Below are 110,976 nucleotides of genomic sequence, written 5' to 3'. Positions count from 1 at the left end.
CTCTTGCGCGACTGCCTCAAGCACCCCGCTGGCTGCCGTCCAGCCTGCCGCTCCGGCGACCGAAGAGCCTTATCTGCTGGAGGTGATCAACGTCAGCAAGGGCTTTCCCGGTGTGGTGGCCCTGTCCGATGTCCAGCTGCGGGTACGCCCGGGAACGGTGCTGGCGCTGATGGGCGAGAACGGCGCCGGCAAGTCGACCCTGATGAAGATCATCGCCGGCATCTATCAGCCGGATGCCGGTGAACTGCGCCTCAAGGGCCGGCCGGTGGTCTTCGACACACCCCTGGCGGCCCTGCAATCGGGCATCGCCATGATCCACCAGGAACTCAACCTGATGCCGCACATGAGCATCGCCGAGAACATCTGGATCGGCCGCGAACAGCTCAACGGCCTGCGCCTGATCGATCACCGCGCCATGCACCGCTGCACCGCGCAGTTGCTGGAGCGCCTGCGCATCGACCTCGATCCCGAGGAGCGGGTGGGCAACCTGAGCATCGCCGAGCGGCAGATGGTGGAGATCGCCAAGGCGGTGTCCTACGACTCCGACGTGCTGATCATGGATGAGCCGACTTCGGCCATCACCGACAAGGAGGTGGCGCACCTGTTCTCGATCATTGCCGACCTCAAGGCCCAGGGTAAGGGCATCATCTACATCACCCACAAGATGAACGAAGTGTTCGCCATCGCCGATGAAGTGGCGGTGTTCCGCGATGGCGCCTACATCGGCCTGCAACGGGCCGACAGCCTGGACGGCGACAGCCTGATCTCGATGATGGTGGGGCGCGAGCTGAGCCAGCTGTTTCCCCAGCGCGAGAAACCCGTCGGCGAGCTGCTGCTAAAGGTTCGCGACCTGCGCCTGGATGGGGTGTTCGACGGCGTGTCCTTCGACCTGCATGCCGGGGAGATCCTCGGCATCGCCGGGCTGATAGGCTCGGGCCGGACCAATGTCGCCGAAACCCTGTTCGGCATCACCCCCTGCGACGCCGGGGAGATCATCCTCGACGGCCAGCCCCTGCGCATCGGCGACCCGCACCGGGCGATCGAGAAGGGCTTTGCGCTGCTGACCGAGGATCGCAAGCTCAGCGGCCTGTTCCCCTGCCTGTCGGTCCTGGAAAACATGGAAGTGGCGGTGCTGCCGCACTACGCCGGCGGCGGTTTTGTCCAGCAGAAGGCCCTGCGCGCCCTGTGCGAGGACATGTGCAAGAAGCTGCGGGTCAAGACCCCGTCCCTGGAGCAATGCATCGACACGCTGTCCGGGGGCAATCAGCAGAAGGCCCTGCTGGCGCGCTGGTTGATGACCAACCCGCGGATCCTGATTCTCGACGAGCCGACCCGGGGCATCGACGTCGGAGCCAAGGCCGAGATCTATCGGCTGATCGCCTTCCTCGCCAGCGAGGGCATGGCGGTGATCATGATTTCTTCGGAACTGCCGGAGGTCCTGGGCATGAGCGACCGGGTCATGGTCATGCACGAGGGGGAGCTGATGGGCATTCTCGACCGCAGTGAAGCGACCCAGGAACGGGTGATGCAACTGGCGTCCGGAATGTCGCTGGCGCACTGAATTCTTCAATCGATGGCGACCGGCGGCGCGTTCAGGCGCCCCGGTCAGGCGATAACAAAGGTGAGTGGTTATGAACGTGATGTCTGAAAACAAACCGGCCGTGGCGCCCGCCAGAACCCGCCGGCGCTTTCCCACCGAACTGAGTATTTTTTTGGTGCTGATCGGCATCGGCCTGGTGTTCGAGCTGTTCGGCTGGATCGTTCGTGACCAGAGCTTCCTGCTGAACTCCCAGCGCCTGGTGCTGATGATTTTGCAGGTGTCGATCATCGGTCTGCTGGCCATCGGCGTGACCCAGGTGATCATCACCACCGGTATCGATCTGTCCTCGGGCTCGGTGCTGGCCCTGTCGGCGATGATCGCCGCCAGCCTGGCCCAGACCTCGGACTTTGCCCGGGCAGTGTTTCCGTCCCTGACCGACCTGCCGGTGTGGATACCGGTGGTGGCCGGGCTGGGGGTGGGCCTGCTGGCGGGGGCGATCAACGGCAGCATCATCGCCATCACCGGCATTCCGCCCTTTATCGCCACCCTGGGCATGATGGTGTCGGCCCGTGGCCTGGCCCGCTACTACACCGAAGGCCAGCCGGTGAGCATGCTCTCGGATTCCTACACCGCCATCGGCCACGGCGCCATGCCGGTGATCATCTTCCTGGTGGTGGCGGTGATCTTCCACATCGCCCTGCGCTACACCAAGTACGGCAAGTACACCTACGCCATCGGCGGCAACATGCAGGCGGCGCGCACCTCGGGGATCAACGTCAAGCGGCATCTGGTGATCGTCTACAGCATCGCCGGGCTGCTGGCGGGGCTGGCCGGGGTGGTGGCCTCGGCGCGGGCCGCCACCGGCCAGGCGGGGATGGGCATGTCCTACGAGCTGGACGCGATCGCCGCCGCGGTGATCGGTGGCACCAGCCTGGCCGGTGGGGTGGGGCGCATTACCGGCACGGTGATCGGCGCGCTGATCCTCGGGGTCATGGCCAGCGGCTTCACCTTTGTCGGCGTCGATGCCTACATCCAGGACATCATCAAGGGCCTGATCATCGTGGTGGCGGTGGTCATCGACCAGTACCGCAACAAGCGCAAGCTCAAGCGCTGAGGCAGTGGCCTGGCGGCGGCGCTGGCTTGGCCGCAAAGGAGCCCATAAGGGAATGCAACGCTGGCTGGCCGGTTCGCCGGCAAGCCGGCTCCTACAAGAGGTGAAACAGGGGGTAAAAGGCTCGAATTGGCTGTCCGGTACTGCCGTTTGTCTTCTAACAGGCACGCCTCTATGGAATTTTTTGTTATAAACGTACTCCGATAAGCGCCAGCAAAGCCCGTGATTACGGGCTTTGTGCGCTTTGTCGGACAGATTCGCTGTCATTTCAGTTGCTGCGCCCTCAAACCGGCCTTAGACTGCCGCCCCTCGTAAATTGAGTGCCGGGTGGCGCTTGGAAGGTATGGCGCCTTTCTGATGACCTGACGGGTCAACCGGAAACAGTTTGAATTCGCCTTAATGCACGTATTTTTTATAGAGAAATCAATGACCAAGGAAAAGTTGCTGGCCATGCCGGCGGATGACTACATGAATGCCGAGCAGCACGCTTTTTTCAGCGACCTGTTGCAAGCCATGAAGGTGGAAACCCACGAGCGCATCGAACAGAACCGGATCGCCATTGAAAGCCTGGACACCCCGGCTGACCCGGCCGACGCCGCTTCCGTCGAAGAAGAGCGCACCTGGCTGGTCAACGCCATTGATCGCGATCAGCGCATGCTGCCGCAACTGGAGCAGGCCCTGGGCCGGATCAGTGACGACACCTTCGGCTGGTGCGACGACAGCGGCGAGCCGATCGGCCTCAAGCGCCTGCTGATCAGCCCGACCACCAAGTACTGCATCGAAGCCCAAGAACGCCACGAGCAGATCGACAAGCATCAGCGTCAGGCTTGAAAGCAGCTGCAAGCTTGTAGCTTCAAGCTGCAAGTGCATCCTTGCCTCCGAGTGCGTAGCCGTGCCAGCGCTGCGCACTGGGGCGAGAGCCAGTCCCCGGCGCTCCTACGCCAGTCTTCACTTCCCTTGATCTACTGCAACATCCCCCTCTTCAGACCCTGAATAATGCCTCGCACATGCCGCTTGCTGCTTGTAGCTTGCCGCTACTCTTCTTCCTACTAAGGGACCATGGTTAATGGCCTTTTAGAGGCGTCTAATGCCGCAAACAATGAGAACGATGTGGGGTGACAAAGATGTCAAGGGATGGATCTCTAGCGGCGTCGGCCGCGCAGCCGCTGGCAACACCCGAAACCGCCGCCCGCTGGTGGTCGCCGTCGTTGCAGAGCGCGGCGCTGATGGGGCTGTTCGCCGGTCAGGCCCTGGGCGGCTGGCCGCTGTACCTGTGCCTGCCGCTGGCGGTGCTGGTGATCTGGATACCCCGGCTGCGCTCGCGCAAGGCCTGCGAGGTGCCGGTGGCGACCGACAATGAGCTGTCGGCGCTGACCCGCGACCTATCCTACAGCACCACCCACAATGCGCTGTCCGCTGCCGGCGTGGCCTATTCGGTGACCCAGTTGGCAGACCGCCTGCAGTCCCAGCTCGACGCGGCGGCGCGCATCGTCGGCAATGCCGAGGTGATGATCAGGACTGAACAGGTCACCTCGCAACTCAGCCGGCAAGCCCTGGACGCCGCCAGCGAGGCCCATGCCAGCAGCGCCGAGGGGCGCACGGTGCTGGGCGAGTCCATCAGCCGCATGCACTCCCTGAGCCAGCGCGCCAATGGCAGTCGCGAGCTGATCGAAGCTTTGAGCCAGCGCAGCGAAGAGATCCAGCGGGTAACCCTGGTGATCCAGTCCATCGCCAGCCAGACCAATCTGCTGGCGCTGAATGCGGCCATCGAGGCGGCCCGGGCCGGGGAGCACGGGCGTGGTTTCGCCGTGGTCGCCGACGAAGTGCGTGGGCTGGCCGGGCGCACCGCCGCGGCCACCGACGAGGTGGGGGTGATGGTGGCCGATATCCAGCAGCGCACCAGCGACGTGGTGGAACAGATCCGCCAGCTGTCCGATGACCTCAACCTGGGGGTCGAGCAGGTCGAGCTCACCGGCCGTCACCTGGAGAACATTGCGAGCCTGGCGGCCGGGGTGGAGGGGCAGGTCAGCGAGATCGCCCGGGGCGCCGATACCAACCGCGAACAGCTCGACAGCCTGTTCCACGCCGTGGAGCAGATGCGCAGCGACCTGGCCGTCAGCGACCAGCAGACCCGCAGCCTGGCCGAGGCCGCGGTGCAGATGGAAGGGCAGGCGGAAACCATCAGCGAGCGTCTGGCGGCGGTGGGCCTGGACGACTATCACCAGCGCATCTATGACCTGGCCCGCGAGGGCGCGCGGCGCATCGCCGAGCAGTTCGAGAACGACCTGGCGCAGAACCGCATCAGCCTCGATGACTTGTTCGACCGCCACTATCAGTTGATCGCCAATACCCAGCCGCCCAAGTACCAGACCCGTTTCGACCGCTACACCGACCAGGTGCTGCCAGCGATCCAGGAGTCCCTGCTGCCGCGCCACGACGGCCTGGTGTTCGCCATCGCCTGCACCCAGGAAGGCTACGTACCGACCCACAACAAGATCTTCTCCCAGCCGCTTACTGGTGATCCCCAGGTGGACAACCTGCACAACCGCAGCAAGCGCAAGTTCGCCGATCGCACCGGTATCCGTTGCGGCAGTCACCAGCAGCCGTTGTTGCTGCAGACCTACACCCGCGATACCGGCGAGCTGATGCATGACCTGTCGGTGCCGATCATGGTTCAGGGGCGGCATTGGGGCGGCCTGCGCCTGGGCTACAAGCCCGAGCAGAGCGCTCCCCGGCACAAGTCTTGAGGGGCCGATTGTTACTCGCGGGGTAATGCTGCTGTGCAGATTCGGGCTGTTACAGAGGCCGGGAAGCGATTAGTATCTCGACATCGTTAGGGAGCTAACTAATTCCGCGAGGTACACCATGCACAGCAAAGTCGATGTGGCAGTGATGATTGGCAGTGGCGTTCCCGCTTCGCTGCGGGCCCTGGGGCGCAAGGCGTGCTGGGTGGTGCTGGTCAATGGCGAGCAGCGTGGCACCGCGTTTGCCAGTCGGGTCGAGGCCGAGGAGTGTCGGCAGGTGTGGCTGGCACAACTGGCGACGGTCCAGGGCGTGCGCCAGGGGCTCAGGTACTCGGCTTGAAGCCTGGCCGGGCGCCTGGATTCGAGGCTGGTCGTTGGGCTCCCGTCGCCGCCCTCAGCCGGTGGGGCGAGGGCGGCGGGTGGGTTCGAGCGAAGAAGGGGTATCAGGCGTTCAGGGCGCCCTGGTCAATGGCCAGCTTGAGAGCCTTGGCCGAGGCCTTGGCTGCGGCCAGGGCTTCTTCCGAGGTCTTGAACCAGCGGTCCCGTTCCACTTGGTGGAAGGTGATCTGAGTCAGTGGAGGTTTGGCGCGCATGGCAATCACGGCCTGGAATTCGCCTTCGACTTCTCTGCACTCGCCACGAATGAAAAACTCGCCAATATCTAGTTCGGTCACGTCTAGCCTTCCCTTGGAGATGAGTGAGTGCTTGAACGCCCGTACCGCGGCTGTTCAACCAGCGGCGGAGTATGGCAGCTGTTGGCTGGCGACGGGCTGAGTTATGTCATTGCGGTTTTAGGTAGCGAATGTTCCGAGGCACTAAAGTGAACTTTCTGACGCTTGAATCCGCCGATCCAGATCACTGCTCCAGAGTATTACTGGTTAGAATGCCGGGCCTGCGTGGACGGCTCAGGGCAAGATTACCGACTGGTGTGCAACATTAGTCTTTGTACTAATGAAAGTCCGGGCAACCATGGATTGCTCGCTTTAAATGGTCGAAATGCACAAAGTTGCTCTAGAATTGCCTGTGCAACCCGAAGTGGCTGCCGATCCGGGGATTCAATCTTGGGGTATATCCGGCTTTCCGGCCTGTTTTTAGTACCCGTCCCAGATAATTCGCCGCCACACTTTTCGGGGTGTCAGAGCCTACTCCTACAGACTTCGACCTGTGCCTGATGCTTCGGCGAAATGCCCGTTGCTCAGCGCCGGCGTCAATGCCGTGGCCTGGAGTGTTCGCTGCATTTGAGTGTTTTTTAGGGTAACTGATTGGGGTGATCACGCCGTCATGGCGGTTTTTTGTGCTGTCCTTTTTTTACGGGCGGCACCCTTTTGAGTATCGGGGAGTGTTCCTTGGCAGTAAGTAATCTTGAAATGCATGCGTTGTTCGTGTTGGGTGATTTGCGCGCAAAGTTGGTCAAGCAGTTCCAATCTCGTTTTGTCTACATCACCGAACAATCCGCTGAAGGCTTCTACGTCGCCGAGATCGATACCGAGACGGCGCTGGTGGTGGACGACAAGCCACGCCTGGAACTCAAGGTCGGCGATCATTTTCGCGCCGCCGTGCTGCCCAGCCGGGAAGGCGGCAAGCTGGAGATCCGCTTTCGCGAGATCAAGCTCACCGTCTACGGCCTGGGCGACTATGCCTTTGTCAGCAGCCCCCTGGGGCAGGGGATCGTCTTCAAGGAAGGGCATTCGGTGGTGACGCTCTTCGCCGCCAACGAGCAATTGCAGGAAGGCCTGACCAAGACCCTCAAGGCCGTCACCGCCAAGGCCGCCAAATTCCGCAAGGGCGAGCTGGTGAGTTTCAAGGCCAGCGAGTGATGAGCCAGGGCCGCGCCGAATTTCATCGCCAGCATCAGCAGGCCGCCGCCGAAGAGGCCCGGCGCCTGTTCGCCGAAAAGCCCCGCTTGCAGGGCGCTTGGCTGAACTGGGTGGCCGGCGAGTTGTATCACCTGCGTCCGGCGGCCTATGCCAGCATGGTGCGCCGCGAGTTGCAGCGCTTGCAGGAGCCAGCAGACCCTTGATGGCCGATTCCGGCATCGTTCCCGGTGGAAAATACGCAACCTCTACTACAGTCAGTTGACTCAATGCTTCAGGGGTCGCACGCATTAGTGCAGCGTGTCCCTCTTGGCCCTGGTCCCGATTCCGCGAGGTTTACCCCATGAAAGGCTTTCGAGCGCTGCTGGTCAGTGGCCTGCTGACCCTGGCCGGCTTGAATCCGTTGCCGTCGGCCATGGCCGCCGAGCCGATCCACTTCGCCGACCTGAACTGGGAAAGCGGCAGCCTGATCACCGAGATCCTGCGCATCGTGGTGGAGAGCGGTTACGGCTTGCCCACCGATACCCTGCCGGGCACCACCATCACCCTGGAAACCGCCCTGGCCAGCAACGATATCCAGGTGATCGGCGAAGAGTGGGCCGGGCGCAGCCCGGTGTGGGTCAAGGCCGAGGCCGAGGGCAAGGTGATGGCCCTGGGGGATACGGTCAAGGGCGCCACCGAAGGCTGGTGGGTGCCGGAGTACGTGATCAAGGGCGATCCGGCCAGGGGCCTCAAGCCGCTGGCGCCGGAGTTGCGCAGCGTCGCGGACCTGGCCCGCTACAAGGAGGTGTTCAGGGACCCGGAGACTCCGGGCAAGGGGCGCTTCCTCAACAGCCCGATCGGCTGGACTTCGGAAATCGTCAACCAGCAGAAGCTCAAGGCCTATGGCCTGCAAGACAGCTATGTGAATTTTCGCAGCGGTTCCGGGGCGGCGCTGGATGCGGAGATCAGCTCGGCGATTCGTCGCGGCAAGCCGATTCTGTTCTATTACTGGTCGCCCACGCCCTTGCTCGGGCGCTTCAAGCTGGTGCAACTGCAAGAGCCGCCGTTTGACGCCGAAGCCTGGAAGACCCTGACCGACGCCGACAACCCCAACCCGCGGCCGAGCCGTTCCCTGGCCTCCAGGTTGTCGATTGGCGTGTCCGCGCCATTCCAGAAGCAGTACCCGCAACTGGTTGAATTCTTCGCCAGGGTCGACCTGCCCATCGATCCCCTCAACCAGGCCCTGGCGCAGATGAGCGAAAGCCACAGTGCTCCCCGTGACGCGGCTCGGGCCTTCCTCAAGCAACACCCCGAGCTCTGGCGCGCCTGGGTGCCCCAGGACATCGCCGCCAAAGTCACTGCCGCCCTGATGTAGGAGCCGGCTTGCCGGCGAAGAGGCCCGCAAGGCATGCGCCGTTCCTGGGATCGCCTTCGCTGGCAAGCCAGCTCCTACGCTCGCCCGGTGTCGCGGAACATTCCGGTAGGAGCCGGCTTGCCGGCGAGGAGGCCCGCAAGGCATGCGCCGTTCCTGGGATCGCCTTCGCTGGCAAGCCAGCTCCTACGTTCGCCCGGTATCGCGGAACATTCCGGTAGGTGCGGATTTCGGAGCACCGTGACCGGCCGTTTCGGTTGATCGTGACCGGTCATTTCGCTAACGCGTGACCGCTCATTTCGGTAGCAACGTGACCGATTTTCCGCCTGTTCCGAAACAGGTGGTCACGGCTTACCGAAATCGCCGGTCACGACTTAGCGAAAGCCTTCCCCTTCGTTGCGCATGACCTGATGCGCCGCCATCCTCGACCGATTTCGGGAGAGGAAGATGGCGGCGCCGCGAGTAGCCATGCGAAACATCAAAGAATGTCTGCGCCTCAAGTTTGAGGCCGGCTTGTCCCACGAGAAGATTGCCCGTGCCTTGCAGCTGTCCAAGGGCGTGGTTAGCAAGTACATCGCGGCGGCGCGGGTGGCCGGGCTGGACTGGCCGGCGCTGGTGGCCATGGACGAGGCCGCGCTGGCGGCCGCCTTGTTTGCACCGACGTCGACGAACAAGCCGCGCGGTGAGCGAGTGCTGCCCGATGTGCTGAGCATCCACCGCGAGTTGCGACGCAAGGGCGTGACCTTGCAGCTGCTGTGGGAGGAATATCTCGCCGCGCATGCGGGCCAGCCGACCTACCGCTACACCCAGTTCGTCGAGCACTACCGGCGCTACGCCCAGACGCTCAAACGTTCGATGCGTCAGCTGCACCGTGCGGGCGAGAAGCTATTCATCGACTATGCCGGGCCGACGCTGCCGGTGGTCGACCCGGCCACCGGCGAAGTGCGCCGGGCGCACATCTTCGTCGCCGCCCTGGGCGCCTCGAATTACACCTATGCCTGCGCGACGCCAGGCGAAACCCAGGTGGACTGGCTGACCTCGCTGGGCCAGGCTCTGACCTACTTTGGCGGCGTGCCGGAAATGGTTGTGCCGGACAATCCGCGCGCCCTGGTCGCCCAGCCGGATCGCTACGAGCCGGGCCTGAACCGGGCCACGCTGGAGTGCGCGCGTCATTACCAGACGGTGATCCTGCCGGCACGGCCACGCAAGCCTCAGGACAAGGCCAAGGCCGAGGTGGCGGTGCAGGTGGTCGAGCGCTGGATCATGGCGCGGCTGCGCCATCGGCAGTTCTTCAGCCTGCATGCGCTTAACCAGGCCATCGCCGAGCTGCTGGAGGATCTGAATCGGCGCCCGTTCAAGCGGCTCGATGGCTGCCGGCGCGACTGGTTCGAGCGCCTGGATCGCCCGGCCTTGCGAGCGCTGCCGGTGCATCCCTACGAGGTCGCCACCTTCAAGCGCTGCAAGGTCAGCATCGACTACCACATCGAGGTCAATGGCAGCTTCTACAGCGTGCCCTCCGCCCTGGCCCGGCAGAACGTGGACGTGCGACTGACGGCACACACCCTGGAAGTGCTGCATGGCAACCGGCGGGTGGCCAGCCACCTGCTGCTGGGGCGACGCGGCGCTTACAGTACCCAGCGCGAGCACATGCCCGCGGCGCACCAGGCGCATCGCGAATGGACGCCACAACGCCTGCTCGACTGGGGCGCGCGGATCGGCCCCTACACGCGCCAACTGATCGATCACCAACTGACCCACAAGCCGCACCCGGAGATGGGCTACCGCGCCTGCCTCGGCCTGCTCTCGCTGGCCCGGCGCTATGGCAATGCACGCCTGGAAGCCGCTGCCGAACGTGCCGTACACCTGCGCGCCTTCACCGGGCGCAGCGTGCGCAACCTGCTCCAGCAAGGCCTGGATCAACAGCCGCTGCCCCAGCGTGCCGCCGAAACGACCTTACCCGGCGACCACGAGAACGTCCGTGGCGCCGACTACTACCAACCCCCGCAACAGGAGCTGTTCGATGATGCCGCAACACACCCTGAATCAACTGCACCAGCTACGCCTGGACGGCATGGCCCGCGCCCTGGAAGAGCAATGGACGCTGCCGGCCAGCCACAGCCTGAGCTTCGATGAACGCCTCGGCCTACTGCTCGACCGCGAACTGGCCTGGCGTGACAACCAGCGCCTGGTACGGCTGCGCAAGAAGGCCAAGCTCAAGTACGCCAACGCCTGCCTGGAAGATCTCGACCGCCGCACCGGACGCGCCCTGGACGAGCGTCTGATCGCCACCCTGGCCAGTGGCGACTGGATCCGCCAGCAGCACAACCTGCTGCTGACCGGCCCGACCGGTGCCGGCAAAACCTGGCTGGCCTGCGCCCTGGGCAACCAGGCCTGCCGCCAGGGCTATAGCACCCTGTACCTGCGCACCCCGCGCCTGCTGGAACAACTGCGCATCGCTCATGGCGACGGCAGCTTCGGCCGTACCCTGCAACAGCTGGCAAAGGTCGACGTCCTGGTGCTGGACGACTGGGCGCTAGCCCCGCTGGAGGAAGGAGCCCGGCATGACCTGCTGGAGGTGATCGACGACCGCGCTGGCAGCCGCTCCACCATCCTGACGAGCCAACTGCCCATCGAGCACTGGCACGGCTGGATCAACGACCCGACCCTGGCCGATGCCATCCTCGACCGCCTGGTGCACAACGCCTACCGACTGACGATGAAAGGCGAGTCGCTGCGCCGAAAAAAAGCCGAGGAACAAGCCGCATCGTGACCGATGCGATTACAATCCAGAACCCGCGCAACCGGGGTGGAAGCACCGGTCACGTATTAGCGAAACGCTCGGTCACGTTCACCGAAATCCGCAGGTAGGAGCCGGCTTGCCGGCGAAGAGGCCCGCAAGGCATGCGCCGCCCCCTGGATCGCCTTCGCTGGCAAGCCAGCTCCTACGCTCGCCCGGTATCGCGGAACATTCCGGTAGGAGCCGGCTTGCCGGCGAAGAGGCCCGCAAGGCATGCGCCGTTCCTGGGGTCGCCTTCGCTGGCAAGCCAGCTCCTACGCTCGCCCGGTGTCGCGGAACATTCCGGTGGGAGCCGGCTTGCCGGCGAAGAGGCCCGCAAGGCATGCGCCGCTCCTGGGGTCGCCTTCGCTGGCAAGCCAGCTCCTACGCTCGCCCGGTGTCGCGGAACATTCCGGTAGGAGCCGGCTTGCCGGCGAAGAGGACCGCAAGGCATGCGCCGCTCCTGGGGTCGCCTTCGCTGGCAAGCCAGCTCCTACGCTCGCCCGGTGTCGCGGAACATTCCGGTAGGAGCCGGCTTGCCGGCGAAGAGGCCCGCAAGGCATGCGTCGCTCCTGGGGTCGCCTTCGCTGGCAAGCCAGCTGTCACGGGGTCAAGCCGGATCAGAAGCGGGTCTGCAGCGCCAGTTCGAAGGTCCGCGGTGTGCCCAGGTAATACGCTGGCGACACATGGGCAAACTGGCCATAGACCTCGTTGGTCAGGTTGCGCACTCGGCCGGTGACGCTGGTGTGGTGGTCGAGCTTGTAGCGCAGGAAGCTGCCGTAGAGGGTGTAGGCGGGCATCCGCAATGTGTTGGCGTTGTCGGCGTACACCGAGGCCACGTAGCGGGCGTCGACGCCGGCCTGCCAGCTGGGAGTCAGGTCATAGGTCAGCCACAGGTTGGCCAGCCGCTCGGGAACGTTGGTCGGGGTGTTGCCCTTGCGCGAAACCACGGCGCCGCTGGCAATCTTCTCGTTGAACTCGTCATATTCGGCGTCCACCCAGGCGAAGTTGGCCTCGGCCAACAGCTTGGGAGTGATGCGCAGGGAACTGGCCAGTTCGATGCCCCTGGAGGTCTGTTGGCCCACTGGGATGCTGTTGGCCGGGTCCAGGGGATCGGTGACGGCAAAGTCCTGGCGCTGGATGCGATAGGCGGCGACGGTCGCCGAGCCTCGTCCTTCGAGGTAGTCGAACTTGCTGCCCACTTCCCATTGCTTGCCGGTGGATACCTCGAAGTTCTGAGTGCCGCTGGGCTGTTCGGCAGCGGTGCTGTATTGCACGTAGACGTTGGCGCTGGGCAGGAACTGCCAGGTCAGCCCCAGGCGCCCGGTGACCGGTTCCCAGCGGCGTTCGAGGTGGCGCGGGTTGCTGGCGGTGATGGCCCGGTGGTTGGTCACGTCCAGGTCGATGGCGTCGTAGCGCAGGCCGCTGAGCAGGGACAGTTCATCGGTCAGGGCCAGGCGGTTCTCGATGAACAGGGCACGGGTGGTGACCTGGTTGGTCTTGTCCTTGACCCAGCGCTGGCGGGTGTCCTTGAGGTCATAGAAGTACCCCGGCTGGAAGTTGTCAGGGTCGACGCTGTTGTTGGCCGGCACGTTCCACGGCGAGTTGGTGGTGCTGTTGACCTTGTATTCGAAGCCCCCGGACCAGGTGGTGTCGAGGCCGAACAGCTGATCGTCATGGCGCAGTTCGAACTGGTTGCCGTCCTGCTGGCCCTGGTGCCGCACCAGGTAGGCGGTGGAACGGTTCACCCGGCTGTTGTCGGCGTTGTACTTGTAGGTTTCCAGGTTGCGGTAGTCGCGCTGGCTGTCCAGGTGGTAGAGGGTGTTGCGCACTGAGGTGCTGGGGTTGATCCGGTAATCGATGATCGAGCGCAGCCAAACCGTGCGCTGCTCGTACAGGCCGTCGGCGACGTTGTAGTTGTTGAAGCGGTTGTGCTTGTCGATCTTCAGCTCGCCGGCCTTGGGGTTGAGTACCGGGGTGCCCCAGTAGGGGCTGTCCTCGTGCTCGTCCTGGTATTCCACGGCCAGGGTGTGGGAGAGGTCCGGGGTCAGGTCGCTGAGCAGCGAGAAGGCCAGGCTCCAGGCGTCCCTTTCCTGGCGGTCGATATAGCCGTTGCTGGTGTTGTGGCTGACGTCGAAGCGCGCGTAGTGCTGCACCTCGGCGCCGGCCGGGCTGAGGGCGTGATTGACCCCGAAGGCGGTTTGCGTGGTGTCGTAGCTGCCGTAGCCGAGCAGGGCTTCGGCGGCCTGTTCGCGCCGGTCGGCCAGTTTGGTCACGTAGTTCAGCGAGCCGCCCACGGAGCCGGCGCCATTGATCAGCGACGAGGGCCCGCCCACCAGTTCCACCCGGTCATAGATCCAGGCATCCACCGGCCGCGCCAGGCCGGTGGCGACGTTGATGCCGTTGAACATCTGGGTGATCTGGCTGCTGGTGAAGCCGCGGTAGGAGACAAAGCCGCCGAACCCCGGCGGCGCGCTGGCGTTGACCCCGGGCAGGGCATTGGCGGCGTCCTGGAAGGTCCGGGCGCCGCGGCGCTCCAGGTCCTGACGGCTGGCCACGGCCACCGAAGCTGGGGTTTCCCGCAGGCTCAGGCCCAGGCGCGAGGCCATGCCACTGGACTGCTCCAGGTTCAGGCCCGGCTCGGCATCGGCTTCATCGGCGCCAATGGTGGTGGGTGCCAGTTCCAGGTTTGGCTGGCCCCAGGCGTGGATGGACAGGCAGCCCAGCAGGCTCGCCAGCAAAGGGAGGTGTTTCATCGGTGCATCCTGAATTCTTGACTAGGAAAAGGCCCACGAACGCGCGCCGCGCGACAGCGCAGTGGGCAGGTTGAGCACGAGCAAGAGTCAGGAGAGAGGCGGTGCCCGGGGATGGGCCGCGGGCCAGGTGGAGCGGGCAGGGAGGTCGGTCTTGGCCAGGGCGCGCGCAGGCGGTGCCTGGGGTGGCGGCAGCAGGGCCAGGGTCAGGCTGGAGTTGAGTGGCGGGCCCATGCCGCCGGTGGAGCACAGCGGGCAGCCGAAGGCCTTGGACAGGGTTGGCAGTGAGTCCGGATCGGCTGGCTGCGACAACGGCGCCCGGGTGGCCGGGTCGATGCTACAGAACTGCCCGCCGATACCGTTGAGCTGCAGGCCGAGCATCTGCCCGTGGCCGATGCTGCAGGCAAACACGTTGAACAGGACGCAGCAATAGAGCATCCAGGCAACGAGCGAGCGATCGGAACGGGCAAATTTCATGGGGTGGCACTTTACCATCGAAGGCGACGAACGTACTGACAAAAGTGCCGATTTGGGTCCATTCTCTTTACGACTTTTTTACAAGGACGTCTGAACATGAATCTTCTGCTTGCACAGGGGGTGGCGGGTAGCTTCCTGTTGATCAGTTTGATCCATCTGTACTGGGCCGCCGGTGGCAAGCGCGGTAGCGACGCGGTGATTCCCGAAGTGCCGGGGCCGGGCCCCGGAATGAGCCAGCCGGCGTTTCGCCCGCCGGCCTTGGCGACCATGCTGGTGGCGGTGGGACTGCTGCTGGTGGCGATGCTGGTGTGCCTGCGGGTCGGGCTCTATCTGCCCACCGTGGCCCATCCGTCCCTGCAATGGGTGATCAGCGCCATTGCCCTGCTGATGTTCGCCCGGGCCATTGGCGACTCCGAACTGGTGGGGTTCTTCAAGCAAGTGCGCGACTCGAAGTTCGCCCGCCTCGACACCCTGTTCTACTCCCCGCTGTGCGTGGTGCTGGGAGCCGGATTGCTGGTGCTGGCCTGGGCCTGAGGGCCGCCAACCCACTGCTGGCGCGGGCTTGTGTCGCAACTGGCTTGTGTAGGAGCCGGCTCGTGTAGCAGCTGGCTTGCCAGCGAAAGCGTTTTCGAAGTCGCCGCAAGGCTCAAGGGCCTCTTCGCCGGCAAGCCGGCTCCTACATGGGGGGTGACTCAGTTGCCGGCTTCGCTGCGTTTGCTGCTGACTTCCGCCGGTACATCGTCGCCGGCCATGCGCTTGCGGAACAGCGCCGCCCGGGCCAGCAACAGGGTGGTCACCGGCACCGTGATCGCCAGCAGGATCGGGATCAGCCAGGCGTGCAGCACCGGCCCGGACTTGAGCGCCGAAAAGTACAGGATCGAGGCCAGGGCCACGGTCCAGGAGCCCATGGTCGAGGCCAGCGCCGGCGGGTGCATGCGCTGGAAGTAGCTTTTCATGCGCAGGATGCCCAGGGCGCCGATCAAGGCAAACAGGCTGCTGATCACCAGCAGCAGGGCCACCAGCACTTCCACCCAGAGGGGCAGTTGTTCCAGGCTGTTCATTCGATCACCTCGCCACGCAGAAGGAATTTGGCCAGGGCGAAGGAGCCGACAAAGCCGAACAGGGCGATCAGCAGCGCCGCCTCGAAGTAGGTGTCGCTGGCGTAGCGGATGCCCAGCACCAGCATCATCAGCATCGCCAGGATGTACAGGTAGTCCAGGGCCAGAACCCGGTCCTGGGCCGAGGGGCCCTTGAACAGGCGCACCAGGGTCAGGACCATGGCCAGGGAAAACAGAAACAGGCTCAGCAGGATCGCGTTGCTCAACAGCGCGCTCATTCGAAAATCTCCATCAGCGGGCGCTCGTAGGTCGTCTTGAAGTGCTGGATGAATTGCCCTTCATCCTGCAGATCGAAGACGTGCAGCAAGAGAATGCTGCGGTCCAGTGACAGCTCGGACCAGACCGTGCCCGGCACCACCGTGGTGATGGTGGACAGCGCCGCCAGGCCGTTGGCGTCTCGCAGGTCCAGGGGAATCTTGACGAAGGCTGAACGCACCGGGCGGCGCCCGTCGTTGAGCACGCCCCAGGCCACGATCAGGTTCGACACCAGCACGTCGCAGCCAACCCGCAGCAGCAGGCGCAGGATGGTGCCGGGGCGGCGGATGCGGATCGGCAGCGGCCGCAACGGGCGCATCAGCAAAGGCGCAAGAAAGCCCAGGATGGCCCCCAGCAGCAGATTGCCGGGGCTGATGGACAGGTTCAGCACCAGCCACAGCAGCCACAGCGCCAGGGACAGGAAGGGCGCGGGGAACAGGCGCTTCATGGTTGCACCTCCAGCGCCGCTGCGGCCTTGGACTCAGGGCCGAGCACGGTGCGGGTGCCCAGTACCGCCATCACATAGTGCTCCGGATGATTGAGGCTGTCGGCGGTGGCCTGGGTGAAGCGCAGCAGCGGCTCGGCCTTGAAGCTGAGCAGCACGCAGAGCCCCAGCAACGCCACGATCGGCACGCATTCCAGCCGCCGCAATACCGGCGAAGGTCGCTCCTCCGGGCTCCAGAAGCGCTGGATGCCCAGGCGCGCAAAGGCGATCAGCGAGGCCAGGCCGGAGAGGATCAGCAGCGCCAGGAAACCCCAGCCCGCCAGCGCAACCGACGTGTCGCCGCTGGTGCCCAGGCCCGTCGGGTTGAGCAGCGCGGCGATCAGGTTGAGCTTGCCGATAAAGCCCGACAGCGGCGGCATGCCGATGATCAGCAGGGCGCAGGCAATGAAGCTCAGGCCGAGGAAGGCCATGGTCCAGGGAATCACCTGGCCGACCACCACTTGCTGTTCGTCGTCGAGGTTGCTGCCCCGGGGTGGGGGAAGGGTTTCCAGGGGCCGCGGAAGGATTTCGCCTTCGTCTTCCAGGGGCACTTCAACCGCCGTGCGCGAACGCTCGATCAGTTCCGCCAACAGGAACAGCGCGCACAGCGCCAGGGTCGAGCTGAACAGGTAGAACAGCGCCGCGCCGGTGAGGGCCGGCTGGGCGAAGCCGATCACCGCGATCAGGATGCCCGCCGACACCAGGATGCTCAGGCTGGCCATGCGCTCCAGGCGCTGGGCCGGAAGAATCGCCAGGGCCGCGCAGAAGATCGTCGCCAGGCCGCCATAGATCAGCCACTGGTTGCCGAAGTAGGCCGAGGCCCCGGCCTGCCCGGAAAACAGCAGGGTCCACAGGCGCAGCACGGTGTAGATCCCGACCTTGGTCATGATCGCGAACAGCGCTGCCACCGGGGCGCTGGCCGAGGAATAGGCCGGCACCAGCCAGAAGTTCAGCGGCCACATCCCGGCCTTGGCCAGGAAGGCGATGGCCAGGATCGCCGTGCCGGCATGCAGCAGGCCGCGGTCGGCTTCCGGCACCAAGGGAATCTTCATCGCCAGGTCGGCCATGTTCAGGGTCCCGGTGACCCCGTAGATCATCGCCGTGCCGATCAGGAACAGCGACGAGGCCAGCAGGTTGATGGTGATGTAGTGCAGCCCCGAGGACACCCGCGCCCGACCCGAGCCGTGCAGCATCAGGCCGTAGGAAGCCGCCAGCAGCACCTCGAAGAACACGAACAGGTTGAACAGGTCGGCGGTGAGGAAGGCGCCGTACAGGCCCATCAGCTGGATCTGGAACAAGGCGTGAAAGCTGGCCCCGGCGCCATCCCAGCGAGCCATGGCGAACAGCAGCGCGCTGACCCCGATGATCCCGGTGAGCACCATCATCAGCGCCGACAGGCGATCCACCACCAGGGCGATGCCGAATGGCACCTGCCAGTTGCTCGGCAGGTACACGCCGAAGGAGCCGGTGGCGCCCTGGGCCTGGGTCCAGTACAGCAGGTAGCAGGCCAGGCCCAGGCCCAGCAGGCTGGAGAACAGGTTGATCCGCGCCTTGAGCGGACGGTGTTTTTCCCCCAGCAGCAACATGATGGCCGCGGTCAACAGCGGCAGAAGGATAGGGGCGACGATTAGGTGCGACAACGAACTCATTCCTTGGGCTCCCGGCCATCGACGTGGTCGGTGCCGGTCAGGCCCCGGGACGCCAGGAGCACCACCAGGAACAGCGCAGTCATGGCGAAGCTGATGACGATGGCGGTCAGCACCAGGGCCTGGGGCAGCGGGTCGGTGTAGTGCAGCAGGTCCTGGGGTACGCCGTCCTTGACGATCGGCTCCTTGCCGATGAACAGGCTGCCCATGCTGAAGATGAACAGGTTGACCGCGTAGGACAGCAGGCACAGGCCCATCACCACCTGGAAGGTCCGTGGGCGCAACACCAGCCAGACGCCGGATGCGGCGAGGACGCCAATGGCGATTGCGATGACTTCTTCCATCAGGCGGCTCCGCTCTTGATCAGGGATTTGGACTGGCTGGCCGGCTTGTGGGCCCGCACCGATTGGTGCGCCAGGGCGGTGAGGATCAGCAGGGTCGCGCCCAGCACCACCGCGTACACGCCGATGTCGAAGAACAAGGCGCTGGCGATGTGGATATCGCCGAACAGCGGCAGGTCCACGTGCACCGTGTGGGTGGTGAGGAACGGATAACCCCAGGCCAGGGCGCCAAGGCCGGTGGCCAGGGCGAACAGCAGCCCGGTGCCCATCCAGCGCAGCGGCCGCAGGCTCATCTGGGCCTCGACCCATTGGGTGCCAGCCACCATGTACTGGAGGATGAAGGCCACCGACATCACCAGCCCGGCGACGAAACCGCCGCCCGGCAGGTTGTGCCCGCGCATGAACAGGTAGAAGGACACCACCAGGGCGATCGGCAGCAGCAGGCGCACCAGCACCGCCGGCACCATCATGAAGCCCAGGGCGGTATCGCTGGCGTGGCGCGGGTTGACCAGGTCGGTGACCACGTCCGGGGCCAGCAGGCGCTGCTGCGCCGGCAACTGCATGCTTTCCTTGGGCGGGCGGAAGCGCCGCAGCAGGGCGAACACAGTCAGCGCCACGGCGGCCAGTACGGTGATCTCGCCCAGGGTGTCGAAGCTGCGAAAGTCCACCAGGGTCACGTTGACCACGTTGGTGCCGCCGCCTTCAGGCAGGGCACGGCTGAGGTAGAACGAGGAGATGTCGTTGGGGGTAGGGCGGGTCAGCATGGCGTAGGACAGCACCGCCATGCCCAGGCCCACGGCCACCGACAGGCAGAGGTCACGCAGGCGGCGGATGCGCGCCTTGGGCAGGCTGCTGGGCAGTGGCGAGACTTCTTCGATCCGCCGTGGCAGCCAGCGCAGGCCAAGGAGGATCAGCACCGTGGTCACCACTTCCACCACCAGTTGGGTCAGGGCCAGGTCCGGCGCGGAGAACCAGACGAAGGTCACGCAGGTCATCAGCCCGCAGACGCTGACCATGGTCAGGGCCGCCAGACGGTGATACTTGGCCTGCCAGGCAGCGCCCAGGGCACAGGCGATGGCCAGCAGCCAGAAGGTCACGAAGACGATGGAACCGGGGATCTTCGGCCGGTCGCCCCAGGTCAGCTGGCTGTAGAGCATGGGAATCAGGCCGGTGATCACCGCCGCCAGAATCAGCAAGAACAGCTGGCTCTGCAGGCGCTTGGTGCTCAGCCGGCGCTCCAGGCGCCGGGCCAGGCGGGTCATGCCCACCAGACTGCGTTCGAACAACAGCTTGCCGTTGAGACGGCCCACCACCGGCGGGTAGGCGAAACGCCCGGCCACCAGCGGTTTGTGCAGCAGCAGGTAGAGCACGATGCCGCAGGACATGGCGATCAGGCTCATGATCATCGGCGCATTGAGGCCGTGCCAGATCGCCAGGCTGTACTCGGGCAGGGTGCCGCCCACCACTGGCCGCGCGGCGGCGGCCAGCAGCGGACCGATGATCTGCGCCGGGAACATGCCCACCAGCAGGCAGGTGAACACCAGCAACTCCACCGGTGCGCGCATCCAGCGCGGTGGCTCGTGGGGCGTGTGCGGCAGGTCGGTGGCCGGCTCGCCGAAGAACACATCGACGGTAAAGCGCAGGGCGTAGGCGACGCTGAAGGTCCCGGCGATGGTGGCGATCACCGGCAGGGCGATTTCCACCCAGGCGCTGGAATTGATGAACACCGTCTCGGCGAAGAACATCTCCTTGGACAGGAAACCGTTGAGCAGCGGCACCCCGGCCATGGAGGCACTGGCCACCATGGCCAGGGTTGCGGTGTAGGGCATCAGCTTGATCAGGCCATTGAGCTTGCGGATGTCGCGGCTGCCGCTCTCGTGGTCGATGATCCCGGCGGCCATGAACAGCGAGGCCTTGAAGGTGGCGTGGTTGAGGATGTGGAACACCGCCGCCACCGCCGCCAGCGGGCTGTTCAGGCCCAGCAGCAGGGTGATCAGCCCCAGGTGGCTGATGGTGGAGTAGGCCAGCAGGCCCTTCAGGTCGTTCTGGAACATCGCGCAGTAGGCGCCCAGCACCAGGGTGCAGGCCCCGGCGCCGCTGACGATGTAGAACCATTCTTGGGTGCCGGACAACGACGGCCACAGGCGGGCCAGGAGAAACACCCCGGCCTTGACCATGGTCGCCGAGTGCAGGTAGGCCGAGACCGGCGTTGGCGCGGCCATGGCGTGGGGCAGCCAGAAGTGGAAGGGGAACTGCGCGCTCTTGCTCAGGGCGCCCAGCAGGATCAATGGCAACAAGATCGGGTAGAGCGCATGGGCGCGGATCTTGTCTCCGGCAGCTAGCACCTGATCCAGGTCGTAGCTGCCGACCACATGGCCGAGCAGCATGACTCCGGCCAGCAGGCACAAGCCCCCGGCACCGGTGACCATCAAGGCCATGTAGGCGCCGCGGCGGGCGTCGGAGCGGTGGTGCCAGTAGCCGATCAGCAGGAACGAGAACAGGCTGGTGAGCTCCCAGAAGAACACCATCTGGATCAGGTTGCCGGAGATCACCAGGCCCAGCATGGCCCCCATGAACGCCAGGAAGAAGGCGAAGAAGCGCGGCACCGGATCTTCCGGCGACATGTAGTAGCGCGCATACAGCGCCACCAGACTGCCGATGCCCAGCACCAGCAACGAGAACAGCCAGGCGAAGCCGTCCAGGCGCAGCACGAAGTTCAGGCCCAGGCTTGGCAGCCAGGTATATTCCTCGCGGATAATCCCGCCGTCGGCGATCTGCGGATACAGCAAAGCCACCTGGATGGTGCCAATGAGTGCCACCAGGCCAGCCAGCAGAGATTCGGTGTTACGCGCGTTGTGCGGCAGCAGGGCCGCCAGACAGCTGCCAATAAATGGCAGAAGCAGTAGAACTATCAGGGACATAGGTTTCTAATCTGCGGAAAAGTGTGACGCATAATACGTGCCAGGCCCCCGATCACCAACCGCCACGGACGGCTCGGCCCCCCTAAGAAATGTTACATGCGCTTTCAAAGGTAGGAGACAAATGCTGGATGCGCCCGTTCACCGGGCGCTGCAAGGCCAATGCCCTGCCCAGGTCAATCTGCTGCAAGGATGGATAACGGTGCACCTCATACAAGGATCGAGCATGGGTCGGATGATTCGACGCGGATGTTTCGCTTTACTGTTCAGCGCTTTCGGCGCGGTGCTGGGCATTGGCCTGGAGCATTATCTCGAGCGTCCCGACATGCTCCAGACCCGCCAGGCGCTGACCATCGAAGGCCCGCTGGGCGATGCGCACAGCTACCAGCTGCCGCCGGGCACGGTGCTGTACTTCGACCGCGCGCTGGCCGAGGGGCATGCGCTCTACCACGCCTATTTCTATTTCCACGGCACCCCAGAACATGACCCGGTGCGTCTTGAGCCCAAGCACCAGGGATCGCTGATCGCCCCGACCTGGCTCTATGCCCCCGGCGACCCCGCGCTCTAGGCGCTGGCTTGCCAGCGAGGGAACCCGCCGGATCGCCTTCGCCGGCAAGCCGGCTCCTACATGTCCCTGCGATCTCCCTGCCAACCGTAGGAGCTGGCTTGCCAGCGAAGGGGCCCGCCAGATCGCCTTCGCCGGCAAGCCAGCTCCTACAGGCCGTCCGTTGCCTGGTCGGCCAAGGCCGGTCGATCGGCTTTCGTGGCCCGGCCCTTGGGCTTCCATTCACTGATAATCACCGCCGCCACGATCAAGGCGCCACCCAGCAGCGCCAGCCCGGGCAGGCGTTCCCCGGCGATCCGCCCGAAAATTCCGGCCCATACCGGTTCACCGGCATAGATCAGGGTGGCACGGGTTGGCGAGACGCTTTTCTGCGCCCAGTTCATCGCCACCTGGATCGCCGCACTGGCCGCCCCCAGCCCCAGGGCGCTGGCCAGCAGCAGCCAGGAAAACTCCGGTAGCGTCTCGCCGGTCGGTAGCACCATGGTAAAGGCCAGCAGCGCGGTGATCGCCAGTTGCACCACCGTCACCCGGCGCACATCCACCCGCCCGGCGAAGCTGCTGATGAGGATGATTTCCGCGGCAATCGCCACGGTGCTGATCAGGGTGGCGATTTCGCCGGGGCTGAAGTCCAGTGAGGCGCCATTGGGGCCGGACAGCAGCATCAGGCCGGTAAAGGCCAGCATGATGCCGATGCTCGGCAGCAACCCCGGGCGCTTGCCCATGAACAGCCATTGCAGCAGGGGCACGAAGGGCACGTAGAGGGCGGTGATGAAGGCCGACTGGCTGCTGGGAATGCTTTGCAGGCCGATGGTCTGCAAACCGTAGCCGAGCATGATGGCGGTGCCGATGAAGGTCCCGGCCCGCAGTTCGAACAAGGTCAGGCCACGCAAATGGCGCAGGGAAAACAGGGCGACGATGCACGCCGCCGCGGCAAAGCGCAGGCCGACGAAAAACATCGGTCCGCTGACGCTCATGGCTTGCTGCACCAGAAGGAAGGTGCCGCCCCAGATCAGGGTGATCAGCACCAGCACCGCTTCGGCCCTGCTGAGTGGGAAGCGTATTGCGCGGGAGGGCGTTGAAGTCATGGCCTTGCGTGCTACCTGAGGGGGGACGCACAATGCGCCGGAAGCTGGGCAGTATACTGCGCAGGCCCGGAGAGCGAGCAATATAGTGCACAAAGATAACGTCCAACGGGCTTCGGTCCTGCAACATGTCAGCCTTAACGTGCGACGCCTGCGCCATGCCGCAGGCTTGAGCCAGAGCGCCCTGGCCGAAAAGTCCGACGTCAGTCGGCGGATGCTGGTGGCCATCGAGGCCGGGGAGAAGAACGTCAGTCTCGGCACCCTGGACCGGGTGGCCGAAGCCTTGAACGTGGCGTTCAGCGACCTGATCCAGGCCCCGGACGCCCGTGATCCGAGTCGCATCAACGAGCTGGCCTGGGCCGGGGTCATCCCCGGGAGCAAGGCGCTGCTCCTGGCCAAGGCCGAGGCCAATCGTGAAGTGGAACTCTGGGAGTGGCAGCTGGAGCCTGGCGAGGTCTATCACTCGGAGTGCGACACCGTCGGCTGGAGCGAGCAGATCTATGTCTTCGAGGGCTGCCTGACGCTGTTCTTCGCCGACGCCGAGCGGCGCCTGGAAAGCGGCGATTTCTTCATGTTCGCCAGTCATGTGCCCCACGGCTATCGCAATGACGGCCCCCTGGCCACGCGCTTCGTGCGCAACGTGGTGTACTGATTGCCCAGGCTTGCCAGCCACTGTTGGCCAGCCAACAGCGGTTGGACATTTTGCCTGTTTTCAATTCATGGCGTTTCTCTGGAATCACCATCAACTTATTGAAATTAAACATTTTTATTTTTAGGCACGACTCCTGCAATTGTCCTGATAACAAGCCCCCGAGCGGTGTTCATCTTGATCTTCAGGACGTGGAGTCGGCCCATGACAGCCCCAGCCCAACCCTCACCCAATGCCCACCTGATCCGCAGCGATGCCGAGGCCATCAGCGTCGCTCGCGAACTGGCCCAGCGCTTTGCCGTCGAGGCCGCAGTGCGCGACCGCGAACGGCGTCTGCCGCGCGCAGAGCTTGACGAGTTTTCGGCCAGTGGCCTGTGGGGCATCACCATCCCCAGGGAGTACGGCGGTGCTGGAGTGTCCTACGTCACCCTGACCGAGGTGATCAAGATCATCTCCGCCGCCGACCCATCCCTGGGCCAGTTGCCGCAGAACCACCTCGGCGTGGTGGACATCCTGTTGCAGACCGCCAGCGAAGAGCAGAAGCGCTATTACTTCGCCAAGGTGTTGCAGGGCTACCGCTTCGGCAATGCGTTTTCCGAAGCCGGCAGCAAGCACGTTGGAGCCTTTGAGACTCGGATCCGCTTCAGCGGCGAGCAGGCGCAGATCGATGGCGAAAAGTTCTACTGCACCGGCGCCTTGTTCGCCCATATCGTGCCGACCGTGGCGGTGGATGAGCACAACCAGGCGCACATTGCCTTTATCGAGCGTGACAGCCCCGGGCTGACGGTAATCGACAGCTGGGACGGCTTCGGCCAGCGCACCACCGCCAGCGGCGGGGTCAGTCTCAAGGCGGTGCAGGTGCCGCGCAGCGCGGTGATCCCGGCCCACCGGGCCTTCGACCAACCCACCGCCGACGGTCCGATCTCACAGATCATCCAGGCCGCGGTGGACACCGGCATCGCCGTCGCCGCCCTGGAAGACGCCAAGCACCATGCCCGGCAGTCCCGACCATGGATCGACAGTGGCCTGGATCACGGCTGGCAGGACCCGTTCACCATCGCCGCCATCGGCGACCTGGAATGGCGGGTGCACGGCACCGAGGCGATCCTTGCCAAGGCCGCCGAGGCGGTCGATCAGGCCCTGGCCAGCCCCAGCGAAGACAGCGTCGCCCAGGCCTCGTTGGTGGTGGCCCAGGCCAAGGTGCTGTCGGCGCAAAGCGCCTTGCTCGCCGCCAGCAAACTGTTCGAGCTGGCCGGCACCCGTTCGGTGTCGGCCAAGTACAACCTCGACCGCCACTGGCGCAACGCCCGCACCCACACCCTGCACGATCCGGCGCGCTGGAAATACCACCTGATCGGCAACTTCCTGCTCAACGGCGTCAAGCCGCCCCGTCACGCCTGGAACTGAAAGGACTGCGCCATGAATGCATTGACCCGCCCCGACACCCCGCAAGTGGCCCTGGAGCACAGCGCCGATACCCTGCAGCGAGCCCGCGCGCTGTTGCAGCAGACCCTGGACTTCGTCCGCCAGCAGGCGCGGCCCTGGTCCGGCAGCGGCCTGAGCAAGGCCAGTGACGATCCCTATGTGATCAGCCGTTTCGGCGACCTGCAGATCCACATCGAAGTCGCCGCCGCCCTGCAGGAACGCGCCCAGCGTCAGTTGCAGGAGCACCAGGAACCGGCGGAGATCAGCGTGGCCCTGGCCGAGGCCGCGATTGCCGCCAGCCAGGCGTTGCTGGCCGCCAGTGACGCCGAGTTCGAACTCACTGGCCAGCGCAGCCCGCAGCCGCAGAACCTGGACGACCCGCTGCGCTGGAAATATCAGCTGATCGGCAACTACCGCCTCAACGGCGTGCCACCCCAAGGTTTCAGGAGTGCTGTCTGATGTCCCGTGAAATCCGCCTCAATGCCTTCGACATGAACTGCGTCGGCCACCAGTCGCCGGGCCTCTGGGCCCACCCCCGGGACCGCTCCTGGCAATACAAGGACCTGGAGTACTGGACCGACCTGGCCAGGATCCTCGAAAAGGGCAAGTTCGACGGACTGTTCATCGCCGATGTGCTGGGCATCTACGACGTCTACAACGGCAATGGCGAGGCGGCGATCCGCCAGGCGGCCCAGGTGCCGGTCAATGATCCGCTGCAATTGATCCCGCCCATGGCCCTGGTCACCGAGCACCTGGGCTTCGGCCTCACCGCCTCGCTGTCGTTCGAGCATCCGTATCCCTTCGCCCGGCGCCTGTCCACCCTCGATCACCTGACCAAGGGCCGCGCCGGCTGGAACATCGTCACCTCCTATCTGGAGAGTGGCGCGAAGAACATCGGGCAGCAGGCGCAGACCGAACACGACGCCCGCTATGACTACGCCGAGGAGTACCTGGAGGTCTGCTACAAGCTCTGGGAGGGCAGTTGGGAGGACGGCGCGATCCTGCGCGACCGCGAGCGGCGGATCTTCAGCGACCCGAGCAAGATTCACGAGATCCGCCACGTCGGCAAACACTTCCAGGTGCCGGGTATCCACCTGTGCGAGCCGTCGCCGCAACGCACCCCGGTGCTCTACCAGGCCGGGGCGTCGAGCCGCGGCAAGCAGTTCGCCGCCGAGCATGCTGAATGCGTATTCGTCGCCGCGCCGTCCAAGGTGCTGCTGAAAAAGACCGTGGCCGACATCCGCCGCCGCGCCGCCGAAGCCGGGCGCGACCCGTCGAAGATCCTCATCTTCAACCTGCAGACGGTGATCCTCGGCGAGACCGACGCCCTGGCCAAGGCCAAGTTCGAGGAATACAAATCCTGGGTCAGCTATGAGGGCGCCATGGCGCTGATTTCCGGCTGGACCGGCATCGACTTCAGCCGCTTCAAGCCCGACGAGCCCCTCAAGCACGTGCACACCAACGCCATCCAGTCGGCGGTGGAAGCCTTCTCCACGGCGGACCCGAACAAGGTCTGGACCCCCCATGAACTGGCCGACTGGGTCGGCATCGGCGGCTTTGGCCCGTTGTTCGTCGGCAGCCCGGAAACCGTGGCCGACCTGCTCCAGGAGTGGGTCGAGGAGACCGATGTCGACGGCTTCAACCTGGCCTACGCCCTGACCCACGAAACCTTTATCGACGCCGTTGAACTGCTGGTCCCGGAGCTGCAGAAACGCGGGGTGTACAAGACCGAGTACGCCCCCGGGACCCTGCGGGAAAAACTCTTCGGCGCCGGCCCGCGCCTGCCGGCCAATCACCCTGGCAGCGCCTGGCGCGACCTCGGTGCCCGGCCTCAGCCGCAACGCGCCAGCGCCTGACGCCCACGCTTCGCGTAGGCGCTGGCTCGCCAGCGAAGAGTCCGACAAACCGGCGCCTGCGCAGAAACCGATCCGCCCGTAGGAGCTGGCTCGCCAGCGAAGAGTCCGGCAAACCGGCACCTGCACAGAAGCCGATCCACCCGTAGGAGCTGGCTTGCCAGCGAAGAGTCCGGCAGATCGGCACCTGCACAGAAGCCGATCCACCCGTAGGAGCTGGCTTGCCAGCGAAAGGGCCACTAAAAGCCCGTCAATGTCCAGCCAGCGGACCACCGCACGCATGGCCAAGCCATAGAGGTCACCCATGAGCGTGCACGAACTCAAACCCGCGCCCAGCACCGAGGCGCTGCCCACCGAGGCCCGCCTGCAAGGCTCCGCGGCCCTGGAACAGCTGCGGCACTGGGCCCAGGCCCGGCCGTTGGACAATGCCCTGCGCCACAAGCGCCACGGGCACTGGTATGCCTGGCGCTGGATCGATGCCCTGCGCGATGTCGAGCGCCTGGCCGACGGCTTGCGTCAGCAAGGCCTTGACCGGCAGTCCCGGCTGGCCCTGAGCGGGCCGTTCGAGCCGGACCTGTTGCTGCTGGCCCTGGCTGCCCGGAGCCTGGGCGCCGAGGTGTTCAGCCTCGACCCGGAGCTGGCGCCCGAGGCCCTGCGCCAGACGCTCTGGCGCCTGCAGCCGAGCCATGCCTTCGTCCACTCGCGGCGCCAGGTCCTGGCCTGGGTGGCCGCCGGGGAACAGGGCCCGGCCCCGCGTCTGCTGATCGCCGGGCAAGCCTTGCCGCGCTTGCCCGCCGGGGCGCGCCAGCCGCTGCTGGCCTTCGCCGACCTGCTGGGTCCCAGCGAAACGCCCCAGCGTCAGCTCCATTGGCGTCATCCGGCCACTACCGAGCAGCTGTGGAGCGAAGAGGGCACGCAATGGACGGCGGGCTTGCAGGTGCTGCTGGAGCACTGGCTGAACAGCGGCCACAGCCTGGCCTTCCCCGAAACCAGCGCATCCGCCAGTCGCGACCGCCGCGACGTGGCCCCCAGCGGCCTGCTGCTGTCGCCGCCGCGCCTGCAACAGCTGGCGGATGAAATCGAAAGCCGCCTGGCGCCTCCCGGCAGTTGGCGCCGGCGCCTGTGCGAGTGGGCCATTGCCCATCCTCACCGGGCCTTGCCCCGGCTGCTCAAGCAGCGGGTGCGCCGGTTGCTGGGCTTTGCCCGCCTGCAGTTCATCTGGCAGCCGGCGCCGTCCACCGCCCAACCCTCAACCCCGGCCTGGATCGCCGAATTCAAACGGAACATTGCATGAGCCCCAGCGAACCCATCCTGCAAGTGCGCGCCGTGTCCCTGTCGTTCAAGGGAGTCAAGGCCATCAACCAGCTGTCGTTCGACGTGCGCCGTGGCGAAATCTGCGGGCTGATCGGACCCAACGGCGCCGGCAAGAGCTCGTTGCTCAACCTGCTCAACGGGGTCTATCGCTTCGACAGCGGGGCGATTGTCTTCGAGCGCCAGAGCTATTCGCGCATCGACCCGCTGAGCGCCGCTCGCCGTGGCATTGGCCGGACGTTCCAGAACAATGCGCTGTTCAAGAAGATGAGCGTGATCGACAACCTGCTCACTGGCCTGTCGCGGCATGCGCGCACCTACCTGATCGAGCAGGCCCTGGGCTTGCCCCGGGCCCGGCGCGAGGCCGCGACCTTCCGCCAGCTGGCCCAGGGCATCCTGCAGTTTCTCGATTTGCAGGCGCTGCGCGATGTCCCGGTGGGCAACCTGTCCTACGGCCTGCAAAAACGCGTGGAGCTGGGCCGGGCGCTGATTGCCGGGCCCAGCCTGCTGTTGCTGGACGAACCCCTGGCGGGAATGAACGCCGAGGAAAAGCAGGAAATGGCCGGCTTCATCGCCGACATCAATCGTGACCTGGGCACCACCGTGGTGTTGATCGAGCACGACATGGGGGTGGTCATGGAGCTGTGCGACCACCTGGTGGTCCTGGACTACGGGCGCAAGGTGGGCGATGGCACACCGGCCGAGGTCCAGGCCGATCCCGAGGTGATCGCCGCTTACCTGGGAGCCGTGCACGCATGACGTTCTTCTTCGAAACCCTGCTCGGCGGCCTGCTCGCCGGCACCCTGTATTCCCTGGTGGCCATCGGCTTCGTGCTGATCTACAAGGCCAGCGGCGTGTTCAATTTCGCCCAGGGCGCGATGCTGCTGTTCGCCGCCCTGACTTTCGTCAGCCTGCACGAGCAGGGCGTGCCCTTCGCTTTGGCGCTGTTGCTGACGGTGCTGGTGATGGTCATCGCTGCCTGGCTGATCGAGCGCCTGGTGCTGCGGCCGTTGGTCAACCGTTCGCAGATCACCCTATTCATGGCCACCCTGGGCCTGTCGTTCATCATCGAGGGCCTGGCCCAGGGGCTGATGGGCTCCCAGGTGCGGGCCCTGGACCTGGGCATCGACGATGTGCCGCTGTTTCTCGGGCCGCTGATGCTCAGCCAGTTCGACCTGATCGCCGCGGCCACCGCCCTGGTGCTGGTGGTGGTCCTGGCGCTGCTGTTCAACAAGACCCGCATCGGCATCTCCCTGCGGGCGGTGGCTGACGACACCACGGCGGCGCTGTCCATCGGCATCAACCTCAACCGCATCTGGCAGATCGTCTGGGCCGTGGCTGGGGCGGTGGGGCTGGTGGCCGGGCTGCTCTGGGGCGCGCGCCAAGGGGTGCAGTTCTCCTTGTCGCTGGTGGTGCTCAAGGCGCTGCCGGTGCTGATCATCGGCGGCTTCACCTCCATCGGCGGGGCGATTGCCGGCGGCCTGATCGTCGGCGCTGCGGAGAACCTGGCGGAGGTCTACCTGGGCCCGCTGATCGGCGGCGGCATCAGCCCCTGGTTCGCCTATGTCCTGGCCCTGGCCTTCCTCTACATCCGTCCCGCCGGCCTGTTCGGCGAGCGGGCCATCGAGCGAGTGTGAATTGATGTCCATTCTTCTGACACAGCCCAGCGCGCCGTTGCTGCTGGTCCAGCGGCGCCTGCCCTGGGGGTTGATCGGCCTGTTGCTGCTGGCCTTCGGCGTGGTGCCGGTGGTCGGCAACGACTATTGGCTCAACGCGATCCTGATTCCGTTCCTGGTGCTGTCCCTGGCCGGGCTCGGGCTCAACCTGCTGACCGGTTATGCCGGCCAGACCTCGGTGGGCGCCGCCGGCTTCATGGCGGTCGGGGCCTTCGCCACCTACGGCTTCCTGCTGCGCCTGCCGGAACTTGGCCTGCCCCTGGCGCTGCTGGGCGGCGGCCTGATCAGCGCCCTGGTGGGCTGGCTGTTCGGCCTGCCCAGCTCGCGGATCAAGGGCTTCTACCTGATGGTCAGCACCCTGGCGGCGCAGTTCTTCCTGGAGTGGCTGTTCGTCAAGTTTCCCTGGTTCTACAACTACGGCTCCTCGGGCACCATTTCGGCGCCGCAGTTGAGCCTGTGGGGCCACGACCTCAATACCCCGTCCGGGCGCTACCTGCTGACCCTGGTGACCGTGCTGCTGTTGACCTGGGTGGCGCAGAACCTGGTACGCAGCCAGGTGGGTCGCAACTGGATGGCGATCCGCGACATGGATACCGCGGCCGCGGTGATCGGTATCCCGGTGGCCCGCTACAAGCGCCAGGCCTTCGCCGTCAGCTCGTTCTACCTGGGCATCGCCGGGGCGCTGTGGGCCTTTGCCTACCTGGGCACCGCCAGCGCCAGCAGCTTCGATATCAATCGTTCGTTCCAGATCCTCTTCATCATCATTATCGGTGGCATGGGCAGCGTGGCCGGCAACTTCGTCGGCGCGGCCTTCATCAGCCTGCTGCCGATCTTCCTCAGCCACGCCGGCCAGTGGCTGCTGGGCGGCGCGGTGGATGCCGGGCAACTGCAGAACCTGCAGAAAATCATTTTCGGTGTGCTGATCATCCTGTTCCTGATCAAGGAGCCCGAGGGCCTGATCCGCCTGCTGAGCAACCTGCGCGAGCGCCTGGGGCATTGGCCGCTGCGCTTCTGAATTCAACTCAAGAACGAGAGAGACAACATGCGTGCATCCCTGAAAGCTTCCATGGCCGGCGCGGCGTTGCTGCTGGCGGCGGCCATTACCCCGGTGACCCAGGCCGCGCCGGACCAGCAGTTCTTCCCCCTGGCCACCTACCGGGTCGGTGCCTATGCCTCCAGCGGCGTGCAGGTGTGGGCCGGGATGATCGACTACCTGAACTACATCAATCAGGTGGAAGGCGGGATCAACGGGGTCAAGCTGGTGTGGCAGGAATGCGAGACTGAATGGACCGCGGAGAAGGGCATCGAATGCTACGAGCGCTTCAAGAAAGGCCTGGATGGCGCGCCGGTGGCGGTCTACCAGCCCAACGGGGCGCCGGCGGCCTATGCCTTGAGCGAGCGCGCGGAGGTCGACAAGATCCCGCTGATCACCCTCGGCTACGGCCGTACCGAAGCCACCGATGGCACGGTGTTCCCCTACAACTTCCCGGTGATGCTGACCTTCTACAGCGAGGCCTCGACCCTGGTGAACTACATTGCCCAGCGCGAGGGCGGGTTCGACAAGCTCAAGGGCAAGAAGATCGCCACGCTCTATCACGACTCGGCCTATGGCCGGGAAACCCTCGGGCCGCTGAAGCTGCTGGCGGAGAAATACGGCTTCGAGAACATCCAGATCCCGGTGGCCGACCCGGGCAACGAGCAATCGGCGCAATGGCGGCAGATCCGCCAGCAGAACCCGGACTGGGTGTTCCTGCGCACCTGGGGCGTGTCGACCCCGGTGGCAGTGAAGACCGCCGCGCGCTTCGGCTTCCCGGTGGATCACATCATCGGCGACATCTGGGCCAGCTCCAGTGAAGACGTGTTGCCGGCCGGCGCCGCCGCCAAGGGCTACCTCGCACTGACGCCGTACCCGGCGGGCAGCGACTTCGAAATCCACAAGCGCCTCAAGCAGTACATCCTCGATACCGGCAAGAGCGACCTCAAGGACCTGAAGAACTTCGGCAGCGTGTACTACAACTCCGGCCTGGTGAACGCCGCGGTGGCGGTGGAGGCGATCCGTACCGCCCAGGGCAAGTTCGGCAAGCGCCCGCTCAATGGCGAGGAAGGGCGCTGGGGCCTGGAGCACTTGAATATCGACGATGCGCGGCTCAAGGACATGGGCTACCTGGGACTGATGCAGAACCTCAAGCTGTCCTGCCGCGATCATGAAGGCGGTGGCGCGGCGCGGGTGCAGCAGTGGGATGGCGCCAACTGGACCCTGATCAGCGACTGGATCGCCGCCGACCGGGCCCTGCTGCGGCCGTTGATCGACGAAAAGGCGGCGGCCTTCGCCAAGGAAAAACACCTGGTGCCGCGCACCTGCAATGGGGATGAGTGAGCCATGAGCCACAGCGCCTCGGCCCCGGTGGCCGAAACCCTGCTGCAGGTGCGGGATATCGAGGTGATCTACGACGGCTCGATCCTGGCGTTGGCCGGGGTCTCCCTCTGCGTGCCGCAAGGCGCCATCGTTGCCTTGCTGGGGGCCAACGGTGCGGGCAAGAGCACCACCCTCAAGGCCATTTCCGGGCTGGTGCGGGCCGAACGGGCGCAGCTTGGCCGAGGCAGCATTGCCTTCGCCGGGCAGGACCTGGCCGGCGTCGACCCCAGCCAGCGGGTGCGCCAGGGCATGGTCCATGTGCTGGAGGGGCGGCATGTATTTGCGCAATTGACGGTGGAGGACAACCTGCGCGCCGGCGGCTTTGTCCGCGGCCTCGGGCGGCGCCAGCTGGAACAGGATCTGGAGCGCATCTACAGCTGGTTCCCGCGCCTGCTGACCAAGCGCCGGGTGCGGGCCGGGCTGACCTCCGGTGGCGAGCAGCAGATGCTGGCCATCGGCCGGGCGCTGATGACTCGTCCTACTTTGGTACTGCTCGACGAACCGTCCATGGGCTTGGCGCCTATTATCGTCCAGGAGATTTTTCAGATCGTCGCCCAGCTTAATCGCGAGGCGGGAGTGAGCTTTCTGATCGCCGAGCAAAGCATTAATCTGGCGCTCAAATACGCTTCCCATGCCTACCTGCTGGACACCGGCCGCGTGGCCCTGTCCGGCCCCGCCGAGCAACTGCTGGCCCGGGGCGATCTGCAGGACTTCTACCTGGGCAAACACTGACCGTGAGCACTCCATGAACCCGATCCCTAGCGGACAGGCAGACCCTGCCACCCGTGATGCTGAAATTCTGATTGTCGGCGGCGGCCTCAGCGGTGCCTTGCTGGCGGCCCAATTGCTGCGCCTGCCGGGCTCGCGGCGGGTCCTGGTAGTCGAGCCGCGCAGCGAGCTCGGGCGTGGCGAGGCCTACAGCGCCGTGGAGCTGGGGCACACCCTGAACGGCAACGCCGCGCGCATGAGCGTCGATCCGGACAACGCCGACGACCTGACCCAATGGTTGACCCGGCATATCGCCGAGGGCGGCTGGCCCGAGTCGGATCGCCAGCACGTGCCGATCAGCGAACTGTTCCCGCCGCGCGGGCTGTTTGGTGTCTACGTCCAGCAACGGCTGGCGCAGGCGCAAGCGCAGGGCAGGGCGCAGGGCTCCTCGCTGACCCATGTGCGGGGCGAAGCGGTGGACCTGGAAACCGACGCCGATGGCGCGTTGCTGACCCTGGCCGATGGCCGGCGACTGCGTGGCGCGGTGGCGGTGCTGGCCACCGGCATGTTCCCGGCGGCGCGCACGCCACAGACCCGCTCCAGTGGGCTTAACGCCGCCGCGCTGGACCCTTGGGACGTGGCCGCCATGGCCCGCCTCGATCCCCAGGCCAGGGTGCTGATCATCGGCTCCGGGCTGACCATGGTGGACGCCGTGGTGTCCCTGGATCAGGCCGGCCATCGCGGGCCGATCGAGGTGTTTTCCCGGCATGGGCTGCTGCCGCACGTGCGTCGCCAGCCGCCGGCCTGGGAGGATTTTCTCGCCGCCGACCCGAGCCTTCGCAGCCCCCGGCAATTGCTCCGGGCACTGCGGCGCCAGTGCCGCGCGGCCCAGGCTCAGGGTGTCGACTGGCAGGCGCCGCTGGACACGGTGCGGGCCCATATCGGGCGCTTGTGGAGCCAGGCCAGCGAGGCGCAGAAACGCCAGTTCGTGCGTCATGTGCGCCCCTGGTGGGAAAGCCATCACCATCGCTCGCCGCCCTTGAGTGCGGAGCTGGTGGCGCGCCTGCAAGAGCAAGGCCGGTTGCGGGTGCATGCCGCTTGCTATCAGGGCCTAGAGACGGATGAGGAGGGCCGGCTGGCGATCCGCCTGCGTTATCGCGGCAGTCGGGACAGCGTGCTGATGGCGGGTGATGCCCTGATCAACTCCAGCGGCATCGAATACGACTGGCGCCGGGTGGCGCGGCCCTTGCCCCAGCAACTGCTGGCTCGCGGCCTGGTGACCCCTGGTCCGCTGGCCCTGGGCATCAGCGCCACGGCCGACGGCGCCGTGCACAACGCCCAAGGCCAGGCATCCGCGTGCCTGTTCGCCATGGGCCCGCCGTTGCGTGGCCTGTGGTGGGAAAGCACCGCGGTCACCGACGTCGCCCAGCAAGCCAAGGCCCTGGCCGCGCGCCTCGTCGACCATCAACCGTAGGAGCTGGCTTGCCAGCGAAGGGGGCCGCCAGATCGCCTTCGCCGGCAAGCCGGCTCCTACAATGTTATCCAGCGTTGTTCGGCGGCGGAGGTGCGGATCGCTGCCGCCAGACGCTCCACTTCCCAGGCTTCGCCAAAATCCGTACCGTCCCGCCCCTGGCCGCACAGGGCCAGGATCAGTTCGTGAACCTCCAGGGTCTTGAGCTCGTTGTAGCCCAGCTGGTGCCCCGGCGCCGGGCTGAAGGCGGCGTAGCCGGGCAGGTCGGGCCCGGCCAGCAGGCGTTGGAAGCCTTTGTGCCCGACCCGGTACAGGCGCAGTTCGTTGAGCCGTTCCTGGTCGAACGCCAGGGTGCCCAGGGTGCCGCTGATCTCGAAGCTCAGGTGGTTCTTGTAGCCGTGCTTGATCCAGCTGCTGCTCATGCTGCCCCGGGCGCCATTGGCAAAGCGCAGCAGGGCGTGGGCCTGGTCGTCGACCTCTATGGCACGGCGTTGCTGGCTGCCGCCTTGGGCAGGGCGTTGCAGGTGCACGGTCTGGGTGTCGGCGCACACCGCCTGCACCGGCCCCATGAGAAAGCGCGCCATGGCCAGCAGGTGGCTGCCCAGGTCCGCCAGGGCGCCGCCGGCGTGCTGCGGGTCGCAACGCCAGGACCAGGGCGAATCCGGGTCGGCCATGAAGTCTTCGCTGAACTCGCCCTGGAAGCTCACCAGTTGCCCGAGCTCACCCTGGTCGATCAGTTGCCGGGCGAGAACGATCATCGGGTTGTGCTGGTAGTTGTAGCCGACCCGGGTCACCACCCCCGCGGCCTGGGCTGCCTGGTGCATCTGCCGGGCCTGCTCGACGCTGACCGCCAGGGGTTTTTCGCAGTACACCGCCTTGCCCGCGGTCAACGCCGCCATGGCCATGGGGAAGTGCAGGTGGTTGGGGGTGGTGATGGCCACCAGATTGACCCGGGGATCGGCGATCAGCTCTTGCCAGTCGCCGTGGGCCCGGGCAAAGCCCCAGGCACCGGCGCAATGCTCGGCGCGCTGTGCATCGGCATCGGCCAGGGCGGCCAGGTGCAGGCGCACCGGCAGTTCGAACACCGCGCCGACGCTGCGAAACGCCAGGGCGTGGGCCCGGCCCATGAAGCCGGTGCCGATCAAGCCAATGCCAAGTTCGTGCATAACCGCTCCTGCAGAATTATTGTTCTAGGGAGCGCTAGTTATGGAATAAATATTCTTTAATTGCAATTGCTGGAATTAAAATTTTGACGGACGCCGTAGGAGCCGGCTTGCCGGCGAAAGGGCCGTGAGGGTTGTGCTGGTTCAAGCTCCTGTCCGCAGGCAAGCCAGCTCCTACGGGAAATGAAAAAGGCAGCCCGGGGGCTGCCTTTTCTGTGGTGCAAGCGGGCCTCAGGAGAGGAAGCCGCCGTCCACGTTCAGCGCCACGCCGGTGGTGTAGCTGGAGGCGTCGCTGGCCAGGTAGAGCACCGCGCCAGCCATTTCGCTGGGGTCGGCCACGCGCTTGAGGGGGATCTGCGCCAGGGCGGTCTTGAGGATGGCGTCATTCTTCACCAGCGCCGAGGCGAACTTGGTGTCGGTCAGGCCTGGCAGCAAGGCGTTGCAGCGGATGCCGAACTGCGCGCATTCCTTGGCGAAGACCTTGGTCATGTTGATCACTGCGGCCTTGGTCACCGAGTAGATGCCCTGGAAGATCCCCGGCGATACGCCGTTGATCGAGGCCACGTTGATGATGCTGCCGCCACCGTTCTCGCGCATCAGCTTGCCGGCTTCCACCGACATGAAGAAATAGCCGCGGATGTTCACGTCGACGGTCTTCTGGAAGGCTCCGAGGTCGGTATCCAGGACGTTACAGAACTGCGGGTTGGTGGCGGCATTGTTGACCAGGATGTCGAGGCGCCCGAACTGTTCGCGAATCCCGGCGAAGACTTGGCTGATCTGTTCCATTTCGCCGATGTGGCAGGCAATCGCCGTGGCCTTGCCGCCTGCGGCGATGATCGCGTCGGCCACGTGCTGGCAGCCGTCGAGCTTGCGGCTCGATACGATCACGTGGGCGCCTTGCTGGGCCAGCAGCCTGGCAATCGCCTCACCAATGCCGCGGCTGGCGCCGGAAACGAAAGCGATCTTGCCGTCGAGGTCGAACAACTGAGTTTTGGACATGGTTTTTCCTTGTTTTGGTTGTCGAGCGCCGGGGCGCGGTCAGAGGCTGGATTTATCGATGACCTGCAGGCTCATCTGCTCCAGCAGCTTGTTCATGTGAATGAACTGCGCGAAGCGTTTGTCCTGGGTCTGGCCGTGGTAGAAGCGGTAGTAGATCTGCTGCACGATGCCGGCTAGGCGGAACAGGCCGTAGGTGTAGTAGAAGTCGAAATTGCCGATCTCGATTCCCGAGCGCTCGGCGTAGTAGTCGACGAACTGCTGGCGGGTGAGCATGCCCGGGGCGTTGCTCGGCTGGCGGCGCATCAGTTGCACCGGCGCTGGGTCGGCGGCTTCGATCCAGTACGCCAGGCTGTTGCCCAGGTCCATCAGCGGGTCGCCCAGTGTGGTCAGCTCCCAGTCCAGCACGCCGATGATCCGCATCGGGTTCTCGGGGTCGAGGATCACGTTGTCGAAGCGGTAGTCGTTATGGACGATGCTCGAGGTCGGGTGGTCGGCGGGCATCTTCTCGTTGAGCCAGGCCTTGACCGTCTCCCAGTGCGGCGCGTCCGGGGTCAGGGCCTTTTCGTAGCGGTCGCTCCAGCCCTTGATCTGACGCTGCACATAGCCTTCGGGGCGGCCCAGGTCGCCGAGGCCGCAGGCGTTGTAGTCGACCCGGTGCAGCTCGACCAGACGGTCGATGAAGCTCTTGCACAAGGCTTCGGTCTGCTTGGCGTCAAGGCCCAGCTCCGGCGGCAGGTCGGAGCGCAGGATGATGCCCTTGACCCGTTCCATGACATAGAACTCGGCGCCGATCACCGACTCGTCGGTGCAATGCACATAGGCCTTGGGGCAGTAAGGAAAACCTTCCCTGAGCTGGTTGAGTATGCGGAACTCGCGGCCCATGTCGTGGGCTGACTTGGCCTTGTGGCCAAACGGCGGGCGTCGCAGAACGAATTCCTGCCCAGGGTATTCCAGCAGGTAGGTGAGGTTTGAGGCTCCGCCCGGGAACTGGCTGATCTGCGGCGTGCCGGTGAGGCCTGGAATGTGCGCCTTGAGGTACGGGTCGATCAGATTGGCGTCGATTTCCTCGCCGGAGCGAGTACGGGTGGACTGGTCTGTAAGCGCCATGCTTATCCCTTCTGCTTATTCTGGAGGCCAGAGATTATTGACTAATCTAATGCGCATACCGGCCCCTCACAATCACAGCGGGCCTTTATAGGTGCGGGTGTTGCTGGACAATCAATGCTTTTGATACAGGCGTTTGAAACTTCATCGCCCGGCCCTCAGTCCCGCGGGAGCCGGCTTGCCGGGGCAAGAGCAGTCGAGGCGGGCGGATCTAAAGTGTTCGCTGGCAAGCCAGCTGCCACGCATGCCAGCGGGGAGCATAGGTGCTGCTGGGAGCGGTGTCAGTTCGGTGCCGGCAGGCTCAGGGGCGTCAGCAGCGGCTGGCCGGCGAAGTGGGCCAGCAGGTTCTTGCCGACCATCTCCACGGTGTCGCGGCTGGCCTGGGGCGACAGGCCGGCGACATGGGGCGTGAGGACGACATTGTCGAGCACCTTGAAGGCATCGGGGACCTGGGGTTCGTCGTCGAACACATCCAGGGCCGCGCCGGCTATTCGTCGTTGCTGCAAGGCCTGCAGCAGGGCGTGGGTATCCACCACGCTGGCCCGGGCGATGTTCACCAGGAAACCTTCGGCGCCCAGGGCTTGCAGTACCTCGCGGTCCACCAGGTGCCGGGTGTCGGCGCCGCCCGGAGTGGCGATCACCAGGGCGTCCGAGTCCCGGGCCAGTTCCACCAGGCTCGGATAGAAGCGATAGGGCTGGTCCGCGCGCGGCTGGCGGCTGTGATAACTGACCGGCATGTCGAACCCCTGGGCGCAGCGTCGGGCGATGGCCTGGCCCACGGCGCCGAGACCCAGAATCCCCAGGCGCATGCCGGCCAGGGACGGGCGCAGGACTTTTGGCCATTGCCCCTGGCGTATCGCCGCATCGGATTGGGGAATGCCGCGCACCAGGGACAGCAGCAGGGCCAGGGCATGATCGGCCACGGACGGCGCGTTGACCCCGGCGCCGTTGGTGACCGCGATGCCCCGATTGCTTGCCGCTTGCAGGTCGACCTCTTCATAGCCGGCGCCGATCACGCAGATGATCTGCAACCTCGGCAGGGCGGCGATTTCCGCGCCGGTCAGGCCTAGGGGGCCGCGGGTCAGTACCGCGTCGATCTGCTCGGCGTGTTCGCGGATGGCCCGGGCCCGTTCGGCGGGGGTGGGCGCCAGGATCAGCTGAAAGCCCTGTTGTTCGAGCAGTGGCAGGTAGGCGTTGACGTTTTCAACCAGGACCAGGACGGTGGCACGCATCAAGGGGCTCCTCGGGAATAGCTCAGCAGCGCAGGGAGGGCATGGCACAGCTTCGAGCGCCTGTGCCAAGACCGGGGCGAGGGCTCAAGGGTGGGGGTTTGCGGGGTTTTTGGCAATCCTGGCCGGCACTGGTCCCGGGGCGTAACGCGTGGGTTGGCGTCCCCGGGGCAGTGGTGCAGCCTGCTTGAATCAGAAGGTCACGTCAGGGGTCTTGACCAGGCGCACGAAGGGGCCGTTCAGGGTGGCGTTGTGGTGGGCGATGATCTTCTTCGCCCCCAGCGCGGGAGTGTCCATGCAGGTGTGGGCGTCTTCCACCAGCAGCGCGGCAAAACCCAGGTCGCCGGCGGCGCGGCAAGTGGCATCGACACAGTACTGGGTCTTCATGCCGACGATCACCAGTTCCTTGACCTGGGCCTCCTGCAGGCGCTCGACCAGCCCGGTGCCGACAAAGCAGCTGGGGCGGGTCTTGTCCAGCACAGAGTCCAGCTCTTCATCCACTTCCAGGTTGGGCAGCAATTGCCAGAACGGGCTGCCGGCGGCAATCGGCGATTCGGCCGGCCCGGTGTGGCGCACGGCGAAGATCGGCGCTCCGGCCTGGCGGGCGCGGCGGATCAGTTGATTGATATTTTCCAGGACCTGCGCACGTTTGTAGGGCTTGTCCGGTCCGTTGAACAGGCCGACCTGCATGTCGATGACCAGCAGGGCACGCTTGGCGTTGGATAAAGGCATCTTGTCTCTCCTTGTAGTGCCAGGTGGACGGAGAAACAAAAGGCCCCGTCCATTGCTGGCGGGGCCTTGGTTTTACTGTGCTTGCATCATCCCGCACAGCCACCACACGACCCGCCGAAGGCAGTCGTGGTGGTGGAGGTAGGGTTGAGCGCGTAGATATTCATGGGGTCCGATCATGCCGTCTGGTCGTGAGCCCTGTCAACGCAACCCTCAGGTGCTGGCTTGCTGGCGAACGGGCAGCATCGGATGTGCATCGCCCTGGCGGACGCCCTCGCTGGCCGCGGGGCAGGCTCTGAGAGGGCCGGGCCAGACGCTTGGCGATCAAACAAAAAAATATCTGCAGCGCACAAACCGTTCCTCAGCTGAGTCTATGCAGCGCCCGTGGAATCCCGGACAATCGCGCCCCCTCTGTTTCGCTCGGGCACTGCCTGTCGGGTACTCCGACACGCCCGGGCGGATGGCAAACGACCGGAATGTGGAGATCCCACCGGATGAATGATCAGGCCAACAGCGTTGATCAACGCTTTGAAACGGCAGCCCCAGCAGCCCCGGCAACGCTGACTAGCTGGAACCGCCAAGACACCACCTGGATGCTCGGCTTGTTTGGTACGGCCATCGGTGCCGGTACCCTGTTTCTGCCCATCAATGCCGGCATCGGCGGCTTCTGGCCGCTGCTGATCCTGGCGTTGCTGGCCTTCCCCATGACCTTCTACGCCCACCGCGGCCTGACCCGCTTCGTGCTTTCCGGGCGTGACGGCGCGGACATCACCGAAGTGGTCGAGGAGCATTTCGGAATCAAGGCCGGTGCCCTGATCACCTTGCTGTACTTCTTTGCCATCTTCCCGATCCTGCTGATCTACAGCGTGGCCCTGACCAATACCGTCGGCAGTTTCATGACCAACCAGTTGCACATCGCGCCGCCACCGCGGGCGATCCTGGCCCTGGTGCTGATCTTCGGCCTGCTGGTGGTGGTGCGTTGCGGCGAGCAGGTGATCGTCAAGGCCATGAGCCTGATGGTCTATCCGTTCATCGTCGCCCTGGCGTTCCTCGCGGTGTTCCTGATTCCGCACTGGAGTGGCGGCATCCTCGCCACCGCCAGTGACGTGCCAGCACCTTCGGCCTTCCTGCATACCCTGTGGCTGGCGATCCCGGTGATGGTCTTCTCGTTCAACCATTCGCCGATCATCTCGGCCTTTGCCGTGGACCAGAAGCGTCGTTATGGCGTGCACGCCGAAGAGCGCAGCTCGCAGATCCTGTCCCGCGCCCACCTGCTGATGGTGGGCATGGTGCTGTTCTTCGTCTTCAGTTGCGTGCTGACCCTGAGCCCGGCGCAGCTGGCGGAAGCCAAGGCGCAGAACCTGTCGATCCTGTCCTACCTGGCCAACCACTTCAACAATCCGACCATCGCCTTCGCCGCGCCGTTGATTGCCTTCGTGGCCATTGCCAAGTCGTTCCTCGGTCACTACATTGGGGCCAGCGAAGGTCTCAAGGGCTTGATCATCAAGAGCGGCCGGCGGCCGGCGGCGAAAACCCTGGATCGGGTCACCGCGGCCTTCATGCTGGTGATCTGCTGGGCGGTAGCCACCCTCAATCCGAGCATCCTGGGGATGATCGAAACCCTGGGTGGCCCGGTCATCGCGGCGATCCTGTTCCTGATGCCGATGTATGCCATCCGCAAGGTGCCGGCCATGGCCCGCTATCGCGGCCAGGCGTCCAACGTGTTCGTGACCCTGGTGGGCCTGGTGGCGATTACCGCCCTGGTGTACTCGCTGGCTTCTTGAGTGGTGCGGCGCCCTGGCGGGCGCCCGCGCTACCAGGCCAGTTCCCACAGACAACGCCGCCGGCGCTTCACAGTGCCGGCGGCGTTGTCGTTCAAGGCATTGACCGGGATCGTTTGCGGCGGCGAATAAAGGTCTAAGCTGATGATTTTGTTCCTGTCTGGAGTCATTGCATGGCCCGTGCTCACCCGCAGTTGATCCGTGCCCGCCTGGATACGCTGCACCCGACCCAACTCACCGTGGGCCTGGCCGAAGTCGATGCCAAGCGCCGGATGTGGCAGCAGCTCAAGCGCAAGGCGCGGGCGGCAGCCCTGGAGGATCACTGGTTTCCCTGTGTGCTGGGCCCTCGGCAGCGCTACTACATCGTCGACCATCATCACTTCGGCATGGCCCTGCTGCAGGAACAGGTGAATGAGGTGTCGCTGCTGGTGCTCAAGGACCTGTCCTTTGTCGACGCAGACAGCTTCTGGGAGGTGATGGCGTTCAACCAATGGGCCCATCCTTACGACGCGCAGGGCGTGCGGCGTTCGTTCGAGCGGATTCCCCCGCGCATCCTCGACCTGCAGGATGATCCCTATCGCAGCCTGGCCGGGCTGTTGCGCCGCGCCGGCGGTTTTGCCAAGGACACCACGCCGTTCAGCGAATTTCTCTGGGCGGACTTTTTCCGCCGGCGCATCGAAAAGCAGGCGCTGGGCAAGTTGGGGGCCAAGGTCCAGGCCCGGGCCATGAAGCTGGCGCGCAGCCAGGACGCACGTTACTTGCCAGGATGGGTGGGCCAGATTGTCGACTGATCAAGGGCAGTTCGCTGCCACCCCGGTAACCGCGCCCCGGCGCAGTCGTGACCTGCTGGCCGGCCTGTCCATCGCCGGGCTGTTGCTGCCCGAGGCGGTGGCCTATTCCAGCATCGCCGCCTTGCCGCCCCAGGCCGGGGTCATTGCCCTGTTCGCCGGGTTGTTGTGCTACGGCCTGTTCGGCACCAGCCGCTTTGCCATCGTCTCGGCCACCTCGTCATCGGCGGCGGTGCTGGCGGCGGCGACCCTGTCGCTGTCCGATGGCGACGCGCAACTGCGCCTGAGCCTGGGGTTCGCCCTGGTGCTGCTGACCGGGGCGTTCTTCATTCTGGCGGGGCTGTTTCGCCTGGGCGGCGTCACCGCGTTCATTGCCAAGTGCGGATTTCGGAGCACCGTGACCGGCCGTTTCGGTTGATCGTGACCGGTCATTTCGCTAACGCGTGACCGCTCATTTCGGTAGCAACGTGACCGATTTTCCGCCTGTTCCGAAACAGGTGGTCACGGCTTACCGAAATCGCCGGTCACGACTTAGCGAAAGCCTTCCCCTTCGTTGCGCATGACCTGATGCGCCGCCATCCTCGACCGATTTCGGGAGAGGAAGATGGCGGCGCCGCGAGTAGCCATGCGAAACATCAAAGAATGTCTGCGCCTCAAGTTTGAGGCCGGCTTGTCCCACGAGAAGATTGCCCGTGCCTTGCAGCTGTCCAAGGGCGTGGTTAGCAAGTACATCGCGGCGGCGCGGGTGGCCGGGCTGGACTGGCCGGCGCTGGTGGCCATGGACGAGGCCGCGCTGGCGGCCGCCTTGTTTGCACCGACGTCGACGAACAAGCCGCGCGGTGAGCGAGTGCTGCCCGATGTGCTGAGCATCCACCGCGAGTTGCGACGCAAGGGCGTGACCTTGCAGCTGCTGTGGGAGGAATATCTCGCCGCGCATGCGGGCCAGCCGACCTACCGCTACACCCAGTTCGTCGAGCACTACCGGCGCTACGCCCAGACGCTCAAACGTTCGATGCGTCAGCTGCACCGTGCGGGCGAGAAGCTATTCATCGACTATGCCGGGCCGACGCTGCCGGTGGTCGACCCGGCCACCGGCGAAGTGCGCCGGGCGCACATCTTCGTCGCCGCCCTGGGCGCCTCGAATTACACCTATGCCTGCGCGACGCCAGGCGAAACCCAGGTGGACTGGCTGACCTCGCTGGGCCAGGCTCTGACCTACTTTGGCGGCGTGCCGGAAATGGTTGTGCCGGACAATCCGCGCGCCCTGGTCGCCCAGCCGGATCGCTACGAGCCGGGCCTGAACCGGGCCACGCTGGAGTGCGCGCGTCATTACCAGACGGTGATCCTGCCGGCACGGCCACGCAAGCCTCAGGACAAGGCCAAGGCCGAGGTGGCGGTGCAGGTGGTCGAGCGCTGGATCATGGCGCGGCTGCGCCATCGGCAGTTCTTCAGCCTGCATGCGCTTAACCAGGCCATCGCCGAGCTGCTGGAGGATCTGAATCGGCGCCCGTTCAAGCGGCTCGATGGCTGCCGGCGCGACTGGTTCGAGCGCCTGGATCGCCCGGCCTTGCGAGCGCTGCCGGTGCATCCCTACGAGGTCGCCACCTTCAAGCGCTGCAAGGTCAGCATCGACTACCACATCGAGGTCAATGGCAGCTTCTACAGCGTGCCCTCCGCCCTGGCCCGGCAGAACGTGGACGTGCGACTGACGGCACACACCCTGGAAGTGCTGCATGGCAACCGGCGGGTGGCCAGCCACCTGCTGCTGGGGCGACGCGGCGCTTACAGTACCCAGCGCGAGCACATGCCCGCGGCGCACCAGGCGCATCGCGAATGGACGCCACAACGCCTGCTCGACTGGGGCGCGCGGATCGGCCCCTACACGCGCCAACTGATCGATCACCAACTGACCCACAAGCCGCACCCGGAGATGGGCTACCGCGCCTGCCTCGGCCTGCTCTCGCTGGCCCGGCGCTATGGCAATGCACGCCTGGAAGCCGCTGCCGAACGTGCCGTACACCTGCGCGCCTTCACCGGGCGCAGCGTGCGCAACCTGCTCCAGCAAGGCCTGGATCAACAGCCGCTGCCCCAGCGTGCCGCCGAAACGACCTTACCCGGCGACCACGAGAACGTCCGTGGCGCCGACTACTACCAACCCCCGCAACAGGAGCTGTTCGATGATGCCGCAACACACCCTGAATCAACTGCACCAGCTACGCCTGGACGGCATGGCCCGCGCCCTGGAAGAGCAATGGACGCTGCCGGCCAGCCACAGCCTGAGCTTCGATGAACGCCTCGGCCTACTGCTCGACCGCGAACTGGCCTGGCGTGACAACCAGCGCCTGGTACGGCTGCGCAAGAAGGCCAAGCTCAAGTACGCCAACGCCTGCCTGGAAGATCTCGACCGCCGCACCGGACGCGCCCTGGACGAGCGTCTGATCGCCACCCTGGCCAGTGGCGACTGGATCCGCCAGCAGCACAACCTGCTGCTGACCGGCCCGACCGGTGCCGGCAAAACCTGGCTGGCCTGCGCCCTGGGCAACCAGGCCTGCCGCCAGGGCTATAGCACCCTGTACCTGCGCACCCCGCGCCTGCTGGAACAACTGCGCATCGCTCATGGCGACGGCAGCTTCGGCCGTACCCTGCAACAGCTGGCAAAGGTCGACGTCCTGGTGCTGGACGACTGGGCGCTAGCCCCGCTGGAGGAAGGAGCCCGGCATGACCTGCTGGAGGTGATCGACGACCGCGCTGGCAGCCGCTCCACCATCCTGACGAGCCAACTGCCCATCGAGCACTGGCACGGCTGGATCAACGACCCGACCCTGGCCGATGCCATCCTCGACCGCCTGGTGCACAACGCCTACCGACTGACGATGAAAGGCGAGTCGCTGCGCCGAAAAAAAGCCGAGGAACAAGCCGCATCGTGACCGATGCGATTACAATCCAGAACCCGCGCAACCGGGGTGGAAGCACCGGTCACGTATTAGCGAAACGCTCGGTCACGTTCACCGAAATCCGCAGCCAAGCCGGTGTTGCGCGGTTTTGCCTTCGGCCTGGCGCTGACCATCATCCTCAAGCAGTTCGCCACCGTGGTCGGGGTGCACTTGAGTACCGGCAACCTGGTGCGTTTCCTGCCGCAGTTGCTTGAGCAATGGCCGCAGTGGAACTGGGTGGGCGTGGCGGTGGCGGGCCTGGCTTTGCTGGTGCTGGCGATCTGTTCGCGGATTCCCTACGTGCCCGGCGGGCTGGTGGCGGTGGTGATCGGTATTGGCGCCGGGCAATGGTTCGACCTGCCGGCACACGGGGTGGCGCTGATCGGTGCAATCGAACTCAAGCTGGAGGTGCCGAGCCTGCCGGACCTGCCGTTCGCCGACTGGCTGCGCCTGGGCGAGCTGGCGTTCGCCCTGGTGATGATCCTGTATGCCGAGTCCTATGGCTCCATCAGCTCCATGGCCCTCAAGCATGGCGACCGGGTGTCGTCCAACCGCGACCTGCTGGCCCTGGGCGCCGCCAACCTGGTTTCCGGGTTGTTTCACGGCATGCCGGCCGGTGCCGGCTACTCCGCCACATCCGCCAATGAGGCGGCCGGGGCGCGCTCGCGGTTGGCGGGGCTGACCGCGGCGGCGGTGATGCTGCTGATCGTGCTGACGGTATTGCCCTACATCGCCCTGACGCCGGAGCCGGTGCTGGCGGCGATCGTCATGTACGCCCTGGGTCATGGCCTGAGCCTGCAGCCCTTGGGGCGCTATTTCATCTGGCGCCGGGATCGCTTCCTGGTGATCTGCGCGGTGGCGGCGGTGCTGGTGCTGGGGGTGCTGGACGGCCTGTTGCTGTCGGTGGGGGTGAGCATCCTGCTGATGCTGCGCCAGCTGTCGGCGGCGGATATCCAGATCCTCGGCCAGTTGGGCAGTGGCCATGACTTTGTCGACCTGAGCCGCCATCCCCAGGCGCGGCAAGTGCCGGGGGTGCTGATTATGCGACCGGGGGAGGCGCTGTTCTTCGCCAACGCCGAGCGCATCCTGGGCGGCGCCTTGCGCCTGATCCGCCATGCACAGACGCCGATTCACAGCGTCATTCTCAGCCTGGAAGAGTCGCCGAACCTGGACGGCACCAGCATCGAGGCCCTGGACGAGTTCTTCCGCCAGGTCAGCCTGGAGCACAAGCGCCTGGCCCTGGCCCGTCTCAAGCATGACGCCAAGGAGGCCCTGGCGGCCTTGCCATCGAGCAGCCATTACCAGGTGCTGCTCAGCGGCACCAGTGTCGACGATACCCTGCAGGAAAGCCTGCAGAGCTGGAGCGGCCAGGCCCAGGCCAGGCACTGGCACTGAGCGGCGCTGCCCTCAGCTTGCGCGAGCGGCCTCAGGCACCGGGCCGCACCGCGAAGTAGCGGGCGGGGGAATCGCCAAAGGCCCGGCGGAACATGGCGATGAAGTTGCTCGCCGAGGCGTAGCCAAGGGCATCCGCCACCTGATTGACCGCCACCCCGCGGGCCAGCATCTCCAGGGCCAGCGCCAGTTGTGCCTGCTGGCGCCACCGGGCGAAGTTCATGCCAGTCTGTGCCAGCATCAGGCGCCGCAGGGTGCTGGCCGACATCGCGCCCCAGGCAGCCCAATCCTTGAGGGTCCACTGGCTGTCGCGGTTGTCCAGAATGGCCTGGGCAATCTTCAGCAGCCGGGGTTCGCTGGGCAGCGGCAAGTGCAAGGGCTGCGGCGCGGCGCCGCGCAGTTCGTCGAGTATCACCGCGCTGATCCGCGCCTGCTCGGGCCCCAGGCGGGCCTGGCCGCTCCAGCCCGCAGCGCGCTCCACCAGCACCCGCAACACACTGGAGATCCCCAGCACGCAGGGCCTGTCCTGCAACTGCCGGCTGGCGCTGGGCGAGAGCAGCAGGCTCCAGCCGGTCAGGGCACCGCTGACGCGGATCTGATGCGCCACCCCCGGCGGCATCCAGCCAGCGCGCTGCGGCGGCAGCAGCCAGGCGCCATGGGCGGTCCTGACCTGGATCATCCCGGTTTCCACGCAGAACACCTGCCCCCGGGCGTGCTGGTGCCAGTCGTATTCGCGGGTGCCGAGACGAAACTCGCTGGCGGGGTGGTCATCGCCACGCAGGGCGATGACATCGGGTCCGGCACACCATTCGCTGAGGTCGTCGGGCACGGCGGCGTCGAAGTCGGTCATCTTGAACACTTTTCACTATTTATCGGAGGGTTGCCGTTACCTGCTCATTGTCTTCCAGGGCGCAGAATTCAGTCCAGACCCTTACCGGCTGCCTGCCAGCCCCTGACTTCGAGGAATGCCCATGTCATCTGTTTCCCTTCCGGCCGCACCCGCCTTGTTGAGGCGCGGCACCCCTTCCTGGGTGGCGACGCTGGTTGCCTGTGTCTGCGCCTTCATGGTGGTGATGGACGGCGCCATCGTGAATATCGCGCTGCCGGCCATGCGTCAGGAGCTGGCGTTGTCCGCTGCGCAATTGCAGTGGGTGGTGGACGCCTACCTGTTGCTGCTGGGCGGTTTCATGCTGCTGGCGGCCCGGGCCGGTGACCTTTACGGACGCCGGGCACTGCTGCTGTGGGGGCTGGCGCTGTTCAGCCTCGCCAGCCTGGTTGGGGGCATGGCACAGAGCGCCTGGGTGCTGCTGAGCGCCCGCGCGGTCCAGGGTTTCGCCGCGGCGGCGCTGGCCACTTCACCCCTGGCGGTAATCATGGCCGGGCACCCCAAGGGCGCCGGGCGTGAACGGGCTATTGGCCTGTGGGCGGCCTGTGCGGCCTTGGGCTCGGCCTTTGGCGTGGTCGCCGGCGGGCTGCTGACCAGCCTCTACAGCTGGCGCTGGGTGATGTGGGTAAACGTGCCGGTGGCGCTGTTGCTGATGGCGGTGGTCGGGGCCTTGCTCAACCCGCGGGCTGTCGACGTTCGCCGCCAGAGTCTCGATGTGCCCGGGGCGCTGAGTGTGACCCTGGCACTGGGTGCCCTGATCTTCGCCCTGGCGCAGTCGACCCGCGACGGCTGGAACGATCCCAGGGTGCAGGCTGCGCTGGGGGTAGCTGTGCTGGCATCGGTGCTGTTCGTGGTGGTGCAGCGTCGGGCTCCGGAGCCCCTGGTAAGGCTGGAGATTCTGCGCCTGCGCAATGTGCCCATCGGCATGCTGATGATCGGCGGCTTGGGGGCGGTGCTGACCTGTTCCACCTATTTCCTGTCCCAGGCGTTGCAGCGGGTGGTCGGGCTCGATGCCTGGGATACCGGGCTGGCGCTGTTGCCCCTGGCGCTGGCCCTGGCCGTTGCGGCGATGCTTTCGCGGCGCCTGCGCGAGGCGGGCTGCACGCGCCTGCCGCTGTTCGGCGGGCTGATTTCGGCGCTGGGCCTGGCCTGGCTCTACGGCTTGCCGGCACAACCTTCGATGCTGCACGACCTGCTGCTGCCGACGCTGCTCACCGGAGTGGGGTGCGGCCTGACCCTGATGAGCGCCACCCAGGCGGTGCTTTCAGGGGTGCCGCAAGGGGATTGCGGGTTGGCGGCGGGCCTGCAGAATGCCGCGCGGCAGTTGGGCGGAGCCATTGGCTTGGCGCTGCTGGTAGCACTGGCCCATGGGGTCAGTGGCGATCTGGCGGGCACGGTGCCGCCCGTTGCGGCGGAACTGGCCGGCTATCAGGCGGCCTTTCTGGCGGCAGCGCTGATCAGTTGCGCTTCGGCGCTGTTGTCCCTGGCGCTCAGGCACGGCGAAAGCTGAGGCAAAACGCAGGCATAAAAAAACGCCGCGTATCGTGGAATACGCGGCGCTCTTTTTTACAACGCTAGAACCTTAGGCTTGCACCACCGGGATCTTGGCGTTGGCTGCAGCTTCACGGAACTCGGCGATCTGGTCGAAGCTCAGGTAGCGGTACACGTCCGCCGCCATGCTGTCGATCTTGCCGGCGTATTCCATGTACTCCTCGACGGTCGGCAGGCGACCCAGGATCGAAGCCACCGACGCCAGCTCGGCCGAAGCCAGGTAGACGTTGGCGCCATCGCCCAGACGGTTCGGGAAGTTACGGGTCGAGGTCGACACCACGGTGCTGTTCGGTTCTACACGTGCCTGGTTACCCATGCACAGCGAGCAGCCCGGCATTTCCATGCGCGCGCCGGCCTTGCCGTAGATGCCGTAGTAGCCTTCCTCGGTCAGCTGGTGAGCGTCCATCTTGGTCGGCGGCGACAGCCACAGACGGGTTGGCAGCTGGCCCTTGACCTGATCCAGCAGCTTACCGGCCGCGCGGAAGTGACCGATGTTGGTCATGCAGGAACCGATGAACACTTCGTCGATCTTCTGGCCAGCAACGCTGGACAGCAGGCGAGCGTCGTCCGGGTCGTTCGGCGCGCAGAGCACAGGCTCCTTGACGTCGGCCAGGTCGATCTCGATGACTTCGGCGTACTCGGCGTCCTTGTCGGCTTCCAGCAGCTCGGGGTTGGCCAGCCAGGCTTCCATCGCTTGCGCGCGACGCTCCAGGGTACGGGCATCGCCGTAGCCTTCGCCGATCATCCAGCGCAGCAGGGTGATGTTGGACTTCAGGTACTCGGCGATCGATTCCTTGGACAGCTTGATGGTGCAACCGGCAGCCGAACGTTCGGCCGAGGCGTCGGACAGTTCGAAGGCTTGCTCGACGGTCAGGGTTTCCAGACCTTCGATCTCCAGGATGCGGCCGGAGAAGGCGTTCTTCTTGCCTTTCTTCTCGACGGTCAGCAGGCCTTTCTGGATCGCGTAGTAAGGAATGGCGTGGACGAGGTCACGCAGGGTGACACCAGGCTGCAGCTTGCCCTTGAAGCGAACCAGGATCGATTCCGGCATGTCCAGTGGCATCACGCCAGTGGCGGCGGCGAAGGCCACCAGGCCGGAACCGGCCGGGAACGAGATGCCGATCGGGAAACGGGTGTGGGAGTCGCCACCGGTGCCGACGGTGTCCGGCAGCAGCATGCGGTTCAGCCACGAGTGGATGATGCCGTCGCCCGGACGCAGGGACACGCCGCCACGGGTCATGATGAAGTCGGGCAGGGTGTGGTGGGTGGTGACGTCGATCGGCTTCGGATAGGCCGCGGTGTGGCAGAACGACTGCATCACCAGGTCGGCGGAGAAGCCCAGGCAGGCCAGGTCTTTCAGCTCGTCACGGGTCATCGGGCCAGTGGTGTCCTGGGAGCCGACGGTGGTCATCTTCGGTTCGCAGTAGGTGCCAGGACGCACGCCCTTGCCCTTGGCCAGGCCACAGGCCTTGCCGACCATCTTCTGTGCCAGGGTGTAGCCCTTGCCGGTATCGATAGGTGCTTCAGGCAGTTTGAACAGGTCGGTTGGGCCCAGGCCCAGCTCGGCGCGGGCCTTTTCGGTCAGGCCACGGCCGACGATCAGCGGGATACGGCCGCCAGCGCGAACTTCGTCCAGCAGTACCGGAGTCTTGAGTTCGAAGGTGGTGATGACTTCGTCGCTACCGTGCTTGCAGACCTTGCCAGCGTGCGGGTAGACGTCGATCACGTCGCCCATGTTCAGGTTCGACACGTCGAACTCGATCGGCAGGGCGCCGGCGTCTTCCATGGTGTTGTAGAAGATCGGGGCGATTTTCGAGCCGAAGCAGAAGCCACCGGCGCGCTTGTTCGGCACGTAAGGGATGTCGTCGCCGAAGAACCACAGCACCGAGTTGGTGGCCGATTTACGCGAGGAACCGGTACCCACCACGTCGCCGACGTAGGCAACCGGGAAGCCCTTGGCCTTGACTTCTTCGATCTGCTTGAGCGGGCCGATGGCGCCTTGTTGCTCAGGCACGATGCCGTCACGGGCCATTTTCAGCATGGCCAGGGCGTGCAGCGGGATATCAGGGCGCGACCAGGCGTCCGGGGCAGGGGACAGGTCGTCGGTGTTGGTTTCGCCAGGAACCTTGAATACGGTCAGGCTGTACTTGTCGGCGATGGCGGGCTTGTTGGTGAACCACTCGCCGGCGGCCCAGGATTCCAGCACGGCCTTGGCCTGGGCATTGCCTGCCTTGGCTTTTTCGGCAACGTCGTGGAACGCATCGAACATCAGCAGGGTGTGCTTGAGCTGGGCGGCAGCAACGCTGGCCAGTTCGGCGTTGTCCAGCAGCTCGACCATGGTGGCGATGTTGTAGCCGCCCTGCATGGTGCCCAGCAGCTCGACGGCACGCTTCTTGTCGATCAGCGGCGAAGTGGCTTCGCCCTTGGCGACGGCGGAGAGGAAACCGGCCTTGACGTAGGCGGCTTCGTCCACTCCTGGTGGAACGCGGTTGGTGATCAGGTCAACGAGGAAGGCTTCTTCGCCAGCCGGGGGATTCTTCAGCAGCTCGACCAGGCCTGCAGTTTGTTCGGCGTTTAGCGGCTGGGGAACGATACCCAGTGCTGCGCGCTCTTCGATATGTTTGCGGTAGGCTTCAAGCACAGTATTACCCTCATCAGTGGTCCCAAATGGGTGTCCGGGACGCTCATCCCGAAATTGCCGTACTCATGCGCTGCGTGGCGTTGTGCGCCACTTAGCCAGAATTACCGACAATTCCTTACAGAAGCTGCTTTCAAAGTTTTACGCCTGCAGAACGGGGAGCTGATGAGGGTTGGCGCTGGATCTTTCCCCGCTGGAAAAACCCCTCGCCAACACCGCTCTGAAGGAACGACTGTGCTCGTGACGCTTTGAAAACAGCTTCAAACGGACATTGGCGCCTAAAAAGGCTGGCTGATTCTACGGCAAAAAAAGTCTCAACGTAAGTTGCCGGATTGAAGTTTGAGGGGTGATCAATCTTAGACAAAAGGCTAGGGTCTGCTGCCATTGGGTGACATGTCGCGACGGATGCCCCCTTGGCGCAGGGCAAGGCGCGAGAAGCGCAGTTTGGTTTTCCAAATAAGCTTCGAGCAACGCCGCCCTGCGCCAAGGGGGCGCCGTCCCTTCGGGTTGCGTGCCAAACGGCGCGAGGCTGCGTTGCGGGATTTGCCAAGGGAACAACCATTGGCGGCATCCCGCGCCTTGCCTCGCGCCGTTTGGCCCAGCAACGCGACTTGTCACCCAATGGCAGCAGACCCTACCATTGCCGACTGTTTTGCCTTTGCGTGTGTTGTTTCTCTATGCCCAATCAGACCATCAAGACCCCCTGCGTCGGCCTCTGCTCCACTGTCTACGGCGATCTGGTGTGCCGTGGCTGCAAGCGTTTCCATCACGAAGTGATCAACTGGAATGGTTACAACGAAGAGGAAAAACGCGCGGTCTGGCTGCGTCTTGAGCAACTGCTGGTGCAGGTGATGGCGGCCAAGCTGGAAGTCTTCGACCCGGCGCGCCTGCGCGGGCAACTGGAGCAGCGCAAGATCCGTTTCGTGCCGCACCAGTCCGAATACTGCTGGGCCTACCAGCTGATTGCCCGGGGCGCGCGGGTGATCAACCAGCTCGACGCCTACGGCATGGTGCTGTTGCCGGAGTTCCGCGATTGGGCGCTGCCGGAGTTGCGCGACGCCATCGATCGGGAGTTCTTCCTGCTGTCGGAAGCCCATTACCAGCGCTACATCGCCCCCGGTTTTCTCAAGGACGCCCTGGGCTGAGCCATTCGCCGGCAAGCCGGCCCCAACACCAAGGGTTCTCACGCAAATACCGCTGTAGGAGCTGGCTTGCCAGCGAAGGCGGCCGTCAGGGCGGTGCAAGGCTCAAGGGCCTCTTCGCCGGCCAGCCGGCTCCTACGGGTTGAAGTCGATCGGGTTGTTGTAGGAGCTGGCTTGCCAGCGAACGCGCCGTCATGGACGGCGCAGGTTGCGGGATGGCGTTGCCGAACAGGGGCTCAGGCCTTGGCCGCCAGTTCTTCCAGGTGATCCATGATGTCCGCCGGCTTGAGCACCAGCACGTCGCTGTCCAGGGAATCGAGCACCACCTCGGCGGTATTGCCGATCAAGGCCCCCGACAGCCCGGTGCGGGCCACGGTGCCGATGATGGTCAGCACGGCCCCCAGCTTGTGGGCCATGTGGGGAATCAGCACATCCGCCGGGCCTTCTTCGATGTGCAGGTGGTTGTCGTCGATATCGAACTCGGCCTGGAACGCCTTGCACTCCTCGCGATAGCGCTTCTCGATGGTTTCCTTGAGCTGGAACACTGGATCGGCGGCCGAGAGCATCGGTGACGGGTGGGCGCTGATCACGTGCAACTGGGCCTTGGCCAGGCTGGCGATGTCGAAGCCATGGTCGACGATGCTGGCGTGCAGCGTGCGGTGCTCGCCGTCCATGTTGCCAACGTCGATGGCCGCCATGACCACGCCGCCGGCCCAGGGGTTGGCGGTCTTGACCAGTAGCACCGGGGTCGGGCAGTAGCGCAGCAGCTTCCAGTCCGCCGGGGTCAGCAGGACCTTCTTCAGCGGGTTTTCATGGACGTGCTGCTTGATCACCAGGCCGCAGCCTTCGGCCTGCTGCACGTCGATGATGGTTTCATGCAGGCTCTCGTTCCACGCCTGTTCGGTGGTGACGCTGTAGCCTTCGCTGCTCAGGCTGCTCTTGAGCACGCTGAGCAGCGCCGAATGCTCGTGCTTCCTGTCGCAGACCAGCAGGTGCAGATGGGCCTGGGTGACCCCGGCAATCAGCTTGGCGCGCTTGAGGGCGAGACTTTCGCCAGGCGTGGGATCGATGACCACCAGGATGCTGCGGATACTTTGCATGATCGGGTCTCCAGGAAAGGGATGAACGGCTAGGGTCTGTTCCCGTTTGGCCCAGCGACGCGGCTCGCCACCCAACGGGAACAGGCCCAGCGTGCACAACTATAGTTGCTGGCGCCCGCGCCGCATGTTGATGCATATCAAGCGCGGCCGCTGGTGGTCTGCGACGTGGCCGGTATAATCGCCAGCCTTTCGCTGTGAAGCCTTATTTGTCTCGTGAGCCTCATGTTATCGATCACTGATAGTGCCGCCATTGCTCGCCTTGCTGTGGCGGATTGCTCGGAAATGCGCCGATGAACTTTCCGGAAATTCATGACTTCCTCGGCTGTCGGACCCCCGACGCCTGGGTCCAGGCGGCCCTGGCCGATCAGGAAACCCTGCTGATCGACCACAAGAACTGCGAGTTCAAGGCCGCCAGCACCGCCCTGAGCCTGATCGCCAAGTACCACTCCCATGTCGACCTGATCAACATGATGTCGCGCCTGGCCCGGGAAGAGCTGGTGCACCACGAACAGGTCATGCGCCTGATGAAAAGGCGCAAGGTCGAACTGCGCCAGTTGCACGCCGGGCGCTATGCCTCGGGCCTGCGCAAGGTGGTGCGCAGCCACGAGCCGGTGAAGCTGGTGGACACCCTGGTGGTCGGTGCCTTCATCGAAGCCCGCAGTTGCGAGCGCTTCGAAGCCCTGGTGCCGCACCTGGACGAAGAACTGGGCAAGTTCTACTTCGGCCTGCTCAAGAGCGAGGCCCGGCACTACCAGGGCTACCTGAAGCTGGCCTACCAGTACGGCGACGCCAAGGACATCGCCCAGGTGATCGACAAGGTGCGGGCCGCCGAGCAGGAGCTGATCGAGTCCCCTGACCCGGAGTTTCGCTTCCACAGTGGCGTGCCGGCCTGGTAAGGCACTGCCCTTGTGTAAAAGCAGGGGCAAATTGTTAAAAACTCTTAAAAGAATGAAACTTTGCGCAAAACCGCTATAAGCCCGTGGTTTTGCCGCAGCCTTAGCCTTTTTTAACCTTGGCCCCTCTATACTGCGCGCACTCAAAACTCTGTGTTCGCGAACGGGTAGGTATGGATAACCTGGGGCTTGGCAAGGTCCTGCTGGTGGAAGATGACGAGAAGCTCGCCGGGCTGATCGCCAATTTCCTGTCCCAGCATGGCTTTGAAGTGTTGGCGGTGCATCGGGGCGACGTGGCCCTGGCGGCGTATCTCGAATTCAAACCGAAACTGGTGGTGCTCGACCTGATGTTGCCGGGCCAGAGCGGCCTGCACGTGTGCCGGGAGATCCGCGCCGTGGCCGATACCCCGATCGTCATCCTCACCGCCAAGGAAGACGATCTGGACCACATCCTCGGCCTGGAATCCGGCGCCGACGATTACGTGATCAAGCCCATCAAGCCGGCGGTGCTGCTGGCGCGCCTGCGGGCCCTGCAGCGGCGCCAGGTGCCGGAGTCGAGCGCTGCGCGCGGGGCCCTGGAGTTCGGCGTGCTGAGCATCGACCGCAGCAGCCGCGAGGTGCGCCTGTCCGGCGAGCCGATCGAACTGACCACCATGGAGTTCGAGCTGCTGTGGCTGCTGGCCAGCGCGGCGGGCAAGACCCTGTCCCGGGACGACATTCTCAACCGCATGCGCGGCATCGAGTTCGACGGTCTGAACCGCAGCGTCGACGTCTACATCAGCAAACTGCGCGGCAAGCTCAAGGACAATCCCCGCGAGCCGGTGTGCATCAAGACCGTATGGGGCAAGGGCTACCTGTTCAATCCGTTCGCCTGGGAGGTGTGAATGCTGCGTCTGTTTCTCGGGCTCTACATATTCCTGGCGTTGGGCTATGCCGGAGCCATGACCGCGGTGCAGCACATTTTCCTCAACTACCTGGCCGTGGACCTGATCGAGGCCTACAACCGGGAAGCGGTGCGCGGGCCGGCCTATAGCCTGAGCGAGCAGTTGCGGCCGTTCGACGAAGCCGGGCGCAAGCGCCAGCTGGAGCAGCTCAAGCCCCATTACGGGCTGGCGCTCAAGCTGGTGCAGGCCGGCGATCTGGGCCTTGATGAGCGCGAGCGGGCGCTGCTGAGCTCCAACCAGCTGGTGGTCCGCGATGATTTCAACGAATTCATCTCCAGCATCGACGGCGGCTCCCAACTGTTGAGCATCAAGCTGCCGGAAGACCCGCCGCTGACCCTGCTCTACAACATCGCCGCCTACGCCTTGCTCGGCGTACTGCTGGCCATCGTCCTGTACTTCTGGGTGCGTCCGCACTGGCGTGACCTGGAGCGCCTGCGCCTGGCCGCCGAGCGTTTCGGCGGCAATGACCTGGGCACCCGCCTGCACCTGTCGCGGCGTTCGAACATCCGCGACCTGGCCCAGCACTTCAACCGCATGGCGGCGCGCATCGAGGGCCTGATCGCCAATCAGCGCGAGTTGACCAATGCGGTGTCCCACGAGTTGCGCACACCCATTGCCCGCTTGTCCTTCGAACTGGATCAGTTGCAGCAACAGCCCGACCCTGAGGAAAACCGCGAACTGATCGCCGACATGTACGCCGACCTTGGCGAACTGGAGGAAATGGTTTCCGAGCTGCTGACCTACGCCAGCCTGGAACACGGCGCGGCCACCATCAGCCGTGAAGACATCCAGGCCCAGAACTGGCTCGACAGCGTGGTCGGCAGCGTGGCCCTGGAGGCCGAGGCGGCCGGGGTGCAGTTGCTGATCCGCTGCTGCCAGGTGGACTACGTGCGCATCGAGCCGCGCTTCATGGCCCGGGCGGTGATCAACTTGCTGCGCAATGCCATCCGCTACGCCGAGCGCCGGGTGGAGGTGTCCCTGGTGCGTCTGGAGCACGGCTACGAAGTGCGAGTCAACGATGACGGTCCCGGCGTGCCGGTGGATGGGCGGGAGAAGATCTTCGAAGCGTTTTCCCGCCTCGATGCCAGTCGTGACCGGCGCACCGGCGGCTTCGGCCTGGGCCTGGCGCTGGTGCGTCGAGTCTGCCAGTGGCATGGCGGCCAGGTCGAAGTGCTGGATTCGGAATGGGGCGGCGCTTCGTTCCGCATGACCTGGGCGCATGTGGATTGAAGGCAGCTGCAAGCGGCAAGCTTCAAGTGGCAAGCCAAACGCCACCGCTTGCAGCTTGAAGCTTGCCGCTTGAAGCTCAAAAGCTGTATTCGATCTGGGTGCCCAGCACTGTCTGCAGGCGCCGGTCGACGATCGGGCTGTTGCCGGCTTCCTTGCTCAGGTACTGCATCGACAGCTGGGTCGAGAGCTTGGTCTGTTCATTGAGCGGCAGGCTCCAGGTCAGGTCGCCGCCGCTGCTCACCAGGCCGCCTTTGGCGCGGTAGGCGCTGAAGCGGCTATTGGCCGCTTGGGTGTTGCTCACGCCATACCAGGTCTGCATGTAGTCGGCGTTGCCGAACAGGCTGCTGAGGCTGGCGTCGAGGCTGCCCAGGCGGCCCTCGTACAGGGTGCTGGCGATGCTCAGTTGCAGCAGGCTGTAGGCCGAGCCGGTGTCGCGATTGTCATTCTTCTTCTGCGCGTGGGTCACGGTGGCCCCCAGTTCGAACGGCCCCAGGTCGTAGCCCAGGTGTGCGCCGAACTGGGCCCGGGACTTGATTTCGCCCATGCCCTTGAGGCGCTTGGAGCCCTGGCCCAGGTGGTTCTTGTCGCGTCGCTCGTCACTGGCGCCGACCCAGGTGCTGAAGGACAGGCCGCCCCATTCGTTGCCCCAGCCCAGACCTTGTTCGGTGTTGAGAAAAAAACCGTAGGGGCTGACGATCTCGGCGCCGAGAATCGGCGTCACGCTGCGTTCGTCGCTGCCGCTGTAGCGCGGCATGCTGGCGGCACCACCGCGCACGCTGAATGTCCAGTCCTCGGCGTGCAAGGCCGGGGATGCCCCGAGCAAACCCAGGGTGCTTGCCAGGAGGGTGACGGAAGTGGTGCGTTTCAGGGTTTTCATAGGGCTTTAGAACCTCAGGTATTGGTGGGTGTAGGAGCGTTTGAATGAGTAGCCCAGGACGCTGATGCCATTGATCTGGCGGCGCACCGTATCGCCCAGGCCCGGGCCCTGGCCGGCAATGACGGCGTGGGCGTTGTCCATCGGGGCGAGGATGTAGTCGGTGGTCACGCGGCCCTGTTGCAGGCTGCGGATCATCAGGAAACCGTCCTCCAGGGCGATGCTGATATCGCTGATGGCGGTGTTGGCCGCGTCCTCGTTGAGGGCCTGGTAGGTGCCTACCGTGGACAGCCAGTTGTCGGGCAGGGGAACCGGATCGACGCGTTCGCCCATGGCCAGCAGCTGGCCGTGACGCCTTGCGGTGAACACCCGGCGCCCCTGGACGTTCAACAGGTCCAGCTGCACCTGGCCGAGGTCACCCAGGTCCTGCAGCCACACGCCGAGGAATTTCTTCTGGGCCCGCAGCCAGCCTTGTTCGTCACGCAGCAGTTCGAAACGCTTGCCGGCCAGCTCGCCGAACAGGCGCTGGCCCTGGTCGCGAATGCGCAATACGCCCCAGGTGGTGGCGTAGAAACCCGCCAGGTGCTGGCGGTCGGCGGCTTCCGGTACCCGCCGTCGTGCGGTGACCCGCTCCTGGGGCTGGGCGCTGTCGCGCTTCTGGCTCCCGGGGGCACCGTGGGCCTGCAGCAGCATGCGCAGCACCTTGGTCACCAGCGGCCTGGCCACGGCCTCGCCGGAGCCTGAATTGCTCATCACGATCACTGCCAGCTGCTGCTCCGGCAGCACACTGATCCGGGCCTGGAAGTCGCTGCCCACCGCGCTGTGCTGCCAGGTCCGGATCCCCGGACGAACCCATTCCTCGCCGCAGGGCGAGAGGTACCAGCCCAGGCCCACCTGGCAATCGAAATCCAGCGGGTTGCCGTTGTTCTGCGCCCGCACCATTTCCTTGATCGAGGCCGGGGACAGCACCTGGCGGTCCTTGTAGTGGCCCTGGGCGAACAGCATCCGCACAAAGCGGCTCAGGTCCCGCGGGCTGCTCCACAGGCCGGTGGCGGACAGGTCGCGCAGCGGTTCGTCGGCGCTGCCGAGCCCGTCGGCATAGCCCCGGGCGCGGTAGGGCTGAGCCAGGCTGGTGCCGAGGAAGCTCGACTGGCTCATGCCCAACGGGCGCAGCAGGCTTTTCTGCAATTGGCGCTCGAAGTCCAGACCGCTGCTGCGCTCGATCGCCGCGCCCAGCAGGGCATAGCCCAGGTTGGAGTAGGCGGTCTGGGTGCCTGGGCAGTTGTTCAGCCAGATCCCGCTGACCTTGCCCGGCAGCTCGCCTAACGCCTGGGTGGTGTAGCGGTCGCGCAGGTATTCGGTGGGCAGGCCGGCCTGGTGGCTGAGCAGGCGGCGCAGGGTCACCGCCTGGTCGGCGGCGTTCTGGTCCTGGTGAAAGCGCGAGCGGACGTAGAACTCGCGCAGGCTGTCCTGCAGCGGCGCGTCCAGCTGCAGGCGTCCCTGTTCCACCAGTTGCATGACAGCGGTGGCGGTCAGCAACTGCGACAGGGCCCCGGCCCGAAACGCGGTGTTCTCGGTCACTTGCAGGCCGCGGTCCCGGTCGGCAAAACCGAAACCCCGGGCCCAGATCAGCTCCTGGCCGTCCACCAGGGCGATGGACAGCCCCGGCACCCGATGCTCGGCCATTTCCCGGGGGATGTGCTGCTTGAGGTAACCGATGATGCTGGCGTAGTCGCCGCGACCGATAGTCGGCGGCGCAGGGGGTTGGCCATTGCAGCCCAGGCTGCCCAGGAGCATGCCGAGCAATGGCAGGTGAAGAAGTTTGGGAGACATACAGCAACCGACCGGACATTCGATGGGCGGATGCTAGGCAAGGGCGTTTGGGTAGTCTTTGACAGCTTTGTCGGGAAACTGTCAAAGAGTGTTAAACGGTGCGCCGCGCCTCAAGCCGAGGCGCGGTGCGCGGGCGGTTACAGGGCCAGGCTGTGGATCACCTGGGTCGCGTCGTCGGGGTCGATGCTGCTGCGCATGCCCAGCTGTTTGGCCAGGCGGCGCATGCTGTAGTTGGTGGCCGAGTCCACCGAATACAGTTGCTGGAAGCCGTTGGCGCGGGCTTCATCGATCAGGTGCTGCATCAGCAGCGCGCCGAGGCCCTTGCCTTGCCATTGATCGGCGATGGTCACGGCAAATTCGCAGCGCCAGGGCTGGTCGTCGACCTGGGCGTAGCGGCTGATGCCGACTTCCCGCAGTTCGCCGTTGTCGTGGACCAGGGCCACGTAGGCCACCCGTTGCGGGGTGCCGACGTCCATCAGCTGATCCAGCAACTGATCGCCGACTTCCTTGACCTCGCCGAGAAAGCGCTGGTGGCGGGTGACGGGGGAGAGGTTTTCGATAAAGGCCTTTTCCCGATCCCGGTCCTGGGGGCGCAGCGGGCGGATCAGCACATGGCTGCCGTCGCTCAGGGCGTCGATCCAGTATTGGCCTTGCTGGGCCGGGAAGGGTGGTTGGGCGAGGATATCGAGAGCAGTGCTGGACATGGTCAAGTCTCCGGAAAGGCAAAGGGCAAGCAATTGCCCCAAGCTTTATCCCGGCTGCGATCCGGGCGCTTGATCGATATCAATGTCTGCTGCAGTCGCGCGCTGGCCGGCGATCATCGGTCATGGCCCGGTATGAGGAGTATCCTGTCGCAGCCCATTTTTTCGTTCGAGGTCCGCCATGCCCCAGTTCTCTGTGAATGCTCCCTGCCACGGGGCCGGCTCATGAGCAGCCTGGAACGGGCGATCACCATCGCCGCCCAGGCCCACGCCGGGCAGGTCGACAAGGGTGGTGCGCCCTACATCCTGCACCCGCTGCGGGTGATGCTGGGCGTGGAGCAGCCCGAGGAGCGGATTGTCGCGGTGCTGCACGATGTGCTGGAAGACAGCGCGGTGACCCTGGAGCAACTGCGCGCCGAAGGTTTTTCCGCGCCTGTGCTGGCGGCGCTGTCGGCCTTGACCAAGGTCGAGGGCGAGGATTACCCGGCCTTCATCCGGCGCGCGGCGGCCAATCCCCTGGCGCGTCGGGTCAAGCGTGCGGACCTGGCGGATAACAGCGACCAGTCGCGGATTCCCGAACCGGGCGCCGAAGACCTGCGGCGCCTGGAAAAGTACCGCCAGGCCTTGCTCTACCTGAACTCACTGGCGGCGGACTGACAGGCCGGCGCTGCTCGGCCAGCCCTTTTGAAGGCGCTCAGTTGTTGTAGCTGGAAAGGGTCACTTCGGCGTTGCGCGCCGGCGGCTTGCTGCCCCGAGTGCGCCAATGCTCGATCAGCGCGCGGCCATGGGCCAGGCCGGCCTGCAGCGCGGCTTCGGTGCTGGTGTAGTCGTTGCCGTAGGGCGGGCAGGCAAAGTGCACGGAAAAGCACGGGTGCTGGCCATGGCCGGTGAGGCGTCCCACGTAGCTGAAGCTGGGGCCGGACTGGTGGGCGTACAGGCTTGGCGAGCTGGGCTCGCGGATGATCATCACGTAGATGTCATGTTCGTATTGGGTGTCTTGATACCAACTGCTAGAAGAATCCATGGTCCACCTCCTTGTCCGTAAAGCGACGCGCTGTTGCTGCGTCAGCGGGTTGTTCAGTGCAATGCGTGCCCGGGGGCGTCGAGCAGGCCGGCGGGCTGGCTGAACAGCCCCGCAGGCAGCAGTTTTTCCAGGGTTCGGGCGGCCCGCAGGACCAGAGCGTCACCGCCGAAGCGGGCGACGATCTGCAGGCCTATGGGCAGGCCGGCGGCGCTCAGGCCGCAGGGCATGCTCAGTGCCGGCTGGCGGCTGAAATTGAAGGGAAAGGTAGTCGGCTGCCACATCGCGCTGATCTGCTCCGGCCAGTCCGGCGGCATCTGCCGGTCCACGGCGAACGGTTCGACCACCGCGGTGGGGGTCAGCAGCAGGTCATATTCACCAAGAAACCCATGCAGCTGCTGAGCCACCTGGTGCCGTTCCTGCACCGCGCAGGCGTAATCCAGGGCGTTGAGCTGGCGTGCCCGGACCTGTGACTGCTGCAGGAAGTCGCCGATCCGATGGCGATGTTCAACGGGTATTTCCTGGGTCACGGTGCACGCCACTTCCACCGGCCAGGCCCGCAGGTAGTTCGGCGCCGGGTTGCCGATGTCCGGCGAGGCCAGGGTCAGGCTGGCGCCGGCTGCCTGCAGCAGCTGGGCGGCGTTCAGGCAGGCCGCGGCGATCTGCGGGTCGACATGGGCGGCGTAGCCCAGGTCGGCGCTGAAGGCGATACGCAGGCCGTTGACGCCGTCCTCTATGTGTTCGAGAAAATCCTGCGGTCCATGGGGCCAGGCAAAGGGTTCGCCGGGCTCAGGCTGGCTCATGAGTTCCATCAGCAAGGCAATGTCGCGCACGTGGCGGGCAATCGGTCCTTCGGCCACCATGCCGCCGGGGTCGATGCTCGGGCAGGCGGACACCAGCCCGTGGCTGGGCTTGAAGCCGATGACCCCGCAGAAGCTCGACGGGGTACGGATCGATCCGGCGGCATCGTTGCCGGTGGCCGCCGGGGCATAACCGGCGGCGACCCCCGCGGTACTGCCGCCACTGCTGCCACCGGCATGCAGGGCCAGGTTCCACGGATTGCGGGTGACCCCGGTCAGCGGGCTGTCGGTCAGCGGCGTGCTGCCCAGCTCGGGCAGGGTGGTCTTGGCGATGAAGATCGCCCCGGCCTCGCGCAGGCGCGCCACCAGGGCGGAATCGTGGGACAGCGCCGGACGCTCGGCCAGGGCCCTGGAGCCGTTGCGGGTGCGCCAGCCGCGAATGTCGTGGTTGTCCTTGACCAGCAGTGCAATGCCGTCGAGCCGGCCCAACGGCTGCCCGGCGGCCCAGCGCGCGGTGGAGGCCTGGGCCGCCAGCAGCGCGGCCTGATCCTGGCGTTCACACAGGGCGTTGAGCTGCGGCTCGTGGCGCTCGATCTGTGCCAGGACGGCCTGCAGCAGGTCCACCGGGGTGAACTGCAAACGGGCAAAGCCTTGCAGCAGCGCCTCGATCGACAGCTGATGCAGGGGGGCTTGGCGGCAAGTGGGCAACGGCATATTCAACTCTTGTTTCAGGCATGCCGGGCGCATGTCGCGCCACGGCACGGGAAGGCCACGCGGGGTTTCTGGCGGGCCTTCGCGGTGGAGGGTTCAGCGGCCACTGGTGACCTTGACCCAGGTCCGGGTGCGGGTGCGTTCGGCCTTGGCCGGCAACGGCGCCAGGGGATACAGCCGGGTCATGGTCGCGGCGCTGGGGAACAGATCCGGGTTGTCCAGCAGCGACTGCTGGATGAACGGCTTGGAATCGCTCACGCCGTTGGGGTAGCCGACGTAGTTGCTGATGGAAGCGATCACTTTGGGCTCCATCAGGTAGTTGAGGAAGGCGTGGGCGGTGTCCACGTGCTTGGCGCCGGCGGGGACGGCCACGGTATCGATCCACACCAGGGTGCCTTCCTTGGGAATGCGCATTTCGATGTGCACGCCATTCTTGGCCTCGTTGGCGCGGTTGGCCGCCTGCAGGAAGCCGCCGGAGTAGCCCACGGCCACGCAGATGTTGCCGTTGGCGATGTCGCCCATCCACTTGGCGCTGTGGAAGTAGCGCACGTAAGGCCGCAGCTTGAGCAGCAGGGCCTCGGCCTTGCGGTAGTCCTCGGGGTTCTGGCTGTTGGGGTCCAGGCCCAGGTAGTGCAGGGCCAGGGGCAGCATCTCGGTGGGGGAATCGAGGAAGGTCACGCCGCACTGGCTGAGCTTCTTCAGGTTCTCTTCCTTGAATACCAGGTCCCAGCTGTTGACCGGCGCGTCGCTGCCCAGCAGTTCCCGGACCTTGTCGCGGTTGTAGCCGATCAGGTTGGTGCCCCACATGTAGGGGATCACATAGCGGTTGCCCGGATCGCTCTGCTCCAGCAGTTTCATCACCGCCGGGTCGAGGTTCTTCCAGTTCGGCAGTTGCCCGCGGTCCAGGGGCTGGAACGCCCCGGCGCTGATCTGCTTGCTGACGAAACCGCTGGAAGGCACCACCACGTCATAGCCGCTGTTGCCGGTCAGCAGCTTGGCTTCCAGCACTTCGTTGCTTTCGAAGATGTCGTACTTGACCTTGATCCCGCTCTGGTCCTGGAAGTCCTTGATGGTGTTGGGAGCGATGTATTCCGACCAGTTGAAGATGTTCACCGTGCGCTCGGGGGCGGCTTGGGCGGTGACGGCGGCGCTCAGGGCCAGGACGCTCAGGGAGCAGCTCAGGGCCAGGCGGGTGAGGGCGGTGTGCAGCGATTTCATGTGACAACTCCTTGTCTGAAATGAGCGGGACCTTCCGGGGGAGTCATTCTTGGCCGGATAGGCCCCTGAGAGAATGTTGGCAACGGTCAATAGGGGATATTTAGCGTCAATCTTGCGCCTGCTCCGAGAGCGGGCCGAGCTGGCCGGCCAGTTGCCGGAAGCGTCCGGGGGCGACGCCGCTCCAGCGCTGGAAGGCGTGGCGGAAACTGGCCGTCTCCTTGAAGCCCAGGGCTTCGGCGATACGGTAGATGGGCAGGCTGTGCTGCCCCAGCAGTTGCTGCGCCCGGGCATAGCGCAGCTCGTCCAGCAGTTGCTGGTAGCTGGTGTCCTGGGCCCGCAGGCGCCGGCGCAGGGTGCTTGGCGAGCAATGCACCTGGCGCGCCAGGCTGTCGAAGTCGGGCACCGCGTGCAGCTGTTCATTGAGCAGGCGCCGCACCTGATCGATCCAGGTCGGCCGCGCGCTGAGTTCCTCGTTGAGGCGGATGCAGCGCTGCAGCATGTCGTTCTGGGTCACCAGGTCGGCCAGGGGCAGGCGCCGGTCCAGCCATTCCAGATCGAACCCTATGGCGTTGCGCCCGGCATTGAACTGCACCGGGCAGTTGAAGGCCTGCTCGTAGCTGTCCAGATAGGGCTGCGGCGGGTGCTTGAGGTGCACCGCGCGCAGCGGCAGCGTGCAGCCCAGCAGGTCCTGGCAGGTGACCCGGTAGGACGACATGCAGAAATCGGTGTTGAACACCTCAAGCTCGGTCTCGCTGTACTGGTCGGCGGTCAGCCAGGCCAGGCCGTCGCGGATTTCCAGATCAAGGTGGAAGAAGGTGCCCAGCAGCAGGGGATAGCGCAGCGCCAGGGACCAGGCTTCGCGCAGGGTGGCGCTGGTCAGCAGGGTCAGGCCGAACATGCCGTAGGCACTGATATGCAGATTGCGCCCCAGCACCAGCCCCAGGTCTTGGCGAAAGGCCACGGCATTGCTGAACACGCGCATTTCCTGGCCGATGTTGATCAGGCTGTTGGGCAGCTCCAGGTCCGCCAGCTGGATGCCGCTGCCTTCGAGCAGCACCTCGGCGGGAACCTTGCTGTCGCGGAAGGCGTCCAGCACCGCTTGGGTGGTGTGCAGGGTAGTCAGGCGAAGAGCAGCCATCGTTGACCTCGGATTGATATCAAGGGGCGTGACTGTAGGGGTTCCGCGCCTGCGGTTCAATTGCCCCCCTTGTAGCGGGCTGCTGGCGCGGGGTTCAGGCCGGCGGCACGCGCCACAGGTACCAGGCCGCCGTGGTGCGCCAGGGACTCCAGGCCTGGCCGAGCTGGCTTATCTGGCGCGGCGCTGGCATGTGTTCCAGGCCCTTCAAGCGTTGATAGCCCTGGCGAATGCCAAAGTCGTTCGCCGGCAGGATGTCTGCCCGTTCCAGGCTGTAGATCAGCAACATTTCCACGGTCCAGCGACCAATGCCCGGCAATCGGGTCAGGCGCTCGATGAGGACTTCGTCGTCCATGGCGCGGGCCCGCTCGCCGTCTGGCACCCAGCCATTGAGGGTCGCCTCGGCAATGGCCTGCAAGGTGGTGATCTTGCGTGCGGAGAAGCCGCAGCCACGCAGGGCCTCCACGCTCAGCGCGCAGAGTTGCTGCGGGTCAGGAAAGCCCTGCCCGGGAAACAGCGCCAGCAGCCGGCCGAGTATCGCGTCGCCGGCGCGGGCGTGCAGTTGCTGGTAGGCCACCGCGCGGACCAGCGCCTGATAAGGCTCGCGCTCCGGGCGGGGCTGGTGCAGGCAAGGGCCGACAGCGGCGATCAGCGCCGCCCAGTCGGCATCCAGTGCGGCAAGAAATTCAGTGGCGGGGCAGTGGGGCATTGGTGATCCGTGGCAGAGGGGCAAGCGGCAGGTTAGCCCGCTGTCCGGTTGTTCGCACTCCGCTCCTTGCGCTGGAACTCGGGGCCCGGGCCCAGGGCTGCAACGTCTTCAGGGATTGGTCGGGGTTGAGGCGCCGGATACTGAGGCAGTGCAAGGCGTGTCGTGCTCGTTGAATTAACGAAAAGTTGAATATTCAACAATATGTTGATATTTTTTCGACCCCTTTGCCCTGGTCGCTGCCCCATGAATCAACCTTGCCCATCCCTGCTTGCCGAGCGTCAGCTGGTCCTGCAGGTGCTGCGCAGCACCCTGCAGATGCTGGCCAGCGTGGTCGGTCAGCATGTGGAAATCGTCCTGCATGACCTGGACCGCCCGGAGTCGTCGATCGTCGCCATCGCCAACGGCCATGTCACCGGGCGCCGGGTGGGCGACCCGGTGCTGGGCGGTCCGCGTCAGGACCTGGGGTTTGCCGCGGTCGCCCGTGCCCTGCAGGACCGCTCCGCCAGCACCCCGCTGGTGCTGGAGAACTACCCGACCCTGGCTCCCGACGGCCGCGAGCTGCGCAGTTCCACGGTGGTCTTTCGCGACAGCAGCGGGCAGCCCTTCGCCAGCCTGTGCAGCAACAGCGACCTGAGCGGCATCGCCGCCGCCCATGCCTGCCTGGGGCAGATGCTGGGCCTGGGCAGCGCGCCCGCTCCGCGCCGTGAGGAGGCCCCCGACATGGAACAGTTGCTGGCCCAGATCATCCAGGGCGCCTGCCCGGGAGCCGCGACGCGCATGGGCAAGCGGCACAAGCTCGACGCCGTGCGCCAGATGCAGGAGCGCGGAGTGTTCATCGTCAAGGGCGGGATCGAGAAGGCCGCGGCGGCCCTCGGGGTGACCCGCTACACCATCTACAACTACCTGGAACAGATCCGCGCCGAAGGCGCCGAGGAATGACCGCGATGCAGCTCGATATCTTTCAAGTGGATGCCTTTAGCTCCCACGTCTTCGGTGGCAACCCGGCGGCGGTGTGCCCCCTGGACGCCTGGTTGCCGGACGAGCTCCTGCAGCGCATCGCCCTGGAGAACAACCTCTCGGAAACCGCCTTTTTCGTGCCCCGGGGCGAGGTCTTCGAACTGCGCTGGTTCACCCCCACGGTGGAAGTCGACCTGTGCGGGCACGCCACCCTGGCGGCGGCCTGGGTGTTGTTCGAGCAACTGGGCGAGCGCCGCGACGTGCTGCGCTTTGCCACCCGCAGTGGCGAGTTGCGGGTGAGCCGCGAGGGCGGCCTGCTGTCCATGGACTTTCCCGCCAAGCAGCCCGAGGCCGTGGCGATTCCTCCGGCCCTGCTGCAAGCCCTGGGCCTGCCGGCTGCCGAGGCCCTGTACCGCACCGACGACTACCTGCTGGTGGTGGACGATGAACGCCTGGTGGAGTCGCTCAAGCCGGATTTCGCCGCATTGGCGGCTTTCGATGTGCGCGGCATCGCCGTCACGGCGCCGTCCCGGGCCTTCGATTTCGTCTCGCGCTGGTTCGGCCCACGGGTCGGGGTCAATGAAGACCCGGTCACCGGCTCGGCCCATACCTCCCTGGCGCCTTACTGGGCCGCGCGGCTGGGCAAGCGCCAGTTGCGGGCGCAGCAGGGCGGGGCGCGCAAGGGGCAGTTGGAGTGTCAGGTGCTGGACAACGGCCGGGTGATCATCAGCGGCCACGGCGCCCTGTACCTCAAGGGCAGCATTTTTCTCTGAAGCGGCGCCGCTCGGCCCCACAAGCCGGGCGCCTGCAAGCGGATTTGTCTCGGCGCGGCCTGCGCAGGTAGAGTCGCGTTTTTTTCGCCTGCTCAGGATGTTCCAGACCATGCATCGGACGCGCACCTTGCCCCGCCTTTCCACTTCACCGCTGTTGGCCTTGCTCCTGGGGCTTAGCGCCGCTACGGCTCAGGCCGCCAGCCTCAGCGAGAGCCTGCTGGACTGCCAGCCAGGGTTTTTCAAGGCCCTGTATCAGCAGCGCGCCGAACTCGGCAAGGTGGTCAAGCTGTCCGAGAATCAGCGCCAGGGCATCGCCTGGATACCGGTTGCCGACCGCCTTAACAACTACTCGGCAACGCAGGCGTTTTCCCGCCCGTTGAACGATGGCGGCCTGCGCCTGACCGGCTACTACGATCGCCAGTTCGACCTGGGCGAGCAGGGCAGCTTCCACTTCTGGGGCTTCGAGGTCGATGCCAGCCGCGCCGCGGTGATGGCCGCGCTGCCCCAGGCCGGCTGGCAGGAGGCTGGTGAATACTTCATCTCCCGGCCGCAGATCAAACTCAACGCCACGGCGCCCTGGCAGGACAATCCGGCCGCCGCGTCGGGCATCGCCCCGGCCCCGGGCTCCGCGGAAAAAATTCTCATGCTCAGCGAAGAAGACGGCAAGACCCGCTTGCTCTGCTCGCTGCAGGGCACTGTCGATCAGGCCCTGTTCGACCAGGAACGGCCGGACCTGGCCCAGGGAGCTGGCCGATGAACAAGCTGCTGAGCTTGAGCGCGGTGGTCGTGCTCGCCGGTTGCGCGCATTCGGGCAGCCAGAACGAGGCCCCGGCGCCGCAGCGTCCGGAGGGCATGTTCAAGGTGCTGGAAAGCCCGGAACTGGCCACCTACTTTGCCGCCAACTCGCTGGCCCTCTACCAGAACAACCCGCACTTGCGGCAGTTCTACCTGGTCAACAACTACGCCAAGCCTACCGAGCTGGGCGGCGGCAAGCCGCCGATCCACAGCTCGCGGGCGACCCGGGTGATCAACTGCGAGACGGATCAATCGGCGCAGTTCGGCCGGGTGTACTTCTCCGAGCCGTTCGCCCAGGGCGTGGAGGTCACGCGCAAGGAAGACACGGCGCAATGGGCCGCCTTTCCCCGCCAGTCGTTGCTGGGCGAGCTGCGCAACATGGTCTGCGCCATCGACCCGACGCGGCTCAAGCTGGCTCCGGCGCCGAGTCGGTAACGGCGCTTGCCCACGACCTGTCCAACGGTTCTAAGCCAAGGAGCACTGGATGCTGGAAAGCAATCGCACCATCACGCTGTCGGGCGAGCAGGCGCTGCAAGCCCTGGCGGAACTGGAGTTCGTCCTGATCTCGCTGCACAGGATGGGCGCCCATTACCGGGATAAACCCGTGGCCGACTACCAGCGCGCCACCACCGATTTCATCGATGAGCAGCAGGTCACCCAGCGCCTGGCCCTGGTGCGCAGGATTCTCAGTGAACCCTTCGACTGCACGCTGGGGGAGGACGACATGGACGACATCGAGCGTCATGTGCAAGGGCTCGACCTGTGGCGCCCCGAGTAACCGCGCTGTCATTGCCCATGGTTTTTCAAGGAACCCGCCATGTCCCGGATCAGCATCGCTGCGGCGACCCCCACCACCAGCCTGGCGCTGGTCAAGTTTCTCCATCAGCGCCTGGGCCTGTCCCTGAGCGTTGCCCAGGGCTATCTGCGCCGTGGCGCCGAGGGCTTCTTCTACAGCGCCAGGCTGTTTCACAACGACCATGTGCAACGTGAACAGGAACTGCGGGACATCCTCGCCTTCTGCAACGACGCCCAGGTGCCGCTGCTGATTATCGAAAGCGACCCCGATGAGCAATGGAACGGGGTGGCCCCCGAATCGTTGCAGGACTGCGCGATGCCTCAGGAACACCTGTTCAATATGCTCCAGGCCCATGCAGAGGATTATCAATGCGGCCAGGGGCAGGACCTGTAGCTCCGGCTGGATGCGAGGTTTTCCTAAAGTTCTGGGCGCTGGGGTCGAGACGTTGGTGCTGTTCGTCTTTCAATAAGGATATTTCGTGTTCAGAACCCTGCTCGGGGCCGCCGCCCTCATCGCCACCCTGGCGCTGACCGGCTGTGTCTCCTACAACGTCACCGGCCCGCTGGGCGCGCCGTTGCATCCCGCGCCCATCAGCAGCCCGCGCACCGCGCAAATCGCCGATGTCCAGGTCACCGCCCCCGGTATCGACGAAGCCACGCGCACGGCCATCAGCCGTTCGCTCACCGCCCAGTTGACCCCCTACGTCAAGAGCGCCGGCTACTTCCAGCAGCTCAGCGAGTTCCCCACCCGCCTGGGTGAGGACGACGTGGTGCTGAAATTCAACATGACCTCCCTCAAGGGCCACCGCGCGCCCCATCCGGGCTACCTGCCCGGGGCCTTGCTGACCCTGACCGTGTGGATCTGGGTCAACGGTCCGATCTACGTCGATAGCTTCGACCTGGCCGGCGACCTGTCGATCGTCGACCGCAACGGCAAGGAACTGGCCAGCGCCAGGGAGCAGCTCAAGTTCGAGCGCAACGTCGGCCTGTATGGCCGCGAGTACTGGGCCCCGACCCAGGGCGCCAAACAGCTGAACGAACTGGTTGCCAAGTTGCTGGACAACGCCAGCGCCCGGTTGGCGCAACGCTAGGATCAAGGAGAGATACATGTCGGGTTTCATCAAGCACGTCCTGGTACTCGGCGCAATGCTGCTGAGCGGCTGCGTGTCGTACTCGCAACACGAACTGGCCCCGGTCAAGACCTGGCCGCCGGTGGCCCAGGTGGCCGAGCACAAGCCGACGGTCTTTGTGCGCACCACGGCGCTGAACCAGGTCAATGGCGGGCCGGCCAATACCGCCGCCGGCGCCCCGGCAGCCGCCTGGGAAGTGGCGGTGGCCGACACCTACCGCCAGTCCGGGCGCTTTGCCCGGGTCAGCACCGACAAGGTCGAATCGGACCTGTATGCCGAAGCCACCCTGTACAACAACGAACAGTTCAGCATGGCCTCGGCCATCATCACCGGCGCCACCTTCTTCGTGATTCCGTCCACCGCCAAGAACACCTTCACCCTGGAGACGGTGTTCAAGGACAAGGACGGCAAGGAGCTGGGGCGGATTCGCAAGAGCGAGTCGGTGCGCACCTGGATGCACTTGTTGCTGATCGTCACCATTCCTTTCCAGGCGGACACCCGCGACCTGGTCGGGGAGTTGACTCGCAGTACGCTGGATGAGGCAGTGCAGCGCAAGTTGCTGTAAGCCGGGCGCCATGAAAAACGCCGCTTGCTCTGTTCAGGGCCAGCGGCGTTTTTTATTGGGGGGCGGTCTATTTCAGCGCTGCGCCGCCCAGTAGGCATGCAGCGCGCGGGCGGCCGGTTCGATGGCCGCCACTTGCTGGCGATGCTGGTCCAGGTTCAGGTCGGCCGGCAGTTCGAAGTTGTCCTGTTCGGCGCAGTCGATGATCAACTGCAGCGTCCGCACCTGCGGCGCCGGCATCTCTGGCCAGTTGCCCACGGCCACCCCGCGCAGGTAGCCAAAACACCATTCTTCGGCCAGCAGCAGGTCCTGGCCCTGGTGCTCGGTCTGTTCGAAGCGCGCCTTGAACGCTTGCGGGGCGTTGGTCAGTTGCTCGGCCAGGGTGTTGATGTGGCGCACGCAGAGGTCGATGAACTGCCGGCATTGCTCCGGGGTTTCCCAGGCCGGGTTTTCGCCGCCCCAGATACCCGGGAACCATTCGGCGATATCGACTTGAGCCGGGCCCGACACCAGCGCGGTGAAGTAGCCGTCCAGCTCGCAGGGATTGAGCACCGAGTGGTCGTCGCCGTACTGGAGCAGGGTGTCTTCGATCGCCTCGAAGTCGGCGGCGTTCAGTGGGGTGTTTTGCATGAGGGGAGTCCTGGAAAAAGCAGCGGCAAGTTTCCAGCTTTGAGCCACAAGCCACAAGCCGCAAGCCTGCTGCTGGTAGCTGAAACTTGCCGTCAGGTATCGCGCAGCAAGTCCTGGGCATCGAGCAGGCGGTAGGCGATTTCCGGGCGGTTCTCCATGGCCCGGCGAATGGCGGCCGGAATCGATTGCCGGGTCTTGCGGCACAGGCCGGGCAACTCGCCCAGGGTGATGGCGATCCCGCGCATGCTGCGCACTTCATTGTCGCTGGGAGTGATCTGCACGCGGATGCCGAGTTTTTCCAGCATCTGGCGCTGCATGTGTTCCAGGTCGGCCAGGTCCTTGAGGTTCTCCAGGCGTTCGAGCAGGCGTTTTTCCTCCTGGCGCGTGAGCAGGAGGATGCGCAGGTCGGCTCCGGGGGTGTCCAGCAACTGCTCGCGCTCGCAGATGCAGGCGCCGGGCGGACAGGGTTGGCGGATGGGCGTGCTGGGTGTCATGGGCAACCATCATAGCGAGCCGAACGCGGCGGGCAGAGAAAAATGTGCACGAGTGCGCATCCGTTTCCTAGGCTCATTCGTAGGATTGTTGCCTCAGCGGTAAAAGGGGCGAGCTGATGAGCATGGAGATCCTCGACATGGAATCTTTGCAGCACCTGCCGCTGACCGCCGTTAGCGACGACTTGCACTTATTGCCGCGCCTGTTGGCGGGCGAGCAGCGGGCCTTTTGCGAGCTGGTCAGGCAGCATCAGGGCGCCATGCGCTCGGTGGCCCAGGCGATTGTCGGGCAGCGCCACGTCGATGACGTGGTGCAGGACGCCTGGCTGGCGATTGTGCGCAACCTTGGCGGCTTCCAGTGCCGCTCCAGCCTCAAGACCTGGATGCTGACCATCACCGCCAACGCGGCCAAATCCCACTACGTACAGAGCCGTCGCGAGGCGAGTCGCTTCGTGCGGCCGGCCCAGGCGGGCGACCAGCGCTGCGCTGAAGAGGGTGACTGGACGCCGCCGCTGGAGCGGCACGAAGACAGCCCGGAAGCCCTGCTGTGCGCCGAGCAGCTGCGTCGCTGCCTGGAGCAGACGCTGAGCAGCCTGCCGCTGTTGCAACGCCGGGTCTTGTTGTCGCGTGAGCGCCAGGGCCAGGCGCTTGAGGCCATCGGCGGGCAGTTGGGGATTTCCCGCAGTCATGTTCGCGTGCTCTTGCATCGCGCCCGCTTGCAGGTATTTGCCGCCCTGGAGCGCCATCAGGCGGGCGCCTTCGATCCTGTCGCGGGGGCGCATCGGCGGCGGGGCTCGACCGCCATCAAGGCACCGACGTCCCGGGTGTTTTAGGGGCAGGGCGTGTTCAGCCACCTGGGGGAGCCGCCTTGGCCCAGCGCATTTGGCGTGCCCCGAATGAATCTCCTGGGGCGTTACCCTGTTCGTAGCAGTCCGGGAGCACCTGCAACGCTGCATTCATGCCTGGCCCGGGGATATTCGCGGCTAAGCCCTGCGCCTGGTTGGCGCGGTATGACAGGTACGTGATGAGCACCCCGTGAGTCAGGCCACCGTGGCCGGGGTTGAGTCACCGGGGGCGGGATGGTCGTGGTTGGGGCCCCGTGCCGAGCAAAATGCACAGAACCCCTTAGGCATGAGCTGTACCCGTCCGGCTGGAGGTTGCACTCCTCCAGCCACGCCGCACCATCAGCTTTCAGTCCATTTCCTTGAGTACCGTGACACAGCCGACGGCAGCAGTGACGATACCGGCTGCACTGCCTATCGCTATGGCACTGGCCAAGCCAAGTATTGCGGTAGCGCCCTTAAGTAGCTGAGCAGCTGTTTGTACACGGCTGATGAAGTCATCGACTTGCTTAATACTGGCCTGTATTCCCTCGACCGCTTCATCTGCGCTCTGACCGATGAGAATTCCCACGGTATTGGTGATGCGCTGGGCCTCCCGGGCCAGCCCTTTTCGCTGGTGGATGAGTTCGTCGGCGTTCTCCGGAGGCGGATCGCTGTTCAGCAGTTCGTTGATCTTGTTTCTGGTATCAATCAACTTCGAGGCATAATTTGCTTTTTCTGCAAGGAAATCTTCGTTAACTTTGGGCATGATTATTACTCTCCGTCTTTTGTTGCATTAAATGCTTCGCGAAGCGAAGAGGCGCGGTCAGAGAAGTTCTTTATCTCGGCCAAGACTTCCTGTGTGTCCAGGTGATCAATGTTGACCATGAGTTCCCTATGCGCCTTGATGAATGCCGCAGTAGCTTGCTGGAATTCTTTTACTCGTTCAGAGGTGGCAGTCGGGCTGCTGGCTTCGTTTAGCGCATAGACTTCGGCATACAGTTTGCGAACCGGCATTCTGGCTGCCGCTTCTGAGGAACTATGAGCCTGCGACGCCACTTTTAATGACTGGCTGAGGCTTGTGTATATTCCGTGGGCGGCGTACATGTCCGTGGAGTAAACATAATTTGCATACTGTTCCAAACGGCTGCTGATAAGGCTGATTCGTGCATGATTCTCATACAACATGTTTTTGAGTTGCTGCTTGGTCTTTGCCTGCAATATGAATGCTATTGATGACTCCGCCAGCAGTGCTCCGGCTTTGACCTCAGCGCTTGGTTTGTTTTCATTAAGCTTTGCTGCAGCATCTGTCAGTTTGACCAGGGAGCCATCAAAGGTGCCTGACTGCAACTTCGACATCTTACCCAAGGCCGCTGCATAGCCAGTGAGAGTGTCGGCAAGCGCGTTGAGCGTTGAGTCCCTTATATCTGTTCCTTGGCAAATACTTTCGACTTCGGAGTTCAAGCTGCCGGGGCTGTAGCCGGGAGCGTTTTTGGGGTCAAGTTGCCCTAGGTATTCCAAAGTGTGAGAGGTTCTACACTGGTTCGAAGCATCTGTAACAAGCTTTTTTGCGGTGTCGCTGTAGGACAGCGTTGCAGTAGAAAAGTCAGTGATGGCCTGTGAGTGATAGGCGCATCCGCCGAGTTGGAAAAACCATACAAAAAGAATCCAGACTAGCGGGCGAGGTTTCATAGTGGCTCCTTGCTCATAGTGATGAGCTATCCTGCGTGACCTGTGGAGGGCTTGATTCCAAAGTGCTGTAAGGGTTTCAACTCGGAAGAGGTTGAAGCTCAGCGTGACGTCGGGCTGGGAGCAAGCAGGCCCGCCAGTGCCCCGACAGCTGCAGAGCCAAGGGCGGTCATTATTTCTGGTGGACTTATTTGTGTTCCATGGATGATGGAAAGGAGAACAGCGCCGGCAACTACGATCAGCACGGTGCAGCCCAGCGACAAGACGACAATGCGATAAATCCAGCGATCGGTTTTGAGTGGGGAAGACATCTCCGTAACGACTTCTTGGGCCAGTTTTGGTAATTCGGTCTGAGGATTTTCTTTGACTCGCTCTATCAAGGTCGGGTTGCTGATGATTTTGTTGGCGAGGGCGATTGCTGAGCGAATGGTCTCATCGTTCATGATATGAATCTCCTTTGCGACAGGCTTCTATTGTTTGGCGTGTTGCTGTGTAGTGTTTGGGCTTGTTGGTGGGTGCCTGGTTTTTGTGTCTATATTTTTTTTGATAGTTGAAAAGTATTAACAGGTTTTGGTTAGGCGTATGTATTCATGGGCTTGGTTGAAGCGTTTTATAGAGTTTTAGACTAGCGCTGGGGTGGTGTTTGTCAAATGAAAGAGGGGTGATTTAGAGCTGAGGAATATTGAGGTTTTTTTGGAGTGTAAGTTGTTGATGTGTCTGCGGAATGCACTTGGTTAAAAGGCGTGGGCTTGAATGATTGTTAGCTTGCTATTTTAATTATTTGAGGTTTTTTTATTGTGCGGGCGGTGTGTGCGTTAATGATTTTTCTTTTTGGTTTTTGTTAGTTGTGGTGACTCTTTAAGTTATCGCAAAACTTCATATAAGAGAGTTGGTTCTATCTGGTGCTGGATTCTGTTCGAAGTTTGTCGCTGCCTACAGCAAGGTCCGCAGGGAAATAGCATTACCTGCGGCATCAGATGGCCGGATAGAAGCTGGAGGTGCTTGGCTAGGCTGCAAGGCCTAGCCCCGCCGCGCCATCAGCAGCACCGACGCCGCCCCCGACAACAGCAGTGCGCAGCCGCGATTGAACAGGCGCTTGCCGCGCGGTTCGGCGAGCCAGCGGCGCATGTGCAGGCCCATGTAGGCGTAGGCGCAGATGGCGATCCACTCCAGCCCCAGGAACAGCGCGCCCAAGACCAGGAACTGCGGGCCCATGGGCTGCGCCGGATCGACGAACTGCGGCAGGAAGGCGGTGAAGATCAGGATCGCCTTGGGGTTGCCCGCCGCCACCAGGAACTCCTGGCGCGCCAGGGCCCACAGGCCGGCACGGGCCCTGTCCTCGCTCGCTTCAGTGCCAGGGGCGGCCCGCCACAGTTGCCAGGCCAGGTACAGCAGATAGCCCGCGCCGAGGATCTTGATGGCATGGAACAACAGTTCCGAAGTCTGCAGCACCACCGCCAAACCGGCGGCGGCCAGGGCGATCATGGCGGCGAACGCCAGCAGCCGGCCGGCCCCCGCCAGGCAGGAGTGGCGATAGCCGTAGCGGGTGGCGTTGCTCACCGACAGCAGGTTGTTCGGGCCAGGGGCCATGTTCAGGGCAAAGCAGGCGGGGATGAACAGGCTCAGGGTGGCGAGGTCCATAAACTCTCCGACAGGGCATGGGGGTGGGGCCCACTGCATCGGCTGTCGCGGGATCGACCGAAGCGCTGCTGGGGCGGGATCGACAAAAATAGTGGCAGCGCCGGGGGCAAGGCAAGAGGGCGCGCGCATCCTCTCCCTGGCCGGGCAGGGAGAGGGCGCCTCGCAGCGGATTTAGCGGATCGAGAAGTACGGGTCCCAGGAGCAGTAGCCCAGCACCTTGTTGTCACGGTCGACAATCATGAAGGACCAGGTGTAGGTGACCCGGGTGCAGACGCGGGTGGCGTCGGCCTGCCAGTAGAAGGTCCTGACGCTCTGCGCGGTCGGCTGACCGGCGGGGTTGTCCGGGTTGATGATCGGCAGCGGCGTGCTCGGCAGCACCGTCGGCACCACGTTGGTCAGGTAGGGGTTGGGGTCCTCGCTCAGCGGCGGGTGGGTCTGGGTGTACTGGTACAGGATCACCGAGTAGTACAGGCCCTTGGACAGGCTGGTGGCGCGCCAGCGCAACTGATCGCCCTGACGCAGGTTGACCGCCAGCTCGGATCCGCCATCGGCGCCATCGGCGTTGCTGCGCCGCACCACCATGTAGATCACCTGGTCCGAGAGTCGGTCGTCGCCGTCGTAGATGTTGTAAAGCTGGGAAGGGGTGGAAGCGTTCTGGCTGAGCCTGAAGAGTCCCTTTTCGGCACTTTCGAGGATGGTGTCCACATCGATGGTGATGAGGATGTCGACTATGTTGTCGTTCATGTCCAGCTCCCTGCTGTCGCGTTAGACGCCTGGAATGCCCAGGCAGGCCTGCATCGGTTTTCCATGGCGCGGCTGCCGAGCAGCGACGCCCGGGGCCTGGACCAACGGGCATCGAGCGCGGTGCATTGGCATGCAGTCGCGAGTGGAATCTAGATCCTCGATACCGTTAGTCAAATGGCCCCTGGCAAAAAAACAGCGGCGCAAGACGAGTGGTGCCGGCTGTGGCTAGGCGTCGCCGATCGACTCGCCGTTCAGGTGCTGATCGAGCCACGGCGCGACCTCGGTCGCGTGGCTCAGGCCCAGGTCATGTTCGGCCCCTGGCACGATGCGCAGGCAGGCGTTGGGCAGCAGGGCGGCCAGACGCTGGCCCACCGCCACCGGGCTGATGGGGTCGCAGTCGCCCCACAGGAGCAAGACCGGCATGCCCAGTTCCCCCAGGCGCGGGCCGAGGTCGCTGTGGTCATCGACGAACCAGCGGGGCAGTTGCGGGTAGGCGGCGGTGTAGTCGTTGCGCCAGTCGCTGGCGCCCAACTCGCCCATGTCGACGCCACCGGAGGTGACGCTCAACACCAGATGGGTGATCAGCTCCGGCCGCGCCAGGGCAGCCTGCACCGCGATGATGCCGCCCATGGACTGGGCCACCAGCGCCGTGGGCTGGTCGATGCGCTGCAGCACCAGGTCCAGCAGGTCGTTCATGCCCTGCACGTCGTCTCGGGCCGGGGTGTCGCCGAAGCCCGGCCAGCCCAGGTGCACCTGGCGCGCCGGATGGCGCAGCTGCGCGCCCAGGGGTTGCCAGAATTGACGATTGCCCGAGGCGCCGGGCAGGAACAGCAGTTGGTGGGGGGCTTGGGGCATGGCGACGCTCCGGGTCCATGGGCGGTGGAATGCACCACCTGCGGGCAGGGGCCACGCGGCGGTGCTAGAAAGTACGGTGCCGGGCTCTTGCAAACAAGGGGGCGGCAGGCGACAGCGGGGCAGCCGGCCACTGCCCCGGGACCTGTCGCTAGGGTTTATCATGCTGCGCTGCTGCCCGTTGCCCGGCCGACAAGGGGCTGCTCCTTTCGCCCACCGTGGAGGCGCCCGCCATGCCCGATCTGCAAAAGCCTGCTGCCATCCCTGAGTTTCCCGTGTGTCACGTCCGTGGTGGCACCTCCACCGGGCTGATTCTGGCCCGCGAAGCACTGCCCGCGGATGAAGCCCTGGTGGAAGAACTGCTGCGCCACCTGATGGGCGTGCCGTTGCAGGGCGAGTGGCCGGGCAACACCCAGATCACCGGCCTGGGGCGCGGCGGGCCCACCAGCAACAAGGTGTTCATCGTCGAGCGCCGCCCCGGCGAGACGCGGATGATCAGCACCCTGGCGCAACTGGCGGCGGGCAAGAGTGCCATCGACTGGAGCGTCAACTGCGGCAACCTGTCCGCGGCGTTGCCGTTGTACGCCCTGCAACGCGGCTGGCTGCGGCCCGAGGACGGCGGGCAGATCGAGATCTTCAACAGCAACACCCAGACCACGATGTACGCGCGCCTGGGCTTCGGCGATGGCCGCTTGCTGAGCGACACGCGGATTCCCGGGGTCAATGGCCTGTATCCCGGGGTCGACCTGTTTCTCGACAAGCCGGTGGGGGCCAAGACCGGCGCGCTGTTCCCCACCTGGCAACGGATCGACCTGCTGGATGGCGTGGCCGCCACCTGCATCGACGTGGCGGTGCCGATGATCATTCTGCGCGCGGCGGACCTGGGCAAGACCGGCGAGGAACCCCCCGCCGAGCTGGACGCCGACCGGCCTTTCAAGAGCCGCTTGCTGGAGCTGATGGTGCAAGGCGGCCTGCTCATGGGCCTGCGCGATCGCGAAGGCCGCTTGCTGAGCGCTGATGAGCTGCGGCGCAGCGAAACCATCCCGAAGGTCTGCATCGTCAGCCCGGCGCGCCACGGCGGGGATATTGCCACCCGCTACTTCACCCCGCAGAACGCCCACCCGTCCCTGGCGGTGTCCGGTGGTTGCTGCCTGGCGGCGGCCTGCCTGGCCGAAGGCACCGTGGCCCATGCCATGCTGGCGCGGGCGCCGGTGCTGGGTGAAGAGAAGGGCGAATACCCCCTGGCGATTGAAAACCCCGCCGGGGTGCTGGAGACCCTGATCAATGCCCGGCAAGTGGCCGGGGAGCTGCTGATCGACGGCGCCGCCTACCGGCGCAGCGCGCAGATCCTGTTGCAGGGGCATACGCCGTTGTACAACGCCTCGGCGGCCTTGATCGCCGCCTTGCCCCAGGGGCAATGACGCCTCAGCGACCCTCGCCGCCATCGGGAAGAAACGGCGGCACCTTCTGGCGCAGCAACCGGATCAGCTCCGGGTCCATGAAGTCGTAATCATCGGGGATGTTCAGGCAGACGATCTGCTGGTTGTTCAACTGCGCCTTGAAGCGCTTGCGCAGTTTTTCCCGGTGCCGGGTTTCCATCACCACAATCAGCCCGGCCCACTGCACCAGCTCCGGACCCAGGGGCACCTCGGCGTCGTGGTTGAGCCCGGCGGAGGCGGTCTGGATTCCCGGCCAGTCGGCAAACACCTGCTCGGCGGTGGGGCTGCGTAGCTTGTTCTGGCTGCAGACAAACAAGACATTGAGCATGGCGCCGATCTCCTTGGCACTGACACCCGGCTCGTAAAGGGCAGGGCAAAGGCGCTGATTTTTAGGGGCTTTTGCTGCGCTGTCCAGCCACTTGTGACGGGTCGGGCGAATGGCGTTGGTCAGCGCAGGTTGCCCGGCAAAGGCCGAGACTGCGAAACTGCTGGCCCCTTTACTCGCATCGCCCATGCCATGTCCGCAGCCCCCTTCACTTCACCCCATCTGGGCCTGGCCCTCAGGCGCTGGCGCCTGTTGCACCGGGTCAAGCAGCAGCACGCCGCCGAGCTGTTCGGCGTGGCGCAGTCGAGCATCTCCCGTTGGGAGAACGGCCGGCAGGCCATGGAGCCGGCGGAGCGGGCGCGCCTGGAGCAATTGCTGGCGGCCAACCTCAGCGCCGCCGCCGACCAGGCCCTGGCGCGGTTGGTGAACGACAGCCCGCGCGCCGTGCACCTGGTGTGCGACCTGACCCACCGCCTGCTGGCCTGTTCGCCAACCCGCGCCGGGCAGTTCGGCGTGCCCCTGAGCGCGCTGCTGGGCCAGTCGCTGTGGGGTTTTTGCACCGAGGAAATTATGCGCAAGGAAGCCGCCCTGGATGACCTCGGCTGGCGCGAAGTGCTGGCGCCGCCGTCCCTGGAGTTCTTCAGCGGCCACAACGATTCGGCCATCGTGCCCATCGCCCCCAGCCAATGCCGCTGGACCCGCCTCAACCTCTCCGACGGCAATGCCGTGCGGCTGGTGGAAACCCTCTGAAACGGTGGCAAGGCCCGGCCACGGATATTTTATCCGTGGACCGGGCGCCGGCCGCCGACTAGCCTTGCAAGCCCTTGTTCGCTCGCCGCCGAGGCGGGCTTGCGCCATTTTCAGCAGGCAGACCCATGACTCCCGAACTCCTCAGCGGCCGTCTCGACTTTCTCCGTGAAGCGGAAAAACTCAAGGACGTGCTGCGCAGCGCCCACACCTCCAGCGGCCGCCAGGAAAGCACCGCCGAACACAGCTGGCGCCTGTGCCTGATGGCGCTGCTGTTCGAGGACCAACTGGGCGAGCTGGACCTGCTGCGGGTGCTGAAGTTGTGTATTGTCCACGACCTGGGGGAAGCCATTCATGGCGACATTCCGGCGGTGGCCCAGGCCGCCCACCCGGACAAGAGCCAGCAGGAACGCGACGACCTGCAACACCTCGCCCGAGCCCTGGACGCCCCGGCCCGCCAGCGCCTGCTGGAGCTGTGGGACGAATACGAGGGTGCCGCCAGCGCCGAGGCGCAGACGGTCAAGGCACTGGACAAGCTGGAAACCCTGTTGCAACACAACCAGGGCCAGAACCCGGCGGATTTCGACTACGGTTTCAACCTCGGCTACGGTCGTCGCTACACCGATGCCAGCCCTTTGTTCCAGGCCCTGCGTGCGCAGATCGATGCCGACACCCAGCGTCGTCTCGATGCCGCCAGGCGCCCCTGAACCTGCACCCATACCCGGAGCCCCATGAGCCTGATTTTCAGAAGTGAACGCCCCAGCGACATCCCGGCCATCGAGCAACTGACCCGCGAGGCCTTTCTCGACGCCGAGCACACCAGCCATACCGAGCAGTACATCGTTGCCGCCTTGCGCAAAGCCGGCGCCCTGACCCTGTCCCTGGTGGCCGAGGACGATGGGCTGCTGCTGGGCCATGCCTCGATCTCGCCGGTGACCCTGAGCAGCGGCGAGCCCGGCTGGTATGGGCTGGCGCCGGTGTCGGTGCTGCCGGCGCACCAGGGCCGGGGCATTGGCAGCCAGTTGATCCGCCAACTGCTCCAGCAACTGCGGGAGCAGGGCGCGGCGGGCTGCGTGGTGCTTGGCGACCCCGGCTACTACTCGCGCTTTGGCTTCAAGGCCGGGCAGGGGCCGCTGCTGGCAGGCGTGCCGCCCGAGTATTTCCAGGCCCAGGCTTTCCAGGGCTCGTACCCCTGCGGCGAAGTCAGCTTTCACCCGGCCTTCGACGCCCAGGGCTGAGGAACAGGCCTGAGGAATAGACTGGGGCTGTGCCAAAGCAGCAGTGCCAATTGGCCGGGCGCGACACGGGCGCCCTGAGCCAGCGTCCGGCAACGGTCATGTATTTTTTATGGCGAGGTCATGCAGCGAAGCTATTTTTACCTTCGCTTGCCCTTCACTACGCTTTTCACACGCACGCCCAGCCTTGGGCCGCTATCGAGCGGTCGGGCGGGGGCGGCCGAAGGAGTGACCCATGTCCAATGAATCCAAGTGTCCGTTCAAGCACACCGCCGGCGAAGGCACCAGCAACCGTGACTGGTGGCCCGGCCAACTGAACCTGAAGATCCTCCACCAGCACTCGCAGCTGTCCGACCCGATGCCTCAGGACTTTGACTACGCCGCTGAATTCAACAGCCTCGATCTGGCCGCAGTGAAGCGCGACCTGCTGGCCTTGATGACCGATTCCCAACCCTGGTGGCCGGCGGATTTTGGCCACTACGGGCCGCTGTTCATCCGCATGGCCTGGCACAGCGCCGGCACCTACCGCATCGCCGACGGCCGCGGTGGCGCCGGGGGCGGGCAGCAGCGCTTCGCCCCGCTCAACAGCTGGCCGGACAACGTCAGCCTGGACAAGGCGCGGCGGCTGATCTGGCCGATCAAGCAGAAGTACGGGCGCAAGATCTCCTGGGCCGACCTGATCATCCTCACCGGCAACGTCGCCCTGGAGTCCATGGGGTTTAAAACCTTCGGCTTCGGCGGTGGCCGCCAGGACGTCTGGGAGCCGGAAGACAACGTCTACTGGGGCAGTGAAACCACCTGGCTCGGCGACAACCGATACAGCGGCGACCGCGAGCTGGAAAACCCCCTGGGCGCGGTGCAGATGGGCCTGATCTACGTCAACCCGGAAGGCCCCAACGGCAACCCCGACCCCCTGGCCGCGGCCCGCGACATCCGCGAAACCTTCGCCCGCATGGCCATGGACGATGAAGAAACCGTGGCCCTGATCGCCGGTGGCCACACCTTCGGCAAGACCCACGGCGCCGGCCCGGCCAGCCACGTCGGCGCGGAACCGGAAGCCGCCGGCCTGGAAGAGCAGGGCCTGGGCTGGCGCAGCAGCTTCGGCACCGGTGTCGGCGGCGACGCCATCACCAGCGGCCTGGAAGTGACCTGGACCACCACCCCGACCCGCTGGAGCAACGACTTCTTCGACCACCTGTTCGGTTATGAATGGGAACTGACCACCAGCCCCGCCGGTGCCCACCAATGGCGACCCAAGGGCGGCGCGGGGGCCGACAGTGTGCCGGACGCCCACGACCCGAATAAACGCCGCGCCCCGTCGATGCTTACCACCGACCTGTCGCTGCGCTTCGACCCGGCCTACGAGGCGATTTCCCGGCGTTTCCACCAGCACCCCGAGCAACTGGCCGAAGCCTTCTCCCGCGCCTGGTTCAAGCTCACCCACCGCGACATGGGGCCACGCGCCCGTTACCTGGGCCCGGAAGTGCCGGCCGAGGAGCTGATCTGGCAAGACCCGATTCCCGCCGTGAACCACCCACTGATCGACGCCCAGGACATCCAGCAGCTCAAGGCACAGATCCTCGACTCGGGCCTGTCCGTGGCGCAACTGGTGTCCACCGCCTGGGCCTCGGCCTCGACCTTCCGTGGCTCGGACAAGCGCGGCGGCGCCAACGGCGCACGGATTCGCCTGGCCCCGCAAAAAGACTGGGAGGTCAACCAGCCGCAGCAACTGGCCCAGGTGCTGCAGGGCCTGGAAGCCATCCAGAGCGCCTTCAACAGCGCGCAGACGGGTGGCAAACGCGTGTCCCTGGCCGACCTGATCGTCCTCGGCGGCTGCGCGGCGGTGGAGCTGGCGGCGAAAAATGCCGGCTACAGCATCAGCGTGCCCTTCGCCCCGGGACGCATGGACGCCAGCCAGGAACAGACCGACGTCGAATCCTTCGCCGTGCTCGAACCGGTGGCCGACGGCTTCCGTAACTACCTCAAACCGGTCAGCGGCGTGACTGCCGAAGCCCTGCTGATCGACAAGGCGCAACTGCTGACCCTGACCGCCCCGCAACTGACCGTGCTGCTGGGCGGCCTGCGGGTGCTGGGGGCCAATGTCGGGCAATCGCCCCACGGCGTGTTCACCGCACGCCCGGGCACCCTGAGCAACGACTTCTTCGTCAACCTGCTGGACATGGGCACCCAATGGAAACCCCAGTCCGAGGCCCGCGACCTGTATGAGGGCAGCGACCGCGCCACGGGGCAATACCAATGGAGCGGTACCCGGGTGGACCTGCTGCTGGGCTCAAACTCGCAACTGCGGGCCCTGGCCGAGGTGTATGCGGCGGCGGATGCGGGGGAGAAGTTCGTGAAGGACTTTGTCGCCGCCTGGGACAAAGTCATGAACCTGGACCGGTTCGATTTGCGTTGAGAGGGTTGCCAAGCGGGTAAAACCACAACGCCTCCCTAGGGAGGCGTTTTTCATGGCCCGGCTACTGCCCGGCACCCACCCGTTGCACCTCCGGGAACAGCTGGCCCAGGGTGCTGCGGGCCTGGGCCGCATTCAGGTAGGCGTAGAGCAGGTCGGTCAGGGCCTGAAAATCCAGGCGCTGGCCATCGAGCATCGGGTTGAACAGCCACAACCGCACGCGCATGCCTGCCGCCACCGGCCAGGCGTGGGGCGCGGCTAGGGATTTGAAGCACGCCGGCGTCAGGGTCGGCGCACGGCTGCCGGCCATCACCGAGAACACCAGCCCCAGGCTCAGGTGGCGCTGCTCCAGTTCGAAACCATCGAAGCACACCCAGGGCGCGGGTTCGGGCGCATTGGCGAACTGCAGGGTGTCGGCGGTCAGCGCCAGCACCCGCTGGCCATGCCGCCGGCGCAGGGCCTCGGCCGCCGCCAGGCCCATAAGCCCGGCGCCCAGCAGCAGCGCCCCGGGCAGCCAGAACCACAGCTGGGCCGTGCGCAACTGCCAGGCCGCAGGCAAGCTGGCCAGCCAGCCGCCCACCAGCACCAGCAGCAGGGAGAGCAGGGCCAGCATGACTGCTTGCCCAAGGGAGCGTTCGCGAATCTCGCAACAGCGCTGGGGGCCGTCGGCATCGGCCTGCAGTTGCAGCAGCAAGGCTTCTTTTTCGGCGTTATCCACGGCCTTGCAACTCATCCAGCTGCTGTTGTGCATTGGCCGCCTGGCAGTAGGCATCCAGCAGCGCGGCGATGTCATCGATGGCCAGTTTGCGCCCCCCGCTCATCAACCCGGCGGAATGAATGCGAATGTGAGGTTCGGGGCTCTTGAGCGCCATGGCCTGGTTGCCGAACAACTGGCGCACGGGCCTGTGGGTCGGCAGCGAGCTGCCCGGGCGCAGGGTCAACTGCTGCAGGGTTACCAGACCCTCGTCCTTGACGTGGATATCCACCACGTCCGTCAGGTTGACCGGTGCACTCAGGGAATCCACGAACAGCTGGCGCCGGGTCAAGCGCATGAAGGCATGCTGGCCGTCGTGGCGATGCTGCCAGGTAACCAGGGCGAACAAGGCGGTCAGAAACAGCCCGCACAGCAGCATGCCGGTCTTGCCCTGGTGGATACCCCAGGCCAGCATGGCCAGGGAAATCAGGGTGAACAGCGGCCCCAGCACCTGATAACGGCGCGTGTTGGTGAATTCGCTCTGCTCGGGTACACGCTGGATCACCTGCTGGAGCTGGGCGATCACCTGTTCGCGCTGAGCGGCGCGGGACGCATCGGGTTGCAGCGTTGAAGTCATAAACAAGTCCTTGAATGACAGAAAACAAAGAGGCCGAGCGCCCAGGCGCTGGCCAGCCGGCACCAACGTCAGCCGCTGCGCCGGCTCTGACCCCGGGGCTTACCGGGCCTTGAGGTAGTCGGTAAGGAACGCCTGGGCGTCGCCCTGGCTCGACAGGTTCTCGTCATAGCGCACCCGCACCGGCGCGGCCTCACCCGGCAGGTACAGCTCGCCCCAGCCTTCCTGGAGCACCAGCACGACGAATTTCTGCCCATCGACGGTGGTGGCGTAGCGGGTGTCCCTGGCGCTCTTTTCCATGGCCATTTTCTGGATGCGCAGGTTCCAGTCGTGATCCACGTCCGCCACCTGCACCAGCGCCTGGTGCTCACTGCGCTCACCGATGCGCAAGGTCCAGACCTTCACCCCCTGCTGGCCGACATAGGCCGCCAGTTTATCCGCCACCTGGGGCCGCTCATCGGCCTGGACCAGGCCGCTTCCCAGGGCCAGCGCCATGGCCCACACGGCCGTCCATTTGCAATAAAACTGCATGGTTCAAACTCCTGACATCTGAAAAAGCCGCTCATTGAAGTCGGCACCTGCTGCCCTGCCAAGCGCTTTGGCCGCCATTCACAAGAAAGATTCCGCTGCTCACAAGCGCCGCTGCGCAAAGTGTGAGTGAGTTACCATTGGCCGCCGTAGCAACAGACCCCATGGACACGCTTTGCCGATGGAATGCTGGAACCCCTACCTCGATACACAATTCTGCTTTGATCGGCCGGTCGGCCTGGCCCGCGCCGGGGTGTTCGACCCCAGTGCCCGGCGGGTGATGGGCAGCGCCATCGGCCACTACCGCGCGCGCACCGTGCGCCCGCACTTGCAGTACTTCGACTGCAACCTGCAATTTCCCGAGCCGCTGCGCATCCACAAGGTATTGCCCGACAGCCTGTGCATCGTCCAGGTACTGGCCGGGCAATGGCAGCACCGGATCGACGGCCAGCGCCATCACTACACCCCTGGCGCACCCCAGGCCCTGGGCCTGAGCGAGACCATGGAAGCGCTGGACCAGATGCCCGCCGGCAGCCACGCCCGCATGGCCGGCCTGCGCATTGCCGGCAGCTATGTGCGGGAGCTGGCCGAGGAAGACACGACGCTGCAGCCCTTGCTCGGCCTGCTGGACGACGGCATCCGCTTTCGCCAGTTTCAGCGCTGCCGGGCGCTGGGCAGCTTGCTGGAGCGGCTCTACCAGTCGCCGTACCAAGGCGCCCTGCAACGCCTGCACCAGGAAAGCCTGAGCCTGGCGGTGCTGGTGGAACTGGCGGTGCACCTCCAGGGCCAGCGCCCTGCGGCGCCCACGGTGCGCGGGCAACTGGACCTGGCCCACGAAGCCCGCCGCCAGCTCGATGCCCACCTGCTGGACCCGCCAGGCAGCCAGGCACTGGCCCAGCAACTGGGAGTAGGGGAGACCACCCTGCGCCGCGCCTTTGCCCAGGTCTTCGGCCAGTCGATGCTGCAGTATGTGCGTCGCCAGCGCATGGAGTTGGCGCGCACCCTGCTGCGCCAGCGCAAATGGCACGTGGCGCAGATCGCCTACCGACTGGGCTACGCCAACCCGGCCAATTTCAGCCACGCCTACAAGGCCCACTTTGGCCACCCGCCCGGCGCGGAAGGCTAGCGCTGGCGTGCCCCAGCCTCTTGAGGAGCAACATCCCTGAGCCAATTGACAGCGCTGATCGCCCAAGCCCAAGCCCGAGCCGGGCTTTCGGCCCAGCAAAACACGCCCCAGGAACGCTGGGAGGCCATTGCCACCCAGTGCGGCGAGGACAGCGACGAAGACGGCCTGGCCAAGATCGCCGGAATACCCGCCTGGATTCAGGGGCAAGAGACACGCCCAGGCTTGAACCATGTGCTGCAGATCAACAACTCCCGGCTGACCAGGGCCGCTCAAGAGCACAAGGGCATTTTGGTCGGCGGAGCCGGCTACCTGCTATTGAAGCAAGGCATTGATGACGAGGACCTGGTGGCCGGGGCCCTGATCATCCAGAGTTCATAAGAAAGGGGGCGGGCCCTCAGCGTCATGAACCTGGACCGGTTTGGTCTGCGTTGAGAGGGATGCACACCGGGTAAAACGACAACGCCTCCCTAGGGAGGCGTTGTTGCAGAGCGGTCGCGCCCGCCCGACGCTTTACTGCGCCTTGAGGTACTCATTGAGAAACGCCTGGGCATCGCCATAGCTGGACAGGTTGCTGTCATAACCCACCTTCAGCGGCTTGGCCTCACCCGGCAGATGCAGCTCGCCATAGCCTTCCTGAAGCAACAGCGCCACGAACTTCTGCCCGTCCGCCTGAGTGAAGTAACGGGTGTCGCGATCGGTTTGCTCGACGTTCATTTTCTGAATGCGCATGTTCCAGTCGTGGTCGGCGTCTTCCACCTGCACCAGCGCCTGATTGGCGCTGCGCTCACCGATGCGCAGGGTCCAGACCTTGACCCCATGCGGCCCGGTGTAGGCCAGCACCTTGTCCGCCACCTGTGGCCGTTCCTCGGCCTGGGCCAGCCCGGTTCCCAGTACCCACGCCATGACCCATGCGGCCGCCCAGCGGTAATAAAGCTGCATCCTTCTAGCTCCTGAACATGAAAAAGGGCGGTCATTGAAACCGACCCGTGCGGCGCTGCCAAGCACCCAAAACAATACGCGGAGTCAAAATCCCCCGGCGCACACCCCAGGCCGGGCAAAGTGCGAGAGGCTTACCGTCCGCCGTCTTGGCGCCGCGCACGGGCTTGAGCGAGGCACTGGCCCGGATGCCGGTCAAGCTCGAGCCCTCCCAGGGCTGAAAAACCCCATGAGCGGAGGCTGGGCGCTTACGCTGGATCAACCCGCCAGCGACCTGTCGCGAACAGCACACTCTTTGCGCCCTCGGCTAAATGCAGGTCGCAAGCGTGGCAAGGCAAAACGTCGCCGCCGGTAGTCTAGGACCACCACCCGGGAGACTTTCAATGATTCGACGCGCTTGCTTGGCCGCTCTATTGACCATGACCGCCTCAACCGCCTTTGGCGGCCCGGGCTACGATCATCTCTATGCGTTCGGTGACAGCTACTCTGACAATGGCGCGGGTGAAACCTTCACCCGAACCATGGCCGCGCAAAAGGTCAAAGAGGCACAGGAGCTACCCGGTTCGTTGTATTGGCAGGGGCGCTGGAGCAATGGTCCCACCGCGGTCGAGCACTTGGCGCAGGCCTTGAAAATCCCCTTGACCGACTACGCCATTGGCGGCGCCAAAAGCGGCAACGGCAACTACTACGCCTGGATGCAGCCCTCTCGCGACACCGGGGTTTTCGGCCAAATCGCCGATCATTTGAAAGCCGCTAAAACACACAAAGCGGATCCCAATGCGCTCTATTTCATTTTCATCTCCGCCAACGACTTTTTTGAATGGGCCGACTTCTCGCACCCGGAAACGATCGACGTGCTTGGCCAGAACAGCGTGGCAAACATACAGAAGAGCACCGAGGCGCTGATCGCCGCAGGCGCGAAACACCTGATGGTGGTGGGGACCACGGATTTGAGCCATGTGCCGGCTGTGGTGCAGGGCAATCAAGTCAAGAACGCAACGCACTACCAGCAGATACTCGAACAAAAACTGCCCGCCGTGCTGACAGCACTGGCTAACGCCCATCACGTGAGCATTGGCTACTTCGATCACCTGGCCTTCAGCAACACACTTCGCGCGGCCCCCGAGGTGGCGGGCCTGAAGGATCTGGATACCCCGTGCCAAGCCACCTACCCGGACGTCAAACCCGTGTGTGCGGATCCAGATACCCATTACTACTGGGATGAATGGCACCCGACCCGCAAAGTCCACAGCCTGGCCGCCGCGGCGATGCTTGAAACGCTGAAAGCGAGCCGTTGAGGTTCTCTATCCGCCCATAGCCGGCCAGCACTGCCCGGCTATGGGCGCCAAGCAATGTCATGGCCGTTGCCCGGACACCCTTGCCCTTGCCCTTGCCCTTGTCGTTGAGAACCGCACGCTGCGCTCACGGGACGCTTAGCGACATGTGACCTTGTCAGCACCCTGGGGGAGACGCCTACAACGAGTTCTCCAGTGGCATGGCGGACATGGGTTTGGCTCCACTCTTGAGGTCGTTGTTTGGGCTTGAACCCGATACAGTGAACCGCCTCAAAGCGCCTGACGCACACGCTGCGCCTCTGCACATTCCAGCCCGCGATCGCGCCCCGATTCAAAGGCTGCATTTTCAGGATGAATACCCCTATGAGCCAACTCACCGCACTGATCGCCCAAGCCCAAGCCGGGCTGTCGGTCCAGCAAAACATTCCCCAGGAACGCTGGGAGGCCATCGCCACCCAGTGCGGCGCGGCGGAAATCGCCGAGATCAAAACCCGCATCGCCTCACTCAAGGCAGACAGGGAAGCCGTCGAAGACTGGGACGGCGACACCCGCGATGACCTGTATTTCGCCATCGCCGACTTCACCCGACTGCTGGAACTGGCCAGCGCCCACGCACAAGGTGAATGAGCATGTCGGCTGACCGCACAACGGATTATTTCGAGAACAGCGAAGGCGCCGTGCGCCTATGGATAGAGCAGGGCAGTGCCATTCATCTCAAGGCCATCAGCCCGCACAACGACCCGGTGGAACTGACGGCAGAACAGGCCCTGGAACTGGCCCAAGCGCTGCAACACCTGGCCAGCCGCCTGGCGCAGTGAAGGGGAAGCAGGGAAGGGCCGCGCCGGGCATCGGCAGACACCGCCTTGGTACCCAAGCCCACTCACACAAAATCAGCAGGCTCGAAGCGCTCGCCGGTGTCCATGCGCACCACGCGCAGCTTGCGCGTCTGCAGATCGGCTGCGTACAGCGCCTGGGCCGCATAACTGATCAGCAACGTGCGACGGCGCGCACCGCTGGGGTTCAGGCTGGCCCCATGCACCAGATCGGCATCGAACAACAGAATGTCCCCGGCGCTGCCGGCCAACTGCACCACCTGGGATTCATCATCGAAATCAAAGGGCGCCAGCTGCTCCCCGGGGCGATGACTGCCCGGCACAAGACGCGTCGCGCCGTTGTGCGGCCCATAGTCATCCAGATAGACCAGCACCGTGACCCGATCACCCAGACGCTGCGCCGACAAATCCCGATGCAGCCGCTGATAACCGCCCCCCGCCAACGGCTCACGCCCCTCCACCTGTGACAGAAAAAAGCCTTCCCCAATCAACTCGCCCACCCCTGCCAACAGCGCCGGCAAACGACACACCGCCTGCACCCGTGCATCCAGATCCACCAGCGCATGGCGCCAATCGTGGCCCCGAGGCACCGGCCACTGCTCAGGCCCAATCACCCCTGCCTCGAAAGCGGCCCGCAGCTCATCCAGCCAGTCGGCGGGCAGCGCCTGACGCAGCAATTGGTAACCGTTTTGCTGGAGGTGTTCGCGGTCGATCATGAGGGGGCAGATGTCCTTATCCGGGGTGGGGGAGAGCATAACGGCTCGCTAATCCGAGCGACATAACCGGCTACGGTTTAGCGGTTGCCGGACCCTGAGCAGAGCGCCTAGTCTGCGGCGGTCGCTGCAAAATCAGCGACCGGGCCTGAGAACCCGAACAGATGCAGGCACATTTTGAACAGGGAGTTTCAATCATGTCTGCCGGTAATCTGTCCGTAATTTGCTGCTGTTCCATTCACCTTCCTCCGCTCAATAGCCTCTGCTGCCAGACCCTGGTGGGAGGTGCACGATGAGCCATTCAAACTCAATCAAAACCCAAGGTTTTGTCACCTTTGGCCAATGTGCCGATCCTGAACTAACGTTGTTTCGCGTCAATGCTGATGTGCCTTTGCAGCAGGCGTTGGACCACGCTTCGACACTGCTGTACTACGCTAAGAAACTTGCGCTGGATGCCGCTATGGAAGAGCAGGGCGAGCGTTATGCTTGGGCTTCGCACTTCTTGGCGGAGATGGGTAAGGCGGTTATTGATGATGTTTGTTTGGGGTTGGGTGGAAGAGCGGTTGAGGGAGGGGCTCTGAGTTAGGGCAACATCGCATGAGGTAGATAAAAATACCGCTTATCGCTACTAGATAAGCGGTGTCTCTATTGTGCGATTTAGGTATGCGGCCAATCTATCTGGACGACTTGTTAAGATCGATAAACTTCTTTAGATCGGCATAAGGCACATTCGTGCTCCCATGAAGAAACTGACTTTCTACTGCTTGGTAAAACTCCTTTTGATCGGATAAAAACTTTTTCACCTTCGGCCTGATTGATCTTATCAACTGACGATTTGAGTAGCCTGCCTTCGCGACTTCAGCATCAATCATCTGTTTCATGATTTCTTGTTTGTCCTTCGCGCTATAATGATTGCTGTAGAAGCTAGCTATTCGCGTATAAAACCACTCGCCAGCGATGAAATACATAAATTTTGCATCCAAGTATGCAAGGGCTTTGTTGAACTCCCCGGTTAAAATAACCTCTTTGTAGAATGGCAAAAGTGAGTCTTGTGTTGCTCCAGCTTCAATCTTCTGATTTGGAGCAATCATGAAGTGGAATGGACAGGGCGATTTGATATCTACCGATTCGCATAGTTTAAAACTTTCGCAAGAGGCAAGTATCACGGAGACATTGTTGCGTGTGGCTGCGTTTACTGGAGTAATGAGGATTGCCAAGTCTTGCCACGATATATATTCGTTGCTGGCCGCAAGCCATAATCCTTTCTCCCCGTCTCCATGACACTCAAAGTGCAGTGCCGGAAACAATACACTTGCTTTGCACTCGGTTTCTATGGCCTTCAAAACAGCTACAAGCATGTTTCTGTTTTTTATTACATGCCGCGTGCAGTAGTTATGTCGACCGATACTATTTGCGAAGTCAGTAACATCTTCGTGCAGCCGACGCCCCGTCTGACTCTCGCCATCGGTTAGACCGTCCAATATAAATAAATGATTGTTGCGACAAGTCGCAGTATAGGTGAGCTCGGCAGTCATTTGTATTGTTCCGTACGAATTACTTGCTACTGGATGTTTTCAAGAAACACTACGCCCCGTTGTTGAATCTGATCACCTGCACAAAACCGTAACTTACTAATAACTTCAAAAGCTGAGTCGCTTGATGAGTCAATGCGTTGAGCGTGGTAGCGCTTAAAATATTGAGTAGGCTTCTAAAATTATTATTGAGTTTTACGCTTTTTTCTTCCCTTCTTTTTTAATGTCTCTTTCGTGCTTGGATATATAAATTCTAGGGGTGAGTCCATAGTTTCTAACTAACTTGTGCCAGGATTCTACTGCCAGAAGGAATTGAATGGAGTTAACATCAGTTATTTTTTCTACATCCTCTTCAAATACGAACCAAAGGGCTGCGCCATGAAGTTCGCTATCAAACTTTATTGTCTTGTTTTTTATCAGTGTGATGGCATCTCGGGATTGCTCGATATTGTAGATTAGTTATGGTTTTTTCTTTGATATTTTTACCGATATGATTTCTCCGTCGTTATAGATATCGGCAACTTCTACTTGATAGCTTCGTCTTTTTTGTTCGAGTGATTTAATATTTGTTAGGACCCGGTCTAGAGGCTGGTATCCCCGTTCTTTACATACTTTCTGACTAAAATACGCCTCTCGATAATCAATTTTGTCGTCGTTTGGTTTAGCATTTTTTCGTTTCTCTGTTTGCCAAGCAATGAATGCAGATTCAACCAGTGGCTCTTCCAGTTTGATTTCAATACCGTCTAGTGATCGCTTCAGGTAGCTCATGAATGTTTGATTAAAGAGAAACCATTCACCATTCTTTAGGAAATATTGTTGCTCTTCGTATTCGATTGGGCAGTCAAGAATTTCCTTCAGGGTTCGTGTGAATCGGCCCGTATCTTCGCTTTTGAATTGAACAGTAACGTTGTTAATGTCAGTGATGTCGGAGTGGTCGCCCAGGAAGTCCGAGATAGACTGAATGTCGATGGTATTGCCCAAAGCCTTGCGATGATTGCCCTTGTCTACTTTTGCCTTAATTTCATAATCGTAATCATGGAAGCTAAAGCATATGGCTATCCCGTGTACCTGAAATTCTTCGATCAAAACCTGACCGTTTGCATTTTTGAGGTGATCGAGCAATAGTTTGTCAAGTTCACCTGCTGCTTCGGCACCTACTGACTCAAGTTTAGGCAAGTTGATGATTTTTTCACCACGGAAACTTTCATCAATCTGTTGGAAAATTGCGGACAATTCTAAAGGTTGTTTGTCCATATCCATTTGAATGGAGTCGGCAAAAATTATGTTGCGCTCACCCCATATTTCCTTGTTAGCGGCCTTGAGCTTTAAGTGGTCGACCGATTCACCTGCTTCATAGCTATCTGTCTGGAAGTGTTGATAGGAGGACACGTCTTGCCTCTTTGTGCCCGTGAAGTAGCGGCTTTTTTTTAGCAGTATTGAGTTTTCGTCTGCAACGCGTATCGCAAGATCGATCCCGAAATCGAGGTAAATAAATTTGGAGAGATAAAAGTGAGCCTTCCCCAGGCTCACCGCATATATTTGCTCTTCGTTTTTTAGACTTTGGCATAGCAACACACCAAAGTTAAAAGTATTCTTGGGTTCTTTTACATTGTCATTAAAGAATTCTCTGTATGTTTCCCACCACCAAACATCATTTCCTCTAATGTTTTCTGAAAAGTAAAAAGTCTTCGAGTAATTCGAGATGGGAAGGGTCTTCTGCTCTACCAAGCCTACGGACTTAAGCTTTTCCTTTAGTTCTTTTACCTTGTGGTGTTTAATTTTGTAAATATTATAAGTGTTTGGCATGTTGTTTCCATTCGGTGATGGCCTGATCCGAATGAGAAATTGCCATTTGCCAGCATGGAGTGCAATACCTTAATTTTTGAAAGGATATTCATAAATAAAATCAGCGGCTTATAAGTTTTCTGCACACCACCTGCTGCGAGTCGGTGCACCTAGTGCGGCAACTCTGCCAGCGAGACGATGCGCGGACATGCCGGATATGAAACTGGCTAACATCTCTGCGTATAAATAAAAGTGAAGCTGAGCGTGTAGCTTGGTCAGTTAAATTTCAAGTGGAGCTTCGTGGACGTGTGGGAATTGAAGTTTGCGTTGAGACAACGCAACGCTGACCATGCTTTAGGCCCAAAGCTGCCTCTGAGGGAGGACTGCAAACGGCCACGAGTAGTTATCTAAGATTTTTACGAAATTAGAGCCTATTCACTACTGATTTGGGAGCCCTTGCAGACCGCGTTTTTCAACGGAGGCTCTCGTCGTTGCGGATCGCTTTGACTCATTCCTTGGGTAGCCTGCTATTACTATCTCGGCCTTCAAGAAATACCTTTGGAGGCTCAAAACTATGCCATTTTTGACGATTTTCAGCAGAAGCGACTTGAAATGAGCTCGTAGTGCCCCCAGACTTTGATCATTATGGGAGAGCACGAATTGAAGTCACAGGATAGTTTAAAAGAAAGCGTTGTGGCACTTGGATTGGACCCATCGCTTTCGATGGATATCGCACCCGAAGTACGCAGAGCCTATGCATATCAAAGTGCGGTCGGAGTCACGCTGATTTGTGAGGCAATAAAAAGAAAAACCTACAAAGAATTTTGGTTTGAATATCATGACGACATACTGGGTGTAAAGTACAATGGGAGATTTGATGTTTTTCAAGTAAAAACTAGGGAGTCCACTAAAAAATGGGTGTTGAGAGACAAGGAGATTGTCAAGGCTATTAAAAAGTTTGGACGCCTGGAGAATAGCCAGGGAAGCGAAATAGATAATTATTTTATATATTCAAATGCATTGCCCTACCTCCCTTCTGAGTTAACTAAAAATAGCTCAAGGCAACAAATTAGCTTGTTGTCGTTGAAAGAAGCAATTACAAACTCAGCTCACGTCCCTTTGGAGTCTAAATATCTTGAAGAGTTGAGCAAGCTATCTGCATCCATAGGTCAATCGACAAAAATCACAACTAGCATAATCTTTAAGTTGGAGTTCATCAAAGGCAGAAGCTTAGAGGATTTTCGAGAAGGGTTAGCAACTGACTTTTTCTCGCTCCCTGATCTACAAAAGCTATCGGTATCCAAACTGCACAACTTAAGCAGCATGATTTTTCAGAAGGTTGAAAAAGCCAGCACTTTAGATTTGCCTGGGGTGGATATTTTTACATCCATTATCTCGAAAGCCGGCGTACCCTCGCGACTGATCGAAAATAAATGCGTCACTGTTTCAGCTGCTAAAGCAATGCTTGATGCAGAACTAAGGTTGGACAGAAAAAAATATCGTCTTAAATCTGGTGGGATTGTAGCGACAATAATAGGATGCACCGCACTGAGCGGTTTGTATTTTTATAAGCCAGAAGCAGAGGCATTGCTGGAAAAGTCAGTCAGGGTAGTTCACTCCGCAAGAAATGCACCGCTCCCTCCTACGTTTCCCGAGTCTATCTCTGCGATACGGGCGGCGAAGCTGCCTCTCGATAGTGTGAATTTAGAGGGGGCAGCTCTCCGATGCCAAGACTTGTCAAAGCTGAATCTAAGCCGAATGAATGGGCAGTGGATCAGAGGTACGGGTGCTAAGTTTATTGAGTCACAGTTATATATGGCCAACTTTACTCAAAGCGAACTAAATGCATCCTCATACGCAAGGGTTACAGCCGATAGTTCAATATTCGACCGATCCAATATGCTTTATACGGATTTCTCTGACTCAATTGTTAGATGGGCAAGCTTTAAGAATACCACGCTAAATGGATCAGACCTCTCACGATCAGATTTTTCACAGTCTGACCTTTCAAATGCTGACCTAACGTTTACAGAGCTTAAAGATGCTAACCCGGATTTCTCATGACCGCATAAACAAAAACGGCTGAAAGCCTTATGATTCTTGTCGCCAAACAAAGCCCCATAAGTCTTCAGCCGCGCACAAAATGCTACCAGAAAAACTCCACTTTTCACCCCTCTCTCGCCGCCTCGTCGAGGCCTCTTTCACCGGTGGTCACATCACCTCGGATGCGGGCTTGTTGCTGCTGCGCGAGGTCGACCGGCAACATGGCTTGACCCGCCGCCTGGCCAAAATCGTTCCCGATCGGCGTGATCCTGGGCGTGTCCAGCATGGACTGCAGACACTGCTCGCCCAGCGTATCTATGCACTGGCCGCCGGCTACGAGGATCTCAACGATCATGACGGCCTGCGCCATGACTACGCGCTGCAGACTGCGGTCAACCGCCTGCAACCGCTGGCCGGCAAATCCACTCTGGGGCGCCTGGAACAGCAAGCCGATCGCGAAACGGTGGTGCAAGCCCATCGCCTGCTGTGGGAGCACTTCATCGCCCAGCATGACCAGGCGCCGGCTGAGATCGTGCTCGACTTCGATGCGACCGATGTGCCGGTGCATGGTGATCAGGAAGGGCGCTTCTTCCATGGCTATTACGACCATTACTGCTTCCTGCCGCTCTATGTGTTCTGTGGTCGCCATCTGCTGGTGAGCTATTTGCGCCCGAGCAACATCGATGGCGCCCGACACAGTTGGGCCATCCTGGCACTGCTGGTCAAGTTCATTCGCCGCTTCTGGCCAGAGACCCGCATCGTGTTCCGCGGTGACGGCGGTTTTTGCCGACATCGCATGCTCGACTGGTGTGACCGCAAGCAGGTGGATTATGTGGTGGGTCTGGCCCGCAACACCCGCCTGCAGCGGATGGCGGCGCCGGCCATGCAAGCTGTCGCCGAGGCCTACCAAGAAACCGGGCAGAAGATGTCCGGCGTGTATCGCTTCCTCTATCAGGCCGGTAGTTGGCGTAGGCGCCGCCTGGTCGTGTCGCGCCTGGAACATGGCGAGCAGGGTGCCAATCCACGCTTCATCGTCGTGTCCCGCTTTGCCGAGGATGCTGCCCAGCAGTACTACGAAGACTACTGCGGCCGTGGCGACATGGAGAATCGGATCAAGGACCAACAGTTGGATCTGTTCGCCGACCGCACCTCCAGCCCACGCTGGTGGACCAACCAGTGGCGGCTGATGCTGTCGGCCTTTGCCTATGTGCTGTTCGAACGGCTACGCGATCATCTCCAGGGCACCGCATTGGCGCGCATGAGCATCCATAACCTGCGCTTGAAACTGCTCAAGATCGGTGCGGTGATCATTCGCAACAGCCGGCGCATCCGCGTGCTGATCAGCGAGGCCTATCCGCATCAGGAACTCTTTGCGGGGCTGGTTGCCCGCCTCAAGCCGACCTGAACAGGCGGGCGCCCCCGGCCCGGCTCAATGGGGGAAAGGGGGCAGTGCGCCCCATACGCGGGAATTGAATAAAAAACGATCAATTTTTAGCGGTGGAAGGCAGGTTGTTGATACACCGAGGCTTCACCGGCCACGCCTGCCGGCCTCATGAGAAATCCGGGCTAACCTTTCTGGTTCAAAACTTTACGATACCAAACTGGAGAAAGCTAATGTCTCAGGTGCAAACTTTAAGGGGGCGTTGGGGTTAACTCAAAATATGCTCAACTCGACATGTAGCAACCCGCACACTCCACCTTCTTTAGATATAGGTCTAAAACCTTCGACCGCCGATTGCTTTACTGACGACAGATCGAAAGAGGAGCGATTAATTACACAGCAGATGTATGCACTCGTAGGACAGATGGCGGTACTTGGTGGCTATTGTAGTGACGGCGAAATTGTGCCTCGTGCTCCAGATGGGCATGGCCATCCCGAAAAAGAAATGCCTTTCTTTATACAGCTAAAACCAAAAGAGTGAGGATCCGCAATAGGTAAGCCGAAACATAAAAGTCTGTTCAACCTTACCTAGGTTTTGTACGAAAAATAATGTCGCAAACAGCGTATGCGCAGGCTCTTGTGCTATTTCTGAAATAACGTCTTCTCGAAACTGGCTATGCGTTCCCAGTTAACAGCATTCCGTAGGCGAGCAGATGAACTCGCAAAATATTACCCTTACACCAGAAGAGCACAGCGAACTCACTCGCCGCATCAGGTCAGCCACTATGCAGTTAGCATGATGGCTGCCGTGCTCGGGTGATTTTGTTCGCAACTCAAGGCTACTCACGGGTTGACATAGCTCCTCTGAGTGGCTTTTTACTGCGCCCAGTTACTCGCTGGCGCAGCGTTAGAAGGGCTGATTGATAAGCCCGGGTGTGGGCGTCCTTTATCCTGTACGGTTACTCGCCAGAGCTGGTCGTCTTGCTTACCAGCCAAATGGGCGACTGCTTTTGGCCGATAGTTGTCGTTCGGTGGCACCTCGACTTAAACAGTGCCTTGGTAGATCAATATCGACCTTCTAATCAGATATTGACTACTCGATCCTAGTATCTAGTAGAGACAGACCTACGGTCTGCGAGGTCGAAGTAGCTTGTCCCCCAACCCTCAAAACGTCGGCGGCGTTATCACCCACAACACCACCGCATCCTCCTCCCCAGGATTCCCATGCTTATGCGGTTCCTGGCTGGAGAAACTAAAGCTATCCCCCTCACTCAACTGGAAATACCGTTCCCCCACCCACAGCTCAAAGCTCCCCGACAGCACATACCCGACTTCCTCGCCCTCATGGCTGTAACTCTCCTTGCTGTAGGTCCCCGGAGGAAACCGCGAGTGCAAAAACTCCAACTGCCGGGTCGTTTGTGGGGTCAGCAGCTGATCGATAATCCCGTTCTCATAATTCACCTGCAGCCGCTGTTTCTTGCGCACTACAATAGCCCTGGTCCTCTGGCGCGGTCTGGGTTTCGCTGGCGAAGAACCATTGGATGGTCACGCCCAGGCCGCAGTTGAAGTTAAATAGTTCGGTGTGGGGGGAGGTTGCGTTCCAGTTAGATGATAGGAGGAATTTTTTGGTTGCTGAGGCTGCTTTCTGCCAATAGAGGACATTCAGAAGTGATTGAACATCGCTTTGGATGTTATGCAACAAAAGATATGCTTAATGTGAGTATGAGAATATTGGTAATATGCTGCACTGGCAATGTCGCCTGATAATAGTTAAATGGAGGTTCGCTGATGGAGTGGGATGTTTATTCAGGCGCGCATGAACCGTTGTCCGATGATTTGATTGCTGGCATCGAAAAAGTTATCCGTTTCACGCTGCCTAAAGATTACGTTGAATGCGTAAAACGCTTTCATGGTGGACAGCCGAAAGACCGAAGCCTGTCCATTGAGGTTGGCGGTAAAACATGGGATATCGGCTTCGGCATGCTTTTGACTCTTGACCCTTTACACAGCACCGAGAATATCGTTACAGCTCTATTTTCGTTGCGAAATCACCATCAGCTACCAAATTACTATCTGCCTATTGTCGTGGGTGGTGGCGGTGATTATCTGTGCTTTGATTACTCTGAAAGTCCTCTATTTCCAAAAGTGGTTTTCTATTTTCATGAGTTGGAAGTGCAAGAAGGGATATTTTATGTGGCTGACTCATTTTCAGATTTGCTTTCTATGTTAAAGGAAGAAATCTAAAAGAATAACCAATGAAAATATTAACCCTCTGGTTCGCACCGAGACCCATTCAGATGATGCAGTATTCGGCTGCTTATAGTCGCTGTGATGAAAGGCAGCAGGGCCGTTGGAAGCACTCATTCTGTTCTCTACCAATGTATGGACGATTCAGCCGCAATCGTAATCACAACGAAGATACAAAGGACGTTCCCAGTGGAAAAAGCTTCTCTTAAGAGTTTTTTGGCTATTGTTTCTGTTTTTTTAGTTACATTCGCAAGCGCGAATGAAAACAATCTAAAAGTATCCGCAGAAAGCGAAGAGCTGTACTTCAAGGCGCTGCCTTACCTAGAAAAAATCGATGAAGCACAAAACGATATGTTCACTTTTCGAAAGCAGTTAGCAGTCAGCGAAAAGGTGCCCGACCAAAAAAAGGAACAATATAGAGACGAAATGCTTCTGCTTATAAAAGAAGGAATGCCTTTGCTCAAGCGTTCAGCTGAGGAAGGCAATCCAGCAGCGCAGTACCGTCTAGCGTTGATGTTGTCGACTTTTGAATCTCGCGATCAAGTCGCCGAAAGAGTCTGCACTCTCCTAAGGTCCAGTTTCAGTAACGGATTTACTCCAGCGGGTTTGCAGATGCTTTTCTATTGCTTCGATGAGGTTAAAACACCTGGGTATCGGTCACTTGTCGAGGCGTTGCCCAATGATGAAACCCTGTATAGCAGGTACTACCCACAGCCAACGATGATGCCGAGTTGCGATAAAAATGGTCGCTCTAACAGCAATCCAATCGTGTTGCTCGACGAAAAAAGTTTTCGCGCCAACCTCTATATGAGTATGGCGACGCAATTGTTGACGCAAAACCTTAAGCAAGAGCAGGTGCGGTTTCTCAATAAAGCCGCCGAGCATGGATGCACCAGGGCAATAGAAAGGCTAAAGCTCAGCGACGCCGCTAATGGAAGTCGCTCAAGACTGGGGGCTCATGATTAACCGCGTTTGGAATGAGTTGGGCGAGTGAAGCGCTCCGCTGATTAAGGTCTAATTTGGGGCTGATCTACTTTCCAGCCCGTAATAGATGAGTATCAGTAAGCAAAGAGCGGTGACTTCGGTTACCGAGATCGCAGGCAGAAAATCTTGGACGATATGCTCGTAGGCTCCCAATAGCCTTGGAAGCACGATGGTGGATAACGCAGTGGCTTTTCGCTACCATCTGCTCCAAACGATTGCCAGCGATCCAGGAAGCCACGCATCCTGCTTACCAACATGACTTATCTCAGGAACATAGATGTTCATCAAGAAAGTTGTCCTTCACCGTTTCAAACGTTACCAAAAAGCTTCCATAAATCTTAAAGATCAACTTTCACTGGTGGTTGGTGGAAATAACTCTGGAAAATCCACCATTCTACAAGCCCTTGCTGCTTGGCAATTTTGCAAGACTCTGATCGAGATTGAAAAAGGACGACGGGGGTGGGTACAGGCCGGAGGCAAAACTGGTGTAGGACTAGGCATAGTTGACTTTACCCCTCTGCAAGTTCCCTCCCTGGCGCATCTTTGGACCAACCTGAAGACGAGTAAAATTGACGAGCCAGACGGCTACACACTAAAGATAAATGTTTTCTGGGACAACGCAGACGGTGAAGAGCGCTTTTTGGAAATGGGGATGTCGCTCGCAAACGATCGATTATTCGTAAAAGCCACTTCCACAAATCTAACTGCGGAGGAAATCATTGAAGAAAATGAAACGCCGATCGCAGGAAGTGTCCCCTCTGTTGCTTACCTTCCTCCTTTCGCCGGTATTACAGATCGAGAGGGCAGACTAACTCCGGCAATGCGTGAGCGCTTTGTTGGGCAGGGGTTATCAGGAGGTGTTGTTAGAAATGTATTGTTTGATCTGCACGAAGAGAACAAGCGACAGCGCACAAAGCTGTTAGAGAATCGAACTAAATTGAAGGATAGCGATCTCGCATGGTTGCGCAAAAATGATCCTTGGGAGATTTTAGTCTCTGCGATGCAAAGCATGTTTGGTACTGATATAAGAATTGTGCCTTTCAATGAGCGCTGGCACAGTTACCTCAAGGTCCGGTGTGTCAAGGGAGAGATCGACTCTAACGGCTTCTTCAAAAGTCACCCGGGTTTCAATGCTCGAGATTTGATGGTTGAAGGGCAAGGTTTCCTACAGTGGCTTAGTGTTTACGCACTATCGCTGACCCCTGAAGTGAACATAGTCCTATTGGATGAACCTGATGCTCACTTGAATGCGGCGCTTCAAAAGGACTTACTTCAGTCGCTCGAAGCTGTGGCTGCGGGACAAGGTAAACAAATATTAATGGCAACTCACTCGCCAGAACTTATCAGACTCCACGAGCATAATAGGATTTTGTCCGTTGCCAAATCAGGTGCTAAGTATCTGGACGCTCCCGAGGGTAGAATTAAAGTTCTATCTGGTATTGGCTCAGTTCACACCCCGACCATACACTCCTTAATGCAAAATAAGCGAATGCTTATCCTTGAGGCTCCAAGCGATCTGAGATTTCTGCAAAAACTGGCTGAGCGTGCCAAGTTTAAGTGGCCGAAAAACATCACCCCTTGGTATTGGACTGGAACAGCCTCTGAGCGCCTTCAACTTTTCAGACAATTGAAGAAGGAAATTCCTGAACTCAAATGCATTAGTATTCGAGATAGAGATGATGAGTCCGCAAGCACAGTGTCCGAATCCCTGATCGATAAAGGCTTCAAAAATAAAGAACAAGATTTTACCGTGATGAAGTGGAGGCGGCGGCATATTGAAGGTTATTTGCTTTGTAAAGCCGCCATCGCCAGGGCTGCAAATGTAGACGTAGCTGAAATTGAAAAATTCTTTAAAAAGGATGAGCATGCACTGGCCTTACCAGATAACACCACAAAAAGCGAAATAGCCTCAAGCATTAGGGATGCACAAGCTAAAGAGATATTTACGAAAGGTAATTCTCTAAAACGGAACTTTCAAATTACGCGAGACGATGTGGCGGCAGTATTAATGCCTAAGGAAATTGCTGAGGATTTACATACGTTTTTCAAGGCTATTGAAGATCTTGGTAAGTAATAGTACGGTTCTTGGAAGAGTCTGGGAGGGAGCTTCGGGACGATTTGATGTGTCTAGGGTTGCATTTAGTCTGCATTGGTGGCGGTATTTAATTTTAATTTATAAGGATTTCGTATGTTAAAGGTGTTTGCATTAGCTTTTTTCTTAATGCTCGCGGGCTGCACAACAAATCAGCTCCACTTCGCCCCCTACAGCACAGAAACAGAGCTGTCAGCAATTCAGAAGCAAAAAACTGACGTTTATATTACCAAGGTGTCGGGGGCGGAGAGCTGTGTTAACTGTACAGAAAGAAGCACCATTGTATGGCACGCAGCAAACTACAATGGCAGCCTGTATCAGGGATTCTCTGCGATCCCGGTAAGTGATTGGAAAGGTTTTATTAGTGAGTCGGTTTTATCCGACTCTCATGCTCCCTTGAAGGCCGAGATTGTGGTGAATCGTATATTTTTAAAGACTTGGAACAATCCTGAATACTATGCCTGTCAATCGGAAATAACGGTCTATATTGGGCAGTCAAAACTCGATGGTAAGGCTGTTGTGAAAGTACCGTCTTCAGGGCAGTGGCTAGTAGAGAAGGATTTGGCTTTGCTTAATCCAGAGGTTTTGAAAACCATACAGTTGTCTCTGAAAGCCGCCTATCTCAACGCCATACAAAAGCCCTAAGTCATGCTGCATCCATTCTGTAGACATAGTCTGAGCGCGTATTTTTAGTCGATAGAGCCCCTTTGGCGAACATCATCCTAATCCGCCGGCTCTGTTGAATGCGAAAGCTCAAAACGTCGGCGGCGTAATCACCCACAACACCACCGCATCCTCCTCCCCAGGGTTCCCATACTTATGCGGTTCCTGGCTGGAGAAACTAAAACTATCCCCCTCACTCAGCTGAAAATACCGTTCCCCCACCCACAGCTCAAAGCTCCCCGACAGCACATACCCGGCTTCCTCGCCCTCATGGCTATAACTCTCCTTGCTGTAGGTCCCCGGCGGAAACCGTGAGTGCAAAAACTCCAGCTGCCGGGTCGGTTGCGGGGTCAGCAGTTGATCGATAATCCCGTTCTCATAATTCACCTGCAGCCGCTGTTTCTTGCGCACCACATAGCCCTGATCCTCGGGCGCGGTCTGGGTTTCGCTGGCGAAGAACCATTGGATGGTCACGCCCAGGCTGCGGGCGATGTTGAACAGGGCGGGGATGGAGGGGTAGGCGAGGTTGCGTTCCAGTTGGCTGATGTAGCCGGCGGTGAGTTCGCTCTGTTGCGCCAGTTCGCTCAGGGTCAGGCCGCGGCGTTTGCGCAGGCCGCGGATGCGGGTGCCAAGGAACTGTGGGCCGCCGGGTGCATGGCTGTCGCTGCTGGGCTCGGTGGCGGGCGGCGTCTTGCTGCTTTGATTCATGGCGGGCTCCAGGCCTGGAAGGCGGGCACATCCGGGCGCCCGTCCTGCAAAAGGCCTGGAGTATAAATCAGCCTCAAAGCGCCCAGGCGACTTTCAAGCCTTCATGGATGGCTTCTTCCACAGTGCGCGGTGCCAGGCAGTCGCCGATGCGTTGGAAGGGCACCAGGCCTTTGAGTTGCTGGCCGAGGTCGTCCACCGATTGGTGGCCTTGGCACAGGACGAGGCTGTCGACGTTTTCCAGGAGCATGGGTTCGCCGCTGGCGGTGTGTTGCAGGTAGACGGTGCTGTCGTCGCAGCCGTAGAGGCGGGCGTAGGGGATGATCGGGATCGCCAGTTTGTGCAGTTCGCCGGCCATTTGGTCGCGCACGTACAGCGGCAGGCTTTCGCCGCAGTGGGTGCCGTTGACCGCCAGTTGCACTTGGTGCCCGGCGCGTACCAGACGCTCGGCGATGCCGGGGCCGATCCAGTCGCAGCGCCAGTCGGCCACCACCACGCTGCGGCCCAGTTGCACTTCATCGCGCAGCACTTGCCAGGCGTCCACCACTTGCAGGTCGCCGCCGCGTTCGAAGTTCGGCCAGTAGGGTTGGGCGCCGGTGGCGATGATCACGTGGTCGGGGTTTTCCCGTTCGATCAGGGCGCGGTCGACCCGGGTGTTGCGCACCACTTCCACGCCGGCCAGTTGCATTTCCCGTTGCAGGTTGGTGCTGGCGCCGCCGAATTCGCTGCGCCGGGGCAGCAGTTGCGCCAGTTGGATCTGGCCGCCCAGTTGTGCGCTGGCTTCGTAGAGGGTGACGTTATGGCCGCGTTGGGCGGCGACGGCGGCGGCTTTCATCCCGGCCGGGCCGCCGCCCACCACCAGGATGCGTTTGCCGCGAGCGCTGGGCTTGGGCTGGCCGTAGAGCAGTTCGCGGCCGGTTTCCGGGTGCTGGATGCAGGAGATCGGCAGGCCCTTGTGAAAGTGGCCGATGCACGCCTGGTTGCAGGCGATGCAGGCGCGTACGTCCTCGGCGTGGCCGCGCTCGCTCTTGTTGGGCATCTGCGGGTCGCAGATCAGCGCGCGGGTCATGCCGCAGACGTCGGCCTGGCCCTTGGCGATGATCGCTTCGGCTTCCTGGGGCTGGTTGATGCGCCCGGTGACGAACAGCGGGATCGACAGCCCGGCCTTGAAGGTGCCGGCTTCCCGGGCCAGATAAGCCGCTTCCACTGCCATGGGCGGCACTATGTGCACCGCGCCGCCGAGGGAGGCCGAGGTGCCGGCGACGATGTGCACGTAGTCCAGTTGCCCTTGCAGCAACTGCACGGCGGCCAGGGATTCGTCTTCGGTGAGGCCTTCGGGGTCGCGTTCATCGGCGGAAATCCGCAGGCCAATGATGAATTCGGCATCGGTGCTGGCGCGCATGGCGCCGAGAATTTCCCGGATAAAGCGCAGGCGCTGTTCCAGTTCGCCGTTGTAGCCGTCGCTGCGGCGGTTGACCCGCGGGTTGATGAACTGCGCCGGCAGGTAGCCGTGGCTGGCCACCAGTTCCACGCCGTCCAGCCCGGCCTGATGCAGGCGCCGGGCGGCGTCGGCGTAGCCCTGGATGATCTCGTCGATCATCTCCTGGTCCAGGGCCCGGGGCATGACCCGGAAGCGTTCGTTGGGCACCGCCGAAGGCGCATAGGCTACCGCCAGCAGGCCGTCGGCGGACTCCATGATTTCCCGCCCCGGGTGGAAGATCTGCGACAGCACCACCGTGCCGTGGGCGTGGCAGCTTTCGGCCAGGCGCCGGTAGCCGTCGATGCAGGCATCGTCGGTGGCCATCAGCACGTGGCTGGTGTAGCGCGCACTGTCGTGGACCCCGGCCACCTGCAGCACGATCAGGCCGGCGCCGCCTTCGGCGCGGGCGCGGTGGTAGGCGATCAGCTGGTCGTTGACCAGGTTGTCGGTGGGCATCGAGGTGTCGTGGCCGCTGGACATGATGCGGTTCTTCAGGCGTTTGCCACGGATCTGCAAGGGTGCGAACAGGTGCGGGAAGGCGCTGGTCATTGCGGGTGACTCCAGGCGGGCCAAGGGCAGGGGAGCACAGCCTTGGCGTTGTTATTGTTGGCCTATCAAAATTTACCGACAGTAAAAAATCAACTTGTTTTTTTACTATGGCTTGCAGTAGCTTCGACCTGCGCCCGCTTTTGGCGCGAACCTCACAACAATAAAAAAGGGCTGTGCCGGCGCCTGCCGGTGTGGCACCGCGACGAGGATTCACAGAATGAAAGCGCTCACCCGCAAGCACGGTTGTTCTTTCCTGGCCCTGAGCCTGGCCCTGGGTTTGACCCTGGGCCAGCCGCTGATTCAGAACAAGGCCCAGGCAGCCCCCGACATGGTGGTCGTGGCGTACGGCGGAGCCGGACAAAAAGCCCAGGACGTGGCGTTGTTCCAACCCTTCAGCAAGGCCGATGGCAGCAAGCTGATCCAGAGCGAATACAACGGCGAAATGGCCCGGATCAAGGTCATGGTCGACACCGGCAACGTCGATTGGGACCTGGTGCAGATCGAAGGCCCGGACCTGATGCGCGGCTGCGAGCAGGGCATGTACGAACCCCTGGACTGGAAGGCCCTGGGCCGCGCCGAGCAGCTGATTACCGACGCCGCCCAGCCCTGCGGCTCGGCGGTGCTGGTGTGGAGCGTGGCCATTGCCTACGACCGCAACAAGCTGGCCAAGGCCCCGGCGTCCTGGGCGGATTTCTGGGACGTCAAGCAGTTCCCCGGCAAGCGCGGCCTGCGCAAGCGCGCGGTGTACAACCTGGAGTTCGCGCTGATGGCCGACGGGGTCAAGGTCGAGGACGTGTACAAGGTTCTGGCCACGCCGCAAGGGGTGGAGCGGGCCTTCGCCAAGCTGACCGAGCTCAAGCCCTACATCCAGTGGTGGGAGGCCGGGGCCCAGCCGGGGCAGTGGCTGGCCGCCGGTGACGTGGTGATGACCTCCAGCTACAGCGGGCGTATCGCGGTGGCGGCCCAGGCCGGCGCGCCCCAGGCGGTGGTCTGGCCCGGCAGCCTGTACGGCATGGATTACTGGGCGATCATCAAGGGCTCGAAACACGTGGATCAGGCCAAGCGCTTCATCGCCTTCGCCAACCGCCCCGAGGTCCAGGTCGACTACGTCAAGCAGATCCCCTATGGCCCCACCAACACCCTGGCTGCGGCCAAGCTCGACCCGGCGCTGGCGCAGTGGGTGCCGACCTCGGAGCAGAACCTCAAGGACGCCCTGGCGATGAACGTGGAGTTCTGGGTCGATCACGGCGAGGAGCTGGAAGAGCGCTTCAACGCCTGGGCCAGCAAGTAAGTGCAGCGGGCTGGACGCCTGCGGGCGTCCGGTCCTATTGTTCGCCGGCCCGGTTTACCGGCCACCCGCCTGGAGGACTCCAACAATGAACAACATCGCTCCCAGCCCCTACGCCAACGCCGAGCGCAGCGCCACCGAACAGCGCCTGCGTGAAGAGCTGGCGGCCTGCTACCGGCTGATCGCGCACTTTCGCATGACCGACCTGATCTTCACCCACATCTCGGTGCGCCTGCCCGGGCCCGAGCATCACTTCCTGATCAACCCCTACGGCCTGATGTTCGAGGAAATCACCGCTTCCAACCTGGTGAAGATCGACCTCAACGGCCAGGCCGTGGAGCCGTCGCCGTACCCGGTGAACCCGGCGGGGTTCGTGATCCACAGCGCGATCCACGGCGCCCGGGAAGACGCCCAATGCGTGCTGCACACCCACACCAAGGCCGGCTGCGCGGTGGCCGCGCTCAAATGCGGATTGCTGCCGGTGAACCAGATTTCCATGGAGTTCTATGGCCGCGTGGCCTACCACGATTACGAAGGCGTGGCCCTGGACCTGGGCGAGCAGCAACGGTTGGTGGCTGACCTGGGCGACAAGAGCGTGCTGATGCTGCGCAACCACGGCCTGCTCACCGTGGGCGAAACCGTAAGCCAGGCGTTTTTGCGCATGTACTACCTGGAGAAAGCCTGCGAGATCCAACTGGCGGCCCAGGCGGCGGGGGAGATCGTGCTACCGCCGGACGCGGTCTGTGCCCACACCGAACGCCAGTTCAACGACCCGGGCCGGCCACTGCAGGAAGGCGAACTCAACGATCCGGACGCCATGCAACTGGCCTGGGCGGCGTTGTTGCGCCTGCTGGAGCGCATCGCCCCCGACTACCGCGCCTAAGCGCGATTGCCCTGAAACCGGGGCTGGATGAGGCCGGGAAGCTTGCTGTACATTCGTTCAGTTTCCGCCGCCCGGCGATTGTCCAAGGAGCCATGCCCCATGAGCCAGGAAGTGCGCTTTTCCCGTCTGGAACCTGACCTGCGCAAGGCCGAGCTGATCGAGGCGACCCTGACTTGCCTCAAGCGTCACGGCTTTCAGGGCGCGTCGATCCGCAAGATTTCCGCCGAGGCCGGAGTCTCGGTGGGGCTGATCAGCCATCACTATTCCGGCAAGGACGAGCTGGTGGCCGAGGCCTATCGCGCCATCACCGGGCGGGTCATGAATCTGTTGCGCGAAGCCATGGAGCAGGCCGCGCCCGATCCACGGCAACGGCTGTCGGCGTTCTTTCGCGCCTCGTTCTGCGCCGAGTTGCTGGACCCGCGCCTGCTGGATGCCTGGCTGGCGTTCTGGGGCGCGGTGAAGACCGCCGAGGCGATCAACCAGGCCCATGAACATTCCTACGCCGAGTACCGCAACGAACTGGCCAGCCTGCTGAGCCAAGTGGCCGGGGAGCAGGGTTGGGAAGAGTTCGACGCCGATCTGGCGGCCATCAGCCTCAGCGCCTTGCTCGACGGCCTGTGGCTGGAATCCGGGCTCAACCCCGGCACTTTCAGCCCGCAGCAGGGCGTGCAGATCTGCGAAGCCTGGGTCGAGGGGCTGCTGGCCAGCGGCGGGCGCGGTTTCATCCGGCCGACACAGGGCTGTTGATCGGTTGTTCAGTAATGGCTAGGCTGCTGCGCACTGGGTTTCTTTTCTAATAAAAATAATCAGGAAACAGGCGATGACTCCTCGGGTTTTGATCGTCGACGACGATCCGCTGATTCGTGAACTGCTCCAGGCTTACCTCTCGCAAGAAGGCTATGACGTGCACTGCGCCGCCACCGCGGAGCAGGCCGAGGCCTTTCTCGGCCAGCACACGGTGGACCTGCTGATGCTGGACATCCGCCTGCCGGGCAAGGACGGCCTGACCCTGACCCGGGAGCTGCGGGTGCGCTCGGAGGTGGGGATCATCCTGATCACCGGGCGCAACGACGACATCGACCGCATCGTCGGCCTGGAATGCGGCGCCGACGACTACGTGATCAAGCCCCTCAACCCCCGCGAGCTGGTGTCGCGAGCCAAGAACCTGGTGCGCCGGGTGCGCCAGGCCTACCAGCCACAAACCCCCGCGAACCACCCGAGCCCGGTCAAGCAGTTCGCCGACTGGGCCCTGGACACTGACCGTCGCCGCCTCATCGACCCACAGGGCGGCGAAACCCTGCTGACCCACGGCGAGTACCAGTTGCTCAGCGTGTTCCTGCGCAACAGCGGCCACACCCTGAGCCGCGACCAGTTGATGGACCAGATCCGCAACCGTGAATGGGTGCCCAGCGACCGTTCCATCGACGTGCTGGTGGGCCGCCTGCGCCGCAAGCTGCACGACGACCCGGCCGAGCCGGAGCTGATCATCACCATCCACGGCGCCGGTTACCTGTTCACCGCCAGCGTGGCGGCCTGAATTGCTGCGTCGTGCATGGGGTTTGTGTCTGGGCCTGTGCTTGATCCTGCTGGCCGGCCCGGCACGCGCGGAACCCCAGCCCGTGCTGCGCTATTGCGACTACCCGGTGTACCCGCCGATTTCCTGGAGCGACGGCCAGCAGGTGCGCGGGCTGGCGCCGACCCTGGTGCGCCAGGTGCTGGGGGACCTGGGCTATCAGGTGCAGGTGGTGGTGCTGGGCAACTGGAAGCGCTGCCTGCTGGACGCCGCCGCCGGCCGGGTGGATGTGGTGCTGGCCTACAGCACCAGCCAGCGCCAGCAGGGCCTGCTGTTTTCCCGGGTGCCGGTGCTGCGCGAAGAGGTCGCGCTGTTCGTCAACCGTCGCCACTTGCCGCGCTTCAAGCACTTGCAGGATTTGCGCGCCTACCGCGGCGGCCTGCTGTTCGGTGAGAGCTACGGCCAGGATTTCGACCGCGAAGTGGTGCAGCACGGCAATATCGAATGGGTCTCCAGCAGCCAGCAGAATTTCGGCAAGCTGATCCGCCAGCGCATCGATTTCATCCCTTATGAGCGGCGCACCGGGCAGCTGTTTATCGAGCAGTTGCCGGGCGCCGAAGACATAGTCGCCTTGCCGCAGACCGTGAGCGTCGACTACCTGCGCCTGGCCGTGTCGCGCCAATCGCCCCTGGCGCCGCGCATGGCCGAGATCGACGCGCAATTGCAGCGTCAGGTCGACAGCGGCGCGGTGCAGCGCTGGCTGGCGCAAAGCCAGGACGCCTACCGCGCCATGCTCAAGGCGCAGCGCGGGGCCACGCCATGATCCGGCTGCGCTCCGCCGGCCTGTTGCGCCGCCTGCTGTTGTTCATTTTGCTGTTCAGCCTGTGTTTCACCGTGCTCGCCAGCAGCGTGCAGCTGTACTTCGAGTACCGCCGGGAAATGCGCGAGATCGACAGCCGCATGGAGCTGATCCGCGCCGGTTACCTGGGCAGCCTGGAACGTAACCTGTGGGACCTCAACCAGGAACAGCTCACCGTGCAGT

General features: G+C 62.9%; 109 protein-coding genes and 5 pseudogenes (2 of these 114 only partly in view). 69 read left to right on the top strand and 45 right to left on the bottom strand.

The annotated features are described in order from the left end of the window. From BLV47_RS16560 to BLV47_RS16540, 5 genes are all read left to right on the top strand, one after another. Positions 1-1,561, top strand: partial view of a sugar ABC transporter ATP-binding protein gene (locus BLV47_RS16560; protein WP_092315339.1) — the 3' portion only. It extends 5 nt beyond the left edge of the window; only the last 1,561 of its 1,566 coding nucleotides appear in the window; its start codon lies beyond the left edge, outside the window; the stop codon is at positions 1,559-1,561. Between the two features lie 70 nt (positions 1,562-1,631). Then, complete coding sequence (locus tag BLV47_RS16555) at positions 1,632-2,654, top strand: ABC transporter permease (RefSeq protein ID WP_060843343.1); 1,023 nt, start codon at positions 1,632-1,634, stop codon at positions 2,652-2,654. A 423-nt stretch (positions 2,655-3,077) separates the two neighbouring features. Next, positions 3,078-3,482, top strand: a complete 405-nt coding sequence (locus BLV47_RS16550) for a TraR/DksA family transcriptional regulator (protein ID WP_016962869.1) — start codon at positions 3,078-3,080, stop codon at positions 3,480-3,482. Positions 3,483-3,775: 293 nt separating this feature from the next. Then, positions 3,776-5,398 carry a methyl-accepting chemotaxis protein gene (locus tag BLV47_RS16545; RefSeq protein WP_092315337.1) on the top strand — a complete coding sequence of 541 codons (1,623 nt, stop codon included), beginning with the start codon at positions 3,776-3,778 and terminating at the stop codon, positions 5,396-5,398. Positions 5,399-5,516: 118 nt separating this feature from the next. Then, positions 5,517-5,735, top strand: coding sequence for a hypothetical protein (locus BLV47_RS16540; RefSeq protein WP_092315335.1), 219 nt, complete (start codon positions 5,517-5,519; stop codon positions 5,733-5,735). A gap of 103 nt (positions 5,736-5,838) precedes the next feature. On the opposite strand, the gene BLV47_RS16535 is transcribed toward BLV47_RS16540, so the two are convergent. Next, the gene (locus BLV47_RS16535; RefSeq protein WP_060838906.1) at positions 5,839-6,069 is read right to left on the bottom strand and encodes a hypothetical protein; all 231 of its coding nucleotides are present in this window, start codon (positions 6,067-6,069) and stop codon (positions 5,839-5,841) included. 672 nt (positions 6,070-6,741) lie between these two features. On the opposite strand from BLV47_RS16535, the gene BLV47_RS16530 reads away from it, so the two are divergent. The 5 genes from BLV47_RS16530 (at position 6,742) to istB (BLV47_RS16510) (ending at position 11,333) form a co-directional block, all read left to right on the top strand. Beyond that, positions 6,742-7,212, top strand: coding sequence for a hypothetical protein (locus BLV47_RS16530; RefSeq protein WP_082729236.1), 471 nt, complete (start codon positions 6,742-6,744; stop codon positions 7,210-7,212). Continuing rightward, positions 7,212-7,415 carry a hypothetical protein gene (locus tag BLV47_RS16525; RefSeq protein WP_016962864.1) on the top strand — a complete coding sequence of 68 codons (204 nt, stop codon included), beginning with the start codon at positions 7,212-7,214 and terminating at the stop codon, positions 7,413-7,415. Before BLV47_RS16530 ends, BLV47_RS16525 begins: the two co-directional genes overlap by 1 nt. Positions 7,416-7,552: 137 nt before the next feature. Next, positions 7,553-8,566: an ABC transporter substrate-binding protein gene (locus BLV47_RS16520; protein ID WP_092315333.1), complete on the top strand. Its 1,014-nt coding sequence runs from the start codon at positions 7,553-7,555 to the stop codon at positions 8,564-8,566. A gap of 444 nt (positions 8,567-9,010) precedes the next feature. Continuing rightward, entirely contained in the window at positions 9,011-10,696 is a 1,686-nt protein-coding gene (istA, locus tag BLV47_RS16515) for an IS21 family transposase (RefSeq protein WP_062838241.1), read from the top strand. Then, positions 10,584-11,333, top strand: coding sequence for an IS21-like element IS1474 family helper ATPase IstB (gene istB, locus BLV47_RS16510; RefSeq protein ID WP_062838242.1), 750 nt, complete (start codon positions 10,584-10,586; stop codon positions 11,331-11,333). Before istA (BLV47_RS16515) ends, istB (BLV47_RS16510) begins: the two co-directional genes overlap by 113 nt. A 626-nt stretch (positions 11,334-11,959) precedes the next feature. On the opposite strand, the gene BLV47_RS16505 is transcribed toward istB (BLV47_RS16510), so the two are convergent. Beyond that, positions 11,960-14,095 carry a TonB-dependent receptor gene (locus BLV47_RS16505; protein WP_092315331.1) on the bottom strand — a complete coding sequence of 712 codons (2,136 nt, stop codon included), beginning with the start codon at positions 14,093-14,095 and terminating at the stop codon, positions 11,960-11,962. An 87-nt stretch (positions 14,096-14,182) separates the two neighbouring features. Next, positions 14,183-14,569 (bottom strand): DUF2946 domain-containing protein, encoded by a 387-nt coding sequence (locus BLV47_RS16500; RefSeq protein WP_208605274.1) that lies wholly within the window; start codon positions 14,567-14,569, stop codon positions 14,183-14,185. A 96-nt stretch (positions 14,570-14,665) separates the two neighbouring features. Here BLV47_RS16500 and BLV47_RS16495 point away from each other — a divergent pair, with 96 nt between their 5' ends. Then, complete coding sequence (locus tag BLV47_RS16495) at positions 14,666-15,103, top strand: DUF3995 domain-containing protein (protein ID WP_092315327.1); 438 nt, start codon at positions 14,666-14,668, stop codon at positions 15,101-15,103. 158 nt (positions 15,104-15,261) lie between these two features. On the opposite strand, the gene BLV47_RS16490 is transcribed toward BLV47_RS16495, so the two are convergent. The 6 genes from BLV47_RS16490 to BLV47_RS16465 are packed head-to-tail and all read right to left on the bottom strand — an operon-like array spanning position 15,262 to position 21,334. Beyond that, the gene (locus BLV47_RS16490; RefSeq protein ID WP_092315325.1) at positions 15,262-15,630 is read right to left on the bottom strand and encodes a Na+/H+ antiporter subunit G; all 369 of its coding nucleotides are present in this window, start codon (positions 15,628-15,630) and stop codon (positions 15,262-15,264) included. Continuing rightward, the gene (locus BLV47_RS16485) at positions 15,627-15,905 is read right to left on the bottom strand and encodes a K+/H+ antiporter subunit F (RefSeq protein ID WP_038846025.1); all 279 of its coding nucleotides are present in this window, start codon (positions 15,903-15,905) and stop codon (positions 15,627-15,629) included. The genes BLV47_RS16490 and BLV47_RS16485 overlap by 4 nt, the downstream gene beginning before the upstream one ends. Then, the gene (locus tag BLV47_RS16480; RefSeq protein WP_092315323.1) at positions 15,902-16,390 is read right to left on the bottom strand and encodes a Na+/H+ antiporter subunit E; all 489 of its coding nucleotides are present in this window, start codon (positions 16,388-16,390) and stop codon (positions 15,902-15,904) included. The genes BLV47_RS16485 and BLV47_RS16480 overlap by 4 nt, the downstream gene beginning before the upstream one ends. Beyond that, entirely contained in the window at positions 16,387-18,075 is a 1,689-nt protein-coding gene (locus BLV47_RS16475) for a monovalent cation/H+ antiporter subunit D (protein WP_092315321.1), read from the bottom strand. Before BLV47_RS16475 ends, BLV47_RS16480 begins: the two co-directional genes overlap by 4 nt. Continuing rightward, the gene (locus BLV47_RS16470) at positions 18,072-18,416 is read right to left on the bottom strand and encodes a Na+/H+ antiporter subunit C (RefSeq protein WP_011060906.1); all 345 of its coding nucleotides are present in this window, start codon (positions 18,414-18,416) and stop codon (positions 18,072-18,074) included. Before BLV47_RS16470 ends, BLV47_RS16475 begins: the two co-directional genes overlap by 4 nt. Then, positions 18,416-21,334, bottom strand: a complete 2,919-nt coding sequence (locus BLV47_RS16465; protein WP_092315319.1) for a monovalent cation/H+ antiporter subunit A — start codon at positions 21,332-21,334, stop codon at positions 18,416-18,418. Before BLV47_RS16465 ends, BLV47_RS16470 begins: the two co-directional genes overlap by 1 nt. Before the next feature lie 223 nt (positions 21,335-21,557). Here BLV47_RS16465 and BLV47_RS16460 point away from each other — a divergent pair, with 223 nt between their 5' ends. Next, entirely contained in the window at positions 21,558-21,899 is a 342-nt protein-coding gene (locus BLV47_RS16460) for a hypothetical protein (protein WP_092315317.1), read from the top strand. Positions 21,900-22,045: 146 nt separating this feature from the next. Here the strand turns inward: BLV47_RS16460 and BLV47_RS16455 are convergent. Further along, a pseudogene (locus BLV47_RS16455) lies at positions 22,046-23,072 on the bottom strand (DMT family transporter). On the opposite strand from BLV47_RS16455, the gene BLV47_RS16450 reads away from it, so the two are divergent. The 11 genes from BLV47_RS16450 (at position 23,067) to BLV47_RS16400 (ending at position 34,490) form a co-directional block, all read left to right on the top strand. Then, positions 23,067-23,630, top strand: a complete 564-nt coding sequence (locus BLV47_RS16450; RefSeq protein ID WP_092315313.1) for a helix-turn-helix domain-containing protein — start codon at positions 23,067-23,069, stop codon at positions 23,628-23,630. The pseudogene BLV47_RS16455 and the gene BLV47_RS16450 overlap by 6 nt on opposite strands. Positions 23,631-23,831: 201 nt before the next feature. Continuing rightward, on the top strand, positions 23,832-25,034 hold the full coding sequence (locus BLV47_RS16445; protein ID WP_092315311.1) for an SfnB family sulfur acquisition oxidoreductase: 1,203 nt from the start codon (positions 23,832-23,834) through the stop codon (positions 25,032-25,034). Between the two features lie 12 nt (positions 25,035-25,046). Next, entirely contained in the window at positions 25,047-25,511 is a 465-nt protein-coding gene (locus BLV47_RS16440) for an acyl-CoA dehydrogenase (protein ID WP_092315309.1), read from the top strand. After that, entirely contained in the window at positions 25,511-26,908 is a 1,398-nt protein-coding gene (locus BLV47_RS16435; RefSeq protein WP_092315307.1) for an LLM class flavin-dependent oxidoreductase, read from the top strand. The genes BLV47_RS16440 and BLV47_RS16435 overlap by 1 nt, the downstream gene beginning before the upstream one ends. A gap of 301 nt (positions 26,909-27,209) precedes the next feature. Continuing rightward, a complete protein-coding gene (locus BLV47_RS16430) occupies positions 27,210-28,199 on the top strand; it encodes an AMP-binding protein (protein WP_092315305.1) in 990 nt (329 codons plus the stop codon). After that, positions 28,196-28,975 carry an ABC transporter ATP-binding protein gene (locus BLV47_RS16425; protein ID WP_092315303.1) on the top strand — a complete coding sequence of 260 codons (780 nt, stop codon included), beginning with the start codon at positions 28,196-28,198 and terminating at the stop codon, positions 28,973-28,975. Before BLV47_RS16430 ends, BLV47_RS16425 begins: the two co-directional genes overlap by 4 nt. Further along, positions 28,972-29,853, top strand: a complete 882-nt coding sequence (locus tag BLV47_RS16420; protein ID WP_092315301.1) for a branched-chain amino acid ABC transporter permease — start codon at positions 28,972-28,974, stop codon at positions 29,851-29,853. The genes BLV47_RS16425 and BLV47_RS16420 overlap by 4 nt, the downstream gene beginning before the upstream one ends. 4 nt (positions 29,854-29,857) lie before the next feature. Continuing rightward, a complete protein-coding gene (locus BLV47_RS16415) occupies positions 29,858-30,907 on the top strand; it encodes a branched-chain amino acid ABC transporter permease (RefSeq protein ID WP_092317272.1) in 1,050 nt (349 codons plus the stop codon). A gap of 27 nt (positions 30,908-30,934) precedes the next feature. Further along, positions 30,935-32,269, top strand: coding sequence for an ABC transporter substrate-binding protein (locus tag BLV47_RS16410; RefSeq protein WP_092315299.1), 1,335 nt, complete (start codon positions 30,935-30,937; stop codon positions 32,267-32,269). 3 nt (positions 32,270-32,272) lie between these two features. Then, positions 32,273-33,040, top strand: coding sequence for an ABC transporter ATP-binding protein (locus BLV47_RS16405; RefSeq protein ID WP_092315297.1), 768 nt, complete (start codon positions 32,273-32,275; stop codon positions 33,038-33,040). A gap of 13 nt (positions 33,041-33,053) precedes the next feature. Then, entirely contained in the window at positions 33,054-34,490 is a 1,437-nt protein-coding gene (locus tag BLV47_RS16400) for an FAD/NAD(P)-binding protein (RefSeq protein ID WP_092315295.1), read from the top strand. 56 nt (positions 34,491-34,546) lie between these two features. Here BLV47_RS16400 and BLV47_RS16395 read toward each other — a convergent pair whose 3' ends face one another. The 5 genes from BLV47_RS16395 to BLV47_RS16375 form a co-directional block, all read right to left on the bottom strand. Then, positions 34,547-35,653: a Gfo/Idh/MocA family protein gene (locus BLV47_RS16395; protein WP_092315293.1), complete on the bottom strand. Its 1,107-nt coding sequence runs from the start codon at positions 35,651-35,653 to the stop codon at positions 34,547-34,549. Between the two features lie 228 nt (positions 35,654-35,881). Beyond that, positions 35,882-36,649 (bottom strand): SDR family oxidoreductase, encoded by a 768-nt coding sequence (locus BLV47_RS16390; protein ID WP_092315291.1) that lies wholly within the window; start codon positions 36,647-36,649, stop codon positions 35,882-35,884. Positions 36,650-36,688: 39 nt separating this feature from the next. Next, the gene (locus BLV47_RS16385; RefSeq protein ID WP_092315289.1) at positions 36,689-37,756 is read right to left on the bottom strand and encodes a phosphotransferase family protein; all 1,068 of its coding nucleotides are present in this window, start codon (positions 37,754-37,756) and stop codon (positions 36,689-36,691) included. A gap of 278 nt (positions 37,757-38,034) precedes the next feature. Continuing rightward, a complete protein-coding gene (locus BLV47_RS16380; protein ID WP_092315287.1) occupies positions 38,035-38,985 on the bottom strand; it encodes a 2-hydroxyacid dehydrogenase in 951 nt (316 codons plus the stop codon). A 189-nt stretch (positions 38,986-39,174) separates the two neighbouring features. Beyond that, positions 39,175-39,714: a cysteine hydrolase family protein gene (locus BLV47_RS16375; RefSeq protein WP_092315285.1), complete on the bottom strand. Its 540-nt coding sequence runs from the start codon at positions 39,712-39,714 to the stop codon at positions 39,175-39,177. A 491-nt stretch (positions 39,715-40,205) separates the two neighbouring features. Here BLV47_RS16375 and BLV47_RS16370 point away from each other — a divergent pair, with 491 nt between their 5' ends. The 6 genes and pseudogenes from BLV47_RS16370 to BLV47_RS16345 form a co-directional block, all read left to right on the top strand. Next, positions 40,206-41,495 carry a serine/threonine transporter gene (locus tag BLV47_RS16370; protein ID WP_092315283.1) on the top strand — a complete coding sequence of 430 codons (1,290 nt, stop codon included), beginning with the start codon at positions 40,206-40,208 and terminating at the stop codon, positions 41,493-41,495. 170 nt (positions 41,496-41,665) lie between these two features. Continuing rightward, the gene (locus BLV47_RS16365; protein ID WP_092315281.1) at positions 41,666-42,283 is read left to right on the top strand and encodes a ParB-like protein; all 618 of its coding nucleotides are present in this window, start codon (positions 41,666-41,668) and stop codon (positions 42,281-42,283) included. Further along, a pseudogene (locus BLV47_RS16360) lies at positions 42,273-42,686 on the top strand (SulP family inorganic anion transporter); the annotation flags it as partial. The gene BLV47_RS16365 and the pseudogene BLV47_RS16360, both read left to right, overlap by 11 nt. Before the next feature lie 198 nt (positions 42,687-42,884). Next, positions 42,885-44,570: an IS21 family transposase gene (gene istA, locus BLV47_RS16355; RefSeq protein WP_062838241.1), complete on the top strand. Its 1,686-nt coding sequence runs from the start codon at positions 42,885-42,887 to the stop codon at positions 44,568-44,570. Further along, positions 44,458-45,207 carry an IS21-like element IS1474 family helper ATPase IstB gene (gene istB / locus BLV47_RS16350; RefSeq protein ID WP_062838242.1) on the top strand — a complete coding sequence of 250 codons (750 nt, stop codon included), beginning with the start codon at positions 44,458-44,460 and terminating at the stop codon, positions 45,205-45,207. Before istA (BLV47_RS16355) ends, istB (BLV47_RS16350) begins: the two co-directional genes overlap by 113 nt. Before the next feature lie 93 nt (positions 45,208-45,300). Further along, positions 45,301-46,608 (top strand): annotated as a pseudogene (locus tag BLV47_RS16345) (SulP family inorganic anion transporter); the annotation flags it as partial. Positions 46,609-46,639: 31 nt separating this feature from the next. Here the strand turns inward: BLV47_RS16345 and BLV47_RS16340 are convergent. Beyond that, entirely contained in the window at positions 46,640-47,455 is an 816-nt protein-coding gene (locus BLV47_RS16340) for an AraC family transcriptional regulator (RefSeq protein ID WP_092317269.1), read from the bottom strand. A 121-nt stretch (positions 47,456-47,576) separates the two neighbouring features. On the opposite strand from BLV47_RS16340, the gene BLV47_RS16335 reads away from it, so the two are divergent. Further along, positions 47,577-49,001 carry an MFS transporter gene (locus BLV47_RS16335; RefSeq protein WP_092315279.1) on the top strand — a complete coding sequence of 475 codons (1,425 nt, stop codon included), beginning with the start codon at positions 47,577-47,579 and terminating at the stop codon, positions 48,999-49,001. A gap of 72 nt (positions 49,002-49,073) precedes the next feature. On the opposite strand, the gene acnB is transcribed toward BLV47_RS16335, so the two are convergent. Next, positions 49,074-51,683: a bifunctional aconitate hydratase 2/2-methylisocitrate dehydratase gene (gene acnB, locus BLV47_RS16330; protein WP_092315277.1), complete on the bottom strand. Its 2,610-nt coding sequence runs from the start codon at positions 51,681-51,683 to the stop codon at positions 49,074-49,076. Between the two features lie 674 nt (positions 51,684-52,357). Between acnB and BLV47_RS16325 the strand changes: the two genes are divergently transcribed. Next, positions 52,358-52,825 carry a DUF1289 domain-containing protein gene (locus BLV47_RS16325; RefSeq protein WP_092315275.1) on the top strand — a complete coding sequence of 156 codons (468 nt, stop codon included), beginning with the start codon at positions 52,358-52,360 and terminating at the stop codon, positions 52,823-52,825. Positions 52,826-53,058: 233 nt separating this feature from the next. Here the strand turns inward: BLV47_RS16325 and BLV47_RS16320 are convergent, their stop codons facing one another. Then, positions 53,059-53,922, bottom strand: a complete 864-nt coding sequence (locus tag BLV47_RS16320; protein WP_092315273.1) for a universal stress protein — start codon at positions 53,920-53,922, stop codon at positions 53,059-53,061. 290 nt (positions 53,923-54,212) lie between these two features. Here BLV47_RS16320 and BLV47_RS16315 point away from each other — a divergent pair, with 290 nt between their 5' ends. From BLV47_RS16315 to BLV47_RS16305, 3 genes are all read left to right on the top strand, one after another. Beyond that, on the top strand, positions 54,213-54,818 hold the full coding sequence (locus BLV47_RS16315) for a MiaE family protein (RefSeq protein ID WP_092315271.1): 606 nt from the start codon (positions 54,213-54,215) through the stop codon (positions 54,816-54,818). Between the two features lie 170 nt (positions 54,819-54,988). Continuing rightward, complete coding sequence (locus tag BLV47_RS16310) at positions 54,989-55,699, top strand: winged helix-turn-helix domain-containing protein (RefSeq protein ID WP_092315269.1); 711 nt, start codon at positions 54,989-54,991, stop codon at positions 55,697-55,699. Then, entirely contained in the window at positions 55,700-56,989 is a 1,290-nt protein-coding gene (locus BLV47_RS16305) for an ATP-binding protein (protein ID WP_092315267.1), read from the top strand. It abuts the gene before it with no gap. A 76-nt stretch (positions 56,990-57,065) separates the two neighbouring features. On the opposite strand, the gene BLV47_RS16300 is transcribed toward BLV47_RS16305, so the two are convergent. The 3 genes from BLV47_RS16300 to BLV47_RS16290 all read right to left on the bottom strand — a co-directional run bounded on the left by BLV47_RS16300 (position 57,066) and on the right by BLV47_RS16290 (position 60,400). Next, complete coding sequence (locus BLV47_RS16300; RefSeq protein WP_092315265.1) at positions 57,066-57,866, bottom strand: MipA/OmpV family protein; 801 nt, start codon at positions 57,864-57,866, stop codon at positions 57,066-57,068. 6 nt (positions 57,867-57,872) lie between these two features. Further along, positions 57,873-59,696, bottom strand: coding sequence for a serine hydrolase domain-containing protein (locus BLV47_RS16295; RefSeq protein ID WP_092315263.1), 1,824 nt, complete (start codon positions 59,694-59,696; stop codon positions 57,873-57,875). Positions 59,697-59,833: 137 nt separating this feature from the next. Then, positions 59,834-60,400 (bottom strand): GNAT family N-acetyltransferase, encoded by a 567-nt coding sequence (locus tag BLV47_RS16290; RefSeq protein ID WP_092315261.1) that lies wholly within the window; start codon positions 60,398-60,400, stop codon positions 59,834-59,836. A gap of 222 nt (positions 60,401-60,622) precedes the next feature. Here BLV47_RS16290 and BLV47_RS16285 point away from each other — a divergent pair, with 222 nt between their 5' ends. Further along, positions 60,623-61,054 carry an HD domain-containing protein gene (locus tag BLV47_RS16285; protein ID WP_092315259.1) on the top strand — a complete coding sequence of 144 codons (432 nt, stop codon included), beginning with the start codon at positions 60,623-60,625 and terminating at the stop codon, positions 61,052-61,054. Positions 61,055-61,091: 37 nt separating this feature from the next. Here the strand turns inward: BLV47_RS16285 and BLV47_RS16280 are convergent, their stop codons facing one another. The 5 genes from BLV47_RS16280 to BLV47_RS16260 all read right to left on the bottom strand — a co-directional run bounded on the left by BLV47_RS16280 (position 61,092) and on the right by BLV47_RS16260 (position 65,991). Beyond that, positions 61,092-61,421, bottom strand: coding sequence for a hypothetical protein (locus BLV47_RS16280; RefSeq protein ID WP_092315257.1), 330 nt, complete (start codon positions 61,419-61,421; stop codon positions 61,092-61,094). Between the two features lie 53 nt (positions 61,422-61,474). Then, positions 61,475-62,932 carry an amidase gene (locus BLV47_RS16275; protein WP_092315255.1) on the bottom strand — a complete coding sequence of 486 codons (1,458 nt, stop codon included), beginning with the start codon at positions 62,930-62,932 and terminating at the stop codon, positions 61,475-61,477. A gap of 93 nt (positions 62,933-63,025) precedes the next feature. Beyond that, positions 63,026-64,147 (bottom strand): polyamine ABC transporter substrate-binding protein, encoded by a 1,122-nt coding sequence (locus BLV47_RS16270; protein WP_092315253.1) that lies wholly within the window; start codon positions 64,145-64,147, stop codon positions 63,026-63,028. 106 nt (positions 64,148-64,253) lie between these two features. After that, positions 64,254-65,285: an AraC family transcriptional regulator gene (locus BLV47_RS16265; protein ID WP_208605273.1), complete on the bottom strand. Its 1,032-nt coding sequence runs from the start codon at positions 65,283-65,285 to the stop codon at positions 64,254-64,256. 94 nt (positions 65,286-65,379) lie between these two features. Beyond that, the gene (locus BLV47_RS16260; protein WP_092315249.1) at positions 65,380-65,991 is read right to left on the bottom strand and encodes a DNA-3-methyladenine glycosylase family protein; all 612 of its coding nucleotides are present in this window, start codon (positions 65,989-65,991) and stop codon (positions 65,380-65,382) included. A gap of 243 nt (positions 65,992-66,234) precedes the next feature. Between BLV47_RS16260 and BLV47_RS16255 the strand changes: the two genes are divergently transcribed. The 8 genes from BLV47_RS16255 to BLV47_RS16220 all read left to right on the top strand — a co-directional run bounded on the left by BLV47_RS16255 (position 66,235) and on the right by BLV47_RS16220 (position 71,006). Further along, a complete protein-coding gene (locus tag BLV47_RS16255; RefSeq protein ID WP_092315247.1) occupies positions 66,235-66,930 on the top strand; it encodes a helix-turn-helix transcriptional regulator in 696 nt (231 codons plus the stop codon). A gap of 5 nt (positions 66,931-66,935) precedes the next feature. Beyond that, the gene (locus BLV47_RS16250; RefSeq protein ID WP_092317266.1) at positions 66,936-67,721 is read left to right on the top strand and encodes a PhzF family phenazine biosynthesis protein; all 786 of its coding nucleotides are present in this window, start codon (positions 66,936-66,938) and stop codon (positions 67,719-67,721) included. 109 nt (positions 67,722-67,830) lie between these two features. Beyond that, positions 67,831-68,478 (top strand): hypothetical protein, encoded by a 648-nt coding sequence (locus BLV47_RS16245; protein ID WP_092315245.1) that lies wholly within the window; start codon positions 67,831-67,833, stop codon positions 68,476-68,478. Continuing rightward, positions 68,475-68,951, top strand: a complete 477-nt coding sequence (locus BLV47_RS16240) for a surface-adhesin E family protein (RefSeq protein WP_092315243.1) — start codon at positions 68,475-68,477, stop codon at positions 68,949-68,951. Before BLV47_RS16245 ends, BLV47_RS16240 begins: the two co-directional genes overlap by 4 nt. Positions 68,952-69,000: 49 nt before the next feature. Next, the gene (locus BLV47_RS16235) at positions 69,001-69,294 is read left to right on the top strand and encodes a hypothetical protein (RefSeq protein ID WP_092315241.1); all 294 of its coding nucleotides are present in this window, start codon (positions 69,001-69,003) and stop codon (positions 69,292-69,294) included. Between the two features lie 39 nt (positions 69,295-69,333). Then, positions 69,334-69,705, top strand: a complete 372-nt coding sequence (locus BLV47_RS16230) for a hypothetical protein (RefSeq protein WP_092315239.1) — start codon at positions 69,334-69,336, stop codon at positions 69,703-69,705. Between the two features lie 85 nt (positions 69,706-69,790). Next, entirely contained in the window at positions 69,791-70,402 is a 612-nt protein-coding gene (locus tag BLV47_RS16225) for a hypothetical protein (protein WP_092315237.1), read from the top strand. Between the two features lie 16 nt (positions 70,403-70,418). Further along, on the top strand, positions 70,419-71,006 hold the full coding sequence (locus BLV47_RS16220; RefSeq protein ID WP_092315235.1) for a hypothetical protein: 588 nt from the start codon (positions 70,419-70,421) through the stop codon (positions 71,004-71,006). 72 nt (positions 71,007-71,078) lie between these two features. On the opposite strand, the gene BLV47_RS16215 is transcribed toward BLV47_RS16220, so the two are convergent. Together BLV47_RS16215 and BLV47_RS16210 are read right to left on the bottom strand one after the other, a co-directional pair. Then, on the bottom strand, positions 71,079-71,633 hold the full coding sequence (locus tag BLV47_RS16215) for a UPF0149 family protein (RefSeq protein WP_092315233.1): 555 nt from the start codon (positions 71,631-71,633) through the stop codon (positions 71,079-71,081). A 92-nt stretch (positions 71,634-71,725) separates the two neighbouring features. Further along, complete coding sequence (locus tag BLV47_RS16210) at positions 71,726-72,127, bottom strand: hypothetical protein (protein WP_092315231.1); 402 nt, start codon at positions 72,125-72,127, stop codon at positions 71,726-71,728. 116 nt (positions 72,128-72,243) lie between these two features. Between BLV47_RS16210 and BLV47_RS16205 the strand changes: the two genes are divergently transcribed. After that, positions 72,244-72,957 carry an RNA polymerase sigma factor gene (locus BLV47_RS16205; protein WP_425272155.1) on the top strand — a complete coding sequence of 238 codons (714 nt, stop codon included), beginning with the start codon at positions 72,244-72,246 and terminating at the stop codon, positions 72,955-72,957. Positions 72,958-73,315: 358 nt separating this feature from the next. On the opposite strand, the gene BLV47_RS16200 is transcribed toward BLV47_RS16205, so the two are convergent. The 6 genes from BLV47_RS16200 to BLV47_RS16175 form a co-directional block, all read right to left on the bottom strand. Then, on the bottom strand, positions 73,316-73,714 hold the full coding sequence (locus tag BLV47_RS16200) for a hypothetical protein (protein WP_092315229.1): 399 nt from the start codon (positions 73,712-73,714) through the stop codon (positions 73,316-73,318). 5 nt (positions 73,715-73,719) lie between these two features. Beyond that, a complete protein-coding gene (locus BLV47_RS16195; protein ID WP_092315227.1) occupies positions 73,720-74,637 on the bottom strand; it encodes a hypothetical protein in 918 nt (305 codons plus the stop codon). A 98-nt stretch (positions 74,638-74,735) separates the two neighbouring features. Beyond that, positions 74,736-75,077, bottom strand: coding sequence for a hypothetical protein (locus BLV47_RS16190; RefSeq protein WP_092315225.1), 342 nt, complete (start codon positions 75,075-75,077; stop codon positions 74,736-74,738). 577 nt (positions 75,078-75,654) lie between these two features. Next, positions 75,655-76,275, bottom strand: coding sequence for a LysE family translocator (locus BLV47_RS16185; RefSeq protein WP_092315223.1), 621 nt, complete (start codon positions 76,273-76,275; stop codon positions 75,655-75,657). 171 nt (positions 76,276-76,446) lie between these two features. Further along, positions 76,447-77,019 carry an AidA/PixA family protein gene (locus BLV47_RS16180; RefSeq protein WP_092315221.1) on the bottom strand — a complete coding sequence of 191 codons (573 nt, stop codon included), beginning with the start codon at positions 77,017-77,019 and terminating at the stop codon, positions 76,447-76,449. 225 nt (positions 77,020-77,244) lie between these two features. Further along, complete coding sequence (locus tag BLV47_RS16175; protein WP_092315219.1) at positions 77,245-77,874, bottom strand: alpha/beta fold hydrolase; 630 nt, start codon at positions 77,872-77,874, stop codon at positions 77,245-77,247. Positions 77,875-78,104: 230 nt separating this feature from the next. Between BLV47_RS16175 and BLV47_RS16170 the strand changes: the two genes are divergently transcribed. After that, positions 78,105-79,292, top strand: a complete 1,188-nt coding sequence (locus BLV47_RS16170) for a PrpF domain-containing protein (RefSeq protein WP_092315217.1) — start codon at positions 78,105-78,107, stop codon at positions 79,290-79,292. A gap of 4 nt (positions 79,293-79,296) precedes the next feature. Here the strand turns inward: BLV47_RS16170 and BLV47_RS16165 are convergent, their stop codons facing one another. Then, entirely contained in the window at positions 79,297-79,638 is a 342-nt protein-coding gene (locus tag BLV47_RS16165; protein WP_092315215.1) for a low molecular weight protein tyrosine phosphatase family protein, read from the bottom strand. Between the two features lie 189 nt (positions 79,639-79,827). Here BLV47_RS16165 and BLV47_RS16160 point away from each other — a divergent pair, with 189 nt between their 5' ends. The 4 genes from BLV47_RS16160 to katG all read left to right on the top strand — a co-directional run bounded on the left by BLV47_RS16160 (position 79,828) and on the right by katG (position 84,033). Continuing rightward, positions 79,828-80,385 carry a helix-turn-helix domain-containing protein gene (locus BLV47_RS16160; RefSeq protein WP_208605272.1) on the top strand — a complete coding sequence of 186 codons (558 nt, stop codon included), beginning with the start codon at positions 79,828-79,830 and terminating at the stop codon, positions 80,383-80,385. 125 nt (positions 80,386-80,510) lie between these two features. After that, a complete protein-coding gene (locus BLV47_RS16155; RefSeq protein WP_092315210.1) occupies positions 80,511-81,089 on the top strand; it encodes an HD domain-containing protein in 579 nt (192 codons plus the stop codon). A gap of 24 nt (positions 81,090-81,113) precedes the next feature. Continuing rightward, positions 81,114-81,620, top strand: coding sequence for a GNAT family N-acetyltransferase (locus tag BLV47_RS16150; protein WP_092315208.1), 507 nt, complete (start codon positions 81,114-81,116; stop codon positions 81,618-81,620). A gap of 232 nt (positions 81,621-81,852) precedes the next feature. Next, on the top strand, positions 81,853-84,033 hold the full coding sequence (gene katG, locus BLV47_RS16145; RefSeq protein WP_092315206.1) for a catalase/peroxidase HPI: 2,181 nt from the start codon (positions 81,853-81,855) through the stop codon (positions 84,031-84,033). A gap of 61 nt (positions 84,034-84,094) precedes the next feature. On the opposite strand, the gene BLV47_RS16140 is transcribed toward katG, so the two are convergent. The 3 genes from BLV47_RS16140 to BLV47_RS16130 form a co-directional block, all read right to left on the bottom strand. After that, complete coding sequence (locus BLV47_RS16140) at positions 84,095-84,781, bottom strand: hypothetical protein (protein ID WP_092315204.1); 687 nt, start codon at positions 84,779-84,781, stop codon at positions 84,095-84,097. Further along, complete coding sequence (locus tag BLV47_RS16135) at positions 84,741-85,361, bottom strand: hypothetical protein (RefSeq protein ID WP_092315202.1); 621 nt, start codon at positions 85,359-85,361, stop codon at positions 84,741-84,743. The genes BLV47_RS16140 and BLV47_RS16135 overlap by 41 nt, the downstream gene beginning before the upstream one ends. A 99-nt stretch (positions 85,362-85,460) precedes the next feature. Continuing rightward, positions 85,461-85,889, bottom strand: a complete 429-nt coding sequence (locus BLV47_RS16130; protein WP_092315200.1) for a hypothetical protein — start codon at positions 85,887-85,889, stop codon at positions 85,461-85,463. 178 nt (positions 85,890-86,067) lie between these two features. Between BLV47_RS16130 and BLV47_RS16125 the strand changes: the two genes are divergently transcribed. Together BLV47_RS16125 and BLV47_RS16120 are read left to right on the top strand one after the other, a co-directional pair. Beyond that, positions 86,068-87,012, top strand: coding sequence for a helix-turn-helix transcriptional regulator (locus BLV47_RS16125; protein WP_092315198.1), 945 nt, complete (start codon positions 86,068-86,070; stop codon positions 87,010-87,012). Between the two features lie 45 nt (positions 87,013-87,057). After that, the gene (locus BLV47_RS16120) at positions 87,058-87,390 is read left to right on the top strand and encodes a hypothetical protein (RefSeq protein WP_208605271.1); all 333 of its coding nucleotides are present in this window, start codon (positions 87,058-87,060) and stop codon (positions 87,388-87,390) included. Positions 87,391-87,522: 132 nt separating this feature from the next. Here BLV47_RS16120 and BLV47_RS16115 read toward each other — a convergent pair whose 3' ends face one another. Then, positions 87,523-87,951 carry a hypothetical protein gene (locus BLV47_RS16115; RefSeq protein WP_092315194.1) on the bottom strand — a complete coding sequence of 143 codons (429 nt, stop codon included), beginning with the start codon at positions 87,949-87,951 and terminating at the stop codon, positions 87,523-87,525. Positions 87,952-88,331: 380 nt separating this feature from the next. Here BLV47_RS16115 and BLV47_RS16110 point away from each other — a divergent pair, with 380 nt between their 5' ends. The 3 genes from BLV47_RS16110 to BLV47_RS16100 all read left to right on the top strand — a co-directional run bounded on the left by BLV47_RS16110 (position 88,332) and on the right by BLV47_RS16100 (position 90,061). Continuing rightward, positions 88,332-89,246 (top strand): SGNH/GDSL hydrolase family protein, encoded by a 915-nt coding sequence (locus BLV47_RS16110; RefSeq protein WP_092315192.1) that lies wholly within the window; start codon positions 88,332-88,334, stop codon positions 89,244-89,246. 360 nt (positions 89,247-89,606) lie between these two features. Further along, positions 89,607-89,870, top strand: coding sequence for a hypothetical protein (locus BLV47_RS16105; protein ID WP_072442108.1), 264 nt, complete (start codon positions 89,607-89,609; stop codon positions 89,868-89,870). A gap of 2 nt (positions 89,871-89,872) precedes the next feature. Beyond that, the gene (locus BLV47_RS16100; RefSeq protein ID WP_244168892.1) at positions 89,873-90,061 is read left to right on the top strand and encodes a DUF6360 family protein; all 189 of its coding nucleotides are present in this window, start codon (positions 89,873-89,875) and stop codon (positions 90,059-90,061) included. Between the two features lie 62 nt (positions 90,062-90,123). Here BLV47_RS16100 and BLV47_RS16095 read toward each other — a convergent pair whose 3' ends face one another. Beyond that, positions 90,124-90,792, bottom strand: coding sequence for a phytanoyl-CoA dioxygenase family protein (locus BLV47_RS16095; RefSeq protein ID WP_092315188.1), 669 nt, complete (start codon positions 90,790-90,792; stop codon positions 90,124-90,126). Positions 90,793-91,081: 289 nt separating this feature from the next. On the opposite strand from BLV47_RS16095, the gene BLV47_RS16090 reads away from it, so the two are divergent. Further along, positions 91,082-91,375 (top strand): DUF3077 domain-containing protein, encoded by a 294-nt coding sequence (locus tag BLV47_RS16090; RefSeq protein WP_092315186.1) that lies wholly within the window; start codon positions 91,082-91,084, stop codon positions 91,373-91,375. A gap of 88 nt (positions 91,376-91,463) precedes the next feature. Here BLV47_RS16090 and BLV47_RS35490 read toward each other — a convergent pair whose 3' ends face one another. Together BLV47_RS35490 and BLV47_RS16080 are read right to left on the bottom strand one after the other, a co-directional pair. Then, a complete protein-coding gene (locus tag BLV47_RS35490) occupies positions 91,464-92,324 on the bottom strand; it encodes a hypothetical protein (RefSeq protein WP_143038278.1) in 861 nt (286 codons plus the stop codon). 456 nt (positions 92,325-92,780) lie between these two features. Further along, on the bottom strand, positions 92,781-94,127 hold the full coding sequence (locus tag BLV47_RS16080) for a DUF6119 family protein (protein WP_244168891.1): 1,347 nt from the start codon (positions 94,125-94,127) through the stop codon (positions 92,781-92,783). A 639-nt stretch (positions 94,128-94,766) separates the two neighbouring features. On the opposite strand from BLV47_RS16080, the gene BLV47_RS16075 reads away from it, so the two are divergent. The 4 genes and pseudogenes from BLV47_RS16075 (at position 94,767) to BLV47_RS16065 (ending at position 98,071) form a co-directional block, all read left to right on the top strand. Next, positions 94,767-96,170 carry a dsDNA nuclease domain-containing protein gene (locus BLV47_RS16075; RefSeq protein ID WP_167365667.1) on the top strand — a complete coding sequence of 468 codons (1,404 nt, stop codon included), beginning with the start codon at positions 94,767-94,769 and terminating at the stop codon, positions 96,168-96,170. Between the two features lie 79 nt (positions 96,171-96,249). Further along, positions 96,250-97,554, top strand: a complete 1,305-nt coding sequence (locus BLV47_RS16070; protein ID WP_010793081.1) for an IS1380-like element ISPa33 family transposase — start codon at positions 96,250-96,252, stop codon at positions 97,552-97,554. A gap of 154 nt (positions 97,555-97,708) precedes the next feature. Then, positions 97,709-97,780: pseudogene (locus BLV47_RS37045) on the top strand (pentapeptide repeat-containing protein); the annotation flags it as partial. Between the two features lie 30 nt (positions 97,781-97,810). Continuing rightward, positions 97,811-98,071, top strand: coding sequence for a hypothetical protein (locus tag BLV47_RS16065; protein WP_244168890.1), 261 nt, complete (start codon positions 97,811-97,813; stop codon positions 98,069-98,071). A gap of 623 nt (positions 98,072-98,694) precedes the next feature. Here the strand turns inward: BLV47_RS16065 and BLV47_RS16060 are convergent. Continuing rightward, a pseudogene (locus BLV47_RS16060) lies at positions 98,695-99,106 on the bottom strand (cupin domain-containing protein); the annotation flags it as partial. 212 nt (positions 99,107-99,318) lie between these two features. On the opposite strand from BLV47_RS16060, the gene BLV47_RS16055 reads away from it, so the two are divergent. From BLV47_RS16055 to BLV47_RS16040, 4 genes are all read left to right on the top strand, one after another. Next, positions 99,319-99,774, top strand: coding sequence for an SMI1/KNR4 family protein (locus tag BLV47_RS16055; protein ID WP_092315180.1), 456 nt, complete (start codon positions 99,319-99,321; stop codon positions 99,772-99,774). A gap of 192 nt (positions 99,775-99,966) precedes the next feature. After that, on the top strand, positions 99,967-100,743 hold the full coding sequence (locus tag BLV47_RS16050; RefSeq protein WP_244168889.1) for a hypothetical protein: 777 nt from the start codon (positions 99,967-99,969) through the stop codon (positions 100,741-100,743). Between the two features lie 295 nt (positions 100,744-101,038). Then, positions 101,039-102,835 carry an ATP-dependent nuclease gene (locus BLV47_RS16045; RefSeq protein ID WP_092315176.1) on the top strand — a complete coding sequence of 599 codons (1,797 nt, stop codon included), beginning with the start codon at positions 101,039-101,041 and terminating at the stop codon, positions 102,833-102,835. Positions 102,836-102,949: 114 nt separating this feature from the next. Next, the gene (locus tag BLV47_RS16040; protein WP_092315174.1) at positions 102,950-103,498 is read left to right on the top strand and encodes a hypothetical protein; all 549 of its coding nucleotides are present in this window, start codon (positions 102,950-102,952) and stop codon (positions 103,496-103,498) included. A 108-nt stretch (positions 103,499-103,606) separates the two neighbouring features. Here BLV47_RS16040 and BLV47_RS16035 read toward each other — a convergent pair whose 3' ends face one another. After that, on the bottom strand, positions 103,607-104,224 hold the full coding sequence (locus tag BLV47_RS16035) for a cupin domain-containing protein (protein ID WP_092315172.1): 618 nt from the start codon (positions 104,222-104,224) through the stop codon (positions 103,607-103,609). Between the two features lie 73 nt (positions 104,225-104,297). Further along, on the bottom strand, positions 104,298-106,250 hold the full coding sequence (locus tag BLV47_RS16030) for an oxidoreductase (protein ID WP_092315170.1): 1,953 nt from the start codon (positions 106,248-106,250) through the stop codon (positions 104,298-104,300). A 217-nt stretch (positions 106,251-106,467) separates the two neighbouring features. Between BLV47_RS16030 and BLV47_RS16025 the strand changes: the two genes are divergently transcribed. The 6 genes from BLV47_RS16025 to BLV47_RS16000 all read left to right on the top strand — a co-directional run. Next, the gene (locus BLV47_RS16025) at positions 106,468-107,541 is read left to right on the top strand and encodes an ABC transporter substrate-binding protein (protein WP_092315168.1); all 1,074 of its coding nucleotides are present in this window, start codon (positions 106,468-106,470) and stop codon (positions 107,539-107,541) included. An 85-nt stretch (positions 107,542-107,626) separates the two neighbouring features. Continuing rightward, entirely contained in the window at positions 107,627-108,421 is a 795-nt protein-coding gene (locus BLV47_RS16020) for a class II aldolase/adducin family protein (protein ID WP_092315166.1), read from the top strand. A gap of 99 nt (positions 108,422-108,520) precedes the next feature. Continuing rightward, entirely contained in the window at positions 108,521-109,168 is a 648-nt protein-coding gene (gene betI / locus BLV47_RS16015) for a transcriptional regulator BetI (RefSeq protein WP_092315164.1), read from the top strand. Between the two features lie 73 nt (positions 109,169-109,241). After that, the gene (locus BLV47_RS16010) at positions 109,242-109,958 is read left to right on the top strand and encodes a response regulator (RefSeq protein ID WP_092315162.1); all 717 of its coding nucleotides are present in this window, start codon (positions 109,242-109,244) and stop codon (positions 109,956-109,958) included. 1 nt (position 109,959) lies between these two features. Continuing rightward, the gene (locus BLV47_RS16005) at positions 109,960-110,757 is read left to right on the top strand and encodes a substrate-binding periplasmic protein (protein WP_092315160.1); all 798 of its coding nucleotides are present in this window, start codon (positions 109,960-109,962) and stop codon (positions 110,755-110,757) included. Continuing rightward, a protein-coding gene (locus BLV47_RS16000) for an ATP-binding protein (RefSeq protein WP_092315158.1) crosses the window boundary here: on the top strand, positions 110,754-110,976 show its beginning. The gene runs 2,033 nt beyond the window's last position; 223 of the gene's 2,256 nt are visible here — the first part of the coding sequence; its start codon is at positions 110,754-110,756; its stop codon lies beyond the right edge, outside the window. Before BLV47_RS16005 ends, BLV47_RS16000 begins: the two co-directional genes overlap by 4 nt.

This window comes from Pseudomonas saponiphila (assembly GCF_900105185.1).
GTDB classification, from domain to species: Bacteria; Pseudomonadota; Gammaproteobacteria; order Pseudomonadales; family Pseudomonadaceae; genus Aquipseudomonas; species Aquipseudomonas saponiphila.
Note: the sequence above shows the minus strand (reverse complement) of the source record. Positions and strands in the feature narration are given on the sequence as shown.

Coding starts and splice junctions, on each gene's coding strand:
- BLV47_RS16555 (WP_060843343.1), top strand. CDS start 1,632: ATGAACGTGATGTCTGAAAACAAACCGGCCGTGGCGCCCGCCAGAACC.
- BLV47_RS16550 (WP_016962869.1), top strand. CDS start 3,078: ATGACCAAGGAAAAGTTGCTGGCCATGCCGGCGGATGACTACATGAAT.
- BLV47_RS16545 (WP_092315337.1), top strand. CDS start 3,776: ATGTCAAGGGATGGATCTCTAGCGGCGTCGGCCGCGCAGCCGCTGGCA.
- BLV47_RS16540 (WP_092315335.1), top strand. CDS start 5,517: ATGCACAGCAAAGTCGATGTGGCAGTGATGATTGGCAGTGGCGTTCCC.
- BLV47_RS16525 (WP_016962864.1), top strand. CDS start 7,212: ATGAGCCAGGGCCGCGCCGAATTTCATCGCCAGCATCAGCAGGCCGCC.
- BLV47_RS16520 (WP_092315333.1), top strand. CDS start 7,553: ATGAAAGGCTTTCGAGCGCTGCTGGTCAGTGGCCTGCTGACCCTGGCC.
- istA (WP_062838241.1), top strand. CDS start 9,011: ATGGCGGCGCCGCGAGTAGCCATGCGAAACATCAAAGAATGTCTGCGC.
- istB (WP_062838242.1), top strand. CDS start 10,584: ATGATGCCGCAACACACCCTGAATCAACTGCACCAGCTACGCCTGGAC.
- BLV47_RS16505 (WP_092315331.1), bottom strand. CDS start 14,095: ATGAAACACCTCCCTTTGCTGGCGAGCCTGCTGGGCTGCCTGTCCATC.
- BLV47_RS16500 (WP_208605274.1), bottom strand. CDS start 14,569: ATGAAATTTGCCCGTTCCGATCGCTCGCTCGTTGCCTGGATGCTCTAT.
- BLV47_RS16495 (WP_092315327.1), top strand. CDS start 14,666: ATGAATCTTCTGCTTGCACAGGGGGTGGCGGGTAGCTTCCTGTTGATC.
- BLV47_RS16490 (WP_092315325.1), bottom strand. CDS start 15,630: ATGAACAGCCTGGAACAACTGCCCCTCTGGGTGGAAGTGCTGGTGGCC.
- BLV47_RS16485 (WP_038846025.1), bottom strand. CDS start 15,905: ATGAGCGCGCTGTTGAGCAACGCGATCCTGCTGAGCCTGTTTCTGTTT.
- BLV47_RS16480 (WP_092315323.1), bottom strand. CDS start 16,390: ATGAAGCGCCTGTTCCCCGCGCCCTTCCTGTCCCTGGCGCTGTGGCTG.
- BLV47_RS16475 (WP_092315321.1), bottom strand. CDS start 18,075: ATGAGTTCGTTGTCGCACCTAATCGTCGCCCCTATCCTTCTGCCGCTG.
- BLV47_RS16470 (WP_011060906.1), bottom strand. CDS start 18,416: ATGGAAGAAGTCATCGCAATCGCCATTGGCGTCCTCGCCGCATCCGGC.
- BLV47_RS16465 (WP_092315319.1), bottom strand. CDS start 21,334: ATGTCCCTGATAGTTCTACTGCTTCTGCCATTTATTGGCAGCTGTCTG.
- BLV47_RS16460 (WP_092315317.1), top strand. CDS start 21,558: ATGGGTCGGATGATTCGACGCGGATGTTTCGCTTTACTGTTCAGCGCT.
- BLV47_RS16445 (WP_092315311.1), top strand. CDS start 23,832: ATGACAGCCCCAGCCCAACCCTCACCCAATGCCCACCTGATCCGCAGC.
- BLV47_RS16440 (WP_092315309.1), top strand. CDS start 25,047: ATGAATGCATTGACCCGCCCCGACACCCCGCAAGTGGCCCTGGAGCAC.
- BLV47_RS16435 (WP_092315307.1), top strand. CDS start 25,511: ATGTCCCGTGAAATCCGCCTCAATGCCTTCGACATGAACTGCGTCGGC.
- BLV47_RS16430 (WP_092315305.1), top strand. CDS start 27,210: ATGAGCGTGCACGAACTCAAACCCGCGCCCAGCACCGAGGCGCTGCCC.
- BLV47_RS16425 (WP_092315303.1), top strand. CDS start 28,196: ATGAGCCCCAGCGAACCCATCCTGCAAGTGCGCGCCGTGTCCCTGTCG.
- BLV47_RS16420 (WP_092315301.1), top strand. CDS start 28,972: ATGACGTTCTTCTTCGAAACCCTGCTCGGCGGCCTGCTCGCCGGCACC.
- BLV47_RS16415 (WP_092317272.1), top strand. CDS start 29,858: ATGTCCATTCTTCTGACACAGCCCAGCGCGCCGTTGCTGCTGGTCCAG.
- BLV47_RS16410 (WP_092315299.1), top strand. CDS start 30,935: ATGCGTGCATCCCTGAAAGCTTCCATGGCCGGCGCGGCGTTGCTGCTG.
- BLV47_RS16405 (WP_092315297.1), top strand. CDS start 32,273: ATGAGCCACAGCGCCTCGGCCCCGGTGGCCGAAACCCTGCTGCAGGTG.
- BLV47_RS16400 (WP_092315295.1), top strand. CDS start 33,054: ATGAACCCGATCCCTAGCGGACAGGCAGACCCTGCCACCCGTGATGCT.
- BLV47_RS16395 (WP_092315293.1), bottom strand. CDS start 35,653: ATGCACGAACTTGGCATTGGCTTGATCGGCACCGGCTTCATGGGCCGG.
- BLV47_RS16390 (WP_092315291.1), bottom strand. CDS start 36,649: ATGTCCAAAACTCAGTTGTTCGACCTCGACGGCAAGATCGCTTTCGTT.
- BLV47_RS16385 (WP_092315289.1), bottom strand. CDS start 37,756: ATGGCGCTTACAGACCAGTCCACCCGTACTCGCTCCGGCGAGGAAATC.
- BLV47_RS16380 (WP_092315287.1), bottom strand. CDS start 38,985: ATGCGTGCCACCGTCCTGGTCCTGGTTGAAAACGTCAACGCCTACCTG.
- BLV47_RS16375 (WP_092315285.1), bottom strand. CDS start 39,714: ATGCCTTTATCCAACGCCAAGCGTGCCCTGCTGGTCATCGACATGCAG.
- BLV47_RS16370 (WP_092315283.1), top strand. CDS start 40,206: ATGAATGATCAGGCCAACAGCGTTGATCAACGCTTTGAAACGGCAGCC.
- BLV47_RS16365 (WP_092315281.1), top strand. CDS start 41,666: ATGGCCCGTGCTCACCCGCAGTTGATCCGTGCCCGCCTGGATACGCTG.
- istA (WP_062838241.1), top strand. CDS start 42,885: ATGGCGGCGCCGCGAGTAGCCATGCGAAACATCAAAGAATGTCTGCGC.
- istB (WP_062838242.1), top strand. CDS start 44,458: ATGATGCCGCAACACACCCTGAATCAACTGCACCAGCTACGCCTGGAC.
- BLV47_RS16340 (WP_092317269.1), bottom strand. CDS start 47,455: ATGACCGACTTCGACGCCGCCGTGCCCGACGACCTCAGCGAATGGTGT.
- BLV47_RS16335 (WP_092315279.1), top strand. CDS start 47,577: ATGTCATCTGTTTCCCTTCCGGCCGCACCCGCCTTGTTGAGGCGCGGC.
- BLV47_RS16325 (WP_092315275.1), top strand. CDS start 52,358: ATGCCCAATCAGACCATCAAGACCCCCTGCGTCGGCCTCTGCTCCACT.
- BLV47_RS16320 (WP_092315273.1), bottom strand. CDS start 53,922: ATGCAAAGTATCCGCAGCATCCTGGTGGTCATCGATCCCACGCCTGGC.
- BLV47_RS16315 (WP_092315271.1), top strand. CDS start 54,213: ATGAACTTTCCGGAAATTCATGACTTCCTCGGCTGTCGGACCCCCGAC.
- BLV47_RS16310 (WP_092315269.1), top strand. CDS start 54,989: ATGGATAACCTGGGGCTTGGCAAGGTCCTGCTGGTGGAAGATGACGAG.
- BLV47_RS16305 (WP_092315267.1), top strand. CDS start 55,700: ATGCTGCGTCTGTTTCTCGGGCTCTACATATTCCTGGCGTTGGGCTAT.
- BLV47_RS16300 (WP_092315265.1), bottom strand. CDS start 57,866: ATGAAAACCCTGAAACGCACCACTTCCGTCACCCTCCTGGCAAGCACC.
- BLV47_RS16295 (WP_092315263.1), bottom strand. CDS start 59,696: ATGTCTCCCAAACTTCTTCACCTGCCATTGCTCGGCATGCTCCTGGGC.
- BLV47_RS16290 (WP_092315261.1), bottom strand. CDS start 60,400: ATGTCCAGCACTGCTCTCGATATCCTCGCCCAACCACCCTTCCCGGCC.
- BLV47_RS16285 (WP_092315259.1), top strand. CDS start 60,623: ATGAGCAGCCTGGAACGGGCGATCACCATCGCCGCCCAGGCCCACGCC.
- BLV47_RS16280 (WP_092315257.1), bottom strand. CDS start 61,421: ATGGATTCTTCTAGCAGTTGGTATCAAGACACCCAATACGAACATGAC.
- BLV47_RS16275 (WP_092315255.1), bottom strand. CDS start 62,932: ATGCCGTTGCCCACTTGCCGCCAAGCCCCCCTGCATCAGCTGTCGATC.
- BLV47_RS16270 (WP_092315253.1), bottom strand. CDS start 64,147: ATGAAATCGCTGCACACCGCCCTCACCCGCCTGGCCCTGAGCTGCTCC.
- BLV47_RS16265 (WP_208605273.1), bottom strand. CDS start 65,285: ATGGCTGCTCTTCGCCTGACTACCCTGCACACCACCCAAGCGGTGCTG.
- BLV47_RS16260 (WP_092315249.1), bottom strand. CDS start 65,991: ATGCCCCACTGCCCCGCCACTGAATTTCTTGCCGCACTGGATGCCGAC.
- BLV47_RS16255 (WP_092315247.1), top strand. CDS start 66,235: ATGAATCAACCTTGCCCATCCCTGCTTGCCGAGCGTCAGCTGGTCCTG.
- BLV47_RS16250 (WP_092317266.1), top strand. CDS start 66,936: ATGCAGCTCGATATCTTTCAAGTGGATGCCTTTAGCTCCCACGTCTTC.
- BLV47_RS16245 (WP_092315245.1), top strand. CDS start 67,831: ATGCATCGGACGCGCACCTTGCCCCGCCTTTCCACTTCACCGCTGTTG.
- BLV47_RS16240 (WP_092315243.1), top strand. CDS start 68,475: ATGAACAAGCTGCTGAGCTTGAGCGCGGTGGTCGTGCTCGCCGGTTGC.
- BLV47_RS16235 (WP_092315241.1), top strand. CDS start 69,001: ATGCTGGAAAGCAATCGCACCATCACGCTGTCGGGCGAGCAGGCGCTG.
- BLV47_RS16230 (WP_092315239.1), top strand. CDS start 69,334: ATGTCCCGGATCAGCATCGCTGCGGCGACCCCCACCACCAGCCTGGCG.
- BLV47_RS16220 (WP_092315235.1), top strand. CDS start 70,419: ATGTCGGGTTTCATCAAGCACGTCCTGGTACTCGGCGCAATGCTGCTG.
- BLV47_RS16215 (WP_092315233.1), bottom strand. CDS start 71,633: ATGCAAAACACCCCACTGAACGCCGCCGACTTCGAGGCGATCGAAGAC.
- BLV47_RS16210 (WP_092315231.1), bottom strand. CDS start 72,127: ATGACACCCAGCACGCCCATCCGCCAACCCTGTCCGCCCGGCGCCTGC.
- BLV47_RS16205 (WP_425272155.1), top strand. CDS start 72,244: ATGAGCATGGAGATCCTCGACATGGAATCTTTGCAGCACCTGCCGCTG.
- BLV47_RS16200 (WP_092315229.1), bottom strand. CDS start 73,714: ATGCCCAAAGTTAACGAAGATTTCCTTGCAGAAAAAGCAAATTATGCC.
- BLV47_RS16195 (WP_092315227.1), bottom strand. CDS start 74,637: ATGAAACCTCGCCCGCTAGTCTGGATTCTTTTTGTATGGTTTTTCCAA.
- BLV47_RS16190 (WP_092315225.1), bottom strand. CDS start 75,077: ATGAACGATGAGACCATTCGCTCAGCAATCGCCCTCGCCAACAAAATC.
- BLV47_RS16185 (WP_092315223.1), bottom strand. CDS start 76,275: ATGGACCTCGCCACCCTGAGCCTGTTCATCCCCGCCTGCTTTGCCCTG.
- BLV47_RS16180 (WP_092315221.1), bottom strand. CDS start 77,019: ATGAACGACAACATAGTCGACATCCTCATCACCATCGATGTGGACACC.
- BLV47_RS16175 (WP_092315219.1), bottom strand. CDS start 77,874: ATGCCCCAAGCCCCCCACCAACTGCTGTTCCTGCCCGGCGCCTCGGGC.
- BLV47_RS16170 (WP_092315217.1), top strand. CDS start 78,105: ATGCCCGATCTGCAAAAGCCTGCTGCCATCCCTGAGTTTCCCGTGTGT.
- BLV47_RS16165 (WP_092315215.1), bottom strand. CDS start 79,638: ATGCTCAATGTCTTGTTTGTCTGCAGCCAGAACAAGCTACGCAGCCCC.
- BLV47_RS16160 (WP_208605272.1), top strand. CDS start 79,828: ATGTCCGCAGCCCCCTTCACTTCACCCCATCTGGGCCTGGCCCTCAGG.
- BLV47_RS16155 (WP_092315210.1), top strand. CDS start 80,511: ATGACTCCCGAACTCCTCAGCGGCCGTCTCGACTTTCTCCGTGAAGCG.
- BLV47_RS16150 (WP_092315208.1), top strand. CDS start 81,114: ATGAGCCTGATTTTCAGAAGTGAACGCCCCAGCGACATCCCGGCCATC.
- katG (WP_092315206.1), top strand. CDS start 81,853: ATGTCCAATGAATCCAAGTGTCCGTTCAAGCACACCGCCGGCGAAGGC.
- BLV47_RS16140 (WP_092315204.1), bottom strand. CDS start 84,781: ATGCACAACAGCAGCTGGATGAGTTGCAAGGCCGTGGATAACGCCGAA.
- BLV47_RS16135 (WP_092315202.1), bottom strand. CDS start 85,361: ATGACTTCAACGCTGCAACCCGATGCGTCCCGCGCCGCTCAGCGCGAA.
- BLV47_RS16130 (WP_092315200.1), bottom strand. CDS start 85,889: ATGCAGTTTTATTGCAAATGGACGGCCGTGTGGGCCATGGCGCTGGCC.
- BLV47_RS16125 (WP_092315198.1), top strand. CDS start 86,068: ATGGAATGCTGGAACCCCTACCTCGATACACAATTCTGCTTTGATCGG.
- BLV47_RS16115 (WP_092315194.1), bottom strand. CDS start 87,951: ATGCAGCTTTATTACCGCTGGGCGGCCGCATGGGTCATGGCGTGGGTA.
- BLV47_RS16110 (WP_092315192.1), top strand. CDS start 88,332: ATGATTCGACGCGCTTGCTTGGCCGCTCTATTGACCATGACCGCCTCA.
- BLV47_RS16105 (WP_072442108.1), top strand. CDS start 89,607: ATGAGCCAACTCACCGCACTGATCGCCCAAGCCCAAGCCGGGCTGTCG.
- BLV47_RS16100 (WP_244168892.1), top strand. CDS start 89,873: ATGTCGGCTGACCGCACAACGGATTATTTCGAGAACAGCGAAGGCGCC.
- BLV47_RS16095 (WP_092315188.1), bottom strand. CDS start 90,792: ATGATCGACCGCGAACACCTCCAGCAAAACGGTTACCAATTGCTGCGT.
- BLV47_RS16090 (WP_092315186.1), top strand. CDS start 91,082: ATGAGCCATTCAAACTCAATCAAAACCCAAGGTTTTGTCACCTTTGGC.
- BLV47_RS35490 (WP_143038278.1), bottom strand. CDS start 92,324: ATGACTGCCGAGCTCACCTATACTGCGACTTGTCGCAACAATCATTTA.
- BLV47_RS16080 (WP_244168891.1), bottom strand. CDS start 94,127: ATGCCAAACACTTATAATATTTACAAAATTAAACACCACAAGGTAAAA.
- BLV47_RS16070 (WP_010793081.1), top strand. CDS start 96,250: ATGCTACCAGAAAAACTCCACTTTTCACCCCTCTCTCGCCGCCTCGTC.
- BLV47_RS16065 (WP_244168890.1), top strand. CDS start 97,811: ATGCTCAACTCGACATGTAGCAACCCGCACACTCCACCTTCTTTAGAT.
- BLV47_RS16055 (WP_092315180.1), top strand. CDS start 99,319: ATGGAGTGGGATGTTTATTCAGGCGCGCATGAACCGTTGTCCGATGAT.
- BLV47_RS16045 (WP_092315176.1), top strand. CDS start 101,039: ATGTTCATCAAGAAAGTTGTCCTTCACCGTTTCAAACGTTACCAAAAA.
- BLV47_RS16040 (WP_092315174.1), top strand. CDS start 102,950: ATGTTAAAGGTGTTTGCATTAGCTTTTTTCTTAATGCTCGCGGGCTGC.
- BLV47_RS16035 (WP_092315172.1), bottom strand. CDS start 104,224: ATGAATCAAAGCAGCAAGACGCCGCCCGCCACCGAGCCCAGCAGCGAC.
- BLV47_RS16030 (WP_092315170.1), bottom strand. CDS start 106,250: ATGACCAGCGCCTTCCCGCACCTGTTCGCACCCTTGCAGATCCGTGGC.
- BLV47_RS16025 (WP_092315168.1), top strand. CDS start 106,468: ATGAAAGCGCTCACCCGCAAGCACGGTTGTTCTTTCCTGGCCCTGAGC.
- BLV47_RS16020 (WP_092315166.1), top strand. CDS start 107,627: ATGAACAACATCGCTCCCAGCCCCTACGCCAACGCCGAGCGCAGCGCC.
- betI (WP_092315164.1), top strand. CDS start 108,521: ATGAGCCAGGAAGTGCGCTTTTCCCGTCTGGAACCTGACCTGCGCAAG.
- BLV47_RS16010 (WP_092315162.1), top strand. CDS start 109,242: ATGACTCCTCGGGTTTTGATCGTCGACGACGATCCGCTGATTCGTGAA.